This window comes from Streptomyces sp. NPDC039462 (assembly GCF_055639375.1).
Genome location: NZ_JBVKAO010000001.1, coordinates 458,053 through 571,933 on the forward strand (window position 1 = coordinate 458,053; position 113,881 = coordinate 571,933).

90 protein-coding genes and 3 pseudogenes (2 of these 93 running past the window's edge) are annotated in these 113,881 nt (G+C 72.7%); 44 read left to right on the forward strand and 49 right to left on the reverse strand.

What is annotated here, in order from left to right; translation table 11 throughout:
• Both ACZ7LU_RS01845 and ACZ7LU_RS01850 read right to left on the reverse strand, forming a co-directional pair.
• A protein-coding gene (locus tag ACZ7LU_RS01845) for a cytochrome P450 (RefSeq protein WP_471915359.1) crosses the window boundary here: on the reverse strand, window positions 1–1,259 show its 5' portion. The gene continues 43 nt to the left of window position 1, outside the view; 1,259 of the gene's 1,302 nt are visible here — the first part of the coding sequence; it begins with the start codon at window positions 1,257–1,259; the stop codon falls past the left edge of the window.
• 185 nt (window positions 1,260–1,444) lie between these two features.
• Window positions 1,445–2,218 (reverse strand): annotated as a pseudogene (locus tag ACZ7LU_RS01850) (alpha/beta fold hydrolase); the annotation flags it as partial.
• A gap of 201 nt (window positions 2,219–2,419) precedes the next feature.
• Here ACZ7LU_RS01850 and ACZ7LU_RS01855 point away from each other — a divergent pair.
• The 4 genes from ACZ7LU_RS01855 to ACZ7LU_RS01870 all read left to right on the forward strand — a co-directional run bounded on the left by ACZ7LU_RS01855 (window position 2,420) and on the right by ACZ7LU_RS01870 (window position 7,935).
• Window positions 2,420–4,825 (forward strand): GTPase-associated protein 1-related protein, encoded by a 2,406-nt coding sequence (locus ACZ7LU_RS01855; protein WP_471915360.1) that lies wholly within the window; start codon window positions 2,420–2,422, stop codon window positions 4,823–4,825.
• 169 nt (window positions 4,826–4,994) lie between these two features.
• Window positions 4,995–5,654, forward strand: coding sequence for a tellurium resistance protein (locus ACZ7LU_RS01860; RefSeq protein ID WP_398306065.1), 660 nt, complete (start codon window positions 4,995–4,997; stop codon window positions 5,652–5,654).
• Complete coding sequence (locus ACZ7LU_RS01865; protein ID WP_470978244.1) at window positions 5,651–6,562, forward strand: protein phosphatase 2C domain-containing protein; 912 nt, start codon at window positions 5,651–5,653, stop codon at window positions 6,560–6,562. Before ACZ7LU_RS01860 ends, ACZ7LU_RS01865 begins: the two co-directional genes overlap by 4 nt.
• A gap of 23 nt (window positions 6,563–6,585) precedes the next feature.
• On the forward strand, window positions 6,586–7,935 hold the full coding sequence (locus ACZ7LU_RS01870) for a protein kinase domain-containing protein (RefSeq protein WP_471915361.1): 1,350 nt from the start codon (window positions 6,586–6,588) through the stop codon (window positions 7,933–7,935).
• Window positions 7,936–7,974: 39 nt separating this feature from the next.
• Here ACZ7LU_RS01870 and ACZ7LU_RS01875 read toward each other — a convergent pair whose 3' ends face one another.
• The 9 genes from ACZ7LU_RS01875 to ACZ7LU_RS01915 are packed head-to-tail and all read right to left on the reverse strand — an operon-like array spanning window position 7,975 to window position 25,042.
• Window positions 7,975–10,089, reverse strand: a complete 2,115-nt coding sequence (locus ACZ7LU_RS01875; protein ID WP_471915362.1) for a hypothetical protein — start codon at window positions 10,087–10,089, stop codon at window positions 7,975–7,977.
• Between the two features lie 3 nt (window positions 10,090–10,092).
• The gene (locus ACZ7LU_RS01880) at window positions 10,093–10,587 is read right to left on the reverse strand and encodes a hypothetical protein (RefSeq protein WP_471915363.1); all 495 of its coding nucleotides are present in this window, start codon (window positions 10,585–10,587) and stop codon (window positions 10,093–10,095) included.
• Entirely contained in the window at window positions 10,584–12,086 is a 1,503-nt protein-coding gene (locus ACZ7LU_RS01885; protein WP_471915364.1) for a hypothetical protein, read from the reverse strand. Before ACZ7LU_RS01885 ends, ACZ7LU_RS01880 begins: the two co-directional genes overlap by 4 nt.
• Window positions 12,087–12,139: 53 nt before the next feature.
• Window positions 12,140–14,410 carry an Hsp70 family protein gene (locus ACZ7LU_RS01890; protein WP_471915365.1) on the reverse strand — a complete coding sequence of 757 codons (2,271 nt, stop codon included), beginning with the start codon at window positions 14,408–14,410 and terminating at the stop codon, window positions 12,140–12,142.
• Window positions 14,407–16,548, reverse strand: coding sequence for an Hsp70 family protein (locus ACZ7LU_RS01895; protein ID WP_398305871.1), 2,142 nt, complete (start codon window positions 16,546–16,548; stop codon window positions 14,407–14,409). The genes ACZ7LU_RS01890 and ACZ7LU_RS01895 overlap by 4 nt, the downstream gene beginning before the upstream one ends.
• Window positions 16,545–16,976: a nucleotide exchange factor GrpE gene (locus tag ACZ7LU_RS01900; RefSeq protein ID WP_471915366.1), complete on the reverse strand. Its 432-nt coding sequence runs from the start codon at window positions 16,974–16,976 to the stop codon at window positions 16,545–16,547. Before ACZ7LU_RS01900 ends, ACZ7LU_RS01895 begins: the two co-directional genes overlap by 4 nt.
• Window positions 16,969–17,316 (reverse strand): hypothetical protein, encoded by a 348-nt coding sequence (locus tag ACZ7LU_RS01905; RefSeq protein WP_398305877.1) that lies wholly within the window; start codon window positions 17,314–17,316, stop codon window positions 16,969–16,971. The genes ACZ7LU_RS01900 and ACZ7LU_RS01905 overlap by 8 nt, the downstream gene beginning before the upstream one ends.
• Window positions 17,313–23,153, reverse strand: coding sequence for a CHAT domain-containing protein (locus ACZ7LU_RS01910; protein ID WP_471915367.1), 5,841 nt, complete (start codon window positions 23,151–23,153; stop codon window positions 17,313–17,315). Before ACZ7LU_RS01910 ends, ACZ7LU_RS01905 begins: the two co-directional genes overlap by 4 nt.
• Window positions 23,150–25,042, reverse strand: a complete 1,893-nt coding sequence (locus ACZ7LU_RS01915; RefSeq protein WP_471915368.1) for a hypothetical protein — start codon at window positions 25,040–25,042, stop codon at window positions 23,150–23,152. Before ACZ7LU_RS01915 ends, ACZ7LU_RS01910 begins: the two co-directional genes overlap by 4 nt.
• 648 nt (window positions 25,043–25,690) lie before the next feature.
• Here ACZ7LU_RS01915 and ACZ7LU_RS01920 point away from each other — a divergent pair.
• Complete coding sequence (locus ACZ7LU_RS01920) at window positions 25,691–26,422, forward strand: hypothetical protein (RefSeq protein ID WP_471915369.1); 732 nt, start codon at window positions 25,691–25,693, stop codon at window positions 26,420–26,422.
• 850 nt (window positions 26,423–27,272) lie between these two features.
• Here the strand turns inward: ACZ7LU_RS01920 and ACZ7LU_RS01925 are convergent.
• Window positions 27,273–27,806, reverse strand: coding sequence for a hypothetical protein (locus ACZ7LU_RS01925; RefSeq protein WP_471915370.1), 534 nt, complete (start codon window positions 27,804–27,806; stop codon window positions 27,273–27,275).
• 312 nt (window positions 27,807–28,118) lie between these two features.
• On the opposite strand from ACZ7LU_RS01925, the gene cyc2 reads away from it, so the two are divergent.
• The gene (gene cyc2, locus ACZ7LU_RS01930) at window positions 28,119–30,353 is read left to right on the forward strand and encodes a germacradienol/geosmin synthase Cyc2 (protein ID WP_471915371.1); all 2,235 of its coding nucleotides are present in this window, start codon (window positions 28,119–28,121) and stop codon (window positions 30,351–30,353) included.
• Between the two features lie 58 nt (window positions 30,354–30,411).
• Window positions 30,412–32,349, forward strand: a complete 1,938-nt coding sequence (gene phsA / locus ACZ7LU_RS01935; protein ID WP_471915372.1) for an O-aminophenol oxidase PhsA — start codon at window positions 30,412–30,414, stop codon at window positions 32,347–32,349.
• Window positions 32,350–32,376: 27 nt separating this feature from the next.
• Here phsA and ACZ7LU_RS01940 read toward each other — a convergent pair whose 3' ends face one another.
• Window positions 32,377–33,126 (reverse strand): CTP synthase C-terminal region-related (seleno)protein, encoded by a 750-nt coding sequence (locus ACZ7LU_RS01940; RefSeq protein ID WP_468085333.1) that lies wholly within the window; start codon window positions 33,124–33,126, stop codon window positions 32,377–32,379.
• Between the two features lie 95 nt (window positions 33,127–33,221).
• On the opposite strand from ACZ7LU_RS01940, the gene ACZ7LU_RS01945 reads away from it, so the two are divergent.
• The 3 genes from ACZ7LU_RS01945 (at window position 33,222) to ACZ7LU_RS01955 (ending at window position 36,185) form a co-directional block, all read left to right on the forward strand.
• Entirely contained in the window at window positions 33,222–34,127 is a 906-nt protein-coding gene (locus tag ACZ7LU_RS01945; protein ID WP_471915373.1) for a LysR family transcriptional regulator, read from the forward strand.
• A 49-nt stretch (window positions 34,128–34,176) separates the two neighbouring features.
• The gene (locus ACZ7LU_RS01950; protein WP_471915374.1) at window positions 34,177–34,908 is read left to right on the forward strand and encodes a PDZ domain-containing protein; all 732 of its coding nucleotides are present in this window, start codon (window positions 34,177–34,179) and stop codon (window positions 34,906–34,908) included.
• A gap of 152 nt (window positions 34,909–35,060) precedes the next feature.
• Window positions 35,061–36,185, forward strand: a complete 1,125-nt coding sequence (locus tag ACZ7LU_RS01955) for a M24 family metallopeptidase (RefSeq protein ID WP_471915375.1) — start codon at window positions 35,061–35,063, stop codon at window positions 36,183–36,185.
• Between the two features lie 34 nt (window positions 36,186–36,219).
• On the opposite strand, the gene ACZ7LU_RS01960 is transcribed toward ACZ7LU_RS01955, so the two are convergent.
• Together ACZ7LU_RS01960 and treZ are read right to left on the reverse strand one after the other, a co-directional pair.
• On the reverse strand, window positions 36,220–37,233 hold the full coding sequence (locus ACZ7LU_RS01960; RefSeq protein WP_468085337.1) for an aldo/keto reductase: 1,014 nt from the start codon (window positions 37,231–37,233) through the stop codon (window positions 36,220–36,222).
• Window positions 37,234–37,303: 70 nt separating this feature from the next.
• Window positions 37,304–39,049 carry a malto-oligosyltrehalose trehalohydrolase gene (gene treZ, locus ACZ7LU_RS01965; RefSeq protein ID WP_471915376.1) on the reverse strand — a complete coding sequence of 582 codons (1,746 nt, stop codon included), beginning with the start codon at window positions 39,047–39,049 and terminating at the stop codon, window positions 37,304–37,306.
• A gap of 144 nt (window positions 39,050–39,193) precedes the next feature.
• Between treZ and ACZ7LU_RS01970 the strand changes: the two genes are divergently transcribed.
• Together ACZ7LU_RS01970 and ACZ7LU_RS01975 are read left to right on the forward strand one after the other, a co-directional pair.
• On the forward strand, window positions 39,194–39,754 hold the full coding sequence (locus ACZ7LU_RS01970; protein ID WP_398305913.1) for an FHA domain-containing protein: 561 nt from the start codon (window positions 39,194–39,196) through the stop codon (window positions 39,752–39,754).
• A 116-nt stretch (window positions 39,755–39,870) separates the two neighbouring features.
• Window positions 39,871–41,058: a cytochrome P450 gene (locus tag ACZ7LU_RS01975; RefSeq protein ID WP_471915377.1), complete on the forward strand. Its 1,188-nt coding sequence runs from the start codon at window positions 39,871–39,873 to the stop codon at window positions 41,056–41,058.
• Here ACZ7LU_RS01975 and treY read toward each other — a convergent pair.
• Entirely contained in the window at window positions 40,994–43,555 is a 2,562-nt protein-coding gene (gene treY, locus ACZ7LU_RS01980; RefSeq protein WP_471916454.1) for a malto-oligosyltrehalose synthase, read from the reverse strand. The two genes, ACZ7LU_RS01975 and treY, sit on opposite strands and share 65 nt — an antisense overlap.
• A gap of 90 nt (window positions 43,556–43,645) precedes the next feature.
• Here treY and ACZ7LU_RS01985 point away from each other — a divergent pair, with 90 nt between their 5' ends.
• Window positions 43,646–44,938, forward strand: coding sequence for an MFS transporter (locus tag ACZ7LU_RS01985; protein WP_471915378.1), 1,293 nt, complete (start codon window positions 43,646–43,648; stop codon window positions 44,936–44,938).
• On the opposite strand, the gene glgX is transcribed toward ACZ7LU_RS01985, so the two are convergent.
• On the reverse strand, window positions 44,913–47,021 hold the full coding sequence (glgX, locus tag ACZ7LU_RS01990; RefSeq protein WP_471915379.1) for a glycogen debranching protein GlgX: 2,109 nt from the start codon (window positions 47,019–47,021) through the stop codon (window positions 44,913–44,915). The two genes, ACZ7LU_RS01985 and glgX, sit on opposite strands and share 26 nt — an antisense overlap.
• Window positions 47,022–47,178: 157 nt before the next feature.
• On the opposite strand from glgX, the gene ACZ7LU_RS01995 reads away from it, so the two are divergent.
• From ACZ7LU_RS01995 to ACZ7LU_RS02010, 4 genes are all read left to right on the forward strand, one after another.
• Window positions 47,179–47,967 (forward strand): Tat pathway signal sequence domain protein, encoded by a 789-nt coding sequence (locus tag ACZ7LU_RS01995; protein WP_468085342.1) that lies wholly within the window; start codon window positions 47,179–47,181, stop codon window positions 47,965–47,967.
• Between the two features lie 63 nt (window positions 47,968–48,030).
• Window positions 48,031–49,353, forward strand: a complete 1,323-nt coding sequence (locus ACZ7LU_RS02000) for a copper amine oxidase (RefSeq protein WP_468311984.1) — start codon at window positions 48,031–48,033, stop codon at window positions 49,351–49,353.
• A gap of 101 nt (window positions 49,354–49,454) precedes the next feature.
• Window positions 49,455–50,696, forward strand: coding sequence for an SAV2148 family HEPN domain-containing protein (locus ACZ7LU_RS02005; protein WP_398305931.1), 1,242 nt, complete (start codon window positions 49,455–49,457; stop codon window positions 50,694–50,696).
• A gap of 125 nt (window positions 50,697–50,821) precedes the next feature.
• Window positions 50,822–51,532, forward strand: coding sequence for a 3'-5' exonuclease (locus ACZ7LU_RS02010; RefSeq protein WP_398305934.1), 711 nt, complete (start codon window positions 50,822–50,824; stop codon window positions 51,530–51,532).
• A gap of 22 nt (window positions 51,533–51,554) precedes the next feature.
• On the opposite strand, the gene ACZ7LU_RS02015 is transcribed toward ACZ7LU_RS02010, so the two are convergent.
• Window positions 51,555–52,418 (reverse strand): phosphotransferase enzyme family protein, encoded by an 864-nt coding sequence (locus ACZ7LU_RS02015; protein ID WP_398305937.1) that lies wholly within the window; start codon window positions 52,416–52,418, stop codon window positions 51,555–51,557.
• A 170-nt stretch (window positions 52,419–52,588) separates the two neighbouring features.
• Here ACZ7LU_RS02015 and ACZ7LU_RS02020 point away from each other — a divergent pair, with 170 nt between their 5' ends.
• Genes ACZ7LU_RS02020 through ACZ7LU_RS02030 form a run of 3 tightly spaced genes read left to right on the forward strand, consistent with a single transcriptional unit; the run spans window position 52,589 to window position 55,646 of the window.
• Window positions 52,589–53,512, forward strand: a complete 924-nt coding sequence (locus ACZ7LU_RS02020) for a carbohydrate ABC transporter permease (protein WP_398305940.1) — start codon at window positions 52,589–52,591, stop codon at window positions 53,510–53,512.
• On the forward strand, window positions 53,509–54,345 hold the full coding sequence (locus ACZ7LU_RS02025) for a carbohydrate ABC transporter permease (RefSeq protein WP_398305943.1): 837 nt from the start codon (window positions 53,509–53,511) through the stop codon (window positions 54,343–54,345). The genes ACZ7LU_RS02020 and ACZ7LU_RS02025 overlap by 4 nt, the downstream gene beginning before the upstream one ends.
• The gene (locus ACZ7LU_RS02030; RefSeq protein WP_471915380.1) at window positions 54,342–55,646 is read left to right on the forward strand and encodes an ABC transporter substrate-binding protein; all 1,305 of its coding nucleotides are present in this window, start codon (window positions 54,342–54,344) and stop codon (window positions 55,644–55,646) included. Before ACZ7LU_RS02025 ends, ACZ7LU_RS02030 begins: the two co-directional genes overlap by 4 nt.
• Window positions 55,647–55,689: 43 nt before the next feature.
• Here the strand turns inward: ACZ7LU_RS02030 and ACZ7LU_RS02035 are convergent, their stop codons facing one another.
• Window positions 55,690–56,448 carry a response regulator gene (locus ACZ7LU_RS02035; protein ID WP_471915381.1) on the reverse strand — a complete coding sequence of 253 codons (759 nt, stop codon included), beginning with the start codon at window positions 56,446–56,448 and terminating at the stop codon, window positions 55,690–55,692.
• A complete protein-coding gene (locus tag ACZ7LU_RS02040; RefSeq protein WP_398305952.1) occupies window positions 56,445–57,722 on the reverse strand; it encodes a sensor histidine kinase in 1,278 nt (425 codons plus the stop codon). The genes ACZ7LU_RS02035 and ACZ7LU_RS02040 overlap by 4 nt, the downstream gene beginning before the upstream one ends.
• 214 nt (window positions 57,723–57,936) lie before the next feature.
• Between ACZ7LU_RS02040 and ACZ7LU_RS02045 the strand changes: the two genes are divergently transcribed.
• Complete coding sequence (locus ACZ7LU_RS02045; protein WP_471915382.1) at window positions 57,937–60,234, forward strand: MMPL family transporter; 2,298 nt, start codon at window positions 57,937–57,939, stop codon at window positions 60,232–60,234.
• A gap of 181 nt (window positions 60,235–60,415) precedes the next feature.
• Here ACZ7LU_RS02045 and ACZ7LU_RS02050 read toward each other — a convergent pair whose 3' ends face one another.
• Entirely contained in the window at window positions 60,416–61,474 is a 1,059-nt protein-coding gene (locus ACZ7LU_RS02050) for an ABC-2 transporter permease (protein WP_468713129.1), read from the reverse strand.
• Between the two features lie 221 nt (window positions 61,475–61,695).
• On the opposite strand from ACZ7LU_RS02050, the gene ACZ7LU_RS02055 reads away from it, so the two are divergent.
• The 7 genes from ACZ7LU_RS02055 (at window position 61,696) to ACZ7LU_RS02085 (ending at window position 67,859) form a co-directional block, all read left to right on the forward strand.
• Entirely contained in the window at window positions 61,696–62,097 is a 402-nt protein-coding gene (locus ACZ7LU_RS02055) for a MarR family winged helix-turn-helix transcriptional regulator (RefSeq protein ID WP_471916455.1), read from the forward strand.
• 76 nt (window positions 62,098–62,173) lie between these two features.
• Window positions 62,174–63,391 carry a macrolide-inactivating glycosyltransferase gene (gene mgt, locus ACZ7LU_RS02060; protein ID WP_471915383.1) on the forward strand — a complete coding sequence of 406 codons (1,218 nt, stop codon included), beginning with the start codon at window positions 62,174–62,176 and terminating at the stop codon, window positions 63,389–63,391.
• 209 nt (window positions 63,392–63,600) lie between these two features.
• On the forward strand, window positions 63,601–64,593 hold the full coding sequence (locus ACZ7LU_RS02065; RefSeq protein WP_468561066.1) for a CDP-alcohol phosphatidyltransferase family protein: 993 nt from the start codon (window positions 63,601–63,603) through the stop codon (window positions 64,591–64,593).
• A gap of 361 nt (window positions 64,594–64,954) precedes the next feature.
• A complete protein-coding gene (locus ACZ7LU_RS02070; protein WP_468561068.1) occupies window positions 64,955–66,163 on the forward strand; it encodes a S8 family peptidase in 1,209 nt (402 codons plus the stop codon).
• A 73-nt stretch (window positions 66,164–66,236) separates the two neighbouring features.
• On the forward strand, window positions 66,237–66,788 hold the full coding sequence (locus ACZ7LU_RS02075; protein ID WP_471915384.1) for a DUF1697 domain-containing protein: 552 nt from the start codon (window positions 66,237–66,239) through the stop codon (window positions 66,786–66,788).
• Window positions 66,781–67,149, forward strand: coding sequence for a nuclear transport factor 2 family protein (locus tag ACZ7LU_RS02080; protein ID WP_468561072.1), 369 nt, complete (start codon window positions 66,781–66,783; stop codon window positions 67,147–67,149). Before ACZ7LU_RS02075 ends, ACZ7LU_RS02080 begins: the two co-directional genes overlap by 8 nt.
• A gap of 107 nt (window positions 67,150–67,256) precedes the next feature.
• Window positions 67,257–67,859, forward strand: a complete 603-nt coding sequence (locus tag ACZ7LU_RS02085) for a mycothiol-dependent nitroreductase Rv2466c family protein (RefSeq protein WP_471915385.1) — start codon at window positions 67,257–67,259, stop codon at window positions 67,857–67,859.
• A gap of 18 nt (window positions 67,860–67,877) precedes the next feature.
• Here ACZ7LU_RS02085 and ACZ7LU_RS02090 read toward each other — a convergent pair whose 3' ends face one another.
• The 16 genes from ACZ7LU_RS02090 to ACZ7LU_RS02165 all read right to left on the reverse strand — a co-directional run bounded on the left by ACZ7LU_RS02090 (window position 67,878) and on the right by ACZ7LU_RS02165 (window position 82,819).
• Entirely contained in the window at window positions 67,878–68,393 is a 516-nt protein-coding gene (locus ACZ7LU_RS02090) for a GNAT family N-acetyltransferase (protein WP_471148187.1), read from the reverse strand.
• Between the two features lie 55 nt (window positions 68,394–68,448).
• Window positions 68,449–69,306, reverse strand: coding sequence for an SCO6745 family protein (locus ACZ7LU_RS02095; protein ID WP_471915386.1), 858 nt, complete (start codon window positions 69,304–69,306; stop codon window positions 68,449–68,451).
• An 11-nt stretch (window positions 69,307–69,317) separates the two neighbouring features.
• Window positions 69,318–70,091 (reverse strand): sirohydrochlorin chelatase, encoded by a 774-nt coding sequence (locus ACZ7LU_RS02100; RefSeq protein ID WP_471916456.1) that lies wholly within the window; start codon window positions 70,089–70,091, stop codon window positions 69,318–69,320.
• Complete coding sequence (locus ACZ7LU_RS02105; RefSeq protein ID WP_398305984.1) at window positions 70,088–70,996, reverse strand: ABC transporter permease; 909 nt, start codon at window positions 70,994–70,996, stop codon at window positions 70,088–70,090. Before ACZ7LU_RS02105 ends, ACZ7LU_RS02100 begins: the two co-directional genes overlap by 4 nt.
• Entirely contained in the window at window positions 70,983–71,774 is a 792-nt protein-coding gene (locus ACZ7LU_RS02110) for an ABC transporter ATP-binding protein (RefSeq protein WP_468561080.1), read from the reverse strand. Before ACZ7LU_RS02110 ends, ACZ7LU_RS02105 begins: the two co-directional genes overlap by 14 nt.
• A 36-nt stretch (window positions 71,775–71,810) precedes the next feature.
• Window positions 71,811–72,914 carry an aliphatic sulfonate ABC transporter substrate-binding protein gene (locus tag ACZ7LU_RS02115; protein WP_468312006.1) on the reverse strand — a complete coding sequence of 368 codons (1,104 nt, stop codon included), beginning with the start codon at window positions 72,912–72,914 and terminating at the stop codon, window positions 71,811–71,813.
• A gap of 238 nt (window positions 72,915–73,152) precedes the next feature.
• The gene (locus ACZ7LU_RS02120; protein WP_468561084.1) at window positions 73,153–74,523 is read right to left on the reverse strand and encodes a sulfate adenylyltransferase subunit 1; all 1,371 of its coding nucleotides are present in this window, start codon (window positions 74,521–74,523) and stop codon (window positions 73,153–73,155) included.
• 2 nt (window positions 74,524–74,525) lie between these two features.
• Window positions 74,526–75,464, reverse strand: coding sequence for a sulfate adenylyltransferase subunit CysD (cysD, locus tag ACZ7LU_RS02125; RefSeq protein ID WP_471915387.1), 939 nt, complete (start codon window positions 75,462–75,464; stop codon window positions 74,526–74,528).
• On the reverse strand, window positions 75,461–76,042 hold the full coding sequence (gene cysC / locus ACZ7LU_RS02130; protein ID WP_471915388.1) for an adenylyl-sulfate kinase: 582 nt from the start codon (window positions 76,040–76,042) through the stop codon (window positions 75,461–75,463). The genes cysD and cysC overlap by 4 nt, the downstream gene beginning before the upstream one ends.
• Window positions 76,039–76,755 (reverse strand): phosphoadenylyl-sulfate reductase, encoded by a 717-nt coding sequence (locus ACZ7LU_RS02135; protein ID WP_471915389.1) that lies wholly within the window; start codon window positions 76,753–76,755, stop codon window positions 76,039–76,041. Before ACZ7LU_RS02135 ends, cysC begins: the two co-directional genes overlap by 4 nt.
• Entirely contained in the window at window positions 76,752–76,931 is a 180-nt protein-coding gene (locus tag ACZ7LU_RS02140; protein WP_398309662.1) for a hypothetical protein, read from the reverse strand. The genes ACZ7LU_RS02135 and ACZ7LU_RS02140 overlap by 4 nt, the downstream gene beginning before the upstream one ends.
• Window positions 76,928–78,625, reverse strand: coding sequence for a nitrite/sulfite reductase (locus ACZ7LU_RS02145; RefSeq protein ID WP_398309660.1), 1,698 nt, complete (start codon window positions 78,623–78,625; stop codon window positions 76,928–76,930). The genes ACZ7LU_RS02140 and ACZ7LU_RS02145 overlap by 4 nt, the downstream gene beginning before the upstream one ends.
• Before the next feature lie 147 nt (window positions 78,626–78,772).
• Complete coding sequence (locus tag ACZ7LU_RS02150; protein ID WP_317850861.1) at window positions 78,773–78,856, reverse strand: putative leader peptide; 84 nt, start codon at window positions 78,854–78,856, stop codon at window positions 78,773–78,775.
• Between the two features lie 116 nt (window positions 78,857–78,972).
• The gene (locus tag ACZ7LU_RS02155) at window positions 78,973–79,560 is read right to left on the reverse strand and encodes a GNAT family N-acetyltransferase (RefSeq protein ID WP_471148178.1); all 588 of its coding nucleotides are present in this window, start codon (window positions 79,558–79,560) and stop codon (window positions 78,973–78,975) included.
• 23 nt (window positions 79,561–79,583) lie between these two features.
• Window positions 79,584–80,882: a GAF domain-containing protein gene (locus ACZ7LU_RS02160; RefSeq protein ID WP_471915390.1), complete on the reverse strand. Its 1,299-nt coding sequence runs from the start codon at window positions 80,880–80,882 to the stop codon at window positions 79,584–79,586.
• A gap of 302 nt (window positions 80,883–81,184) precedes the next feature.
• Window positions 81,185–82,819 carry an acyl-CoA dehydrogenase family protein gene (locus ACZ7LU_RS02165; protein WP_471915391.1) on the reverse strand — a complete coding sequence of 545 codons (1,635 nt, stop codon included), beginning with the start codon at window positions 82,817–82,819 and terminating at the stop codon, window positions 81,185–81,187.
• A 17-nt stretch (window positions 82,820–82,836) separates the two neighbouring features.
• On the opposite strand from ACZ7LU_RS02165, the gene ACZ7LU_RS02170 reads away from it, so the two are divergent.
• Window positions 82,837–84,012 (forward strand): YihY/virulence factor BrkB family protein, encoded by a 1,176-nt coding sequence (locus tag ACZ7LU_RS02170; RefSeq protein ID WP_471148175.1) that lies wholly within the window; start codon window positions 82,837–82,839, stop codon window positions 84,010–84,012.
• A gap of 74 nt (window positions 84,013–84,086) precedes the next feature.
• Here ACZ7LU_RS02170 and ACZ7LU_RS02175 read toward each other — a convergent pair whose 3' ends face one another.
• Window positions 84,087–84,260 carry a hypothetical protein gene (locus tag ACZ7LU_RS02175; RefSeq protein WP_471915392.1) on the reverse strand — a complete coding sequence of 58 codons (174 nt, stop codon included), beginning with the start codon at window positions 84,258–84,260 and terminating at the stop codon, window positions 84,087–84,089.
• Window positions 84,261–84,283: 23 nt separating this feature from the next.
• On the opposite strand from ACZ7LU_RS02175, the gene ACZ7LU_RS02180 reads away from it, so the two are divergent.
• Window positions 84,284–85,216, forward strand: a complete 933-nt coding sequence (locus ACZ7LU_RS02180; RefSeq protein ID WP_468713101.1) for an AraC family transcriptional regulator — start codon at window positions 84,284–84,286, stop codon at window positions 85,214–85,216.
• Window positions 85,216–85,926, forward strand: coding sequence for a DUF6597 domain-containing transcriptional factor (locus tag ACZ7LU_RS02185; RefSeq protein ID WP_471915393.1), 711 nt, complete (start codon window positions 85,216–85,218; stop codon window positions 85,924–85,926). Before ACZ7LU_RS02180 ends, ACZ7LU_RS02185 begins: the two co-directional genes overlap by 1 nt.
• Here ACZ7LU_RS02185 and ACZ7LU_RS02190 read toward each other — a convergent pair.
• On the reverse strand, window positions 85,903–86,331 hold the full coding sequence (locus ACZ7LU_RS02190; RefSeq protein ID WP_471915394.1) for a VOC family protein: 429 nt from the start codon (window positions 86,329–86,331) through the stop codon (window positions 85,903–85,905). The two genes, ACZ7LU_RS02185 and ACZ7LU_RS02190, sit on opposite strands and share 24 nt — an antisense overlap.
• 94 nt (window positions 86,332–86,425) lie before the next feature.
• Between ACZ7LU_RS02190 and ACZ7LU_RS02195 the strand changes: the two genes are divergently transcribed.
• Window positions 86,426–86,836, forward strand: a complete 411-nt coding sequence (locus tag ACZ7LU_RS02195) for an NUDIX hydrolase (protein ID WP_468312022.1) — start codon at window positions 86,426–86,428, stop codon at window positions 86,834–86,836.
• 31 nt (window positions 86,837–86,867) lie between these two features.
• On the opposite strand, the gene ACZ7LU_RS02200 is transcribed toward ACZ7LU_RS02195, so the two are convergent.
• Complete coding sequence (locus tag ACZ7LU_RS02200; RefSeq protein WP_471915395.1) at window positions 86,868–87,587, reverse strand: cupin domain-containing protein; 720 nt, start codon at window positions 87,585–87,587, stop codon at window positions 86,868–86,870.
• Between the two features lie 35 nt (window positions 87,588–87,622).
• Window positions 87,623–89,065: a hypothetical protein gene (locus ACZ7LU_RS02205; protein WP_471915396.1), complete on the reverse strand. Its 1,443-nt coding sequence runs from the start codon at window positions 89,063–89,065 to the stop codon at window positions 87,623–87,625.
• Between the two features lie 48 nt (window positions 89,066–89,113).
• On the opposite strand from ACZ7LU_RS02205, the gene ACZ7LU_RS02210 reads away from it, so the two are divergent.
• Window positions 89,114–89,926: a dienelactone hydrolase family protein gene (locus ACZ7LU_RS02210; protein ID WP_398309631.1), complete on the forward strand. Its 813-nt coding sequence runs from the start codon at window positions 89,114–89,116 to the stop codon at window positions 89,924–89,926.
• 70 nt (window positions 89,927–89,996) lie between these two features.
• Here the strand turns inward: ACZ7LU_RS02210 and ACZ7LU_RS02215 are convergent, their stop codons facing one another.
• Window positions 89,997–92,885 (reverse strand): glycoside hydrolase family 2 TIM barrel-domain containing protein, encoded by a 2,889-nt coding sequence (locus ACZ7LU_RS02215; protein ID WP_471915397.1) that lies wholly within the window; start codon window positions 92,883–92,885, stop codon window positions 89,997–89,999.
• A 128-nt stretch (window positions 92,886–93,013) separates the two neighbouring features.
• Window positions 93,014–93,592, reverse strand: a complete 579-nt coding sequence (locus ACZ7LU_RS02220; protein WP_471915398.1) for a TetR/AcrR family transcriptional regulator — start codon at window positions 93,590–93,592, stop codon at window positions 93,014–93,016.
• A gap of 87 nt (window positions 93,593–93,679) precedes the next feature.
• Between ACZ7LU_RS02220 and ACZ7LU_RS02225 the strand changes: the two genes are divergently transcribed.
• From ACZ7LU_RS02225 to ACZ7LU_RS02235, 3 genes are all read left to right on the forward strand, one after another.
• A complete protein-coding gene (locus tag ACZ7LU_RS02225) occupies window positions 93,680–94,573 on the forward strand; it encodes an NADP-dependent oxidoreductase (RefSeq protein ID WP_471915399.1) in 894 nt (297 codons plus the stop codon).
• A 210-nt stretch (window positions 94,574–94,783) separates the two neighbouring features.
• Window positions 94,784–95,011 carry a hypothetical protein gene (locus ACZ7LU_RS02230; protein WP_471915400.1) on the forward strand — a complete coding sequence of 76 codons (228 nt, stop codon included), beginning with the start codon at window positions 94,784–94,786 and terminating at the stop codon, window positions 95,009–95,011.
• Between the two features lie 62 nt (window positions 95,012–95,073).
• On the forward strand, window positions 95,074–95,757 hold the full coding sequence (locus ACZ7LU_RS02235) for a pyridoxamine 5'-phosphate oxidase family protein (protein ID WP_471915401.1): 684 nt from the start codon (window positions 95,074–95,076) through the stop codon (window positions 95,755–95,757).
• Between the two features lie 32 nt (window positions 95,758–95,789).
• Here ACZ7LU_RS02235 and ACZ7LU_RS02240 read toward each other — a convergent pair whose 3' ends face one another.
• Window positions 95,790–97,124 (reverse strand): hypothetical protein, encoded by a 1,335-nt coding sequence (locus tag ACZ7LU_RS02240; RefSeq protein WP_471915402.1) that lies wholly within the window; start codon window positions 97,122–97,124, stop codon window positions 95,790–95,792.
• Window positions 97,106–98,374: a hypothetical protein gene (locus tag ACZ7LU_RS02245; protein ID WP_471915403.1), complete on the reverse strand. Its 1,269-nt coding sequence runs from the start codon at window positions 98,372–98,374 to the stop codon at window positions 97,106–97,108. The genes ACZ7LU_RS02240 and ACZ7LU_RS02245 overlap by 19 nt, the downstream gene beginning before the upstream one ends.
• Window positions 98,375–98,558: 184 nt before the next feature.
• Between ACZ7LU_RS02245 and ACZ7LU_RS02250 the strand changes: the two genes are divergently transcribed.
• On the forward strand, window positions 98,559–101,108 hold the full coding sequence (locus tag ACZ7LU_RS02250) for a polysaccharide lyase family 8 super-sandwich domain-containing protein (RefSeq protein ID WP_471915404.1): 2,550 nt from the start codon (window positions 98,559–98,561) through the stop codon (window positions 101,106–101,108).
• Window positions 101,109–101,141: 33 nt separating this feature from the next.
• Here ACZ7LU_RS02250 and ACZ7LU_RS02255 read toward each other — a convergent pair whose 3' ends face one another.
• Together ACZ7LU_RS02255 and ACZ7LU_RS02260 are read right to left on the reverse strand one after the other, a co-directional pair.
• Window positions 101,142–101,336 (reverse strand): ferredoxin, encoded by a 195-nt coding sequence (locus tag ACZ7LU_RS02255; protein WP_468085382.1) that lies wholly within the window; start codon window positions 101,334–101,336, stop codon window positions 101,142–101,144.
• Window positions 101,337–101,363: 27 nt separating this feature from the next.
• Window positions 101,364–102,581 carry a cytochrome P450 gene (locus ACZ7LU_RS02260; protein ID WP_471915405.1) on the reverse strand — a complete coding sequence of 406 codons (1,218 nt, stop codon included), beginning with the start codon at window positions 102,579–102,581 and terminating at the stop codon, window positions 101,364–101,366.
• 348 nt (window positions 102,582–102,929) lie between these two features.
• On the opposite strand from ACZ7LU_RS02260, the gene ACZ7LU_RS02265 reads away from it, so the two are divergent.
• Both ACZ7LU_RS02265 and ACZ7LU_RS02270 read left to right on the forward strand, forming a co-directional pair.
• Window positions 102,930–103,532: a GNAT family N-acetyltransferase gene (locus ACZ7LU_RS02265; RefSeq protein ID WP_471915406.1), complete on the forward strand. Its 603-nt coding sequence runs from the start codon at window positions 102,930–102,932 to the stop codon at window positions 103,530–103,532.
• 11 nt (window positions 103,533–103,543) lie between these two features.
• The gene (locus tag ACZ7LU_RS02270) at window positions 103,544–104,305 is read left to right on the forward strand and encodes a class I SAM-dependent methyltransferase (protein WP_471915407.1); all 762 of its coding nucleotides are present in this window, start codon (window positions 103,544–103,546) and stop codon (window positions 104,303–104,305) included.
• Window positions 104,306–104,315: 10 nt separating this feature from the next.
• On the opposite strand, the gene ACZ7LU_RS02275 is transcribed toward ACZ7LU_RS02270, so the two are convergent.
• On the reverse strand, window positions 104,316–104,777 hold the full coding sequence (locus tag ACZ7LU_RS02275; RefSeq protein ID WP_470982515.1) for a winged helix-turn-helix transcriptional regulator: 462 nt from the start codon (window positions 104,775–104,777) through the stop codon (window positions 104,316–104,318).
• Window positions 104,778–104,942: 165 nt separating this feature from the next.
• On the opposite strand from ACZ7LU_RS02275, the pseudogene ACZ7LU_RS02280 reads away from it, so the two are divergent.
• Window positions 104,943–106,193: pseudogene (locus ACZ7LU_RS02280) on the forward strand (MFS transporter); the annotation flags it as partial.
• 41 nt (window positions 106,194–106,234) lie between these two features.
• Window positions 106,235–106,690: pseudogene (locus tag ACZ7LU_RS02285) on the forward strand (ribosome small subunit-dependent GTPase A); the annotation flags it as partial.
• An 844-nt stretch (window positions 106,691–107,534) separates the two neighbouring features.
• Here ACZ7LU_RS02285 and ACZ7LU_RS02290 read toward each other — a convergent pair.
• Window positions 107,535–110,213 carry a hypothetical protein gene (locus ACZ7LU_RS02290; RefSeq protein ID WP_471915408.1) on the reverse strand — a complete coding sequence of 893 codons (2,679 nt, stop codon included), beginning with the start codon at window positions 110,211–110,213 and terminating at the stop codon, window positions 107,535–107,537.
• Window positions 110,214–110,481: 268 nt separating this feature from the next.
• Here ACZ7LU_RS02290 and ACZ7LU_RS02295 point away from each other — a divergent pair, with 268 nt between their 5' ends.
• The 3 genes from ACZ7LU_RS02295 to ACZ7LU_RS02305 all read left to right on the forward strand — a co-directional run.
• Window positions 110,482–110,694, forward strand: coding sequence for a hypothetical protein (locus ACZ7LU_RS02295; RefSeq protein ID WP_471915409.1), 213 nt, complete (start codon window positions 110,482–110,484; stop codon window positions 110,692–110,694).
• 1,121 nt (window positions 110,695–111,815) lie between these two features.
• Window positions 111,816–112,916 (forward strand): ribosome small subunit-dependent GTPase A, encoded by a 1,101-nt coding sequence (gene rsgA / locus ACZ7LU_RS02300; protein ID WP_471915410.1) that lies wholly within the window; start codon window positions 111,816–111,818, stop codon window positions 112,914–112,916.
• 168 nt (window positions 112,917–113,084) lie between these two features.
• Window positions 113,085–113,881, forward strand: the 5' portion of a protein-coding gene (locus tag ACZ7LU_RS02305) for a DNA-3-methyladenine glycosylase 2 family protein (protein WP_471916457.1). Its footprint extends 616 nt past the window's final position; the window shows 797 of its 1,413 coding nt (coding positions 1–797); it begins with the start codon at window positions 113,085–113,087; the stop codon falls past the right edge of the window.

Consider the following 113,881-nt stretch of genomic DNA (forward strand, 5'->3'; position numbering starts at 1 on the left):
AAGTGCGAGACCAGCCGGCGCGGCGGTGCGGCGAGCCGCAGGGAGGACAGGGCGCGGGCCGACTCCTCGTGGAACACGCGCAGTTGGAGGCGGGCGAAGTGCGCGCCCAGGCAGACGTGCGGGCCGTCGCCGAAGGCCACGTGCGGGTTGGGCGCCCGCGACAGGTCGAGGCGGTGCGGGTCGGTGAAGACGCGCTCGTCGTGGTGGGCGGACGCGTGGAAGACGACGACCTTGTCCCCGGCCGCGATGCGCGTCCCCGCCAGCTCGGTGTCGCGGGCCGCCGTGCGCCGGAAACTGAGCACCGGCGGGTGCCGGCGCAGCAGTTCCTCCACGGCGGTGGCGGTGGTGACCGTGCCGGCCCGCAGCCGCGCGTACTCGGCGGGGCTCTCGGCGAGTGCCAGCAGCCCGCCGGGCGCCGCGCTGCGCACGGTGTCGTTGCCCGCGACGGTGAGGAGAAAGAAGAACATCTCCAGTTCGGCGGAGGAGAGTTCGGGGTCGTGGGCGAGCGTCGTCAGGACGTCGTCGCCGGGGTGTCCGCGTTTGTGCGCGGCCAGCGTCCTGGCGTACGCGAACATGTCGCGCAGCATCGCGGGCGAGCGTGGGTTGACCGGCTCGCCGTCGGGTCCGAGCACGGGCGGCGCCGCCTCGTCCGGGTCCTGGTAGCCGATGACGCGCTGGGTCCAGTGCAGCAGCAGGCCGCGGTCGGGCGCGGGGACGCCCAGCAGGTCGGCGAGGTTGAGCAGGGCGAACTCGTCGGTGACGGCGGTGACGAGGTCGAAGGTGCCGTCGCCGTCGCGCGCGTCGGCCAGGGCGGCCGCGAGGAGCGTCCGAGCCCGCTCGCGCACCCGCGCTTCGAAGCGCTCGATCCGGCGCGGTGTGAACGCGCGGCTGACCAGCCTGCGCAGCCGCCCGTGGTCGTTGGGGCCCGTCCCCTTGTGCGCGGCGGGATCCTGGTTGAGCATCATGCGCCGGATGAACGGCAGGTCGTCCGGGGCGGGATCGCGGATCTGGGTGGCGCCCAGGTACGAGGAGTACGTCGCCGGGTCCTTCAGGACGCGTACGACGTCGGCGTGCCGGGTGACCGCCCAGAACCCCGGGCCCGCGGGCCAGCCGAGCACCGCTGGCTCCTCCTGCCGGGCCACGGGGTGGTGGTCGCGCAGTACGCGGTAGCGGTCGTGGGGGATGCCTTCCGCGTAGAGGCGGGGATCGAAGACGTCGGGAACGGGCGGTGTCGCGGCGGGCGCGTCCCGCACGCTCACGCGCGGCCGCCGCCGTCCCGGGGGTGGTCCAGGTCCGCGGCCTCGCCGGTGCCGGTGGCCTCGCCCGTGTCGGTGGCCTTGCCTGTGTCAGCGGTCCCACCCGCGCCCCTGCTCGCGGCCTCGCCCGTGCGGGTGGCCGCGCCCGCGCCCGTGTCGGCGGCCTCACCCGCGCCCGCGGCCTCGCCCCCGCCGCCCTCCGCGCGCAGGAAGTCCTCCACCGTACGAATCAGTTCGAGGGGCACCTCATCCATCGCGTAGTGCCCGGCCCCGGGCAGCTCCGCGAGTTCGCCGTGCGGGTACGAGCGCAGCCATGTGCGGCGCATGAGGTCCGCCGACAGGGCCGGGTCGAGCGCCCCGGTGACGGCGAGGGCGGCCACGGGAGAACCGTCGACCTCCGTGTGGAAGTCGTCGTTCGCCCACGAGTCCAGCCAGGCGCGGAACGCCTTCGCGTCGCTGACCTCCAGGGAGCGCCGCACCATCCGGTCGAGCCAGGCCCGTGGACGTACGCCACCCGTGGTGATGTCGAGAATGGCGCGCCGGTTCTCCGGGGTGTGCGCGGCGGAGGCGAACAACTCCCATTGTTCCGGAGGGAGTTGCAGTCCGTTCGCGGGTACTGGTGACACCCCTACCAGGCGGCGCACCCGGTGCGGAGCCGCGGCCAGGACGCGCTGGGCGACGCTGCCGCCCATGGAGTGCCCGATCAGCGAGAACCGCTCCCAGCCGAGCCCGTCGGCCAGGTCGAGGACGTCGGCGGCGCCCTCACCCGTGGTGTACGCGCCGACGGCGTCCTTCGCCTCGCCGTACCCGCGCAGGTCCACCACCGCGTACTGGAACGCGGCGCCGTCCAGGTCCGCGAGCACCGGCCCGTACGCCGACCGGTCGGCGAACCAGCCGTGGACCGCGATCACCTTGTGCGGGCCTTCGCCGAGCAGGGTGTGGGGGAGCAGGAAAGGAGGCATAGCGACTCCGATCGCCGGGGAGGCCACGGACGGCACCGGTCGGTGCGGGACCGTGACCACGGTGTCCCCAACCGCGATGCCGCGCAAGGGTGCACGCCGGTACGCCCGGTGTTCGACCAGGTGCGAATGGCCTGCCCGAGGGGCGGGGGTGAACTTGGCGGACGGCCTGCGGTCCGGTGCCGCGGTTGGTCAGAATGTGGCATGGCCATCCGTCGCCTCAGCTACCGGCTCGGTCACGAGCCGGACACCGGAACCCTCCTCCTGGTCCCCGCGGACCAGGACGGGCGTGGGCAGCAACCACACGAGAACACGCCCGATGACGCGAGCGCGCTGCGTGCCGTCGTCGCGCGCGTCATGGGAGCGGGGACCGAGCTGAGCTACAGCCTCCTCCCGGACGGCGGCCGGCTGCTGTGCGCCGCGCTTCCCGGCCGACGCGTGGAAGCGCTGCATCTGAGCGCCGACACCCCGGGGCCCGGGCCCGTGTGGCCGATCGACACCTGGCGCTCCGCGGGCTGGGAGGCGGCCGCCGACGACACGCTCGGCGCCGGGTTCGTCGAGTCCGAACTGCCCGTGCCCGAGGCGCACTTCGACCGCGAGCTCCTGGTCGCGTTCGCCCGGGGGCGCGCCGACCGCGTCGCGCCCTTCCTCGCCGACGTGCGCCGGCTCTTCGAGGACCCCGCCGGGCGGCAGATCGTCCTCGTGGAGGAGGACTCCGAGACCGTCGCCCGCTGGATCGCGCTGGCCTGCGCCTCACTGCCTGAGGAGTACGTCGCCGCACTCACGTTCACCACTTGGACCACCGACCCGCGCCGGGCCCCGCAGCAGATCATCGGCACCGGCCCGGACACGGTGTTCGACCGCTCCGACGACGCCACGGTCGAGTACCTGTACCGCGTGCACGACGGCACGGGCGGGCCGGAGAGCCCGCCCGCCGAGCCCGACGCCTGGGCCCGGCTGACCGCCGAGCGGTGGCTCGCCGGGAATCCGCCGCGCCCCGCCCCCGGAGCGGCCGCACGCCCGGAGGGCCCCTTCGCGCTGCTCCCGCTGATCTCCGGAGGGAACGCAGGGGCGGCAGGCCACGGCAGCACGGACACCCTGTCCGGCACCCTCTCCGGTGCCGAACTCGCCGGGCTCGGCGGCGACTCCCTCCGCGCCGTCATCGACGCCTTCGCCCAGAGCGTGACCAGGGGAGAGGCCGACCCGCGCACCCTCGACGAACTCGACAGGCTCTGCCGGGGACTCGACGGCGACCACGCCCTCGCGGCCCGGCCCCTCGCCCTCGCCCTCGTCAAGCACCGCCTCGACGCGTCCCGCGGCCGCGGCACACTGCCCGACCTGGCCGCCTTCGAAGGCCTGCCACTCGGCCAGGAGGCCTGGCGGGAACTCCGCGAGGAGTACGGCGGCCGCGCCGACGACGCCCTGCGCGCCAGGCTCCGTGACCCCATGTCCACCTGGACCGAGCCGCTGCGGCTCGCCCTCGCCGTGGGAGCCGACGGCGGCCCCGGCCTCGCCAAGGCCATGGAACGCCTCGCGGACGCCCTGCTCCACCCCGAGCGGCGCGACTGCGCGCAGGCCGTCCAGGTCCTGACCGAACTCGACAGCCTTGCCCTCACCCGCCGTGTGCTCCGGCTGCTCATCGCCGACTTCACCGAGCGCAAACTGGACCGCCTGCGCGACCTCGCCGACTCCCCCCAGGGCGACTGGCTGCGGCGCCACATCGACGACGCGCCGCTCACCGTCCGCCTCGCCGCGGCCGCCGCCCACTGGAGCGGCCCCCCGGACCGGCTGCACGGCGCCGCACTCTTCGAGCGGCTCACCGAACTCCTCACCGGCCGGCGGGTCCAGGACACGACGACCCTGCTCCTGCTCTGGCGCATCGTCTGGCGCAACGACCCGCCGGACCGGGCCGAACAGCCCTGGGTGGCCCGCACCTGCACCCCCCGCCTGATCATCGAGGCGGACCTCGGCCGACGCGTCATGGGCTGGCTCAAGGAACCCGACCACTGCGACCTCGAACTGGTCGAGTTCGCACGGGAGATGCGCAAGGACGGCAAGCTGGGCGCCCAGGACCGCGACACGGCCGACCTGCTCGTGACCGCCCAGGACCTCGCCGACGGGCGGCTCGCCCTGACCAGGGCGTCCATCGCCCGCCTACGGGAACTCAACCGGAAGGTGCCGCCGCTCGGCACGGTCCTGCGGCGGGGGGTCGACGAGCGGGTGGGCCGTGCCCTCGCCGGGGCGAACCCGCTCGACGTGTGCGAGGCGCACGGACTGCAGATCCTCGTCGCCGCGAGCCCCGACCTGCTGCGGTCCTACCGCGCGCACCTCCTCGACGAGCGGACCTGCGACCGCCTCGTACGCGAACTGCCCGGCAGACCCGCCGAGTTGGCCGCCTACTACCACCTCTGGCGGCCCCGGCGGCGGCACGGCGTCAGCGCGGAATGGCGCGAGGTCGCCGCCGAACTGCTCGACCGGGCCCTCGCGCCCGTCCTCGCGCACCTCGACCACCACCACCTCGGGCAGGTGGCCACCGTCCTCCAGCGGGAGGAGCAGGACGTACAGGAATGGACGGCATGGCGTCACCGGGTCGCCCAGGAGCAGAGCTGACCTTCCCCCAGCGGCAGAGCTGACCGTCCCCCAGCGGCAGAGCCGGCCGTCGCCCGGAAGCAGAGACCGTCGCCCGGAAACAGAGCTGAGCGAGTTACCGACACCCCACGAAAGGACCAGTGTGAGCGACACCAGCGAGACCGTCGTCGACAACTTCCCCGGCGGCAGTATGGCGAGCCGCCCCGTGCACTTCATCTGGATGCTCGACTGCTCGGGCTCCATGGGGGTGAACGGCAAGATCGGCGAACTGAACTTCGCCATCCGCGAAGCCATCCCCGAGATGCAGCAGGCCGCCCAGTCCAACCCCGCCGCGTCCCTCCTCGTGCGCGCCATCACCTTCGCGAGCGGCGCCAGCTGGCACGTCGGTGATGCCACCCCGGTCGACCGGTTCACCTGGGAGGACGTCCACATCTACGGCGGCACGGACATGGGCGCCGCCTTCAAGCTGGCGGCCGGCGCGCTCCAGACCCCGCCGATGCCGCAGCGCGCCCTGCCGCCCGTGCTCGCGCTCGCCTCGGACGGGCAGCCCACCGACGACTGGCGGGCCGGACTGCGCGCCATCGACGGCACACCGTGGGGCAAGCGGGCCGTCCGCGTCGCGGTGGCCATCGGCGACGACGCCGACAAGAGCATGCTCAAGGAGTTCCTCGGCAACCCCGAACTGGAGCCCCTGCAGGCGAAGAACCCGCGCCAGCTCGCCGCCGCCATCCGCTGGATGTCCACCGCGGTCGTCAAGGACGCCTCCACCCCCAAGGTCGACGACGGCGCGAAGCCCGCGACGCCGCTCGACGTGCCGTCGATGACCAAGGGCGAAGACGACATCTGGTGACCGGACCGGAGACGACGACCGGGCCGGGGCCCGCGGCGGCCGGGCCCTGGGCGCTGCTCAGCGGCGCGGTCAAGGGAGTGGCGAAGAAGTACAGCCAGGACCGCGGTGCCGCCCTGCCGGTGGCCGGGGGCCGTGCGGCCGTCCTCGCGGTCGCCGACGGGCACGGCAGCGCCGCGCACTTCCGCAGCGACCTCGGCGCGTACTGGGCGGTCGAGGAGTTCACCCGGTGCGCGGAGGCCTTCGCGCGCGAGGCCGCCCGCGTCGGCGCCGACGCGGCCGGGTGGTCCGCGCTGCGGGAGGAGGCCCGGCGGCTGCCGCAGCAGGTGGGGCACCGCTGGCGCGAGCGCGCCGTCCTGTACGACAGCAACTCGCCCGCCCACGGCGCCCGGCCGCTCGCGGCGAAGGACAGGACCGGCCGCGGCGCTCGCCCGCAGGCCCCCGACCTCGCCGCGTACGGCAGCACCCTCATCGGTGCCGTACTGACCGAACACACGTTGTTCTGCTGGCAGTTGGGAGACGGCGACATCGTGCTCGTCGACGACCGCGGTGTCCCGCACACCCCGCTCTCCACCGGACCCGACATGGGCGACGAGACCGACTCGCTCTGCGAGCCGGAGCCCTGGCGCAAGATGCGGTCGCACTGGCAGCCCTTCACCGGCGGCGCGCCGCCGTGCGTGCTGCTCTCCACCGACGGGCTCTCCAAGAGCTTCGCCGACCACCAGGGGTTCCTGGACTTCGCCACCGGCCTCGGCGACCGCGCCGCGGGACAGGGCGTGGCGGCGGTGCAGGCCCAGCTCCCGGACTGGCTCGGGCGGGCCGCCAAGTACTCCGGGGACGACACGACCCTCGTGGGCGCCATAGCGGTGCCCCCACAGCGCAGCGACGAACCGCGAGGGCAGCAGCCCTGAGCGCAGAGAGGAACAGAAACAGAATGGTGAACGGCATGCTCGCCGCCGGGAAGACCCTGGTGGCCGAGTCGGGGGAGAAGCTCAAGGTCGCCGACCTCTTCGGCTCGGGCGGCCAGGGCGAGGTCTACCGCGTCCAGACGGCCACCGGGGACCGCGCGGTCAAGTGGTACTACCCCCAGCTGGCGGACGCCCGCCAGCGGGAGATCCTCGAAGGGCTCATCGCCAAGGGCTGGGACGACCCCCGCTTCCTGTGGCCCCGCTCCATCGTGATGGACCCCGAGGGCAAGCAGCCCGGCTTCGGCTACCTCATGGACGTACGGCCCGCGCGCTTCTGCGACCTGCCCGCGCTCTTCCGCCGCGACCCGTCGGTGGCGTCCGCGACGATGCGCACCCTGGTGACGGTGGCGCTGCACACCGTCGAGGCCTACCGCGCCCTGCATTCCCGGGGCATCGCCTACCGCGACATCAACTGGGGCAACATCTTCTTCGACCCGCGCACCGGCGACGTCCTGATCTGCGACAACGACAACGCCGTCGTGGAGGGCGCCGAGGCCGCCGTCGCGGGCACCATGGACTTCATGGCGCCGGAGCTGGTCCGCGGCGACAAGGGCAAGGAGCCCGGCACCCAGACCGACCTGCACTCCCTGGCCGTGCTGCTCTTCCTGCTCCTGATGAACGACCACCCGTTCAACGGCGCCCTCGCCCTGAACATCCGCTGCATGGACGAGGCCGCCAAACGCAGGCTGTACGGCACCGACCCGGTCTTCGTCTACGACCCGTCCGACACCCGCAACCGCCCGGTGCCCGGCGAGCAGCCGACCGTCGTGGCGACGTGGGGCGCGCTGCCGCAGATCCTGCGCGACCTGTTCGTCCACACGTTCACCAAGGGCCTGAGCAACCCCACGCAGCGGGTGCGCGAGACGGTGTGGCGCGACGCGCTCAGCCAGGTCCTCGACGCCATCACCCAGTGCGGCACCTGCGGCAAGCAGAACCTCACCCAGCCCGACGGCGCGCCGCCCCACTGCTGGAAGTGCCGCACCACCCTGACGCTGCCGCCCCGCCTCGAACTGGTCACCGGCACCGGTTCGCTCCGCACCCGGCGCGGCATCCGCCTCGCCCCGAGCGCCCGCGTCTACGCCCACCACCTGCGCGACGACCCCGACCGCCACGACTTCTCCGCCGTGGTCGGCGAGGTCACCGAACACCCGCAGCAGCGCGGCAGGTTCGGCCTCACCAACCGCACCAAGTCCGTCTGGACGGCCCGCAAGGACGACGGCACGGTACGGGACGTCGACCCCGGCAAGACCATCGCCCTCCGCACGGGCCTCCTCATCGAGTTCGGCGGGGGCACGGAGGCGGTGGTGAAGGAATGACCGAGCGTTTCGCCCGGTGAGACAGCCCCCGCCCTGCTCTCAGGGGCGTCGGCGGCGCCAGTGCCGACGCCACCAGGTGGTCCAGCGGGACAGGGCGGGCGGCGGCGGAGGAGGCGGCGGTGGCGGGGGCGCCGCGGGCACGGTGGTGACGGCCGGGGCGGGGGTGATCGCCACCGCGTCGGGGCGGGGGAGCGGGGTCACCGTGACGGTGCACTCCGTGGCCGGGACGGGGATGACGACGGGGTGTCCGGCACGGTGGGTGCTGCGCGCGACGCGCTGTTCCCCGCCCCGCCGCCCGTCGGTCCACGCGGCGCGCACCAGGACCGCCGGCTCCGGCCAGTCGAAGTGCAGCTCGGCCCGGTCGTCGGCGACCCTGCGGGCCGTCAACACGCCGATCCGCGCCGGGTGTTCGATGATGACGCTGGGGCCCGACACGGCCCGCTCGCCCAGCACGCTCACCGCCGTGACCCGGACCCGCTGCTCGGGCGCGGGCACCAGCTCGACGTGGGACTCCGCGCCCACCGCGGTCGCCGGGATCCGGTCCACGAGACCCACGATGTCGGAGACGTCCGTGCCCGGCTCGACGGGGCCCGCCGTCCACGGCAGGAGCAGCCCGTCGCCGAGTGCGGGCGGCCGCCAGGCAATGGTCACCCGCTCGCCGTCCACGTGCCGCCGCACGGTCAGCTCCTCCACCGGTGACGGCCACTGCTCGGCGCGGGCGGTGACGGTCACGCCGCGGGACCAGACGAGGTCGCCGTCCGGGTCGCGGTAGCCGCAGCGCACTTCGTACGTGTACGTGCCCGGGGCGAGCGGCACGTCGAGCACCCGGTCGTGTGCGCACGGCACCCGCACCAACGACGACTCGCCCCAGCCGCCGGTCTCCGCCCCGGTCCCCGACCGCGTCACCCGCACCTCGGCCGCCGCCGGGTCGGGCCGCCACCGCAGCCGCAGCCCGCCCGGCACGACGGCGGCGCGCGCCTCCGTCACCACCGGGGTGAGCAGCACCGGGGCGGTCACGCGCGGCACACCGGCGAGGCGCTCCCCGCGCAGCGGGACGACGGCGTAGCGGAGGGGCCGGCCGACGGGCGCGTCCGCGTCGACGGAGTCGAGGCCCGTCTCGCCCGCAGCCGTCTCGACGGCCAGGTGCGGGGCGCCGTCGGGGAAGCGGAGCACGCGGTACGAGACGTCGTCGGGGCGGCCGCCGCGCTCGGGCGCGCACCAGGACAGGCGTACGGCACGGTCGTCGGTCACGGCCGTCACCCGCGGCCCTGCGGGGGCGAAGGGGTCGTCGGCGAGGAGCGCGGCCACGCGCAGCAGGCCCGCCTGGGCCTCCGGGTCGTCCCTGGCCAGACGCAGCGCGCCCAGCCAGGCGTCGGCGGCCGTGCGCCACGCGCCGGTGGCCTCGGCCGCGGCGGCGTCGGCGGCGAGCCGCCCGACCTCGTCGGCCCGCGCGCGGATGCCGTCGACGAGTGCGGCAAGGCGGTGGTCGGCCGGTCCGTCGGGGTATTCGGACGCGCGCGGGAGCCGAGCCACGAGCCGTTCCGCCGCGCGCAGCCGCACACCGGGCCACACGTCGTTCAGGGTCTCGGCGGCGTGTCGGGCGGGACCGGTCGCGGGGAACCCGGCGGCGACGGCCGCGGCGAGCAGCCCCGCCTCGCTGCGGTGCACGCCGAGGGCGACGGCCTCGGCCTCACCGGGCCGCTCGCCGCCGTCCCTGAGGAGGCAGCACACCTCCCACAGGATCAGGCGCCGCAGCCCCATGGCGTCGTCCCGCACCAGGGTCTCCAGCGTGTCCACCACGGCCGCCACGGTGTCGGCGCGCGGATCCGACGAGGACAGCCACTGACCGCGCGCCCGCCGGACGAAGGGCAGGTCGACGCGGTGCCAGAGGCCGCCGCGGCCGGGGAACCAGAGCCCGTCGAGGACGCGGAAGCCGTCGTCCGTGCGGGCCTTGGGGAGCGTGCCGAAGACGGCGTCGTGCGCGGGGGCGGGGGTGGGCGCGCGCAGGGCGTCCGCCGCGTGCCGGAAGTTCAACTGCCGGATCGCGTCGTGCAGCTGGACGTAACCGCGCAGGCCGGGGCAGCGGGGCAGGACGGGCAGCGGCGGGCGCGCGCCGCTCGCCTTCGGGTGCTCGCCGGGACGCAGGACCGCCATGGCTCAGCCGCCCGGCGCGGTGTAGAAGTAGACGCGGACCACCGCGGTCTCCGCGCGCTTGCCGAGGCTGTGATAGTCGTCCGTCGCCGTCTTCCTGGTGAACATCTCCGGACGGGCCTTGCCGAGCAGGCCGTTGACGCGGTGGGCGTAGGCCGTGCCGTTCGAACTGCCGCCGAAGGTGAGGACGAGCGCGGCCTCGCGCCCCGCCCACTTGCGGGTGTCCTTCCTGATCTGCCCGACGAGGTCGCCCTTCTTCCGGCCCGCCACCTCGAACTCCCGGGGGTGGCGGTCCACGGCACGCGGTCCCGTCGGGGTGGGGGTGGCCGAACCGCTCTTGGAGGGGCGGGGCTCGGGCCGGTCGTCTGCCTGGGGGTCGGGCCGGTCGGCCATCGACACCAGCGCGAGCACGAGCAGCAGATCGGCGAAGAGCCACCCCGCGAGCACGACGACCCCGGGCCGGCCGCCGCGCCGCGGCCGGCTCCGGCCGCCTCGGCTCACGCGGCGCCTCCGTCCTGCGGCCGGGGCGGCGGCAGGCGTGTCGTCGGGGGATCGAGGGGCGTGTCCGACGGCGGGTCCAGGGGTGGGTCGACCGGCGTGTCCAGTGGCGGGCGCAGTGGCGTGTCGACGGACGGGCTCGGCGCGGGCACCGAAGTCCCCTCGGCGGGCCAGGGGCCGGCGGCGGATGCCGCGTGGGACGGGCGGCCGCCCCCACCGTTCATGGAGCCGCCGTTGCTGCCGGAGGCCCCGTCGCCCACGCCGTGGGTCCCGTACGCCGCGTACGTCCCGTCGTAGGCCGCGCTGCCCCCGACGTACGCCCCGTCACCCCCGCCGTACGTCCCGCTCCGCGGCGACAGCGGAGGCAGTGCGCCCGCCAGCGTGCCCATGCGGGCGTCGAGGCGGGCGGCCGCGTCCTGCCAGTGGGCCGCCGCCGCGTCCCAGCGCTCCGTGGCCTCACGCATGCCGTCCACCGCGTCACCCGTGCGCCCCGTGCTCGTCACCAGGGCCTGCGAGGCCAGCTCGGTCGCCTTCGCCACCGACTCGGACTTCGCGACGAGCGACTGCTGGGCCGCGACGAGGGCCTTCAGGGACGCCTCGACCGTGTCGCCCGCCGTCTTGACGTGGTCGGCGATCCCGCGGGCCGCGAGCGCGTTGGCCCGGCCCGCCTTGGCGGTCTCCTCCGCGCCGGTGCGCAGCGTGGTGTTGATGCGGTCCGCCGCGTCGCCGAGCTTCGGCACCTCCTTCGTCAGGGACTGCGCGGCCTGCTTGAGCGCGTCGGTGGCCTGGCTGACGGAGGTCGTGGCGCCGGTGAGCGCGTTGTGGCTCCGCTCCGCCTTGTTCGTCAGCTGCTGCATCTTCAGGGCGGCCTTCGTGAGCTCCGCGGTGAACTGCTGCGGCGACGCGCTGCGGTGCGACGCGAGCAGCATCTGCGTGCGCGTGAGCACCGACGCCAGCTCCGCGAGCAGCCGGTCCTGTGTCGCCTCCTGCGCGTCCTCGGCACGCTCGGAGCGCACCCGCACGCGCGCGTGCCACACGGAGAGCCCCACGAGCAGGGCGATCAGGAGGACTGCCATCAGCGCCACGTTCTCGAAGCGCCCGAGCGACGAGAGGTGCCCGCCGAAGCCGGACTGCCACAGCTGGAGGAAGGGTCGCGTGGACTGCTCGGGGTCCTCCTTCGCGAGTTCCCCGTACGCGCGCACGGCCTCCCGGAGACCGAACCAGGTGATCAGCAGCGGTACGAAGACGAGCACACCGAGGGCCGCCTCCAGCAGGCGGTCGTGCCGCCCCGGCCGCCGGTCGGGGGAGACCCGGACGCTCTCCGGGCGTACATAGGCCTGGACGAGGTCGATCTCCGCCCACCGGTCGAGCTGGTTGCCGGAGCTCAAGTCCTGGTGCAGCACGGACAGTTCGGCCGATCGCGGCGCGAGCGCGGGCAGGACCGCCAGCCGCCGCAACTCCTTGACGACCAAGGCTTTGTCGAGCAGTTGTGCGGGCGTCAAACGGAACCCTCCCTGGCGTACGGGCCTGGCTTACGGCGTGCTTGTGGAGTGCTTCATGGGGGCGGATCGAGGGGTCTCTGCCCGAGGACGTCCCCCCTGCCGCGCCGGTTCCTGCCGTCACGGTTCAATCGCCGCAACAGCGCATCCGCTTCGGCGTGTTCAGGATCCCACGTGAGGCACTTCCCCAGGGCCTCTATCGCCTCATCCCGCGCACCGCGCCGGTCCAGTTCCACGGCGTGCCGGAAGGTGCGCTCGGCGAGCAGGCCGCGTACGCGCACGTTCGTCGGATCGTGGTTGTACGCGCAGTTGAGCCACCGCTCGGCGTCGGCGAAGTGCTCGGGCGCCATGTCCGCCATCGCGGCCGCGCAGTGCACGTCGATCATCGCGTCCAGCATGTCGGCGCCGGTCGGTCTGGTCGCCGCGTCCTGCCACGCGAGGTGCGCGGCCTGCACGGCGTGGTCGTACCGGCCGAGCGACAGGAGGGCCCGGGCGCGGGCGAGCCGGCGCCGCGAGACGTGGTCGAGGGCCGGTCCTGAGGTGGGCCCGGCGGGCGGCGACGGGGGCGGGCCGGTCGAGGGGAAGGGGTCGGTCGCGGAGAAGGGGTCGTTCCTGGTGAGCGGGGCGGTGTCGGGGGCGGGCGGCGCGGGATCGGGCGGCGGCGGTGGGGGACGCCGGTTCAGGTCGTCCAGCAACTCCCGCGCCTCCGCGATGATCTCCCGCAGCAATGCGGCCGCCTCGCCCTCCCGCCCCTGCCGAACCAACATCCGCGCCTGCCGCACATCCCGCCCGACACGCACCTCACCCACAACATCCGGACCGTGTCCGGCGCCGGGGTCGTGTCCGGCACCGGGATCACGTCGAGCACGCGGGTCGCGTCCGGCACCTGTGTCCCGTCCGGCACCTGCGTCGCGTCCGGCGCCGAGGTCGTGTCCGGCACCGGAATCACGTCCGGCACGCGGGTCGCGTCCGACACCTGCGTCCCGTCCGGCACCCGTGTCCGGTCCGGCACCCGGCTCATGTACGGCACCCCCCCGTCCGGCACCCGACTCGCGCAGGGCACCCCAACCCCGTACGTCACCCGATTCCCGTACCTCACCGGTCCTCGCCCCAGCCTCGCCCCGTGAACCCCCCGAAGCGTCGCCCCCGCGCGCACCCCCCCGTTCCTCCAGCCCCACCAGCGTCGCCGTGAGCGGCGGTGCGTCGGAGAGGGTGTCGTGGGACGAGCCGGAGGGTTCCAGCGGGCCCTCCTCCAGGGCGGCGGGGCCCGCGGACGCCGCGCCGCCCGCGAGGCGCACCGCGTGCTTCAGGGCGCCGAGCGCGAGGAGTTCGGGCGGTGCCTGCACGCTCTGCCCGCCGAGCCCCGCGACCCGTGAACGAACCTGCTCCATACGGGTGTTGCCGCCCACGAGCAGCAGCGTGTCCACGTCCGCCGACGTCATCCCCGACTGGTCGAGCAGGGCCTGCGCCCGGTCGAGGGTGCGCCCCACGTGCCGGTCCAGGTACGCGTCGAGGTCGGGCCGCGCGAACCGCACCCACAGCGCGGGCCCGGCGCCCAGATCCAGGTCGACCACGGCCGCCTCCGGGCCGCCCGGCGCGCCGAGCGCCTCCCGCGCCTCCTGCCCGCGCGCGCGAAGGCCCTGCCAGACGGCCGGGTCGACCCCGGTGACCGAGGCCGCGCCACGGTGCCTGCGCAGCAGCCGCACCGCCGACGACAGCGTCTCCGCGTCGAAGGCGCGCCCTCCCGATGTCGCCCCGCCCTCGTAGCCGAGGGAGCGGAAGTGGCCGCGGACACTGCGGATCAGGCCGAGTTCGTACCCCTCGTACCCCATGCCGTAGACCAGGCAGGTGCCGCTGTCCCGGTCCGTCATGTGGCCGATCACCGCGGCCATGGAGTCGCTGACGAGCCGCGCCGGGTCGAGGCCCGCCTCGCGCGCCGCGTCCCGCAGCGCCGCCCGCTGCGCCGAGCCGAAGCGCGCGGGCACACTGATCACCGTCTGTGCCACGCGCCCCGGCGCCGCCGCCTCCACCCGCTCCCGCACCGACCGCAGCAGGCGCACCACGACCCGGTCCGCGTCGACCGGCTTTCCCCCGACGTGCACCGGACGGCCGCTGCCCAGGTGGCTCTTGAGGCTCGGGAAGGTCACGGGCAGCTCGCCCATGTCGGTCGGCTCGCACAGCAGCCACGGCCCGTCGCCCCACTCCGCGTCGAGCCGCCGCCCCGGCCCGTTCGGCAGCGCGTGGAGCGCGCGGATGCCCGTGGCGCCGAAGTCGATGCCGAGGCTGACGGGGGCCGCCTCCCCCGCCGAGGGCCGCGCCTGTGTCATCCGCCCGCCGTCTCTTCGGCGAACCGCAGGATGCCTTCGTAGTCCGGCTTGTCGGGGAGCGTCGGCACGGCCCGCTCGGACTGGGCGACCGCGACCAGGTTCACGAGGTTGCGGGCCTGCTGGGCGGTGCCGACGCTGTTGCCCTGCCGGTGGGCCTGTTTGACGTACTCCACCGCTTCGTTGATCTGCCGGACCGTCTCCGGCGGGGCGCCCTCGGAGGCGAGTTCGGCCTGCCGGAACTGGCTGGCCAGACCGCACTGCCGGTACATGTCGTCGAGCAGCAGCTCGGTGAGGCGCTTGTACTCGCCGCTGTCGCCCATCGCGACCGCCCGCTTCGCCTGCTCGATGTCGCGGCGCACCTTCATCGCCTGCACCGGCTCGATGTAGGGCCCGTACCGCTTCAGGAAGTGGTCGGCCTCCCGCTCGGCGTAGCCCAGCTGCTCGCGCAGCACCGCGCTGTCCAGCTCCTCGACGGGCTCGGGCGGCGGGGTGCGCGGCTTCTCCCGGCTCGGCGTCGCCTCGTGGACCATGTCCGTGCCGCGCACCGAGATCTTCACCGTGATGATGCGGTCCGCCGAGTAGTTGAAGGAGACGTCCACCTGGCGGTTGACCTCGATCTCCTGCGGCAGCTCGAACTCGACGACGCCCTGCTCGTGGTTCTCGCTGGCCACCTTGCTGTCGCCCTCGTAGACCGGCACGCGGATGCGGCGGCTGTCCGTCGCGTGGAACGTCCGCCGGCGCGGCTCGGAGAGCGGATAGGGCGAGCCGGCCTCGATGATCTCGACGAACACATCGCGCTGGCTGCCCTTGATCGCGGCGATGCCCATCGCCATCGGCGTCGACTCGTACAGCCCGGTGTCGCCCTTGGAGCGCCCGTCGGCCAGGCCGCGGCCGCAGGCTCCGCAGGCCTCCGCCCCGTACTCGTTGACCTTGGCGCACTCCGGGTCCGAGCACTCGACGCCGCGCAGCGTCTCGGCGAGCACGCCCGCGCCGAAGGCGACGCACTCCATGGGGTTGATGTTCCTGCGGACCTTGTCCGCGCCGAAGAACGCCTCGACCGCCTCGTACACCGGGCGGGTGAGCGTGCCGCCGCCCACCAGCAGCACGTCCGAGATGTCGTCGGTGGAGAGTTCGTAGCGGGCCAGGGACTCCTGGACCAGATCCATGGTGCGGGCCACCAGCGGCGCGATCATCGACTGGAACTCGCCGCGCGTCAGTTTCATCTCGACGTCGAGGACGCCGTTCTCGCTGCGGTACGCCGCCGGGATCACGATGTACGCCTCGGGCATGTCGTTCAGCTCCCGTTTGGCGCGCTCGGCGGCCTTCTTCGCCTGGAACAGGAAGCCCTTGTCCCCGGCCGGGTCCACGTGGTGCTCCTCCCGCATCCACGCGATGATCCGCTCCACGATCGCCAGGTCGAAGTCGTCGCCGCCCAGCCAGATGTCCCCGGCCGCCCGCAGGACCTGGAACTGGCTGCGGCCCTCCTGGTCCTTGACCGTGTTGAGGATCGAGATGTCGAAGGTGCCGCCGCCCAGGTCGTAGACGAGCACCCGGCTGCGCGCCCCGCCCGGCTTGTGCAGGCCGAAGGCGACCGCGGCCGCCGTCGGCTCGTCGACGATCTTCTTCACCACCAGGCCCGCCTTCTCGGCGGCCTCGCGCGTGGCCGCCCGCTGCGCGTCCCGGAAGTAGGCGGGCACGGTGATCACGGCGTGCGTCACGGGCTCGCCGAGGACCCGCGAGGCGTCCCTGACCAGCTTGTCCAGGATCACGCTTGAGATCTCGGCGGGGGTGCGGGCGCGCCCGCCGAGCAGCACGTACGCCCGCGGGTCGTCGTCGGGGCCCGCCACGATGTCGTAGCTCATCCGGTCGCGCGCCCGCGCCACCGACGCGTCGGCGAAGTCCCTGCCCATCAGGCGCTTGACGGAGACGATGGTCTCCTTGGGCTGCCGCACCGCCCAGTTCAGCGCGTCCTCGCCGACCAGCGGCTGGTCCTTGCCGTCGCGGTGCATGACGCCGACCACGGACGGCGTCAGCCGCTCGCCCTTGCTGTTGGTGAGCACCGCGATGCCCGCGCGGTGCGGATCGTGGGCGGCGACCGCGCTGTTCGTGGTGCCGAGATCGATACCGATGGCCTTCATTCCCGCTCCGTCCCTTGCTCAGTGCCGCCGTCGACGGCGACCACCACCCGGGCGGCGCGCAGCACGTGCCCCCGGTACCGACATCCGCGCCGCACGATCTCCAGGACCTCGTCGGCGGCCGCGCCGGGCGGCGCGGCGCGCACCTCGACGATGTGGTGCGTGGCCGGTTCGGCCGGCTCACCCACGTGCCCGACGCGTTCGAGCCCCTCCTCCGCCAGGTCCCTCTCCAGTTGTCCGGCGATCAGCGCGAGGCTGCGGCGGTACGTCTCCACATCGCTCGCCGCGCCGTCGGCGAGGAGCCGGTCGAAGGAGTCGAGGGCGTCGGCGCAGCGCAGCAACAGCCGCTCGGTGAGCGCGCGGTGCGCGGCATCACGGGCGGCGAGGTCGCGGGCGTGCTCGTAGGCGAGCCGGGCCGTCGGGTCAGACATCGAACCGGATCAGGTCGAGCAGCTCGTCCGGGAGGCGCACCGCGTCCCGCGGCGGCGTGTCCGGTTCGGCGGCGAGCGCGCGGTCGATGTCGTCCAGGGCCAGGGGGAGTTCGGCGGCCGGGTCCACGTCGTACAGGAACAGGTCGACGAGAAGTCTGCGGCGTACGCCCCGCAGCTCGTCCCACGCCTGCTGGGTGACCGGCGTCATCAGATGCCGGGCCAGCAGCTCGAAGGAGACGTCCTGCATGTCCTTGTGGGACGTCCAGGGCGTCACGCCCGCCGGGGCGAGCACTTCATAGGGTGAGGGTCCGCCCCCGTCGGCGGAAGGGTCCTCGATCACGCGACGCTGCCTCCTTCTCCGTTGTCAAGTGGCTTGGTCTCCGGGGCGAGTTCGGCGAGCCAGCGGTGCACGGCGTCGAGCAGGGCCCGTCTGATCCGGCTGTCGGTGGGCTCCGCGCGGGTGGCGCGGATCAGGTGGTGCAGGGCCCACAGGATGTCGCCGCGGCGCAGGGCCCGCTCCGCCCGGTCGGTCAGCTCGGCCGCCCAGGACGCCAGGTCGTTGTCGTCGGGCGGCGCCTCCTGGCCGTCGCTGCGGATCAGGGCGCCCATGCCGGCGACGCCGAGGTGCCGGGTGAGCAGCTTCTCCATCTCGTCGAGGGCCTCGCCGAGCGTCTCGCGGTACCGGTGCGTCAGCGCCTGGCCGAGGCCCACGTCAAGGAGACCGAGCGCCTCGTGGAGCAGCTTCAGGCGCGCGGGCACCTCGTACGTCCGCTCGTCGAGCGTGAAGACGAAGGCCCGCGCGAGGTTGTCGCGGGCGTGGCTCGACTCCGGGTTGAGCGCGAGGGCGCGGCGCAGATCGGCCTCCGCGCCGTGCATGTCGGAGCGCATGCCGTGCTTGGTGCGGGTGTAGCCGCGCCACACGCCGCGCATGGACAGCAACGCGGAGAGTTTCGCGTGCAGTTGACTGAGCAGGTCGCGGTCGAGCGGATGCAGGACGGTGAGGGCCGACTCGACGAGCGTGACGGCCTCGTCGAGACAGCCGCCGAGCTGCACGCCGTCCTCGTCGGTGAGCGCCTCGACCCGGCCGAGCACCGTGCGGATCACGGCCTTCTTGGAGCGGGCCTGCATCCCGGCGTTGCGGGACACCTTCACCAGCTCGCCCCAGTGCGCCAACGCCTCGTCGAGCCCGCCGTCGCCGCGCGTCAGGGCCGTCCTCGCGAGGGCGAGCCGGACGTGCACGGCGAGCTCGACACCGTCCTGGAGGAGCCGGGCGTGCCGCCGCGGCAGCCGTACGTACGCGGGGTTGCGCCGCAGGAAGTCCTGGCAGTGCTCGCACTCCTCCAGGTGCGACGCCTGCGACGCGGGCCCTGCGCAGTCCTCCGGCAGGGTGGTCAGGGTGCGGAAGGCGGGCAGCGACCGCAGCGCCGCCTCGAACTTCCGCACCTCCGACAGCGTGAAGCTCGGCGCCAACTCCGAGAAGGCCCAGCGCAGTTCACGCACCGCGTACTCGCCCGGGTCCTTGCCCTGCTGGGCGGCCGCGTCGAGACCCGCGGCCAGCTCCGCGAGCGGCTCCTGGAGGCGGAGCAGCCGCAGATAGCGCGGCCCGCAGGCCAGCGTGGCGCCCGCGCCCGGCACGGACGGCAGCCCGCCCACGTCCTTGAGGACCCGCGCGCCGCCCAGCTCGGACTCCAGAAGTGCCGCCAAGGCCGGGTAGGCGTCCGCCTGTTGGGGGCGGTCCTGCTCGGTGTGGCGCTGTTCGTACGCCGACAGCTGCCCGAAGAGGTGTTGACTCAGCTCCCAGCGCAGCGACGCCATGTCGTCGTGCGTCACGTCGCGTTCGTAGGCGGCGGCACGCTCGGCGCGCCAGCCGTCCCAGTACTCGTCGTCGCTGAGCAGCGTCGCCCAGTACGCGAGCGCCGACTCCCAGGCCCGCACCGCGTGCTCCCACGCCCCGCTCTGCTCCAGCTCCTGCGCCTGCCACAGCCGGGCCGCGGCGAGCCCGTGCAGCACGGCCATGTCGCCGGGCGCCGCCGTCAGCCGCCGCTCCCACTCGGCGACGGCCGCCTCCCGGTCCCTGGCCAGCAGGAGCAGCAGCGGGGCGTCCTGCGGGGACCGCTCGCACAAGGCGTCGAGGAGGCCGGGCCCGTCGTCCGGCGAGAGCCCGGCCAGCGCGTCCCGCAGCGCGGCGGGGGAGTGCCAGCGGTAGAGCAGCGCGTCGAGCTGAAGCCGCCGCCCCGGCAGCCGCAGCCGCTCCAGGGCGACCCGCTCGTGCCACGACATGGAGCCGCGCTCCAGGAGGGCGTACGAGGCGTTCTTGACGACGTCCATGGAGGCGCCGGGGTCGACGCCCGCGTCCCGCAGCGCCAGGTACGGGAACGCCTGGTCCCGCACGGCGAACGGGTCGGCGACCAGGGGAGCGCCGGTCAGCCCGTCCGCCCAGGGCAGCAGCCCGACGAGCCGCCGCAGCCTGCGGCACCGCACGTCCGCCCGGTCCAGGGCGCCGCCCGCCCGCTCGTACGCGGCGACGGCGGCGCTCCACCGCCCCGCCGCCTCCAGCAACCTGCCCTCCGCGTACGCCAGATGGGCGTCGGCGTCCCGGTGCCCGGGGCACTGCCGGAAGGCGTCGGCGGCCCGCTGCCACTCCTGGTGCGCGTCGGCGAGGCGGCCGCGGGCGTAGGCGGCGACGGCGGGCGCGTCCCGATGGGTCCCCAGCGCGTCGGCCTCGGCGGCCACACCGGCCCAGTCCCCCTCGGCCTCGGCGGCCCGCACGCGCGCGTACCGGCTCCGCGCGGCGACGTCCACGCCCCGCACGCCCTCCCGCTCCAGCGCCGCGTACACCTCGACGACCCGCCGCCAGGCCTCGACCCCCACGGCCCCCGCCTCCTCGACGCGCACCCACACATACCGCCGCCGCACGCCGACATCGGCCCACGCGTCGTCCATCTCCCGATAGACGTCGTGGGCGTCCTGCCACCGCTCCCCGAGCTCGTGGGTACGGGCGAGGGCGTAGAGGTACAGGTGGAGGGCTTCGTGGTCGGGGGGTTCGGGGGGTTGGGGGGTGGTTGCGTGGTCGGGGGCTGCGGGGGCTGCGGGGGCTGCGGGGGCTGCGGGGGATTGGGGGGTGGCTGCGTGATTGGGGGTGCTGGGAGGTGCCGGGGCGGCTTGGTGGTCGGGGGTTCCGGGGGATGCCGGGGTGGCTTTGTGACCGGAGGATCCGGGCGATGGCGGGGCGGGTTCGTGGCCGGCTGCTCCGGGGAGCTTCGGGAGGCCGTTCGGGAAGGCCCTGGCGTGGATGGCGCACGCCGTCTCCCAGTCGTCGTTCTCCTCCGCACGCCGGCCCTCGGCCTTCCGGCGCAGGGCGCCCACCGCGCCCTCTCGCGCCGCGTCCGGCACGCCGGTGAGGAGGCTGAGCACGGCCGACCAGTCGCCGCGCAGATCGGCGGCCACGCGTGCGCGTGCGTAGAGGCGCCGGACGCCCACCTCACCGTCCGCGTAACCGTCGGGCAGCCGCCCGAACCCGTCGATGACGCCGTTCCACTCGCCCCGCGCATCGGCGGCCCGCCCACGCGAGTACAGCACCCGGTCGGGTACGTCCCCCATCTCGGACGGCAGCCCCCCGAACAGCGCGAGCGCCTCGTCCCACCGCCCCTCCGCCTGACGGAGGCGTCCCCGGGCGTAGGCGCAGAGGTCCTGCGCGTCGGCAGGGACGTGCTCCGCGGCCCCGGGGCCCCCGCACTCCGCGAAGGCCTCCGCGGCGGCCGCCCAGTCACTCGCGGCCGCCGCCGACCGGCCCCGCGCGTACTGCCACAGAGAGCGGGTGGCGCGGAAGTCGTCCGGCAGGGCGGCGAGGTGGGAGAGCGCGGCCGGCCAGTCCGCGGCGTCCACCCGGGCGAGTGCCGCCTCGTACACATGCGCGCGCAGGTCACCGAGGAACGGTTCCGCGGCACGCCACCCGTGCGCGGCCGCCGCCTCCAGGTCTGCCAGGGCCGCACCGAAGCGGCCCTGTTCCGCCGCGCCGCAGCCGCGCGCATACAGCAGCCGTACGCCGCCGTCCAGGAAGCCGTCCGAGGCCGCGAAGCTCTCGGCCGCCGCGGCCCACGAGCCAGCCAACTCGGCCGCCCTCCCCGCGGAGTAGGCCACCCACGCGCCGTGGTCGGGTCCCGCCTGCGCGAAGGCATCCCGCGCCGCGGGCCAGTCCCCGGCCTCCGCCGCCGCCCGCCCCCGCGCGTACGCCGCCCGCGGCGCCGCGTCGTCGAGCCCCGCGCACGCCGCGTACGCGGATTCGGCCGTACGCCAGTCGGCGCGCTCCTCGGCGGCCCGTCCTGTCACATAGGCGGACCACGCCGTGGCGGTGCCGTGGGCCGGGCGGAGCGCGAGGACGGCGGCGTAGCCATGGGCCGCGGCGCCCCAGTCGCCCGCCTGCCGTGCCCGCTCGGCGGCTTCGCAGGTGCGGGCGACGTGCAGCTCGTCCCGTGCCGCCGCGAGCCGCTCCGGCACGTCCCGCAGCCCGCCGGGCCGGGCGGCGAGCACCTCCTCGTACCGGCCGATGGCCGTGGTCCAGTCGCCGGCCGTCTCCGCGGCACGCGCCTCGGCGACGAGGGAGGCGAGCCGCCGCAGCCCGGCGACCTCCGCGGCGAGCGCACCCGGCACCGGCCCCGGCAACAGCTCACGCACCACGTCCAACTGAGCCTCCGCGGCCGCCGCGTCCCGCTCCCCGGCGAGCAGCGCGCACAGCTTCTCCAGCTCGGGCCAGGCCAGTTCGAAGGCGGCCTCCGCCCGCATCCGGCGCTGCTCGTCGGCGTAACTCCGCGTCGCCGTCCGCAGGATCCGCAGCACCTGCCCCCAGTGCCCGAGGTCGCGCTGGAAGCGGGCCGCGCCGATCAGGACCGTCGAGCCGACGTGGCCGACGGGGCTCTGGAAGGTCCGCAGCGCGTCCTCGCCCTCGCGCAGCGGGTCCGCCACCGCCCCTGCACCGAACTCGTCGTCCCGCACCTCGCGCGCCTTGAACAGCCAGCCCTGTCGGCACCCCTCGTGCAGGAACAGCGCGGGCGTCGCCCACTCCACCGCCGTGTGCTCCGGCTGGTGGGAGATGCGCAGCCGTGCGGCGGCCACGGCCTCGTCGACAGTCTTGTTGGTCGCGATGCCCTTCAGTAGCTCGGGGCTGAACACGCCCGCCGACACGTCGCTGACCCGCCCCCGCATCGCCACCACGGCGGGCACACCCCCGCCGATCAGGGCCTGGGCGAGCCCGGAGAAGGGTTCGAGGTGCGAACTGTCCGCGCCCGAGCAGAGGTTGAGAGCGGCGAGCCGGAGTCGTCGCGCCTTGAGCAGCATCGCGCTGAGCAGATCGGCGGGCACCCGGTCGACGCCGCCGGTCTCCGTCTCCAGGGCCACCACGCCCTGGCCGATCTCGTGGTCGTACGAACCGTGCGCGATCAGCAGCACGGCCGTGGGGAGTTCGGAGTGCGCCCCGAGCGCCGACTCCAGGCCCGCGCGCGTCGCCCGCTCCAACACCGTGGTCTGTACGGCCACTTCGGGCAGGTCCTGGCGGAGCGCGGCCACCTCGGCGGCGGCCCGCAACGGGGCGAGGCCGCGCGGCGAGGCGCAGGCGACCAGGAGCCGGATCAGGCTCGGCTCGTCCGCGGGTTCGGGCAGCCGCTGCCCCAGCGGCCCGCCCGCCAGCGAACGCACCAGGGAGTAGCCGTGGCTGAGGGCGAGCGACTGCTGGGGGCTGCCGGGCGGCGCGCAAAGCGACTCCAGGGGCAGGTCGCGCAGCTCCGGCGGCAGATCGAAGCGGAGCCGGAGTCCGCGCGCCGGACGCATCCGCTGGGCGCGGTCGAGCGCCGCGTCGACGCACGCCCCGACGTGGGCCCCGACCCCTTCGCCGGTCTCGCCCTCACCGTCCTCCTCCACCGGTCCCGCCTCGCCGAACAGCAGCCGGAAGACGCCCCGGCCGAGCGTCCGCAGCTGCGCCACGGTGTGCTGCTCGCCCATCGGCGCGAGGCCGAGCTCCGCCGAGATCAGCCGGTCCCACTGCTCGCGGAACGCCGCGGGCTCCCCGCCGACCGCGATGACCTCGGCTGCGCACGCCGGTCCGTTGGCGGTCACGAGATAGCGGGCGGCGCCGACGGGGCGGACCCGGATGCGGAGTTCCTCGTAGGTGAGCACGGCCGTCACTGCCCACTCTCGTCGGGCTGCCACATGACGTGGTCGAGGTCGGCGACGGCGGCTTCCCGCTGCTCTTCGAGGTAGGGGTCGTCCGGGAAGTACGTGAGGGCGGCGGTGAGTTGGTCGATGGCCTCGCGCAGGGTCGCCCGTGCACCCGACAGGCTGCCCGAACTCCAGCGGGCCAGGGCGAGCCCGCGCAGCACGACGCCGAGGCTGACCTGCGCCCGCAGCAGGTGCGGGTTGAAGGCGACGGAGCGGCGAAGGTCGGCCGCGGGCTGGTCGAGCAACGCCTCGTCGTCGTTGGCGACGGAGATCCCCCGATCGGCCAGTACCCGCGCCAACTGTCCTTCGAGCCGCCCCCGTTCATTGGCCCCGATCACCGAACGGGTCATGTCCAACGTGTCCACGGCGAGGGTCAGCCGCCCCGCGCGGTGTGCGTCGCGCGCGGCGCCGAGTGCCATGTCGACGATGGCGGTCTGCGTCTCGCGGTACCGGTCCAGCTCCCTGCTGTGCACCAGCGCCCGCCGCCAGTACGCGGCGGCCGCCCCGAAGTCGGGGCGGGTCTCCCTCAGTTCGGCGCGCCCCATGCTGAGCCGCGCCTCCAGGGCCAGCCCGCGCGCGTCGAGGGCAAGCCTGCGGTGCTTGTCCGGGAGCCCCGCGTACCCCGGGTTCAGCTCATCGAAGCGCACACATCCCGGCTCACACACGGCCCCCGCCCCTGGCCCGCCCCGCGCCGCCCGGCACTCGGGACACCGCAGCTCGCTGAGCGCGGCGAGCGCGTCGGCGGCCTTGTCCTGCCGCAACAGAAGCTGCGCGAACCCGAGTTCGGAGAAGGCGAAGGCGAGGGGGCCGGGGTGGGGCGGGGGTGGCGCGGTCGAGGCGGCGATGTCGGCGCCGCTCGCTGCCAGGGGCTCGGCACCTTGCACTGCGCCTCCGGCGCCGTATGCCCCGGCTCCGGCTGCGCCCCCTGTGCCGTATGCCCCGGCTCCGGCCTCGGTCCCGTGCGCTGCGACTCCTGTGCCGTAGGCTGCGGCTCCGTGCGCTGCACCCTCGGTGCCGTACGCCCCGGCCCCGGCTGCGCCCCCTGTGCCGTACGCCCCGGCCTCGGCTCCGTGCGCTGTGCCCCCTGTGCCGTGCGCTAGGGTCGCGGCGCCTTGTGTCTCAGGCCCTGCGCTCTGCACTGCGGCTGTCGCGTTCTGCGCCAGGGCCCCCGGGTGCGGCGCCGTGGCTGTCGCGTCGTGCGCCACGGCCCCCGCGCCCTGCGCCACGACCCTCGCGTCGTACGCCACGGCCCCTGCATCCTGCGCTACGTACCCCGCATCCTGCGCCACGGCCCCCGTGCCCTGCGCCGCGGCGAAGGCGCCGAACTCCGCCGATCTGCCGAGTTCCGCGATGCGCAGCGGCCCGCAGAACAGGGGCGCCCCGCCACCCCCAGCGGACGGGAAGCCGCCGACAGCCGCGAGGAGCTTCGCGGCGTCGGCCTCGCGCTGGAGCAGCGGACCGGGCGCGACGCGGGTGGCGGCGGTGTCGTCGGGCATGCGCTGTTCGAGCACCTCGCGCAACCCGGCCCGCAGGACGGGTACGAGGGAGGGCTCGACGGGGACGCCGTACCGACGGCCGGCGGCGCTCAGGACGTGCTCCCAGAACCCGGCGTCGTGCAGCAGGGCGGCCCAGGCGGCGACGCACCGCTCCCACGCGCACCCACCCTCTGACGCGGGGGAGTTGAGGAGAGCCACGGCAAGCGTGTGGGTGACCCGATGGTCGGCGGGGTCGTGCTGGACGGCGTCCCCGAGCAGCGCGACGGCGGACGCGCGCCGTCCGCTCCGCACCAGGGCGACGGCGTACAGCGGGGCGAAGGACCAGGGCCTGCGATCGATGCCCCGCGCGGCCTCGATCAACTCCCCGACCCGCCTCCACCGCCGCAGGCCCCACGCCCCATCCGCTACGGGCTCCCGCCCGCTACGCAGGCCCTCGCCCGTCTCCCTGCCCGTGCCGTCGCCCCGCTCGCTGTCCTGTTTCCCGCCCTGCTCCCCGTCCCGTTCTCCGCGAGGTTGCCCGTCGGGTGCGCTGCCCGGCCCCTGGCCTTGGTTCCGGTCCTGCTTTCCGTGCCGTTCCGCGGCGCGTGTCCCGTCGTGCTCCCGGTCTTGGTCTCGGCCTTGTTCTCCGTCAGGTCGCCCGCCGGGTGTGCTGTCTGCCCCTTGGGCTTGGCCTCGGTCCTGTTCTCCGTGCCGTTCCTGGGCGTGTGCCCCGTCGTGGTCCGGGTCCTGGTCTCGTTCTTGTTCTCCGTGAGGTTGCCCGTCGGGTGGGCTGCCTGGCCCCTGGGCTTGGTCTCGGTCCTGTTCTCCGTGCCGTTCCTGGGCGCATGTCCCGGCGTACTCCCGGTCTTGGCCTCTGGCCTGTTCTCCGTGTGGTTGCCCGCCGGGTGTGGTGCCCGGCCCCTGGCTTTGGTTCCGGTCCTGTTCTCCGTGACGTTCCTCGGCGTGTGCCCCGGCGTACTCTCGGCCCTGTTCTCCGCGACGCTTCCCGTCGGGTGTGCTGTCCGGTCCTTGGCCTTGGTGCCGGTCCTGTTCTCCGTGGCCTTCCTCGGCGTGTGTCCCGCCGTGCTCCCGGCCTCGGTCTCCGTCCCGCTCTTCGCGATGCTCCCCACCCGTTACTCCGCCTCGCTCGCTGCCAGGGGCCCCTCCCGGCTCCCCGCCCAGTGCTCCTTTCCGCTCCCCGACCCCCTCTCCGCCCAGTTCCCCACTCCGGCGGCCGCCACCCCACATACAGCCCCCCACCCCGCCCTCCCCCGCGCGCCCGTCACCGGCGCCCGCCCGCGCAGTGAGGCCCGGCAGGGAGGTGAGGGCCGCCCTGCGCAGCCGCAGCGCGACCTCGCGCGCCGAGCAGCCCGACAGGGCCGCCACGACCCAGCGGGCCTCGTCGTCGAGCGGCCCGGCCAGGGCGGCGGCGCGCAGGTCGCTCAGCGCGGCGTCCGGGCGGCCCGCGCGGGCATGGACATAGGCGCGCTGGACGAGACTGCGACTGTGCGGAACGACGCAGGCGAGGGACGCGGTGAGGTGACGCTCCGCCGCGGCGAGATCCCCGCGGTGCGCGGCGGCGCAGCCCAGCCAGTGCAGGGGTCCGGCGGCCGTGGGGCGCAGGCCGCGCGCCCGCTCGAACTCGGCCTCGGCGGCCTCGACATCCCCGCGGGCGAGCCGCACCCGCCCCACCCCGGTCCACGCCCGCGCCACGAGCCGCGCACGCCCGACGGCGTCACCTCCGCCAGCGCCGTCCCTTGAGGCACCGACCCCGGAGGGCCCCTCTCCGGAGGGACCGCGCTCGGAGGCACCCTCTCCGGAGGCACCGCCTCCGGCGGGACGGCCCCCCGAGGTGCCACCCCCGACGGTGCCGTCCCTCGAGGTACCGCCCCCGGTGGGCCCGTCTCCGAAGGTGCCGTCTACGGAGGCACCGCCCGCGTAGGCATCCTCTCCGAAGGCACCATCCCCGGCGGGGCGGCCCCCGACGGCATCACCCTCGGAGGCGTCATCCCCGACGGCGTCACCCTCGACGGTGCCGCCCCTAGAGGCACCGCTCCCGAACGGACCGTCTCTGAAGGCGTCATCCCCACAAGCACCGTCTCCGGCAGGACCGTCGTCGGAGGTGTCATCCCCGACGGTGCCGTCCCTTGTGGCGCCGCCCCCGAAGGCACCGCCTCCGCCGGGACCACCCCCTGAGGCGTCACCCCCGACGGCGCCATCCCTGGAGGGACCGTCTCCGAGGGCGCCGTCCCTGAAGGCGCCATCCCCGCAAGCACCATCTCCGGAGGCAGCGCCCCCAGAGCCACCACTCCTAGAGCCACCGCCCCCAGATCCACCACTCCCAGAGCAAGCGCCCCCAGATCCACCACCCCCAGACCCCCACCCCCCACCATCCCCGCCCCCAATGGCACCCCCCGTAGCGCCCACCCGGACCAACGCCAGCGCATGCCGGAAGTGGGCTTCCGCCGTCGTAATCGCGCCCTCCGCCAGCGCCGACTCGCCGTCGATGCAGGCCTGTTCGGCCCGGGTCAGGTCCGTGCACGTGATCCGCGCAGTCACAGTCAGCCCCCGATCCGCGGCGGCGGGACCGCCGCGTCCTCCGGCCGGCGGGTCAGCCGGCGGCCTCGTCAAGGACGGAACGCCAGCGACCCTGGGCGCGGTCGTAGTGCAGCGGCCCCACCGCGAACTCCGTCAGGTCCAGCGCGGTGAGCGTCTCGTACGCCTCGGAGGGGAGGTCGGGCTCCAGGACGACGTCGAGGCCGGTGACCGCGTCCCGCAGCACCATCGGCCGCGCCTCGCGGGCCTCGCCCAGGGTGCCGGGGGCGGGCGACGCGGGGCGCGCAGCCCGTCGTACGACACCCTTGAACGCGTCGTACGCGTCCTTGACCGCCTCGGCGCCGAGGCCGCTGAGGAACGCCTGGAGGGGCAGCGACGCCAGGACGATCCAGGGGATGTCGGCCGCCCCGCGATGGGCGAGGGTGCGCCGGACCCGGACCGGTGGGGCGCCGAGCCGGTCGAACGCGGCGACCAGCTCCTGGCGCAGGTCTTCGGGGATCTCTCGGTCCAGGAGCAACTCCGCCCGCGGCGTCACATGCGGCGCATTCGGCGACTCCAGCGCGTCCAGCGCATCCGGCGCATCGGTCATGGAGGTGATTCCTTCCGGAGGGGGCGTGGACGGCAGCCTAGAGGCGTGAGCCGTGCGTACGCGGCGAAACCGGTGATTCGGTGAGACCGGTCCCGGCCCCGCCCCGGACCGGTTCCAGACCTCGCCCCGTACCGGCCCCGCGCCCCGCCCCGGCCCCGCCCCGGAACCGCGCCACCACCACCGACCTGCCCGCCGTCGCCCCATACCGCCGCGCGCCCCCGACACGCCCCGAAGCGCCCCCGATTCACGCGATGGTGCGATCATCGGCCCGTGCGCGGATGCCGGCCGGAGGGCTCGGGTAGGGCGGGGCTCATGACGCAGCCGTTCGAACTGCCGCACTTCTACATGCCGTACACCGCGCGGCTCAACCCCCACCTGGAGGAGGCGCGCGCGCACTCCGCGGAGTGGGCGCGCGAGATGGGCATGCTGGAAGGTTCCGGCATCTGGGAGCAGAGCGACCTCGACGCGCACGACTACGGCCTGTTGTGCGCCTACACCCACCCGGACTGCGACGGGCCCGCGCTGTCGCTGATCACCGACTGGTACGTGTGGGTCTTCTTCTTCGACGACCACTTCCTGGACATGTACAAACGCACCCAGGACCGCGACGCCGGCAAGGCCCACCTGGACCGGCTGCCGCTTTTCATGCCGATGGACCTGTCGATCCCGGTGCCCGAGCCGCAAAACCCCGTGGAGGCGGGCTTGGCCGACCTGTGGGCGCGCACCGTGCCCTCGATGTCCAAGGACTGGCGCCGCCGCTTCGCGGAATCGACGGAACACCTGCTGAACGAGTCGATGTGGGAGCTCTCCAACATCAACGAAGGCCGGATCGCCAACCCCGTCGAGTACATCGAGATGCGCCGCAAGGTGGGCGGCGCCCCCTGGTCGGCGGGTCTCATCGAGTACGCGACCGCCGAAGTGCCCGCGGCGGTCGCCGGGACCAGGCCGCTGCGCGTGCTCATGGAGACCTTCAGTGACGGCGTCCACCTGCGGAACGACCTCTTCTCGTACCAGAGGGAGGTCCAGGACGAGGGCGAGCTGAGCAACGGCGTGCTCGTCCTGGAGACCTTCTTCGACTGCACCACCCAGGAAGCCGCCGACATCGTCAACGACATCCTGACCTCGCGGCTGCACCAGTTCGAGCACACGGCGGCCACCGAAGTGCCCGCCCTCGCCTTGGAGAAGGGCCTCACCCCGCCCGAGCTCGCCGCGATCGCCGCCTACACGCGCGGACTGCAGGACTGGCAGTCGGGCGGCCACGAGTGGCACCTGCGCTCCAGCCGGTACATGAACGAGGGCGCGCTCGACGGCTCGCCGCTCGCCGGGCCCACCGGCCTCGGGACCTCGGCGACGGACGTGGGCGCACTGCTCGCGGGCGCCGGGGCTGAACGGCTGCGGTCCTTCACCCACGTGCCGTTCCAGAAAGTGGGCCCCTCCCAAGTGCCCGACCTCTACATGCCGTTCCCGCTGCGGCTCAACCCCGGACTGGACGCCGCGCGGCAGCGGCTCACCGGGTGGGCGCACGAGACGGGCATCCTGGCGGAGGGCGTCTGGGACGAGGACAAGCTCGACGCGTACGATCTGCCGCTGTGCGCCGCGGGACTCGACCCCGACGGCACGCAGGAGGCCCTCGACCTCAGCTCGCAGTGGCTGGCCTGGGGCACTTACGGAGACGACTACTACCCCTTGGTCTTCGGCCACCGCCGCGACCTCGCCGCCGCGAAGCTCTGCACGGAGCGTCTCTCCGCCTGCATGACCCTCGCGGGCGACCCCGTGCCGACGCCCGCGAACGCCATGGAGCGCGGCCTCGTCGACCTGTGGCGGCGCACGACCCGCGACATGACCGACGCGCAGCGCCGGGGGCTGCGGGACGCCGTGGGAGTGATGACGGAGAGCTGGGTGTGGGAGGTCTTCAACCAGCTGTACGGCCGCATCCCCGACCCGGTCGACTATCTGGAGATGCGCCGCGCCACCTTCGGCTCCGAGCTCACCATGAGCCTGTGCCGCATGGGACACGGCCCGTCCGTGCCGCCGGAGATCTACCGCAGCGGACCCGTCCGCTCCCTGGAGAACGCCGCCATGGACTACGCCATGCTCGTGAACGACATCTTCTCGTACCAGAAGGAGATCGAGTACGAGGGCGAGATCCACAACGGCATCCTGGTTGTGCAGAACTTCTTCGGTTGCGACTATCCGACCGCGCTGCGCGTCGTCCACGATCTGACGACCCAGCGCATGCGGCAGTTCGAGCACGTCGCCGCGCACGAGTTCCCCGTCCTGTACGACGACTTCGCGCTGTCGCGGACGGCGCGGGCGGCCCTGGACGGCTATGTGGCGGATCTGCGGAACTGGCTGGTCGGCATCGTGAACTGGCACCGCGAGTGCCGGCGTTACGGCGCGGAGGACCTGGCGAGGCGCGCACACGGCTTCGTGCCCGACCAGGTGCCGCGGGTGCCGCGAGTGCCCTCGATCGCGGGCCCCCTTCGGATGGTTTCATCCGGAATGCAGGATTCGCGGAACTTCCCTGGGGCGCCGGGAGTCTTCTGAAGTGAAGGCGGCCTTCGAGCGGCCGCGCAACGGGGGATGAACACGGGGGTGTTCCATCATGACCGACATCATCGAGCGCAGCACTGATCACGAGCACAGCACTGATCACGAGCGCGACACGGACCGGCTGACGGGTGACCACGCACAGGCCGAAGCAGAGGCGAAGGCGCCCGCCGACGGCGAACTGGTGCCGTTCGTGGCGCCGTTGACCGTCCCGCCGGTCCTGCGGCCCGATCCGGCGGACGACGTGCGGGAAGAGACGGAGATCGCGCTGCGGCCGACCTGGGTGCGCCTGCACCCGCAACTGCCGCCGACCCTGATGTGGGGGTACGAAGGCTCGGTGCCAGGACCCACCATCGAGGTGCGGCGCGGGCAGCGAATCCGCATTGCCTGGACGAACCGCATTCCGCAGGGCGAGTATCCCGTCACGGCCGTCGAGGTCCCGCGCGCCGACCCGCCGCCCAGCACCCTGCCCGGCCGCGCCGGCGTCGAGCCGAACAAGGACGTGGCGGCGCTGCCCGCCTGGTCGGTGACGCACCTGCACGGCGCCCAGACAGGCGGCGGCAACGACGGCTGGGCGGACAACGCCGTGGGTTACGGCGACGCCCAGCTCTCCGAATATCCGAACGACCACCAGGCAGTCCAGTGGTGGTATCACGACCACGCCATGAACATCACCCGGTGGAACGTCATGGCCGGTCTGTACGGCACCTACCTCGTCCGGGACGACGAGGAGGACGCGCTCCAACTCCCCTGCGGGGAGCGGGAGATCCCCCTCCTCATCGCCGACCGGAACCTCGACACGGACGAGGGCGACAACCGGCTGAACGGCCGCCTCCTGCACAAGACCACCATCGTCGACCCGAAGAACGCGGAGACGGGCAAGCCGGTCTCCCTGCCCTTCACCGGCCCGTACACCACGGTCAACGGCCGCATCTGGCCGTACGCCGACGTGGACGCCGCCTGGTACCGCTTCCGCCTGGTCAACGCGTCGAACGCCCGCATCTACGACCTGGTCCTGATCGACGAGGACGACAACCCCGTGCAGGGCGTCCTCCACCAGATCGGCAGCGACGGCGGCCTCCTGCCGCGCCCCGTGCCGATCGACTTCGAAGGGGCACTGCCGACGCTCACCGTCGCGCCGGCCGAGCGCATGGACCTCCTCGTCGACTTCAGGGGACTGGCCGGACAGCGGTTCCGCCTGGTGAACAAGGGGCGCGGCCAAGCCCCCGGCGTGCCCGACGTGGCCAACGACGTGCGCTATCCGGAGGTCATGGAGTTCCGCGTCGGTGACTGCGCCGAGCCGGACACCTTCGAGCTGCCGGAGGTCCTCTCGGGTTCGTTCCGCCCGCTCACGCACGACATCCAGCACGGCCACCGGCTGATCGTGCTGACCCCGCCCGCCACCAAGGGCGGCGGCGGCCACCCCGAGATATGGGAGATGGCCGAGGTCAAGGAGCCGGGCGACCTCCAGGTCCCGACCGAGGGGATCATCCAGGTGCGCGGCGAGGACGGCAAGGTCAAGACCTACCGCCGCATCGCCCGCACGTTCAACGACGGCCTCGGCATCACCATCGCCGAAGGCAGCCACGAGCAGTGGAGCTTCCTGAACCTCGCCGCGAACCCGCCGGTGCTGCACCCGATGCACATCCACCTGGCGGACTTCCAGCTCCTCGGCCGGGACACGTACGACGTCTCGGGATTCGACGTCACCATCGGCGGCACCCGCACCCCGGTCGCCGCCGACCCGGGCCGGCCGATCCCCCTGGCGCCGAACGAGCGCGGCTGGAAGGACGTCTTCCGGGTCCCCGGCGGACAGATGCTGCGCGTCATGGGCAAGTTCGACGGGGCGTACGGCAGGTTCATGTACCACTGCCACTTCCTGGAGCACGAGGACATGGGCATGATGCGGCCCTTCGTCGTCATGCCGAAGGAGGCCCTGAAGTTCGACCACGGCGCGGGCCACGGCGGCGGCCACGGGGACCACTCCGGCTAGGGCCTGCGCGGAAGTCCCGGACGGGCCCTAGGCGGGCACGCCCGCGTGGTGCACGGCAGCTCGCGCCAGCGCCCGCACGATCGGGTGCGGCCGCGAGCCGTCGCCGCCCAGTTCCGGCTGGAAGAGGGTGACCAGGAAGAAGGGGTGGCCCGGGAGTTCGGCGATCCGGGGCCGGCCCTCCTCGTCCTCGCCCGTGAAGCGCAGCCCGTGCTCGCGGAGCGTGTCGAGGTGGGCGGCGGGGCCGTAGGAGCAGTGGTAGCGCTCGATCGACGTGCGGGCACCGACGACGGACTCGGCGAGCGAGCCAGGGGCGATGGTCACCGTGCCCTCGTGGCCCACCAGCGAACAGGCGAGCGGAGCGATGAGGAAGTCGTCCGCGTCGGGGTCGTTCTCCGCGTGCGCGACACCGGTCAGGCCGCACACGTTCCGCGCGTATTCGAGGAGCGTGTGCTGAAAGCCGCCGCAGGTGCCGAGGAAGGGCGTGCCGCTCTCGCGCGCCGTACGGATCGCGGTGAGCGCGCCCGCCTCGCTGCGGTAGGGGCTGCCCGGCAGCACCCACACCGCGTCGAAGCCGCGCACGGCGTCCGGGTCCTCGGCGTCCTCGGTCGATATCCAGTACGGGTCGAGCGCGAGGTGGTCCTGGGCCGCGAGGGAGTCCAGGAGGAGCGGGATCCGGGTGTGCGCGGTGACGTTGGGGGAGCGGTCGCCGACGAGGGCGATGCGGGCGGCGCGGGCCGCGGGGGCATCGAGGACTGAGGCGTGCGTTGCTGTGGTCATGCCGAACATCCTGGGCGCGGCCCGTGGTTCACGTCCAACGATGAAATCTGCACCCTCCATAAGCGTTGCTGATGCCCTGCACGATCCTTAGGGGCATGGATCCCCACCTCCTGCGCACCTACGTGACAGTGGCCCGCCTCGCCTCCTTCTCCGAGGCGGCCCGCGAGCTCGGCTACACCCAGTCCGCCGTCTCCCAGCACATCGCCGCCCTGGAGCAGGACCTCGGCGCGGCCCTGCTGACCCGCCGCCCGGTGGCCCCCACCCCGGCGGGCGCGCGCCTGTTGGAGCACGCCGACCCCCTGCTGCTGCGGCTGGACGCGGCCCGCGCCGAGATCGTCCGCATGGCCGCCGCCCCCGAGCAGGGCCTGACGCTCGCGGCCACGCCGACCGCGCTGACCCGGCACACCATGCGGGCGCTGCCCCTCGCGGGAGTCACCCTGTCCGTACTGCCCCGCGAAGAGATACCCGCGGCCGTCGCGACCGGCACCGCCGACCTCGGCCTCGTCGACGGCCTCGCCGCCCCGAACGACCCCCTGCGCCTCCCGGACGTGGCGCCGTTGACCGCGCGCGGCATCGCGCAGGAGCCCGTCGCCGTGCTGCTCCCCGAGGGCCATCCGCTGGCCCGCCGCGCCGGTCTGCGGCTGGTCGACCTCGTCGACGCCCGCTGGCTCGACGCCCCCGGCACCGGCCTGCCGCTGGCCCGGCTCCGCACCGCCTGCGGCACCGCGGGCTTCCGGCCCGCGCTGCGCTACGACGGCACGGACCTGCGCACCCTCGCCGCGCTGGTCGCGGCGGGCCACGGCCTCGCCCTGCTGCCGCGGCCGGTGGCCGACGAGGCGCCGGGCACGGTCGCCGTGCCGCTGACGGCGCCCCGTGTCGTCCACCGAACTGAGCTGCTCCAGGCGGGCGCCCTGCGCGGGCCCGCGGCGGCACTGGCCGCCCAGTTGACCGCACAACCGACCCCACCACTGACCGCACAGCTGGACGTCACTCGTTCGTGAGGCGTCGCCGTGGGGTCACGCCGGGTAGAGCTGTGGCCGGAGGCGAGCCATGGATCAGACCACGTTGCGACCCAAGCCGATGCCGGGCCGGCACCCCGGCCACAGCCAGGGTCCGGCCCCCGGGAGGCGCCTCGGGAAGCTGCCCCGGCCCGGCAAACCGCCCGGGCCACCCGGGCCTTCCGGGCCCGCAAAGCCTGCCCGGCCCGGGAAGAGTCACCGGCCGCACGCCGCGAGACGGCGCGGCAAGCGCCTGACGACCCTGCTGTTCGGGCTGCTGTGCGCGGCGGTCCTGGTGCTCACGGGCATCGGCCTCGGCACGGTGGGCGCCACGGTCGTCGGCATGAGCAAGCTCGCGGAGATGCGGAGCGAGACGGGACAGCCGGCCCCCGGACCCGCCGCTCCCGGCGCCGGTGCCGCCCCCGGTGCCGACTCCGCTCGCGGTTCGGCCGCCGTTCCCGCGAAGCCCTCCAGCCCCCAGGAGAAGGCCCGACGCTCGTCCGCCGCCCACCCCCGCACCGCCACCCTCGGCGTCGAGGCCGTCGACGCCCTGCGCGGGCCCGGCGCCCTGCTGGTCGGCGTTCATATCCCCGGTCCCGGCCACGCGGCCGGGCTGGTGCGCGGCGACACCCTGCTGGCGTTCGGCAGGACCCGTATCGACTCGGCGGCCGAACTCGCCGCGGCCGTCGGGGCCGCGCGCCCCGGCGGGCTGGTCACCCTGACGGTGCGCCACGCGGGCGGCGCCCGGCAGGCGCTGTCGGTCAGGCCGGGCGTCGTGACGTGAGCCCGTGACGTGAGCCCGCCCCCGAACCCGTGACGTGAGCCCGCCCCGTTACCCGCGTCGTGAGCCCGTCACGTGAACCCACTGCAGGACCCGGGTTCGCGGTCGCGCGCCGCCGGGTGCAGGATTCCTGACGTAGCCAACAGGAGGTCCTCATGAGCAGCGCGCCCGCGCCCTTCACCGCCGACGACTACCGAGCACGCATGGACCGCGCCGCCGAGGCGGCCGCGGACGCCGGCCTCGCGGGCGTCCTCGTCGCCCCGGGACCCGATCTCGTGTGGCTCACCGGATACCGGCCGACCGCGGCCACCGAACGCCTGACGGTCCTCGTGCTCGCCGCCGGACAGGACCCCGTCCTCGTCGTGCCGACCCTGGAGGCCCCGGACGCCGCACGGGCCGCGGGCGCGCCCGCGCTCACCCTGCGCGACTGGACCGACGGCAAGGACCCGTACGCCGTCACTGCGCCCCTCCTGGACGTGTCCGGCCGCTTCGGAGTGAGCGACAACGCCTGGGCGATGCACCTCCTCGGCTTCCAGCAGGCGCTGCCCGGCACCTCCTACGTCTCCCTCACGCAAGCGCTCCCGATGCTCCGCGCCGTCAAGGACGCCGCGGAGCTTGAGCGCCTCGCGGCGGCGGGCGCGGCGGCCGACGCGGCGTACGAGGAGATCCAGAAGGTGCCCTTCGCGGGCCGCAGGGAGACGGACGTCGCCGCCGACCTCGCGGACCTGCTGCGGCGGTTCGGCCACTCCCAGGTGGACTTCACGGTCGTCGGCTCGGGCCCCCACGGCGCCAACCCCCACCACGAGGCGGGCGACCGCGTCATCGAGCACGGCGACATGGTCGTCCTCGACTTCGGCGGCCTGCTGGACGGCTACGGCTCCGACACCTCCCGCACGGTCCACGTCGGCGAGCCCACCGCCGAGGAGCAGCGCGTCCACGACGTGGTGCGCGAGGCGCAGGCGGCGGGCTGCGCGGCGGTGCGGCCCGGCGCCGCCTGCCAGGACATCGACCGCGCGGCCCGCGACGTGATCACCGAGTTCGGCTACGGCGAGTACTTCATCCACCGCACCGGCCACGGCATCGGCGTCACCACCCACGAACCGCCCTACATGATCGAGGGCGAGGAGCAGCCGCTGGTGCCGGGAATGTGCTTCTCCGTAGAGCCCGGAATCTATCTGCCGGGTCGCTTCGGAGTCCGCATCGAGGACATCGTGACGGTCACCGAGGAGGGCGGGCGGCGGCTGAACGCCACCGCCCGCGAGATGGCGATCGTCAACTGAGGGCCGTCAGTCGAGGGCCGTCAGCCGAGGGCCGTCAACTGAAGTCCGTGCGGGGGCCGGTGCGCGGTTCGCGCCCCGGGTAGTACGCGAGGACGTCGTACGGGTAGGGCAGCGGCCGCGCGCTCGCCGTCGTCAGTCGCTCGTGCTGCTCGGGCGTCAGCTCCCAGCCCACGCAGCCGAGGTTGTCGGCCAGCTGTTCCACGGACCGCGCCCCGACGATGGGCGCGGTCACCCCCGGCTGCTGGAGGAGCCAGCGCAGCGCCACCTGGGCCGGAGTGCGCCCGGCCTCCTCGGCGACCTCGAGGACGGCGTCGACGACCTGCCAGGTCTCCTCGGTGGCGCGCTCCTTCCAGGACGCCGCTCCCCGCGTGCCCTCGGGCGGTGCCGCCATGTCGCGCCGGAACTTCCCCGAGAGCCAGCCGCCCTGCAGCGGGCTGTACGGAATGACACCGACGCCCTCCGCCACGCTGAGGGGCAGCAGCTCCCACTCGATCTCGCGCCCGAGGAGGTTGTAGAAGGGCTGCAGACAGGAGTACGGCTCCCAGCCGTGCGCCCGCGCCACGTCGAGGGCCTTCTGGAGCTGCGCCCCGGAGTGGTTGCTCGCTCCCAAGTAGCGGACCTTGCCCGCCTTCACGAGGGTGTCCAGGGTGGACAGGGTCTCCTCGACGGGCGTCGTCGCGTCCCACACGTGGGTCTGGTAGAGGTCGATGTAGTCGGTGCCGAGCCGCCGCAGGCTCGCGTCGACCGCCGACAGGATGTGCTTGCGGCTCAGCCCGCCGGCGTTCGGCGCGTCGCTCATCGTCGCGAACACCTTGGTGGCGACGACGAGTTCGTCCCTGCGGCGGCCCTTGAGCCAGCGGCCGAGGATCTCCTCCGACACACCGCGCCCGTACATGTCGGCCGTGTCGATGAACGTGCCGCCGGCCTCCGCGAACGCGTCCAGCATGCGGTGCGACGTCGCCTCGTCCGCGGCGCTGCCGAACATCATCGTGCCCAGGCACAACTCGCTGACCCGCAGCCCGGTCCGGCCCAGAAATCGTTGCTTCATGGTTCGCCTCCCCTGGTGAGGCCCCTCAAGATAGGCGAGGCGCCGCACGGCCGGTGGACCGCGCGGCGCGTCAGGCGGTGGCCAGGATCACGCACGACTCGGCGGGCAGCCGCACCACCCCGTCAGGGCCCGGTGCCTCGACCGGCTCCCACGCGGCGACCACGCGCGCGTGGCGCCCGTCCAGCGGTACGACGACGGGCTGCCCGCCGAGGTTCACGGCGATCCGCAGGTCGCCGCGCCGGAACGCGAACCAGAGGGCCGTCTCGTCGTACGCGACCCGTACCGCCGCCAGATCGGGGTCGGTCAAATCGCCCCGGGAGCGCCGCAGCGCGATCAGCTCGCGGTGCCAGGCGAGCAGCCGGGCGTGGTGACCCTCCGCGGGCTCCGACCAGTCGAGACAGGACCGGTCGCGGGTCCCGTGGTCCTGCGGATCCGGAATGTCCTCCTCGGCCCACCCGTGCGCCGCGAACTCCCGGCGCCTGCCCCGGCGCACGGCCTCGGCGAGCTCGGGGTCCGTGTGGTCGGTGAAGAACTGCCAGGGCGTCGAGGCGCCCCACTCCTCGCCCATGAACAGCATCGGCGTGAACGGGCTCGTCAGGGTGATCGCGGCCGCGCAGGCGAGCAGGCCGGGGGAGAGGGAGGCCGAGAGGCGGTCCCCCTGCGCGCGGTTGCCGATCTGGTCGTGGGTCTGCGCGTACCCCAGGAAGCGGTACGCGGGCGTCCGCGCGCGGTCCACGGGGCGGCCGTGGGCGCGGCCCCGGAACGTCGAGTACGTGCCGTCGTGGAAGAACCCGCGCGTCAGCGTCTTGCCGAGCGCGGCCAGCGGGGCCCGCGCGAAGTCTTCGTAGTAGCCCTGCGCCTCACCGGTGAGCGCGGTGTGCAGCGCATGGTGGAAGTCGTCGTTCCACTGCGCGTGCAGGCCGAGGCCGCCGCTCGCGCGCGGGGTGACGAGCCGCGGGTCGCCCAGGTCCGACTCGGCGATCAGGGACAGCGGCCTGCCCAGCTCCGCGGCCAGGGAGTCGACGGCCGTGGAGAGTTCCTCCAGGAAGTGGCACGCGCGCGTGTCCCGCAGCGCGTGCACGGCGTCGAGCCGCAGGCCGTCGATCCGGTAGTCGCGCAGCCAGGCGAGGGCGCTGCCGATCAGATACGCGCGCACCTCGTCCGAGCCCGGCGCGTCCAGGTTGACCGCGGCTCCCCAGGGTGTCTGGTGCGTCTCCGTGAAGTAGGGCCCGAAGGCGGGCAGGTAGTTGTCGGAGGGGCCGAGGTGGTTGTGGACGACGTCCAGGACGACGCCGAGACCGTGCGCGTGCGCCGCGTCGACGAACCGTTTCAGCGCCTCCGGGCCGCCGTACGGCTCGTGCACCGCCCACAGCGACACCCCCTCGTACCCCCAGCCGTGCCGTCCGGGGAAGGGGCACAGCGGCATCAGCTCCACGTGCGTGACGCCGAGCTCCGCCAGGTGTCCGAGCCGGTCCGCCGCCGCGTCCAGCGTGCCCTCGGGCGTGTACGTCCCGACGTGCAGCTCGTACAGGACCGCTTCCCGCACGCCGCGCCCCGCCCACGGCGTGCGCCACGCGTACCGGTCGTGGTCGACGACGGCGCTCAGCCCGTCAGGACCGTCCGGCTGGCGCCGCGAGCGCGGGTCGGGCAGGACCGGGCCCCCGTCCACCGAGAAGCCGTACCGCGTGCCGTCATCGGCCGCCGCCTGCGCCGTCCACCACCCCTCGCGGTCCGCGTCGCGCTCCATCGCGCGCGTGGTGCCCGCACACTCCAGCACGACCCGCTCGGCCTCCGGCGCCCACACTTCGAACCTCACCGACGGTTCTCCCTCGTCCGCTGTCCGTCACACCGTGCATCCCATGGTGCGTCAGAAGCCGTCGCGCCGTGGGAGGAAGCGGACGATCGGCCGTCGGTCCGCCCGTTCTGGACACCCGGGGCGCGGGTGCACGACAATTGCCTGGTGACATCCTCTTTCGAGTTCTCCACGTTCCCGGCGGCCCCCGCGCGGGTGACGGACGCCGAGCGCGACCGGGCGCTGGACGCACTCAAGGAGGGCGCGGCCGTCGGCAGGCTCTCGCACGACACGTTCCTGCGGCGCATGGAGCTCGTGCTCGCCGCCCGCAGGCCCGACGAGCTGGCCGCACTCACCGACGACCTGCGCACCGAGGGCCGCTGGTCGCGCATGGTGCTCGGTGGTGTGGAAGCCGTCTCCGGGTTCACGATGAAGCTGCGCAGGGCCTGGGAGGCCGAGCGCCTGCCGAAGCTGCTCCTGCCGTCGCCCGACAGCCACCACCCGCTGCGGATCGGCCGCGACCCGGCCAACGGCCTGCGGCTCAGCCACGACACGGTCTCCCGGGTCCACGCCGAGCTGCGGTGGCAGGGCGGCATGTGGGTGCTGCGCGACCTCGGCTCCACCAACGGCACTTCGGTGAACGGCCGCAGGGTGACCGGCGCGGCCGTCGTCCGCGACGGCGACTCCGTGAGCTTCGGCCGGATGGCGTTCCGGCTCGCGGTGAACTGACAGGGCAGCATCACCCGGACGGGCGTACGAGGCCTGCGGTGCGGGCCGCGCGGTGGTCGTCTTGGACACACCCGCGCGGCCGCTCGCCGCGCCGACGCACAGGTGGGAGCCCCGCGGTGCGCTGCCTCTCCGTCCCGCCCGAGGATCCGCCACCCGCGGCCACCCCCGCCGTCGCACGTGTCGAAGTGCCGGTGACGCCTCTCGGCCCGGCGCCGGGTCTCCTGTCACCCGCCGTCGCGCGCGACCCGTACCCCGCGTTCCGCGTGCTGCGGGAGAGCTTCCCCCTGGCACGGGACGAGTTTCTCGGCGCGTGGCTGGTGAGCCGGTACGGGGACGTGTGCGAGGCCCTCGCGCGGGACGAGCTCGTCGCGCTGCCGCCGGGGCGCACCCTCGCGCACATGGAGGGCGCCACGCACCGCGCGCACCGCGCCCTGGTCGAACCCGCGCTGCGGGGCCGCGCCGTCGCCGCCCTGGCCGCGGGCGCCTCGCGCACCGCCCACGTCCTGGCCCGCCGGATCGCCGCCCGCCAGGAGACCGACCTCGTCGCCGAGTTCTGCCGGTGGCTGCCGACGGCCGCGGTCGTGGCCGCGCTGGGCCTGCCCCACGAGGACACCGCACGTGTCCAGCGGTGGTGCCGCGACGGCCTCGGCCACCTCGGCGGCGGCCACCACGAACTGGACGCCCGGCTCCGCCCCCACCTGGCGCGGCGGCGGTCCCGGCCGGGCGACGATCTGCTCTCCGTGCTCTGCGCCGCCGAGGTCGACGGACGGCCCCTCGCGGACGGAACCGTGGCCGGCCTCGTCGGCTCGCTCCTCGGCGCCGGGGGCGAGGCCACCGCGCTCGGGCTCGCCTCGTTCCTCGCCAACCTCCTCGACGACCCGGCACAGCTGGCCCTGGTCCGTGAGCGGCCCGAGCTGATAGCCGCCGCCTGGGCGGAGTCCCTGCGCCGCGACCCGCCCGCCCCCGTCGTGCTGCGCCGTGCGGTCCGCCCGGTCGTCGTGGCCGGCACCGCGCTGCCCGCGGGAGCCGTCGTGGCGTGCCTGGTCGGCGCCGCGAACCGGGACCCCGCGCGGTTCGCCGACCCCGACCGCTACGACATCCGCCGCGCCGACCCGGGCCGCCTCGCGTTCGGCGCGGGCCGCCACGCCTGCCCGGGCGCCGAGCTCGCGGCCCGCACCGCCGGATACGGCCTGCACGCCCTGCTGGACGCCCTGCCGGGACTGCGCTGGGCGCCGGGCTTCAGACCGGATCCCCGGGGGCTGCTGACGCGCGGCCCGCGGACTCTTCTCGTACGCCCTCGCTGACGCCCTCAGTCACGTCCTCGGTGCCGCCCGCGTCGGCGATCCGCTCCAGGAGCGCCACCGGCGACACGGCGAAGAGCTCCGCCACGCGCGCGTGGCCCTCGAACTCCCGCTCCGGAGCGAGCAGGTCGGCCCACCGGCCCGCCGGGAGCGCCAGCTCCGTCTCCCGCCAGCCGCCCGCGTCCGCGAGCCGCAGGGACAGCCGCGTCGCCGCCACCACGACCTCTCCGGAGCGGACGAACGCCAGGCAGTGCGCGGCGCCGGGCCCCTCGGCGGCCAGCGGCTCGTACGTGCCCGTGCCGCCGAACAGCTCGGGCCGCCGCCCGCGCAGCCGCAGCGCCGTCGCGGTGAGGGCCAGCTTCTCCTCCGACAGGTCCCACGGCTCCCGCTGGGCGTCGAGCCGCTCCAGGACGTGCGGCTGGAAGCGGGCGGGCTGCCGGTTGTCCGGGTCGACCAGGGCGCGGTACTCGCCCTCCGTGCCCTGGTAGAGGTCGGGCACCCCGGGCATCGTCAGGTGCAGCAGCGCCGCCCCCAGGACGTTGGCCCGCACGTGGTCGCCGAGCTCGCGCGCGAAGGCCGCCACCGCGTACAGCGGCGGCCCGCACGGCCCCGCCTCCACGAACGCGCCCACGGCCTTCTCGTACGCCTCGTTGGGCTCGGTCCAGCTGGTGTGGAGCCCCGCCTCGCGCACGTGCTTCAGGAGGGCGTTCTGCAGCCGCATGTCGTAGGGGAAGCCGAAGCCGACCGCCGTCTGCCAGGCGGCCCAGGCCAGTTGGGGGTCGGGTGCGCACGTGCCGCCCACGCGCGAGGTCTGCTCGGTGACGTCGACGAGGAGGTCGGCCCACCGGTCCGGGCACTGGGTCAGGACGGAGATACCGGCCCGGACGTCGGCGCTCCGCTTGGTGTCGTGGGTCGTCAGGACAGTGCCTGAGTAGGGCCAGTCGCGCTGCACGCGCGCGCAGTACGCGTGGAACTCCTCCACCGGCACCGCGGGCCGCTCGGGCGCCCCGCCCACCTCCGCCGCCGAGAGGAGCGGCGCGTGCCGGTAGAACGCGGTGTCCTCGACGGCCTTGGCGCGCAGCGCCGACGCGGTCTGCGCGAACCGCGCCCGGAACTCCTCCACGGCCGACAGGACGTCAGGATCCGGAGCCATGGCGGACCCCGGGCCCTCTGAGCGCGCTTCTGCCGCCCGCAGCCGCCCCAGCGCCAGGTCCCGTACGACATCGACCGTCCGGGCCTCCTCGGGCACGCTGAAGGCCGCCCTGGCCTCCTCGGCGGCGCGTGCGGTGAGCACCGTCTCGGGCGCGTCGCCCCCGGAGGCGTACGGCCGGTAGACGGGCAGCCGCACCAGCAGCTCCCGCAGCGCGGTGCGCAGCATCCACGGCGCGTGGTCGCGCAGCGCGGGGACGGCCGCGCAGATGGCGCCCGCCGCGCGCGTGAGCCGGTCGACCTCGGCCGCCAGCTCGCGCGTGACGACCTTGTACGCGGCCCTGCGCACCGTCGCGTCCCAGTCGCCGCCCCGGTCGGCGGGCGGCGCGGCGAAGCGGCGGTACTGGCCGAGGAGTTCGCCGGCGCCCGCCGGGTCGGTGAGGACGCCGTCGATGTGCCGCAGCGCGTCGTAGCCGGTGGTGCCGGCCACCGGCCAGGCGGCGGGCAGGCGCTCGCCGTCGGCGAGGATCTTCTCGACGACCGTCCACCGCCCGCCGGTCGCCTCGTGCAGCCTCTGGAGGTACGTTCCCGGGTCCGCCAGGCCGTCCGGATGGTCGATCCGCAGGCCTTCGACGACGCCCTCGCGGAGCAGCTGGAGGATCTTCCCGTGCGTCGCGTCGAAGACGTCCGGGTCCTCGACGCGCACGCCGATGAGATCGGAGATGGTGAAGAAGCGGCGGTAGTTGAGCTCCGTGCGGGCGAGCCGCCACCACGACAGGCGGTACCACTGGGCGTCCAGGAGCTCCGGCAGCGGCAGCTCCGCGGTGCCCTCCCGAATGGGGAACGCGTGTTCGTGGTAGCGCAGCACGGCCCCGTCGACCCGCAGCTGTCCGAGCTCGTCCCCGAGCCGGCCGCCGAGGAAGGGCAGCAGGACGCGCCCGCCGCCCGCGTCCCAGTCGATGTCGAACCAGCGCGCGTACGGCGACTCCGGGCCCTCGCGCAGCACCTCCCACAGCGCGTGGTTGTGCCGCGGGACCGCCGCCATGTGGTTCGGCACGATGTCCACGACCAGGCCCAGCCCGGACTGCCGGGCGGTGCGGGACAGGGACCGCAGCCCCTCCTCGCCGCCCAGCTCGTCCCGCACGCGCGCGTGGTCCACCACGTCGTAGCCGTGCGTCGATCCGGGGACCGCCTCGAGCACCGGTGACAGGTGCAGATGCGAGACACCGAGCGAGGCCAGATGGGGGACGGCCGCCTCGGCGGCCGCGAAGGGAAAGTCCGGCTGCAGCTGGAGCCGGTACGTGGCGGTGGGCGGCGGTGGTACCGCGGAGCCGGGCCGCTCCGGTGTCATGCGCGTCATGCGAACGTACGTACCCGGTCTGGAGGCTTTCGTGTCATCGACTCATGCGTGTCCGCCCTACGGCGTCGTTAGCGTCGGACGATGGCTCAGAACACCCGCGACGCGTACCGCACGGTGATCCGGATGACGGGGGCGGCGCTCCCCGTCGTGTCGTTCCTCGGCAGACTCCCCGTGGCGATGATCCAGTTCGGCAGCGTGCTGCTGGTGACCGAGACCAGCGGGTCGCTGGCCACCGGCGGGATCGTCGCCTGTGCCCTCGCGCTCGGCCAGGTGTCCCTGGGGCCGTTCGTCGGGCGGCTCGCGGACCGGCACGGGCAGCGCGCCGTGGTGCTCGTCCTCTCGCTCGTCAACGCCGTGGCGATCGCGGCGTACACCCTGGGTGCCCTCGCGGACCTGCCCACGCCCGGTCTCGTCGTCCTGGGCGCCCTTGCGGGCGCGACGATCCCGGGGATCGGGCCGCTGGCCAGGGCCCGCGTCGTCCCGCTGGTGCGTGCCAAGGGCGGCGACGACCGGCTGGCGAGCACCGTGCTCTCCCTGGAGAGCACCATGGACGAGCTCTCCTTCGTGCTCGGCCCCGCCCTCGTGGGCCTCGCGGCCGTGGCGGGCCACCCGGCGTACGCCTTCGGGGCGGCCGCGCTGCTGGTCGCCGTCTGCGGCACGGCCTTCGCGCTGCACCCCACGGGACGTACTCCCAAGGCGGACACCGCCGGACCGGCACGCGCGCGTGGCGAACGCCCGCCGCTGCCCCGCTCGGTGTACGTGGTGCGGGTCGGGCTCCTCTTCCTCGGTGTGCTGCTCGGCGCCTGCGGCGCGGGCATCACCGCGCTGACCGAGGAGCTGGGCCGGCCCGGGCAGGCCGGGCTCGTGTACGCGGCGATGGGCGTGATGAGCGCGGTGGTGGGGCTCTCCATGGCCGCGCTGCCGGAGCGCTTCGGGCTGATCGCCCGGTGGCGCGTGGCGACGGCGGCCGCGGCACTCCTTTCACTGCCCCTGGTGTGGACCGACAGCCTGGCGGGCCTCTACATAGTGGTCACTTTCTTCGGCGCGATCTATGCCCCGAACCTCATCACCGGCTTCGCGCTCACCGAGCGCGCCGTGCCGCCGCAGCGGCTCGCCGAGGGCATGACCTTCGCGGCGAGCGCCTTCGTCGGCGGCCAGGCGGTGACGCTCGCGGTGGCCGGGCGGCTCGCGGAGTCGCACGGCGCGGGGGCCGCGTTCGCCCTCGGCAGCGCGGCCGCGGCGGTGGCGTTCGTGATCGCCCTGATCGCCCGTCACGAACCCCACCGCCCCGACCAGGTCGATCCGGCCCGTCAGGAACCCCACCGCCACCAGCCGCCCCGCGCCGGCGTCACGCCGGACGCTGCAGCACCGTGAGGCTCCGGTCGGCCAGCGTGAGCCGGTTGCCGGCCCGCACCTTCGGCCCCGGCTCCGGCGGCACCCCGTCCTCGTGCGCCGTGTCGATCACGAGCTGCCACTGGCGGCCGTGGTTGACCGGCACCACGAACTCGATCGGCTCGGGGGACGCGTTGAACATCAGCAGGAACGAGTCGTCGGAGATCCGCTCGCCGCGCGGCCCCGGCTCCGAGATGGCGTTGCCGTTCAGGAACACGCTCAGCGCCCTGGCGTGCGAGGCCTCCCAGTCCTGTTCCTCCATCTCCTCACCCTCCGGGGTGAACCAGGCGATGTCCGACAGCTCGTCGTGCGTGCCCTGGACGGGCCGGCCGTGGAAGAACCGGCGCCGCCGGAAGACCGGGTGGTCGCGCCGGAGCATCGCCATCGTGCGGGTGAAGGCGAGCAGCGAGTTCTCGCCGTCCGGCCAGTGCACCCACGCCAGTTCGCTGTCCTGGCAGTAGGCGTTGTTGTTGCCGCCCTGCGTGCGCGCGAACTCGTCGCCGTGGCTGAGCATCGGCACGCCCTGCGAGAGCATCAGGGTGGCGGTGAAGTTCCGCATCTGCCGGGCGCGCAGCGCCAGGACGTCCGGATCGTCCGTCTCGCCCTCGGCGCCGCAGTTCCAGGACCGGTTGTGGCTCTCGCCGTCCTGGTTGTCCTCGCCGTTGGCCTCGTTGTGCTTGTCGTTGTACGAGACGAGGTCGTGCAGCGTGAAGCCGTCGTGGCAGGTGGTGAAGTTGATCGACGCCAGCGGACGCCGCCCGTCGTCCTGGTAGAGGTCGGACGAGCCGGTCAGCCGGGAGGCGAACTCCGCGAGGGCCCGCGGCTCGCCGCGCCACAGGTCGCGCACCGTGTCGCGGTACATGCCGTTCCACTCGGTCCATAGGGGCGGGAAGTTGCCCACTTGATAGCCGCCCTCGCCGACGTCCCAGGGCTCGGCGATCAGCTTCACCTGGCTGACCACCGGATCCTGCTGCACGAGGTCGAAGAAGGACGAGAGCCGGTCCACCTCGTGGAACTGCCGGGCGAGCGTCGCCGCGAGATCGAAGCGGAACCCGTCCACATGCATGTCCGTGACCCAGTGCCGCAGCGAATCCATGATCATTTGCAGCACGTGCGGCGAGCGCATCAGGAGCGAGTTGCCGGTCCCCGTGGTGTCCATGTAGTAGCGGGGATCGTCCATCAGGCGGTAGTACGAGGCGTTGTCGAGCCCCTTGAAGGAGAGTGTCGGGCCCAGGTGGTTGCCCTCGGCCGTGTGGTTGTAGACGACGTCGAGGATCACCTCGATGCCCGCCTCGTGCAGCGCCTTCACGGCCTGCTTGAACTCCAGGACCTGCTCGCCGCGGTCGCCCCACGAGGCGTACGCGTTGTGCGGGGCGAAGAAGCCGATGGTGTTGTAGCCCCAGTAGTTGTTCAGGCCCATGTCCACCAGACGGTGGTCGTTCACGAACTGGTGGACCGGCATCAGCTCCAGCGCGGTGACGCCGAGACCGGTGAGGTGCTCGATGATCGCCGGATGCCCGAGCGCCGCGTACGACCCCCGGAGCTCCTCCGGAAGGTCTGGGTGCAGCATCGTCAGGCCCTTCACATGGGCCTCGTAGAGCACCGTCTCGTGGTACGGGGTGCGCGGCGGGCGGTCGTCGCCCCAGTCGAAGTACGGGTTCACCACGACCGACGTCATCATGTGCGGCGCCGAGTCGAGGTCGTTGCGCTCGTCCGGTTCGTCGAAGTGGTAGCCGTACACCTCCTCGCCCCACTCGACGCGCCCGCTCACCGCGCGGGCGTAGGGATCGAGCAGCAGCTTCGCGGAGTTGCAGCGGTGCCCCTGCTCCGGTGCGTAGGGGCCGTGCGCCCGGAAGCCGTAGCGCTGTCCCGGCATGATGCCGGGCAGGTACGCGTGCCGCACGAAGGCGTCGGACTCGCGCAGCTCTACGGCTGTCTCCGAGCCGTCGTCGTGCAGCAGACACAGCTCCACGCGCTCTGCGGCCTCGGAGAAGACCGCGAAATTCGTGCCGGCTCCGTCATATGTGGCACCTAAGGGATACGCCTGCCCAGGCCAGACCTGCATGAATACGACTCTTCCACTCACGCCCCCGCAAGATGGGGCCACTTCGGCCACAGTCGCCCGGAAAGTGGGGCAACCACCCAGGAGTTGTACCCGTCTAACCGTCTGACCACATACTCGGCTTGCCCACGAATGGGGCGCCAGGGGAGTAGGGGGAGTAGTGCGAGAGATAGTCAGACGCCACCTCGGGAAGGTGGTGGCGGGTGCGGCGGTCGCGGCGACCGCCACGGCCGTGCTGGTGGGCGTCAACATGCCGGGCTCGGAGGCAGGTGGGTCGGGGGACCGCCAGGCCAACGCGGCAGCGGCGAAGCAGGACGCCATCGCCAAGGACGGCGTCGTGGAGGCCGCGCCCGAGGAGGGCGCGAAGGGCATCGGCAGCGACCCGCTGACCGACGAGGAGATGGAGCGCGCCGAGAAGGCCTCGGCCTCCGGCCAGTTGCGCTCCAGCGCCCGGGACGTCGAGGGGGACCGCGGCCCGCAGCTGCTGTCCACCAACCTCAGCGAGCCGGACCCGGCCGACACCGGCAACGCGCCGCGCCGCGCCGAGGTCGTCTACTACGACTACAAGCAGGACGCCGTCATCACCAAGACGGTCAATGTGGAGACCGGCAAGGTCGAGGACACGGTCACCACGCGGAACGTCCAGCCGCCGCCGAGCCAGGAAGAGCTCGCCGAGGGCGCCCGGCTGCTGATCGCCGACCCGCTCGGCAAGGGCCTGAAGAAGGACTTCAAGCACGCCACGGGCAAGGCTCTGACCGGCCCGCAGCAGCTCCAGCTGAGCGGCATGGTCTTCCGCAAGGAGACCGTGAAGCGCGTGCCGTCCGACCTCACCGAGTGCGGCAAGCACCGGTGCCTCCAGGTCGTCACCAAGGTCAAGAACGGTCCGTGGATCGACACCCGGGCCCTCGTCGTCGACCTGAGCACCCGCACCGTGGGCCGCCTCGGCTGACCCGCGCGCCCGCGCACGAGACCACACACCAACTTCTCCTCGTACGAGGGAGTTCACTCCACCATGCACGTCAACAGACTTTCGCGCGCCCGCAAGGGGGCCACGATGGCCCTCGCGGTCTCCGCGCTCCTCGGCGGCGCCGTCACCGTCGCCGCCCCCGCGTCGGCGGCCCCGGCCAAGACTCCCGCCAAGGCCCCCGCGCCCCCGGCCGACTGCAGCGACGCCTACAAGATCGAGCAGACCGTCGACGGCGGCACGACCTGGCGCATGTGCTGGCACTACAACTCGCTCTCCGGCCTGATCCTCGACAAGATCAGCTACCAGCCGAAGGGCGAGCCCAAGCCGATCCCCGTCCTGACCAGCGCCCGGCTCGCCCAGGTGCACGTCCCCTACGACGACGGCCAGGCCGAGTACGACGACGTCACCGGCACCGACTTCGGCCAGGCCCTGCAGAACCTCAACACCGGTGAATGCCCCGGCGGCACCATCAAGACCGTCAAGGTCCCGAACCGCGGCAACGTCAAGGGCCTGTGCACCACCACGCGCGCGCGTGGGCACGCGTACCGCCTCAACGACGACGCGAGCACCGGCGGCACCGGCAAGGTCTACTCCGCCCAGGCCAAGGACCTGCTCGTCTACACCGTGAACAAGGCCTCCTGGTACGAGTACATAACCGAGTGGCGGTTCTCCTCGGACGGCACCATCACGTCCAACGTGGGCGCCACCGGCAGCCTCTCGCCGTACGACTACGACGGCGGCGACGACCGCGGCTGGCCCATCGGCAAGGGCCAGCAGGCCAAGGCGGAGAGCCACGCCCACAACGTCTTCTGGCGGCTCAACTTCGGCCTGGACGGCTCCCCGAAGGCCAAGGTCGAGCAGTACGACTCCAAGGTCACCCCGCCCACCGGCAACGGCAGCCCGACCACGAAGACCACCCGCACCAAGGTCACCAAGGAGATCGCGGGCGACCGCAAGGACATGCGCTGGTGGCGCGTGGTCAGCGGGGCCGGCAAGAACAAGGACGGCCACCCGCGGTCGTACGAGTTCGTCCCCGGACCCAGCACCAAGCACGCCGGGCGGCCCTTCACCAAGCACGACGTGTACTTCACCCAGTACAAGAAGTGCGAGCAGTACGCGAGCAACAACCCGGGCTGCCCCAACGGCACCCCGGACAGCGTCGACAAGTGGGTGAACGGCCAGACCATGGACCACCCGATCTCCTGGGTGCACATCGGCTACCACCACATCGCGCGTGACGAGGACCAGCAGCCCATGCCGGTCCACTGGCAGGGCTTCTCGCTGGCCGCGCGCGACGTCACCGCCATGAGCCCGCTCACTCCGCAGGACCTCGCGAACCAGAACGGCCAGCCGCCGATCGGTGGTTGAGAAACCACCCTGCCCATCGGGCTGCACCTCCTGCCGCTCCCGGAGTACCCTTCCTTGATCGTTGACCGGGGGAGAGTCCGGGAGCGGAAGGCGGTGCGCGGGTGAGCTCGGGTGGTCGGGGGCTGCCCCCTGGTGACGAGGGTCACGAGGGGAGCTCCGCGGACGTACCCGCTGGAGCGGTGTCCCTGGCTCGGCCGATGGAGACGGGATCTCAGATCGGACCCGAACTGGACTGGGACGCCGACGCCTGGCGCGAGGTCCGTACGCGCGCCCAGCGCGCCGGGCGGGCCTACATCTGGCTGAATCTGGTGGAGCAGCGGCTGCGCGCGGTCGTGGCCGCTGTTCTGCGTCCCGTCTACGAACCCGTCCACGCCGACGACTGGGTCGTCGCCGCGGCGGGCCCCGCCGGGCAGGAGTGGGTCCAGCGGGCCGTCGCCGTGCGCGAGGTGAGCCGCCGCAAGGGCTATCTGCTCGACCCGGCCGACGACAACGTCCTCAGCTTCCTCACTCTGCCGCAGCTGCGCGAGCTGATGGTGCAGCACTGGCCCTGCTTCGAGCCGTACCTCGACGACCGGCGCGACGTCGAGCTGGCCCTCGACGAGCTGGAGGTCACCCGGAACGTCGTCTCCCGCAACCGCGCCCTCTCCGAGGCGGTCCTCGCGCAGGCGGAGCGCGCCTCGGCCAGACTCCTGGACATACTCGGCTCGGGCACCGACACGCCCTCCGCGCGCCGCCTGCCCGTCGACGCCGTCGAGGACCTCGTCGGCGACCGGTACGCGGACGTGGTGGGCGTCTACGGCGACCGGGTGCGGCTCCTGCGGCAGTTCCCCGCCGAGGACATCTTCGGCGGCGCCCGCCGCCTCGACGCGATCGGCATCGGCCTCAACCTCCTCGTGCAGAACTTCTCCGGGCGCCGCCTGGTCAGGCTCGCCGAGTCGGGCTGCCGGGTGCGGCTGCTCTTCCTCAACCCGGCGAGCAGCTCGGTCAAGCGCAGGGAGCGCGAACTGGGCATCAAGAAGGGTGAGTTGAGCCGTTCCGTCGAGATGAACATCCTGCACATGCGCCGGGTCAGGGCGCGCCTGCGGGACCCGGGCGCCTTCGAGATCCAGGTCTTCGACGAGACGCCCCGCTTCACCGCGTACCTGGTCGACGGGGACGGCGCGGACGGCATCGCCGTCGTCCAGTCGTATCTGCGCAGGACCCGTGGGATGGAGGCGCCGGTCCTGGTGCTGCGGGGCGGCAGCCGGGTGGTGAAGTCGGGCGATCCGGGCGAGAGCGGGCTTTTCACTACATACCGCGAGGAGTTCGAGTTGGCGTGGGCGGACTCGCGGCCGGTGTCCTGACCGTCTCCGCGCCCTCCCGGCGCCGCCTCGGCCGGGCAGAAGCGGAATGCGGTCCTCGGATTGTCAGTGGCGCATGGGATCGTGGTGGTCACTGGGGGAAAGCACCACAAAGATAGGGGGCGGCCATGGGCTGGCACCAGGAGCTGCTGATCGGTTTCGACCTGGAGACGACGGGGACGGACCCGAGCGAGGCGCGCATCGTCACCGGCGCCGTCATCGAGGTCAAGGCCGGCGAGACGCTGGGGCGTCGCACCTGGCTCGCGGACCCGGGGATCCCGATTCCCGCCGGGGCGGTGGCCGTGCACGGCATCACGGACGAGCGTGCGACGGCCGAGGGCAGGCCCGCCGACGAGGTCGCGGACGCGCTCGCCGGCGTCCTCACCTCGTACTGGCAGTCGGGCGTCCCGGTCGTGGCGTACAACGCGGTCTTCGACCTGACCCTGCTCTCCGCCGAGCTCCGGAGGTACGGCCTGCCGTCTCTGCGCGACCGCCTCGGCGGCATGGACCCGGGTCCGGTGATCGATCCGTACACCATTGACCGTTCCGTGGACCGGTACCGCAGAGGCAAGCGGAACCTGGAAGCGGTCTGCACGGAGTACGGCGTGCTCCTTGAGGCCGCCCACGACGCCGCGGCCGACGCCCAGGCAGCGGCGCGCCTCGCCTGCGCGATAGCCGACCGCCACCCGAAGGTCGCGTCCCTCGGCCCGGCGGAGCTGCACCGCCGCCAGATCGAGTGGTACGCGGAATGGGCGGCGGACTTCCAGAACTTCCTGCGCAAGAAGGGCAATCCGGACGCGGTGGTGGACGGGGTGTGGCCGCTGAGGGTCGAGGGCTAGGCCCTCGAAGGGGGTCGGGCCCTCAGAAGGGGTACCAGCGGACGGCCGCGTCGCCGTCCCGAAGGGACGCCACCCGCCGGCGGAACTCGACGAGCGCCTTCGGATTGGCGGGCGCGTGCTGCGCGACCCACGCGCAGCTGGCCGTCTCCCGGGCGCCGCGCAGCACGGCGCACCCCTCCCACTCCCGCACGTCCCAGCCGTAGACGGAGACGAACCCGTCGTAGGCCTCCGGCGAGAGCCCGTACCGATCGCGGGAGAGCGCCATGACGACCAGATCGTGCTCCCGCAGATCCGAGGAGAACGTCTCCAGATCCACGAGCACCGGCCCACCGGGACCGACCAGGACATTGCGGGGCAGCGCGTCGCCGTGGACGGGCCCCGGCGTGAGATGCGGGGTCAGCGCCGCCGCGGCGACGGCGAACCCGTCCCTGCGCTCGCGCAGATAGTCCGCGTCGGCCGGGTCGATCGCGTCACCGGCGAGCCGCAGCCACCGCTCCACACCGCCGAGCAGTTCGCGGCGCGGGAGCTCGAAGGAGGGGGAGTCCAGTTCGTGCACGCGACGGATGAGCGCCGCCAGATCACGCGGCTCCGCGGGGCGCACCGCCTCGGGGAGGCGGTGCCAGAGCGTCACCGGATGGCCGTCCACCAGGCGCGCCTCGGTCTCGGCGGCCCGCACGGCGGGGACACCGGCCTTCTCCAGCCACGCGGCGACGGCCAGCTCGCGCCGCGCCCTCGTGAGGAGTTCGGGGGCGGCGCGGCCGACCTTGGCGACCAGCTCGCCCACGGCGAACACCGCGTTCTCGCCGAGCGCGAGCAGCCGGGCCCCGCTCACCGGAACCGGCAGCTGTGCCGCGTCCAGTACGTCCCGTGCCCGCGCCTCGTCCATCCCGTGCCTCCCGCACCCGTTGCCCCGTTCGCCCGACAGTCTCGCATTCGCACAGGCCAACCGGTGTGCGAGGGCGCGCAGCTGCTTGACGTATCAAGATCACATCAGCACGATGACGGGGGCCGCCGGGGCGGCCGGACCCGCATCAGCCGCCCGAAGGAGCCGATTCCGTGACATTGGCGACCGCGACGAAGCGGTCAGCGAGAGGCGCGCCGGGACGAGGGGCCGCGGACCACGGCGCGTGGTTCCTCGTGCTGCCCGCGCTGATCCCGATCCTCGTCCTCAGCGTCGGCCCGCTGCTCTACGGCATCGCGCTGGCCTTCACCGACTCCCAGTCGGGCCGCACCGAACCCACCCAGTGGATCGGCGCGCTCAACTTCCAGGACCTGCTGCACGACACGCTGTTCTGGGACTCGTTCAGGATCGGCCTGCTGTGGGCCTTCGGCGTCACCGTGCCGCAGTTCTTCCTCGCCCTCGGCCTCGCCCTCCTGCTCAACCAGCCGCTGCGGATGCGCTGGCTGGCGCGGGCCCTCGCGATCATTCCGTGGGCGATGCCCGAGGTGGTCGTCGGCATCATGTGGCGGCTCGTCTACCACCCGGACGCCGGCGTGCTCAACGAAACGCTCTCCAATGTCGGCCTGGGGGAGGGCAAGGACTGGCTGACCGGCACGGCCACCGCGCTCCTTGCCGTGATCGTCGTCGGCATCTGGGCGGGCATGCCGCAGACCACCGTCGCACTGCTCGCCGGACTGCAGAACACCCCGCGGGAGCTGCACGAGGCGGCCGCGATGGACGGCGCGGGCGCCTGGCGCCGTTTCCGCACCGTCACCTGGCCCGCGATCAAGCCGATCGCCCTCGCCATCACGGCGCTCAACTTCATCTGGAACTTCAATTCGTTCGCCCTGGTCTACGTCCTCACCCAGGGCGGCCCCGGCGGCCGCACCCGCCTGCCCATGCTCTTCGCCTACGAAGAAGCCTTCCGCTACGGCCAGTTCGGCTACGCCGCCGCCATGGGCTGCGTGATGGTCGCGGTGATCTCCGTGATCCTCGCCTGCTACCTCGTCGGCCGCCTGAAGGGAGGCGACGAGGCATGATGCGTACGAAGAAGTCGACGCGCGCCGCGCAGTACGTGGCACTCGCCGCCTATCTGGTCTTCCTCGCCTTCCCGTTCCTCTGGCTGATCTCCACGGCCTTCAAGCCCGCCCGGGAGCTCGGCAGCCTGCACCCCACCTGGATCCCGAAGGATCCGACCCTGGAGAACTTCCGGCAGGCCTTCGACGAGCAGCCGCTCCTGCGGGCCGCGGGCAACTCCCTGATCGCGGCGCTCAGCGCGGCCCTGATCGCGGTCGTCATCGCGACCCCGATGGCCTACGTCATGGCCAGGCACCGCAGCCGCCTCGCGAAGGCGGCCACCGGCTGGGTGGTGATCAGCCAGGCGTTCCCGTTCGTCCTGGTCATCATCCCGCTGTTCCTGATCCTGAAGAATCTCCACCTGATCAACTCGCTGGTCGGTCTGATCATGGTGTACGTGGTGTGGTCGCTGCCGTTCGCGCTGTGGATGCTCGTCGGGTACGTCCGCGCGGTCCCCGCCGAGCTGGAGGAGGCCGCGGCGGTGGACGGCGCGAGCCGGGTGCGGACGTTCGTGTCGGTCGTCGCGCCGCTGCTCGCGCCCGGCATCGTGGCCACGGCGATGTTCGCCTTCATCACCGCGTGGAACGAGTTCTTCTTCGCCCTCGTCCTGCTCAAGACCCCGGAGAAGCAGACCTTGCCGGTCATCCTCAACCGCTTCATCGGCTCGGAGGGCGTCGCCGACCTCGGGCCGCTCGCCGCGGCGGCGTTCCTCGCGACCATCCCCTCGCTGGTCATCTTCGCCATCATCCAGAAGCGGATCACGGGCGGCATGCTGGCCGGGGCGGTGAAGGCATGACGCCCCCGCGCACGGCCCCACGCCTGCTGGCCGCCACCGCCACGGCCCTCGCGCTGCTGCTCACCGGCTGCAGCGGCGACTCCGGCGACGACGACGGGAAGATCACTCTCCAGTTCCAGTCGCTCGCCTGGCAGAAGGAGTCCGTCGACGCGAACAAGGCGCTCGTCGCCGAGTGGAACGCCACTCACCCGGACGTCAAGGTCGAGTACGTCCAGGGCAGTTGGGACAGCGTCCACGACCAGCTGCTCACCTCCTTCGAGGGCGGCGAGGCGCCGGACATCATCCATGACGCGTCGGACGACCTCGCCGACTTCGCGTACGGCGGATATCTCGCGGATATCGGCGACCTGCTCCCCGAGCGCCTCAAGTCCGACATCCCGCGGCGCAGCTGGGAGACGACGACCTTCCGGGGCAAGGTCTACGGCGTGCCGTTCCTCCAGGAGCCGCGCGTCCTGATCGCCAACGCGAAGTGGCTCAAGAAGTCGGGCGTACGGATCCCGACGCCCGAGAAGCCGTGGAGCTGGGCGGAGTTCCGGAAGGTCACGAAGGAGCTGGGCGACGGCACGGACGGGAAGTACGGCGTCGCCTGGCCGCTCAAGGAGCCGGTCTCCGCGACGCTCAACCTCTCGCTGTCCACCGGCGGGAAGATGTTCCACCGAGGGGTGGACGGCAAGGTCGACGTCCGCTTCGGCGCGGCCGACGCGATCATGCCGCGCACGGTCCACGACCAGGTCAACGAGGACAAGAGCGCGTCGGCCACGACCCTCGGCATGGGCGGCTCCGACACGCTGCCCGGCTTCTTCGGCGGCAAGTACGCGATGGTCCCGCTCGGCTTCTCGTACCGCCAGCAGATCGTCCAGCAGGCGCCCGAGGGCTTCGACTGGCAGGTGCTGCCCGCCCCGGCGGGCGAGGAGGGGCTCGCACAGGGCGTCAGCCCGCAGACCCTGTCCGTCTCCGAGGACAGCCCGCACAAGAAGGAGGCGGCCGAGTTCATCGACTTCTTCCTCCAGCCGGACAACATGGTGAAGCTCGCGCGCGGCGACTGGATGCTGCCGACCGGCAAGGAGGCGCTGAAGGACCCCGCCCTGCGCACCGAGAAGGACGACTGGGCCGCGGGCACCGCCCTCGCCGAGGACCTGCGCCCGGCCCCCGCGCAGACGGTGCGGGGCTACCCGGAGTGGAAGGACAAGGTCGCGACGCCCGCGCTCCAGGAGTACTACAGCGGGGCGATCGACCTCGACGAGCTCAGGAAACGGCTCGTCGAGGACGGCAATCTGGTCCTCAAGAGGTATCAGCGGTAGGGCGTCGGCGGGCCCTCGGCGCGGGATTCAGGGGCCGCGGGATTCAGGGGCGGAGCCCGTGGTTCTGGCCCGCCCGCACGAGCCCCGATTCGTACGCGGCGATGACGGCCTGCGCGCGGTCGCGGACGCCCAGCTTGGCGAAGATGCCGGTGGCGTGGTTCTTCACGGTCTGCACGCCGATGGCCATCTGCTGCGCGATCTCGCTGTTGTCGAGGCCCGCGGCGATCAGCCGGAGCACCTCGACCTCGCGCGGGGTGAGCCCGGAGATGCCCCCGGCCTGCGGGTGCGAGGCTGGGGCCGGGGCCGGGGTCACGAAGGTGGCGAGCAGCCGGGTCAGCAGCCGCGGGGCGACGACGGCCTCGCCCCGGTGGACGGTGCGCAGCGCGGTGACGAGCTCCTCCGGGGAGACGTCCTTGGGCAGGAAGCCGGAGGCCCCGGCCCGAAGGGCGCCGACCACGTGTTCGTCCATGTCGAAGGTGCTGAGCGCGAGGACCCGGCACCGGGGCAGCTCGGCGGCCAGGCGCTCGGTGGCCTTGACCCCGTCGAGCACCGGCATGCGGATGTCCATCAGGATGACGTCGGGGCGCAGTTCGCGGGCGGCCGTGATGGCCTGCTCGCCGTCGCCCACCTCGCCGACGACGTCGATGGCGGGGTCCGAGCGGAGGATCAGCGACAGGCCCCGGCGCACGAGGGGCTGGTCGTCGGCGATGAGCACGGTGATCCGCTCGGGCTCGGCACTCTGCTCGGGCTCGCCGCTCCGCTCGGGCGCGCTACTCCGCTCGGGCTCGGAGGTGGAGGTCATCGCGTCCCGTCCTTGTCGTGTGTGCCGGAGGTACCGGCAGTACCGGCGGTACCAGAAGTGTCAGCTGTGTCGGCCGCGTACGTGTCGGCCGGCAGCGGCACGCTCGCGACCACCTCGAACCCGCCTTCCGCACGGCTGCCGACGCGCAGGGAGCCGTCGTGCAGGGCGATGCGTTCCCGCATGCCGAGAAGACCGTATCCGCTGCCCGTGACGCCCCCGCCGGGCGCCCTGCCGGCAGTGGCCCCCGCCCCGGCGCCGTCGTCGGTCACCTCCACGGTGACGCGGTCCGGCAGATAGGCGAGCCGCACCGTGGCACGGGCGGGCCCCGCGTGCTTGCGGGCGTTGGTCAACGCCTCCTGCACGATGCGGTAGAGGGTGAGGCCGACGGTCATCGGCAGCGGCCGGGGCCGCCCGGTGACGTGGAGTTCGGCCGGCAGGCCCGCCGCGCCCGAATCGGCGACGAGCCGCTCGATGCCGTCCACCCCGGGCTGGGGCTCCGACGGCGCCTCCTCCAAAGTGTCGGTGCTGCGCAGCACCCCGAGGAGCTGACGCATCTCGTGCAGCGCGGTGCGGCCGGACTCCTCCAGCGTCACCAGCGCCTCGCGGGCCGTGTCGGGGTCGCGGTCCAGGGTCGACCTGGCCCCGCCGGACATCAGGTACATGGTGGTGATGTGGTGGGCCACGATGTCGTGCAGCTCGCGCGCGATGCGACGCCGCTCCTCGGTCACCGCGCGGTCGGCGAGCAGCCTCCGGTTGATGTCGAGCTGCGACTGCCACTGCCGCACGGCCAGGCCGATGGCGACGATGAGGCAGGGCGTCACCAGCAGGTCGGTGATGCCCATGCCGATGAAGGGCACGTCGTTCTGCCAGTGCCGCGCGAGCTGCACGGGACCGGTGGCGATGACACCCAGCAGCAGGGCCCACCGTCCGCTGTACCTGGCCACGGTGTAGAGCCCGATCGTGACGGCGGCGCCGTACGTGTTCGACACCGGCTCGCCCGGGTCGACGGCGAGCCCGAGGTTGACGGCCAGCTGCACGGCGAGGGCCGCGCCGAGCGCCTGCACGGGGTAGTGGCGTCTGAAGAGCAGCGGGACCACGGAGACGGCGATGAGCAGGATGCCGAGCACGGTGACCGGTGCGTCCGGGCCCTCTTCGCCCGGGACGAGGTAGGCCAGCAGGTCGAGCGTCACGGCGAGGGCGGCGACCACCACGTCCCCCGGCGTCGGCCGCACCCCGCGCGTGGGCGGTACCGTCGGGAAGAAGTCGCGGGCCATCCTGGCGCCTCCGAGTCGAATGTCCGGCGGGCCCTGATGTCCCGTCTCTGGGCACCATTAGATCCCGCCCGACGGAGCCCCGAGTCGGCGCGGTGGCGGTTCTTCCGGCCAGTACTGGAGTACTGCCCGCGAGGCAGTACCGGACCACGGTCAGGGGTGCGGACCCTTCCGGCGGCCGACGTGCTCAAGGGGCCCCGCGTGATGACCTATTGGCATGATCCGCAAGCTGACCTCTTTCTCCACCCGGCATCGATGGATGACCATCGTCGTCTGGACGATCCTCGGAGCGGCCCTGTCGTTCGTGGGGAACTCGATGATGTACGACGTCACCGACTCCCAGGCCGGGGACTTCCTGCCCAAGAAGTACGACTCGGCGGTGGCGCTCCGGATAGCCGAGGAGGAATTCGGCGCGAAGCCCGACCCCAACGCCCTGACCGTGCTCGTCGCCAGGGACGACGGAGGCCGGCTGACGGTGGGCGACCAGCGGCGCATCGCGGACACCGCCGCGGATCTGGGCCGGGAGCGGATCGTCGCGGCGAAGCCCGAACCGCTCATGAAGGACCATTCGCAGACCCCGCGCGTCTCGGCGGGGGCGGTGGCGCCCGACAAGAGCTTCCGGCTCCTCACCGTTTCCCTCGACGGAAATCCCAGTGACCCGGGTCTGCAGGACGTCTACAAGGAATTCCGCGACACCGCGAAGGACGAATTCGCCGACGCGGACATGCGGGTCGGATTCACCGGCGGCATCGCCTCCACGGTGGACGACACCGAGGCCGAGGAAGACACGGCGAAAATCGTCTCCAGCCTGACGATGGGCCTCATCGTCCTGCTGAACGTGCTGGTGTTCCGCTCTCTCGCGGCCGCGTTCGTGCCGCTGATCGCGGTGGCGCTGATCGGCGGAGTCGCCTCGGGCGCCGTGGTCGGCGCGGCGAAGCTCTTCGACATCAGCCTCGACGCGTCGACGCCTTCACTCATCGGCGTCGTCCTCCTCGGCATCGGCATCGACTACTTCCTCTTCCTGATGTTCCGGTTCCGGGAACAACTGCGGAACCACCCCGAGCAGAACGCCCGGACGGCCGCCGCCGAGACGACCGGGCGGGTGGGCAGCGCGATCACGTCCGCGGCGCTGACGATCGTGGCGGCCTTCGCGACCCTGGGCCTGGCCAGCTTCGGACAGTTCCGGGTCCTCGGCCCGGCGATCGCGATCTCCGTGCTCGTCATGCTCCTCGCCAGCCTCACCCTGATGCCCGCGCTCCTCGCCGTACTCGGGCGCGGCATGTTCTGGCCCGCACGCGCCTGGAAGAAGGAGCGCACCGGCGGCTTCGCCGCACGCCTGGGCCACGCGGTGAGCAGCCGGCCGCTGCGGTACGCCCTCGGCAGCCTGGTGCTGCTGGGCGCGCTGGGCGCGGGCGCGCTCGGCATCACGATGAGCTACGACCAGCAGGGCCGGCACGAGACCGCCGCCGTCAGGACCGCCGAGCAGATCTCCCGCAGTCTGCCCGCGGGCGTCTCCGACCCGCACACCGTGTACGTACGCAGCACGAACGGCGAGGAGATCAAGCAGAGTTCGCTCACCGGCATGACCCGCTCCCTCGCCAAGGCGGAGGGCGTCGGCGAGGTGGGCAAGCCGGTGCTCAGCAAGGACCGCACGGCCGCGCGGGTCGACCTCCTCCTGAGCGTCAGGTCCGATTCGCAGAAGGCGCGCGACCTGGTCTCTGGTCCCGTCAGGGAGACGGCCGCGCGGACCGCCCCGGAAGGCACGAAGGCGTACGTCACGGGGACGGCCGCGATCTTCGCCGACATCTCGACGGCCGTGGAGAAGGACCTGCGCCTGGTGTTCCCGGTCGCGGCCCTGCTGATCGCGGTGATCCTCTTCCTGCTGCTGCGCTCCCTGCTCGCCCCGGTCGTGCTGATGCTCGCCGTGGGGCTCGGCTTCCTGGCCACGCTCGGTGCGAGCACGCTGCTCTTCCAGCACGGCCTCGACCGGCCGGGAGTCTCGTTCACGCTGCCCCTGGTGCTCTTCCTCTTCGTCGTCGCCCTCGGCACCGACTACAACATCCTGATCACCGACCGGATCAGGGAGGAGATGGAGAAGCCGGTCCCGGCCCGGCACGCCGTGGCCGAGGCGGTGCGGCACACCGCGCCCGCCATCGCCACGGCCGGCATCGTGCTCGCCGGTTCCTTCGCCAGTCTCGCCGCGAGCCCCGCAACTCAGGAGATCGGCTTCGCCACCGGCCTGGGCATCCTCCTCTCCTCGCTCGTGCTCTCCCTCGTGCTGGTGCCCGCCCTTGCCGCGATGCTCGGCCGCGGTCTGTGGTGGCCGCGCAGGTCGGGGCGGACGCCGGGTCACCACCGCGTCCCGGACGGGCCGCACGCGCCGCAGCAGGAGTACCGGCCGCAGCCGTACGGACAGCCCTCGCCGTATCAGTCGTACGGACAGCCCTCGCCGGACCCGCAGTACCAGCCGTACGCGGCTGACCCCGCCCGTCCCCAGCACCGGCCGACCCGATGACCGCCACCCCCGCGCACGACCGACGAAGGGCGCACATGAAGCCGACTCCCCGCACTCCGTGCTGACCGGCGAGCTGCCGGCGAAGGACTGCACCTGCCCGACAGGCGCGGGCCGGAAGTAGCCTCGAACCGCACCCGGGCCGGGCGGCTTCAATGCTGCCCGGCCCGGGTACCGCCCGCCGTCACACCGCGACCGACTCCTCCATCTCCTCCTCCATCTGTGCGTCCTGAGCGGCCGCCGGGGCCACCGCGGCACGCCCGCGCCGCTCCCAGAGCCCCGCGATGCCGACCACGACCAGGCCGAGCAGCAGCCAGCCGGCCAGCGTCCAGACGTGGCCGCCGAGTCCGTGGCCGCCGAAGTAGAGGTGGCTGCGGATGCCCTCGACGAAGCCCGCGCCGTTCCAGAAGGCGTGCAGGGAGCCGAAGAAGCCGTTCTGCAGCTCGGGGCGGAAGAGCCCGCCGGACGACGTGAAGTTGAGCATCACGAAGAGCACCATCATCGCCAGCGTCGTCCAGCGCTTCAGGAACGTGTGCAGTCCGACGCCGATGAAGAGGATTCCGGCCGCGTAGAGCCAGCACATGGCCCACACGCCCCACAGCCCCTGGTGCACCAGGTGGAAGACCGGGCCCGCGAGCGCCGCGCCGATGAGGCTGACGGCGAAGGAGACACCCACGACGAGCCCCGCGCGGGCCCGCATCCGCAGCCCCGCGCCCGCCGCGCCGAGCACCGCCACCGACGCGTACGAGCCGATGCTCACGGCGACGAGCAGGAAGAAGAGGCCCTGGCCCGTGGGGTCGTCGTCGACCGGCGCGGCCACGTCGGTGACCTTGAGCGGCTCGCCCTGCTCCGCCGCGACGGGCGTGAAGATCTTCTGCGCGGCCGTCGCGCTCATGTCGGACCCCGCGGTGGCCACGATCAGCTCGGGCGACTTCGCGTCGGGCACGTAGGCGCCCGCTATGTCCTGCGACTTGAGCGCGTCGACGGCCTGCTCGCGCGAGCCGAGGGTACGCACGTCGAGGGCGTCGCCCGCCTTGTCCTTGACGGTCTGCGCGAAGGCCTGGGTCTGCGGTCCTGAGCCGACGACGGCGATCGGCATGTCGTTCGGCTCGGGCGTGACGAACGCGCCCATGTAGGCGAGGCCCATGCCGAGGCACATCAGCAGGGGCGTGAGCAGGTGGAGCAGGACGTGGCGCAGGACGTCCCGCAGTCGGGCGGCGGGTTCCGCGGGGGTGGCGGACATGGGGGACTCCGGTTACTCGGCTTGTTCGGGTTCGGCTTGTTCGGGTTCGGCTTGTTCGGGCTCGACAGAGACGGTCGAGATGGTTGGCATATACAACTCTCGTTGTGTTGTACTGTACAACCATTCATGGAGAGGGAGAAATCGTGACCGATCGAGACGGGTCCGGGGCCGGAGCGAGGGCCGGCGGCCGGGACGAGTCCATCGAGGTCATCCAGCGGGAGATGACCGCGTTCGCCCGGCGGGCGCGCGCCACCGCCGCGCGGATGCACCCCGAGCTCTCGCTCGTGTCCTTCACGCTGCTCAGCCATCTCGAATACCAGGGCGGCTGTCGGGCCACGGACCTGGCCGCGCACTACACGCTCGACAAGTCGACCATCAGCAGGCAGGTGGGAGCGCTGGAGAAGGCCGGGCTCGTCGAGCGGCGGCTCGATCCGGCCGACCATCGGGTGCACGTCCTGCATCCGACCGAGCGGGGCAATGAGGTCCTCGCGCAGGTCGGCGCCGCCCGCCGGGTCGCGTTCCAGGAGCGGCTCGCGGGGTGGAGCGGGGTGGATCTGGAGCGGTTCGCCGAGTATCTGCTCCGCTACAACGAGGCGGCGGCGGCCGACGACAATCCGGCGTAGCGCGAGCGCAGGTCACGGGCGAGCGCAGTCCGTCTACGTCTTGCACGAGACGTCTCGTCTCGCTTAAGGTCTGGGCATGACCTCATCCGGGCCTGCCCACATCGCCATGTTCTCGATCGCCGCCCACGGGCACGTCAACCCGAGCCTCGAAGTGATCCGCGAGCTCGTCGCGCGCGGCCACCGCGTCACGTACGCCATCCCGCACGTCTTCGTGGACAAGGTCGCCGAGACCGGTGCCGAGCCCCGGCCCTACACCACGACGCTGCCCTCCCCGGACGACGACCCGGACGCCTGGGGCACGGAACTGATCGACAACATCGAGCCGTTCCTCGCCGACGCGATCCAAGTCCTGCCGGAGCTGGCCCGCGCCTATGAGGGGGACGAGCCCGACCTCGTCCTGTACGACATCACCTCCTATCCGGCGCGCGTCCTCGCCCGCCGCTGGGGCGTCCCCGAGATCTCGCTCTCGCCGAACCTCGTCGCCTGGGAGGGCTACGAGGAGGAGGTCGCCGAGCCGATGTACGCGGAGCTGAAGGAGACCGAGCGCGGCCGGGCGTACTACGACCGCTTCACCGGCTGGCTCGCCGAGAACGGCATCACCCAGCAGCCGGACCCCTTCGTCGGCAGGCCGCCGCGCTCCCTCGTGCTGATCCCGAAGGCCCTCCAGCCGAACGCCGACCGGGTCGACGAGAGCGTCCACACCTTCGTCGGCGCCTGCCAGGGCGACCGGGCGGCGCAGGGCGACTGGGAGCGGCCCGCGGGCGCCGAGAAGGTGCTGCTCGTCTCGCTCGGCTCGGCCTTCACCAAGCAGCCCGCCTTCTACCGTGAGTGCGTCAAGGCCTTCGGGAACCTGCCGGGCTGGCACGTGGTGCTCCAGGTCGGCAAACACGTCGACGCGGGCGAGCTCGGGGACGTACCGGAGAACGTAGAGGTGCACCCCTGGGTGCCACAGTTGGCGGTCCTCAAAAAGGCCGACGCCTTCATCACCCACGCCGGCGCGGGCGGCAGCCAGGAGGGCCTCGCGACCGCGACGCCGATGGTGGCCGTACCGCTGGCCACCGACCAGTTCGGCAACGCGGACATGCTCCAGGGGCTGGGTGTCGCACGACACGTGCCGATGGAGGAGGCCACCGCCGAGACGCTGCGCGAGGCGGTCCTCGCCCTGGCCGGCGACCCCGAAGTGGCCCGCAGGCTGGGGGAGATCCAGCGGTCGATGGCGGGGGAGGGCGGCACGAAGAGGGCGGCCGACCTCATCGAGGAGGAGCTGGAGAAGGCGCTGGCGGGACGGCCCTGACGTGACGCTGCGTGACGCGGTTCCCTAGGTGGCCCAGTTATTGGATAACGCTCTGATAACGCGCCACCGTGCTGGAAGGCCCATTGACTCGCCCTGAAAGGTTGACCGTTACCCCCGGCCAAAGGTTGCACAGCGTAGATCTTGTTCCTTGGGCGAACTACTTCCTAGCGTGAGGTGAACTTTCGCCGAACGCCAGGAAGTTGACCCCCATGCGTCGAGACATACCGCCCCTCGCCGAGGTGCGCCGCATCACCGAGAAGAAGCGTGACGCGTGGTGGACCGTGTTGCTTGTCGACCCGGTCGCCACGCCGCTCGTGCGGCTCACCGCCAAGTACACGCGGATCACGCCGAACCAGATCACCTGGGGCGCGTTCCTTCTCGGGCTCGGCTCGGCGGCGTGTTTCGCGTTCGGCGACTGGAAGTGGCTCGCCCTCGGTGCGGTGATCTACCACTTCAGCTTCATCCTCGACTGCATGGACGGGAAGGTCGCCCGGCTCACCGGTCAGGGCTCGGTCTTCGGCGCCTGGCTGGACTTCGTCTTCGACCGGATCCGCGTCATGGTGTGCGGCGTCGCGCTGATGTGGGGCCAGTACGACCGCACCGGCGACACCCTCTACATCTGGCTCGCGCTCGCCGTCGTCGCGCTCGACACCCTGCGCTACATCAACTCGCTGGAGATCTTCAAGATCCGGCACACCATGCGCAAGCAGATCAAGACGCGCATGCGGGCCGCGCGGCGCGCGCAGAACGAGGCGGAGCTCGCCTTCATGGAGGACCTGCTGCGGGACAACCCGTCGGCCGACATCGAGCAGGACCTGCAGCGGGCCGCGGGCGAGGCGCCCTACGCCCCGCAGCCGTCCCAGGAGGCCGGCGCCGAGGGGGAGACGGCGACGGTGGCTCCGAAGGCTCAGGTGATCGACCTGCACCAGGAGTTCCGGCGGAAGTTCCCCGCGTATCTGCGGGCCCGTTCCTTCCTGCTGCGCCACCGTATTCGCGCGCACCTGGTGAGCGGCATCGAGTTCCAGATGGGCGTCTTCATGATCGGCCCGCTCTTCGACGCGGTGATCCCCGCGACGATCGTCTCGGGTGCGCTCCTGCTGGTCTTCGAACTTGCCATCATCTACAAACTGCTGCTCTCGACCCGTGACTTCACGCGGACGATCGACTCCTTCGAGGAGCAGAAGGTCCCCGCCGCGGCCTGAGGCGCGACGCCGGTGCGCATGTTCCCGACGCCGGACGAGCTGGTTCTGCCAGCGCGTCCGGCGTTGTCCGTGTGGCGCGAAACGCCTTCTGTTACCGGGAGTTGGGGGTGCTGTGGCCCGGGATGTCCGGTCCGGCAGCACAGATCCGGTTTGTTATTACGGAACCTTGTTGAACAAGTCACAGCTGTATGTAGGTATTGATCTGCGCGCGTCAATCAGTCAGGGTTTCGTCCCAACACCCGGAGATCTTCCGGCCCTCGAGGGATGTCGCGACGAACTTGTCGCCACGGCAGGCCCTGGGCGAAACAGCTGAATAAACCCCCCCACATCCCCCCACACAGCACTGAGGAGACCCCTCTTCATGGCAACTCACAAGCGTGCCCGCACGATGAAGCTCACCGCCGCGATAGCCACCGCCGCCACCGCGGTCGGCGTCACCGTCTTCGCGACCTCCTTCGCCGGTGCGGCCACCCCCGCCGAGGGCAAGGTGTACGGCCTGGACGCCAAGGGCGCCGTGGCCGGCAGCTACATCGTGATGCTCGACGAGAAGGTCGACAAGGCCGGCAAGTCCGACCTGGCCGAGGAGTACGGCGGCGAGCTCAAGCGCAACTACTCCTCCGCGATCAACGGCTTCTCGGCCAAGGGCCTGAGCGAGACCGAGGCCAAGCGCCTGGCCGCCGACCCGTCCGTCGGCAAGGTCGTCCAGTCGAAGAAGTTCACCATCGACGCCACCCAGGACAACCCGCCGTCGTGGGGCCTGGACCGCATCGACCAGGCGGACACCGCTGCCGACAAGAAGTACACCTACCCGGACGCCGCCGGCGAGGGCGCCACCGCGTACGTCATCGACACCGGTGTCCGCGTCAGCCACAAGGACTTCGGCGGCCGCGCGGTCTCCGGCTTCGACGCCGTCGACAACGACGACAACGCCGACGACGGCAACGGCCACGGCACGCACGTCGCCGGCACCATCGCCGGTGAGGCGCACGGCGTCGCCAAGAAGGCGAAGATCGTCGCCGTCCGCGTCCTGGACGACCAGGGCTCCGGCACCACCGAGCAGGTCGTCGCGGGCATCGACTGGGTCACCAAGAACCACCAGGGCCCCTCCGTCGCCAACATGAGCCTCGGCGGCGGAGCGGACGAAGCGCTCGACGCGGCCGTCCAGAAGGCGATCGACGCCGGCGTCACCTTCGCGGTCGCCGCGGGCAACGAGTCGACCGACGCCTCCCAGGGCTCCCCGGCCCGGGTGAAGGACGCCATCACGGTCGCCTCCTCCACCAAGGACGACAAGCAGTCGGACTTCTCCAACTACGGCTCCGTCGTGGACATCTACGCCCCGGGCTCGGACATCACGTCCGCCTGGAACACCGGTGACGACGCCACCAACACCATCTCCGGTACGTCGATGGCGACCCCGCACGTCGTGGGCGCCGCCGCCGTCTACGTCGCCGCCCACCCGGACGCCAAGCCCGCGGACGTCGCCAAGGCCCTGACCGACGGCGCCACCCCCGACAAGATCTCCAACCCGAGCGAGGGCACGCCCAACAAGCTCCTGAAGGTCGTCGAGTAACCCTCGCCGCTCCCCGAGCCGCGGTCGTCGTGCCCACCCCCACGGGGCACGGCGGCCGCTCTATCGTGTGCGCATGGCGATCAAGACATATGCGGCGCTGCTGCGCGGCATCAACGTGGGCGGCCACAAGAAGGTGCCGATGGCCGACCTCCGGGCGCTCCTGGAAGGGCTCGGCCACGGCGGCGTACGGACGTATCTGCAGAGCGGCAACGCCGTCTTCACCGCGGACCACGGCTACGAGGAGTCCCTGGCGGCCGAGGTGCGGGCGGCGATCGAGGAGCGCTTCGGCTTCGCCGTCGACGTCATCGTGCGCGACAGCGCCTACCTGAAGGCGGTGGCCGACGCCTGCCCGTTCCCCGCCGCCGACCTGCAGCCCAAGCAACTGCACGTCACCTACTTCTCCGCGCCGGTCACCGAGGAACGCTTCGCCTCCCTCCACCAACCCGACTTCCTCCCCGAGGAGTTCAGGCTCGGCGACCGGGTCCTCTACCTGTACGCCCCCGACGGTCTCGGCCGGTCCAAGCTCGCCGAACAGCTGGCACGACCCGCCTTCACCAAGGGCGTCGTCGCCACCACCCGCAACTGGAACACCGTCACCCAGCTCGTGGAGATGACCCGTGACTGACCGCACCCCCGCCGTCCAGGCCGCCATCGAGGGCGAGCTGCGCCTCCTCGACCCCGAGGTGCGCGCGTCGCCCGAACTCTTCGGGGCGCTGCTGCACCCCGAGTTCACCGAGTTCGGCGCCTCCGGCGCACAGTGGGACCGCGCGTCGATCGTGCGGGTCCTCACGGCGAGCCCGGCACCCGGCGCCCGCCCCTTCACGACCTCCCGCATGAGGGGCGTCCAGCTCGCCGACGACCTGGTGCACCTGACCTTCGACACGGACAACAACGGGCGCCGGGCGCACCGCAGTTCACTGTGGCGGCGTACGGACGGCACCTGGCGGCTCTGGTTCCACCAGGCGACCCCGTTCGAGGACGACTGATCCCCCGGCCCGGCGTGCCCGAAGCGGTCCTGCTACCCGAAGTGGCCCGTGCTCAGAGGTCGTGAATGGCCCAGGAGCAGGAGCCATTCGCCGCATAGGGTCGGGGCATGACGACCGTCGACTTCTACTTCGACCCGGCCTGCCCCTTCGCCTGGATCACCTCGCGCTGGATCCTGGAGGTCGAGCCCCAACGCGACCTCGACGTCCGCTTCCACGTGATGAGCCTCTTCCTCCACAACGAGGGCAACGAACTCCCCGACTGGTACAGGGACCTGGTCGACCGCTCGCTCACCCTGACGAGGATCGCCGCGGCCGCCGCGGACCGGCACGGCGACAAGGTCCTCCGCGACCTCTACACCGCCTACGGGACCCGCATCCACCAGGACGGGAACGAGGACTTCGGGGAGGTCGCCGAACAGGCCCTCGCCGAGCTCGGGCTGCCGGCCGATCTCGCGGCGGCGGCGCACGACGCCTCGTACGACGACGTGCTGCGCCGCAGCCACGACGCGGGCAAGGACCCCGCGGCCGACGGCTATGTGGGCACGCCGACGATCCACGTCGACGGCACCGTCTGGTTCGGGCCCGTGCTGCGCGCGATCCCGCGCGGCGAGGAGGCGGCCCGGCTCTTCGACAGCTTCCGCGTCCTCGCGGGCCACCCGGACTTCTTCGAGCTGAAGCGCACCCGCACCGGCGGCCTCGACTTCTCCTGAGGCCCAGGCTGCGGGCGTTCAGTCCACGGGGCGCCGCGAGGTCATCTGGAGGGTGATCGTGCCGCCCTCCTCGGGGACCGCGCGGCTCTGCGTGTAACCGAGGCGCTCGAGGACGGAGAGGGAGGGGGCGTTCTCCGCGTCGACGGTGGCGTGCACCTCGGCCAGGCCCAGGGTCTCGTGACCGTACGCGGTGAGGAGCCGCGCCAGCTCGGTGCCGAGCCCGAGCCCCCAGCTCTCCCTGGTGAGGCCGTAGACGATCTCGTGGCCGTCGAGCCAGCTCTCCGGGGAGGGCTTGACCTCGGCGTGGCCGGCATAGCGCCCCTCGTACCGGACCGCCCACACGGGAAAGCGCCCCTCCGCGTACACACGGCTGAAGATCCGTCCGAACAGCGCCCGGTCCTCCGCCTCGCTCTGCATCCCGTCCCCGAACCAGCGCCCCACCGCCTCGTCCTGGAACAGCGCCACGAAGTCCTCCTCGTCGGAGGCTGCGTAGGGGGAGAGGGCGAGGCGTTCGGACCGCAGTTCGGGCGTCATCCGCGTGACGGTAGGGGGCGGGACACAGCGGCGCAAACGGATTCCCGCGCGGCGCTCAGCCGACCGCCCGCGGCAGTCCGATCGGGTTCGGGAACGGCAGGACGTCCGCGTCCAGGATGTGGCGGGCCGCCGGCTCCAGCGCGGCGAGGAGCGCGTCCGTCTCCTTGTGGTGCAGCGGGCGCAGCATGCGTGCCGCGAGGCGGTCCGTGTCGTCCTCGATCAACTCCCGCTCCGTCAGACCGCGTTCGGTGACCCGGCCCAGTGCGTCGAGCAGGCCGAGGCCGCGCATCCGATCCACGGAGACCTCCCACTCCTCCTCGGTCCAGCCCCGGTCCTGCCGGATGCCGGCCGCGTCGACGCGGTCGGTCGCGGCGGCCAGGACGAGGCTCTCGCGGGCGTCAAGGCCGCGGTCGGCGAGGACCGCGACATGTGCGTCACCGCGGAACTCGCGGACGCAGGTGCACAGTTGCCAGAGCCGCTCGACCGGGTCGGCGCGGTCCGCCAGGTCGCGGTTGGCGGCGAACAGCGGGCGGGCGAGCGACGGGGCGTCCTCCACCATGGCCATCAGGGGCCCGTTGACCGTGGCGGCCAACGTGCCGACCGACGGGACCAGTTGGCGCAGGGCGGCGGCCGTGAGGCGGGCGCGCTCCTCGACGACCCGGTCCGGCGACGCGTACTCCCACGCGGACGGCAGGGCGCGCGCCACCATGCCGGGCGCGAAGACACCCAGTGCGGCGGCGGCCACCCCGGGGCCGACGCGGCCCATCGGCGCGGTGCGGGCCGCGAAGTACCCCATCCAGAAGCCCTTGAGGCCCACGGCCCGGCCGAGGCCGCGGCAGCGTTCCTCGAAGTAGACCACCGCGTGCAGGGGTTCGGTGCGCAGCCACAGCGTGCGGGATCGGCTCGGGGTCATGAACCCACAAGCTAGGCCAGTGCGGGAGTCCGCGCCAGGGGAGCAACGGGGCAGGTGCCAGGCGCATAGGCCTCGTCATAGCGCCGTACCAGGAGCCGCGCGACCGCCGGCGCCGGTCCGAGGACGTCGGCCAGGACGTCGGCGCCTGCCGCGCCCCGCGCGATGCGGTCCGGCAGGAAGCCGGGAGCAAGGACATAGGGGGCGACGGCCACCCGCCGCACCCCGGCCACGGCCCGCAGCTCGCGCACGGCGTCCTCCGTGCGCGGCAGGGACGCGGAGGCGAACGCAGGCCGCACGGCGCACCAACCGGTGTGCCGCCACTCCCGCGCGATGTCAGCGATCACTGCGATCGCCTCCGGGTCCGACGACCCCGCCGAGGCCAGGACGACCCCGGTCGAGGACTTGTCGGCGGGGTCGAGCCCCGCCTCGTACAGCCGCTGCTCCAGGGCGGACAGGAGCAGCGGGGAAGGGCCGAGCACCGCGGCCTGCCGGACGCGCAGCACCGGCGGCGCCTCGCGCAGGACCGCGGGGATGTCCGCCTTGGCGTGGAACGCCCGCGTCAGGAGGAGGGGCTGCGCCACGACGTCGCGTACGCCCTCGGCCGCCAGCTGCTCCAAAACCTCCGGTACGGAAGGGGCGTTGAAGTCCAGGAAGGCCGTCTCCACCCGCAGCCCGGGGCGCAGCGACCGCACCCGGCGCACCAGCGCGTGCACGGTCGCGGCGTGCCGCGGGTCGCGGCTGCCGTGGGCGACGACGAGGAGGACGGGACGGTGCACGGGACTCAGCTCCTCACGAGGAGGCCGCGGCTGCGCAGGACGCGCCGCTCAAGCGGGCTGAAGATCAGCAGGTCGATGGCGACGCCGACGATCAGGATGAGCAGGATGGCGAGGAAGATCATGGGCATGGAGCTGGCGTTGCGGCCGTTCTCCAGGAGCTGGCCGAGACCCACGCCGAGCTCCGGCGAGGACGCGATGATCTCCGCGGCCATGAGGGAGCGCCAGGAGAAGGCCCAGCCCTGCTTGAGCCCCGCGAGGTAGCCGGGCAGCGCCGCGGGGAGCACGATGTGCCAGGTGTGCCGCAGCCCCGTCGCGCCGAGCGTGCGGCCCGCGCGCAGGAACAGCGGCGGCACCTGGTCGACGCCCGACACGAGGCCGTTGGCGATGGAGGGGACCGCGCCGAGGAGGATGACGGCGTACATCATCTTGTTCTCCAGGCCCAGCCACAGCACCGCGGGCGGCACCCACGCCACCGAGGGCAGCGACTGCAGACCGGAGAGGATCGGGCCGATGGCGGCCCGGATGAACCGCACGCGCGCGACGATCAGGCCGAGTGGTGTGCCGATCGCCAGGGCGAGCAGGAAGCCGAGCAGACCGCGCGAGACGGAGGTCCAGATGTAGTCGAGCAGGGTGCCCTGGAGCCACGCCTCGGTCACCTCGTCCCACACCGCGGACGGCGAGGGCAGCTTCGTCGGATCGTCGACGATCTTGAAGGAGACCAGCGCCTGCCACACGAGCAGGACGAGGAGCACCGCGGTGAGCGGCGGCACCACCTTCTGGACGAGCACCTGCCGCACCGGCGTGCGGACGGGGCCCGCCTTCGTCTCCAGCGCGTCGAGGCCCGCCTCCAGGCCGGCGAGGTCCTGGCCGTCCCCGGACTCCTTGACCGGTTCTGTCGTCTCAGTGCTGGCCATGGCGGCGGATCTCCCCACGCAGTTGTTCGGTGATCTCGACGGACAGTTCCGCCACGGCGGTGTCCTCGATGCGGCGCGGGTGCGGGATGTCGACCCGCCACTCGTGCGCCACCCGGCCGGGACGCGACGAGAGGAGCACGACGCGCTGGGCGAGGCGCACGGCCTCGCGGACGTTGTGCGTGACGAAGAGGACGGAGACGTTCGTCTCGCGCCAGATGCGGGTCAGCTCGTCGTGCAGCACGTCGCGCGTGATCGCGTCGAGCGCCGCGAACGGCTCGTCCATAAGGAGCAGCCGGCTGTCCTGGGCCAGCGCGCGGGCCAGCGCCACCCGCTGGCGCATGCCGCCGGACAGCTCGTGCACCCGCTTGCCGTACGCGCCCTGCAGCCGGACGAGTTCGAGCAGCTCCTCGGCCTTCGGGCGGCGCTCGGCCTTCGGCACGCCGCGCAGCTTCAGGGCGAGCTCGATGTTCTTGCCCGCGGTCAGCCACGGGAAGAGGGCGTGCTCCTGGAACATCAGGGCCGGGCGGCCGTCCGTCGCGATGGTGCCCGCGGACGGCTCGTCGAGCCCAGCGACCAGATTGAGCAGCGTCGACTTGCCGCAGCCGGAGGCTCCCAGGAGGGTGACGAACTCGCCCGGCGCGACATCGAGCGTGATGTCGTCCAGGACCAGCTGGGGTCCGGCGGGACCGCCGAAGGACTTCGAGACGTGCTCGATCCGCGCGGCGTGTCCGGCCGTGGTGCGGGTGTCCTCCGCGGCCGTGGCGAGGGTGGTCGCCATGGTCGTCACCTCCTGTGAACGGGTCGTGGTCCGGGGCTACTTGACGCCGAGACCGGCGTCGTCGACCGGGGACTCGCCCGCGGCCTTGAGAACCTTGTTCAGCGGGCGGAGGTCGTAGATGCCCTTGAGGTCGGGCTTCTCCAGGAGACCGGCCTTGACGGCGTGGTCCGCCTCCGCCTCGAGGGTGGCGGCCAGCGGGTCGTCGGTCGTCTCGATCGACTTCCACGCCGGGTCGAGCACCTCGGCGGGCAGCGCCTTGCCGGAGTCCGCCTTCAGCCGGGCGTTCGCGGCGGCCTTGGCCTTCTCCGGGTTCTTCTCGATCCACGCGTTGGTCTTCACGGCGCCGCGCAGCACGGCCTCGACGACCTTCGGGTGCTCCTTGAGGAACTCCTGCCGCACGATGATGTTCGTGATCACGAACTTCTTGTCCGGCCACAGGTCGGCCTCGTCGAGCAGCACCTTGCCGCCCTCGGCGACCAGCTTGGAGGCGGTCGGCTCCGGCACCCAGGCGCCGTCCACGGAACCGGACTTGTAGGCGTCCGGGGTGATCTTGTTGTCGGTGCGGACGACCGACACGTCGCCCTTGCCGCTCTGCGCGTCGACCCGCCAGCCCCGATCGGCGATCCAGTTGAGGAAGGCGACGTCCTGGGTGTTGCCGAGCTGCGGCGTCGCGATCTTCTTGCCCTTGACGTCGGCCAGGGACTTGATCTTCTCGGGGTTCACCACGAGCTTCACGCCGCCGGACGCGGAGCCGCCGATGATCCGCAGATTCTTGCCCTGCGACTTGGTGTAGCCGTTGATGGCGGGCGACGGGCCGATCCAGCCGATGTCGATGGAGCCCGCGTTGAGCGCCTCGATCTCGGAGGGGCCGGCGTTGAACTGCGAGTACTTCGCCTCCGTACCGCCGAGCTCCTTCTGGAACAGGCCCTCCTGGCTGCCGACGAGGGCGGTGGCGTGGGTGAGGTTCGGGAAGTACCCGATCTTCACGCTGTCCAGGCCGTCGATCTTCTCGGCGCCCTCGGCGACCTTGGACTTCTCGTCGGCGTCGGCCGCCTCGGAGCCGTAGCCGCAGGCGCCGAGCGCCAGGGCGAGGAGGGGCAGTGCCGCGAGGGCGGCGAGTCGGGTGCGTGGTGCAGGCACGGGAGGTGGTCCTCTCGTTGGCCCGGTCTCACGCCGTCAGGTCGTGGCCGGGAGGTCGGCAGGTCTTCGTCTTCGTACGGGGGTGCCCGCGAGGAAGGGGCGGGCGTGGGCGCGCATGCGGTGCGCGTACGTCATCGAGCACATCGCGCCACCCCGCCCTGTCCGCTGCCGAGGGCGCCGCTGCCGATGCGGCCGCCCTCTTTCGCGAACGTCGCGAACATGTCGACGCAGGTCATGGTCAGAAGTCCCAGCCCTCGTCGTCGGCGGCCGGGCCGGTCTCCGGCACGGCGTCGGTGGGCGCGGCGAACGCGTCGCCCGCCATGCCCGCCGCGAGCGTCGTGCCGTCCGCCGGGTCGATGAGCAGGAACGAGCCGGTGCGGCGCGAGTCGGCGTACGAGTCGAGGGCGAGCGGCTCGGCGGTACGGACCTTCACCCGGCCGATGTCGTTGGCGACGAGCCGGCCGGGCTCGGGGTGCTGGGAGAGGTCGTCGAGAGTGAGCCGCGACGGGATCTCCTTCACGATCGCCTTGACCGTACGCGTGGTGTGCTTGAGCAGCACCCGCTGGCCGACGGTGAGCGCGGTGTCCGCGACGTGGCAGACGGTGGCCTCGACGTCCTGCGTGGTCGGCGGGGCGTCGCCGCTCGGCACGATCAGATCGCCGCGCGAGATGTCGATGTCGTCCTCGAGGAGGAGCGTCACGGACTGCGGCGTCCAGGCCACGTCCACCGGGGTGCCCAGCAGGTCGATCCCGGTGACCTTCGAGGTCCGCCCGGAGGGCAGCACGGTCACGGACTCGCCGACCCGGAACGCGCCGGCCGCGATCTGGCCCGCGTAGCCGCGGTAGTCGGGGTGCTCGGGGGTCTGCGGACGGATCACGTACTGGACGGGCAGGCGCGCGTGGCAGGTGGTCAGGTCGTGGCTGACCGGGACCGTCTCCAGGTGCTCCAGGACGGTGGGGCCGCCGTACCAGTCCATGTTCGAGGACGGCTCGACGACATTGTCGCCCGCGAGGGCCGAGATCGGGATCGCGGTGATCTCCGGGACGCCCAGCTCGCCCGCGTACGCGGTGAACTCCTCGGCGATCTTCGCGAAGACGGTCTCGTCGTAGGCGACCAGGTCCATCTTGTTCACGGCGAGGACGACGTGCGGGACGCGCAGGAGCGCGGCGACGGCGGCGTGCCGGCGGGTCTGCTCGATGACGCCGTTGCGGGCGTCGACGAGGACCACGGCGAGGTCGGCCGTGGAGGCGCCGGTGACCATGTTCCGCGTGTACTGCACGTGCCCGGGGGTGTCGGCGAGGATGAACCGGCGCCGGGCGGTGGCGAAGTAGCGGTAGGCCACGTCGATGGTGATGCCCTGCTCGCGCTCGGCGCGCAGGCCGTCGGTGAGCAGCGCCAGGTCGGGCGCCTCCTGGCCACGGCCGAGGGAGACGCGCTCGACGGCCTCGAGCTGGTCGGTGAGGACCGACTTGGAGTCGTGCAGGAGGCGGCCCACCAGGGTGGACTTGCCGTCGTCGACGGAGCCGGCGGTGGCGAACCGCAGCAGGGTGGTGGCCGACAACTGCTCGGTGGAGAGCGGCTGGACCGGCTCAGTGGTGCTGTTGCTCATGGTTAGAAGTACCCCTCGCGCTTGCGGTCTTCCATCGCGGCCTCGGAGAGCTTGTCGTCGGCCCTCGTCGCCCCGCGCTCGGTCAGCCGCGACGCGGCGATCTCGGTGATGACGGCGTCCAGCGTGGTGGCGTCGGAGTCGACGGCGCCGGTGCAGGACATGTCGCCCACCGTGCGGTAGCGGATCAGCCGCCGCTCGACCGTCTCGCCCTCCTTGGGGCCGCCCCACTCCCCGGCGGTCAGCCACATCCCCGAGCGCTGGAAGACGTCCCGCTCGTGCGCGAAGTAGATCTGCGGGAGCTCGATCTTCTCGCGGGCGATGTACTGCCACACGTCCAGCTCGGTCCAGTTGGAGAGCGGGAAGACGCGGACGTGCTCGCCGGGGGCGTGGCGGCCGTTGTAGAGCTGCCACAGCTCGGGGCGCTGGCGGCGCGGGTCCCACTGCGAGAACTCGTCGCGCAGCGAGAACACCCGCTCCTTGGCCCGGGCCTTCTCCTCGTCGCGGCGCCCGCCGCCGAAGACCGCGTCGAACCTCTCGCTCTGGATCTTCTCGGTGAGCGGCACGGTCTGCAGCGGGTTGCGGGTGCCGTCGGGGCGCTCGCGCAGCTTGCCCGCGTCGATGTACTCCTGCACCGACGCCACGTGCAGGCGCAGCCCGTGCTCGGCCACCACCCGGTCGCGGTACTCGATGACCTCGGGGAAGTTGTGCCCGGTGTCCACGTGCAGCAGCGAGAAGGGCACCGCCGCCGGGGCGAACGCCTTCAGCGCCAGGTGCAGCATGACGATGGAGTCCTTGCCGCCGGAGAAGAGGATCACCGGCCGCTCGAACTCACCCGCCACCTCCCGGAAGATGTGCACCGCCTCGGACTCCAGGGCGTCCAGGTGGCTGAGAGCGTAGGGGCTGTCGGTGCCCTCGTCGGTCACTGGGGCAACAGTGGTCATGCGAGACCCCTCTCGGTGAGCAGCTGGTGGACGGCCGCCGCCGACTCCTGCACGGTCTGGTTCTGCGACTCGATGCGCAGGTCGGGCGACTCGGGCGCCTCGTAGGGGTCGTCGACTCCGGTCAGGCCGGAGATCTCGCCCTTCGCCTGCTTGGCGTACAGACCCTTCACATCGCGTACGGAGCACACCTCCACCGGCGTCGCGACATGCACCTCGACGTAGGCGGTCTCGCCCGCCTGGTGGCGCTTGCGCACCGCCTCGCGGCTGTCCGCGAACGGCGCGATCACCGGCACAAGCGCCAGCACGCCGTTACGGGCGAGGAGTTCGGCGACGAAGCCGATGCGCTGCACGTTGGTGTGCCGGTCCTCGCGGCTGAAGCCGAGGCCCGCCGAGAGGAACTCCCGGATCTCGTCGCCGTCGAGCACCTCCACCCGGCGGCCCTCCGCACGCAGGCGGCCCGCCAGTTCGTAGGCGATGGTCGTCTTGCCGGCGCTGGGCAGGCCGGTGAGCCAGACGGTGGCTCCGGTCGTCACGTGGTTCTCCCGGGTCTGTTGCTGCTGGGTCTGCGGCGCGGTCATCCGTGGATCCCGCACTCGGTCTTGGCGTTCCCCGCCCAGCGGCCGGCCCGCGCGTCCTCGCCCTCCAGGAGGCGGCGGGTGCAGGGGGCGCAGCCCACCGAGCCGTAGCCGTCCATGAGGAGCGGGTTGGTGAGGACGCCGTGCTCGGCGACGTACGCGTCGACGTCGTCCTGCGTCCAGCGGGCGATCGGCGAGATCTTGACCTTGCGGCGCTTCTCGTCCCAGCCGACCACGGGGGTGTTGGCCCTGGCCGGCGAGTCGTCGCGGCGCAGTCCCGTGGCCCACGCGGAGTATCCCGCGAGGCCCTCCTCCAGGGGCTGCACCTTCCGCAGCTTGCAGCACAGGTCCGGGTCGCGGTCGTGCAGCCGCGCGCCGTACACGGAGTCCTGCTCGGCGACGGACTGACGGGGTGTCAGGGTGATGACGTTGACGTCCATGACGGCCTCGACGGCGTCACGGGTGCCGATGGTCTCGGGGAAGTGGTAGCCGGTGTCCAGGAACACGACGTCGACGCCGGGCATCGCCCGCGAGGCGAGGTGGGCGACGACCGCGTCCTCCATCGAGGACGTCACGCAGAAGCGTGTCCCGAAGGTGTCGGCGGCCCACTGGAGGACCTCCAGGGCGGAGGCGTCCTCCAGGTCGCGCCCGGCCTGCTCGGCGAGCGCCTTCAACTCGTCGTCCGTGCGCGGCTTCTTGTCCTGAGTAGTCGTCATATCTGGTTCTCTCCACTGCTGGTGCGCTGAACGCCCCGGGCGAGCAGCCCGAGGAACTTCAGCTGAAAGGCCCGGTTGCACGCCGCGCATTCCCAGGCGCCGTGACCGGCCTCGTGGGGGCGCAGGTCCTCGTCGCCGCAGTACGGGCAGTGGAACGGGGCGGCACGCTCGCTCACTTGAGGGCCTCCTCGGACGCGCGGGCGGTCCACGTGGCGAAGCGCTCGCCGTCCTCGCGCTCCGCCTGGAAGTGCTTGAGGACCCGCTCGATGTAGTCGGGCAGCTCGGCCGCGGTGACCTTCAGGCCGCGGACCTTGCGGCCGAAGCCGGCGTCGAGCCCGAGGGCGCCGCCCAGGTGCACCTGGTAGCCCTCGACCTGATTGCCGTCGGCGTCGAGCATGAGCTGGCCCTTGAGGCCGATGTCGGCGACCTGGATGCGGGCGCAGGCGTTCGGGCAGCCGTTGATGTTGATGGTGATGGGCTCGTCGAACTCCGGGATGCGGCGCTCCAGTTCGTCGATGAGGGAGGCGCCGCGCGCCTTCGTCTCGACGATGGCGAGCTTGCAGAACTCGATGCCCGTGCAGGCCATGGTGCCGCGCCGGAAGGGCGAGGCGTTGACCCGCAGGTCGAGCGCTTCGAGGGCGGAGACGAGCGAGTCGACCTGGTCCTGCTCGATGTCGAGCACGATCATCTTCTGCTCGGCGGTGGTGCGCAGCCGGCCCGAGCCGTGCGCCTCGGCGACCTCGGCGATCTTGGTGAGGGTGGCGCCGTCGACGCGGCCGACGCGGGGCGCGAAGCCGACGTAGAAGCGCCCGTCCTTCTGCCGGTGGACGCCGAGGTGGTCGCGCCAGGTGCCGGCGGGCTGCTCGGGGGCGGGCCCGTCGACCAGCTTCCGCCGCAGGTACTCGTCCTCCAGGATCTGCCGGAACTTCTCCGGGCCCCAGTCGGCGACGAGGAACTTCAGGCGGGCGCGGTTGCGCAGCCTGCGGTAGCCGTAGTCGCGGAAGATGCCGATGACGCCGCCGAACACGTCCGGCACCTCGTCGAGCGGCACCCAGGCGCCGAGCCGTACCCCGAGCTTGGGGTTGGTGGAGAGGCCGCCGCCGACCCACAGGTCGAAGCCGGGGCCGTGCTCGGGGTGGTGGACGCCGACGAAGGCGATGTCGTTGATCTCGTGCGCCACGTCGAGCTGCGGGGAGCCGGAGATCGCGCTCTTGAACTTGCGCGGCAGGTTCGAGAAGTCGGGGTTGCCGATGAAACGGCGCTGGATCTCGTCGATGGCGGGGGAGCCGTCGATGATCTCGTTCTCGGCGACGCCCGCCACGGGGGAGCCGAGGATCACGCGGGGCGTGTCACCGCACGCCTCGGTGGTCGAGAGCCCCACGGCTTCCAGCCGCCGCCAGATCTCGGGGACGTCCTCGATGCGGATCCAGTGGTACTGGATGTTCTGCCGGTCGGTGAGGTCGGCGGTGCCGCGCGCGAACTCCTGGGAGATCTCGCCGATGACGCGCAGCTGCTCGGTGGTCAGCCGCCCGCCGTCGACGCGCACCCGGAGCATGAAGTACTCGTCGTCCAGCTCCTCCGGCTCCAGGATCGCGGTCTTGCCGCCGTCGATCCCGGGCTTGCGCTGGGTGTAGAGGCCCCACCAGCGCATCCGGCCACGGAGATCGTTCGGGTCGATGGAGTCGAATCCACGCTTCGAGTAGATCGTCTCAATGCGTGTCCGCACATTGAGACCGTCGTCGTCCTTCTTGAACTGCTCGTTCCCGTTGAGCGGCGTGAAGTGACCTGCGGCCCACTGGCCCTCGCCGCGGTGACGGCTCGCCTTGCGGCGGGGCGTGGCTGGGGCGGGCTTCTCTGGCGTGGCGGCCATGCTGGTACGTCCTTCGGGGCAGCGGGAAAGCAACTCTGACCTGCGAAAATGGCACGTTCCCAGGCCTGCTGGGCAGGAGGAGGGACGTGCGCGCGGCGCTGCGCAGGGAGGGGGATCAGTGGATGGGGTGCGGCGGTGCTGAGCTGATCAGCGGGCCGGACACATGGCGCTGGACATGCGGCCGAGGTCGACGTGACGTCGACTCACCAAGGCGTTTCCAGTGCGATCCATGCCGGAAGCGTGTCATGGGACTTTCGGCCCAGTCCAGCATTATCCAAAATGCGGACACCGTTGTCCCGAATCGTGGACAACGGTGTCGTGGGTCACTTCCGGGATTCAGCAGGGATTCAACTGCGGTGGGCCCCCGGCCAGGGCCCCGGCGCCGGAACGTCCGCCTCCAGCTCGACCTTGGTGTCGAAGAGCTTGAAGCCGCGTCGCTGGTAGTTCTCCATCGCGTGCTCGCCGTCCTTGGAGCAGGTGTGCAGCCAGACCCGCTCGGTCGGCGCGAGCCCCGGCCACCGCCCGGCCAGGTCCCAGGCGCGCGCGACGCCGTACGACAGGAGGTGGCCGCCGATGCGGCGCCCCCGGAAGGCGGGGAGCAGACCGAAGTAGACGATCTCGACGACACCCTCCGCCGCGTCCCCGTTCTCGCCGCGCGCCGCCAGCTCCACGTATCCGGCGGGCGTCCCCTTCTCGTACGCGACCCAGGTCTCCACACCCGGCCGCTCCAGCAGCTTCTGCCACTCCGCGTAGGTGAGGGAGAGCCGGTCGGTCCAGTGGATGTCGCCGCCGACGGACGCGTACAGGAACCTGCTGAACTCGGGCGAGGGCACTTCGGCGCGCACGATCCGTACGTCGCCGTCGGGTGCGGCGGCCGGGAGCAGATCGGTGGGCGACGTCTGCTCGAGGGACCAGGTGGTGACTGTGATGCTCATGCGGCACAGAGAATCATGGCCGCTCAGAGCTCCGCGACCCGTCTCGCAGCGCGGACCGCCGGTGCCGTCGAGTGGGGCAGCAGGTCCACCGGCCGCTCCGGCATGATCACGTCGACGTCGACGTCCTCGTGGAAGCGGTAGGGCCGGTGGGCGAGGAGACCGCCCAGGTAGCGCCGCACGCGCGAGAGCTCGGCGCGGACCGTCACCGTGCGCGCCGGGTCGCCGAACATGTCCTCGGCCAGGCCCGAAGCGGTGCGCCCGGTGCGATATGTGCACAGGAGATAGAGGAGTTCGGCGTGGCGCGGACTCAGCTCGTGCGTCCAGTCGTGGGCGCCGCCGAGCACCGAGAGCGTCCAGCGGCGCGGGCTGCTCACGTCCAGGACGAGCCGGGTCGCGGCGACCGGCGTCGGCACGTCACCGGGCTCCTCCACGCGCAGCAGCCAGCCGCCGGCCAGCGGCTCCACCAGGCAGGAGCCGAGGGACGGCAGCCAGGTGCGGCCCGGACCGAAGGACTTGGGCAGGGCGAGGCGGTCCGCCGGGGGCATGCCGGTCACCGCGGCGGTCCAGCCGTGCGCGTCCACGGCGAGCGCCCGCCCGTCGAGCCGGGCGAGGACCGGCGCCGCCACCGCGCGCAGCCGGTCGAGCGCCGTCACGTGCCGGTCCCGCAGCCGGGCCTCCGCGAGCTTGGCCACCGAGTCGACCAGCGCGAGGGTCGCCGGATGAATGGTCTGCAGCGGCCCGCTCACGTCGACCACGCCGAGCAGCCTGCCGTCGCGCGGGTCGGTCACCGGGGCGCCCGTGCACGTCCACGGGTGGTGGGTCTGCACGAAGTGCTCGGCGGAGAAGACCTGCACGGGGCGGCGCACCACCAGCGGGGTCCCGATGCCGTTCGTGCCGACGATGCTCTCCCCCCAGTCCGCCCCCGGCTGCAGGCCGTGCGCGTCCGCCTGGCGCAGCACCGCGGCGCTGCCCTCACGCCACAGCACCCGGCCTTCCGCGTCGCAGACGATCATGATGTGCTGCGCGGCGTCCGCCACGGAGACCAGGGCGTTGCGCAGGACGGGCAGGACCTCCAGGAGCGGCGAGGTGCGGCGGCGCTCCTCCAGCTCCTCCTCGGTCAGCAGCCGGGACCGGATGTCGTGGTCGGGGTCGACCCCGCCGAGCAGCATCCGCCCCCACGAGTCGCCGATCACCGGGCGCGGCAGGACCCTCGGCCGCTGCCCGGAGAGCGTGGCGTCGCGCACCCCCTTCAGGAGGTGCGCGGCGTGCGCGAGGTCCATGGCGGAGATCCGCGCGAGGTCGATCGTCGACGGGGCGTTCATGACCACGGGGTCCTTTCCGGCCAGACCAGTGTGGAGGGGCAGGGACCCATGGTGCCCCCTGCGCGCGTCCCCGGGGGCCGCATCGGGGTGCCGAATCCTCCGGAGGTCACGGTGCGTTGCAACCTCCTGCAACTCTGGCCAACGCCCGGCCGGTGCCCGAATCTGGACACCACACCGCCCGTGCGGTGTTCACGCTCCTCAAGGGGCCTGAAAGACGGGGGTGGTGCCGTGTCGGCGCAGCACCACCCCCGTGTCAGCCCGGGAACCGCCCGGGGCTCTCCCCTCGCTGACGGAGCGGCCCTCTAGACCCCCGGCGCGGACCGCGCCACCACGGTGGCCAGATCGAGTGTGTGCGGCAGCGTGCCGAACGCCGCGCCCCAGTCCCCGCCGAGCCGTGAGGCACAGAACGCGTCGGCCACCTCCGAAGGCGCGTACCGCACGAGCAGCGACCCCTGGAGCACCAGCGCCATCCGCTCCACGAGCCGGCGCGCCCGGCCCTCGATGCCGTCCAGGTCGGCCAGTTCGGTCAGCAGGTCCTTGATCGCACCGTCGAGGCGGTGGTCGGCGCCGCGCGCCGCGCCGACCTCCTGGAGGAACGCGTTGAGGGCCCGCGGCTCGCGCTGCAGCGCCCGCAGCACGTCCAGCGCCTGGACGTTCCCCGAGCCCTCCCAGATCGAGTTGAGCGGCGCCTCGCGCAGCAGCCGCGGCATGCCCGACTCCTCCACATAGCCGTTGCCGCCCAGGCATTCGAGTGCCTCGCCGACCAGCGGCGTGCACCGCTTGGTCACCCAGTACTTCGCGGCAGGCACCGCGAGCCGCAGGAACGCCTGCTCCTGCTCGCTCCCGTCGTCGTACGCCGCCGCGAGCCGCAGCGCGAGCGTCGTGGCCGCCTCGGACTCCAGCGCCAGATCCGCCAGTACGTTGCGCATGAGCGGCTTGTCGACGAGCTTGCCGCCGAACGCCTCCCGGTACGCGGCGTGGTGCACCGCCTGCGCCACGGCCTGCCGCATCAGCGCGGCCGAACCGATCACGCAGTCCAGCCGGGTCGCCGCCACCATCTCGATGATGGTGCGCACCCCGCGCCCCTCGTCCCCGACCCGGCGGGCCCACGTCCCGTCGAACTCCACCTCGCTCGACGCGTTGGACTTGTTGCCCAGTTTGTCCTTGAGCCGCTGGATGGCGAACGGGTTCCGCGTGCCGTCCTCCAGGACGCGCGGCACCAGGAAGCACGTCAGCCCCTGTTCGGCCTGCGCGAGCACCAGGAACCCGTCCGACATGGGCGCCGAACAGAACCACTTGTGCCCCGTCAGCGCATACGTCCCGTCCTCCGCGAGCGCCTGTGCGCGCGTCGTGTTGGCCCGCACGTCACTGCCGCCCTGCTTCTCCGTCATCCCCATCCCGAAGAGGACACCGGCCTTCTGCGACGCCGGGCGCAGCCCCTCGTCGTACACGGTCGAGGAGAGGCGCGGCTCCCACTCGGCGGCGAGCGCCGGGTCGGCGCGCAGCGCGGGCACCGCGGCGTGCGTCATCGAGACGGGACACCCGTGCCCCCCTTCGGCCTGCGTCCACACCAGGAACCCCGCGGCCCGCCGCACATGCCCGCCGGGCCGTGACCAGGCGGTGGTCAGGCCCGCGGAGACGGCCTTGCCGAGCAGCCGGTGCCAGGCCGGATGGAAGTCGACCTCGTCGATCCGGTTCCCGTAACGGTCATGCGTGCGCAGAACGGGCGGATTCTCATTCGCCTGCTCTCCCCACCTCTGTGCCTGGGCGGAACCCGCGGTGCGGCCGAGCAGGGAGAGTTCGTCGCGGGCGGTGTCGAGGAGCGCCGGATCCAGATGCCGCTCGACGCCCTCCACGAGGGCCCGGTCGGACGCGAATACGTCATATCCCACCAGGGGCGGAGCCTGGTTGGTCACTGTGTGGGTGCTGGCTGCCATGCCGCTACGGTAAGGAGGTGCACCAGGCAAAAGAAACACCCGGGCGGCCGTCGGGCCGCTGGACCCGGGCCCGCGCTCTCTACCGGAACGTCTCCAAGCGCAGGACCGCCTGGCTGCTGCTCAAGGACACCGTCAACTCGTGCATCGAGTACCGCATCCTGGGGCTCGCGGCCGAGGCTGCGTTCTTCACGCTGCTCTCCGTTCCACCGTTGCTGCTGAGCCTGATCGGCCTGCTCGCCTACGTGGACCGGTGGACCGGCGCGGACACCATCGCCAGCGTCCAGAACAACATCCTGGAGGCGTCCCGCACGATCCTGTCCGACCGGGGCGTCCACCAGATCGCGGAACCGATACTGGACGACGTGATGCGGGTCAGCAGACCCGACGTCATCTCCATCGGCTTCCTCTTCGCCCTGTGGTCCGGCTCGCGCGCCGTGAACGTCTTCATCGACACCATCACCGTGATGTACGGCCTCGACGGCGTGCGCGGCATCGTCAAGACCCGGATACTCGCCTTCGGGCTCTTCCTGGTGGCGCTGCTCATCGGCTCGGTCGCGCTGCCGCTGATGGTGGCGGGCCCGGACGCGGTGGTGAAACTCCTGCCCGGTTCCACGACGGTGGTCCAGATCCTCTACTGGCCCGTCGTCGTCATCCTCTCCGTGATCTTCCTGACGACGCTGTACCACGTGTCCGTGCCGGTGCGTTCGCCGTGGGTGGAGGACATGCCGGGCGCGCTCATCGCGCTCGCCATGTGGGTGCTCGGCAGCTTCCTGCTCCGCATCTACCTCACCAGCACGGTGGAGGGCCCCACCATCTACGGCTCGCTCGCGGCCCCGGTCGCCGTGCTGCTGTGGATCGGCGTCTCGGCGTTCGCGGTCCTGGTCGGCGCCGCGGTCAACGCGGCGATCGACCGGGTCTGGCCGTCCGTCGCCACGGCCGTGGCCCGCGCCGCCAACGACCGCATAAGGGAGGCCCAGGCCGCGGAGGTGGTCGCCCGCGCGGCCGCACGCGAGGCGGCGGGGGACACGGACGACCCCGACGACCCGGAGATGCCGTCCGAGTTCCCGGAACGCTGGTCGCGCTTCCTGCCGCCGGACGACGTCACGTCGCGGCTGCGGACGCCGGCGAAGCAGGGGAAGCATGCGAAGCGGCCGGGGTCGGGCGGCTCGGACGACAGCCCGTCCGGCGATTGAGAGCGGGTTCCGGGGCAGAGCCCCGGAACCTCACCCCCGGCGCCGGGGCTCATGACGTCCAGACCCCGGCGCACTCACGGGCGAAGTCGCCGCAGTCCCTGGGCGCCCGGCCCAGCACCTCCCGAACCCGGCGAGGGCCGCCCCGTCGCGTGCGCCTGTTCCTCGCCCCGCACCGAGAGCAGCGTGAGCCGCCGTACGCCGAGGACGACCGCCCGCCGGCCGACCATCGGCGAGAGGCTCACCCCCATACGCGTGCGTCTACGCTGCCGCCATGGACGTACTGGCCGGTCTCCTCGAAGGGCCGCGGGCGCGCGGGGCCTTCATGATCCGTGCGCTCTTCGACCCGCCCTGGTCCGTCCGCATCGCGGACGAGGCGCCCCTCTCCGTCATGGTCATGGTGCGCGGCACCGCCTGGATCGTCCCCGCGGACGGCGCGCCCGCCCAGCGCATCGGCCCCGGCGACCTCGCCATCGCCCGCGGCCCCGACCACTACACCTGCGCCGACGAGGCCACCACCGCGCCGTTCGCCGAGATCCGGCCGGGGGAGCACTGCGTGCCGCTCGACGGCGCCCCCGTCGCGCGCTACCGGGACCTGGGCCTGCGCGCCTGGGGCGAGTCGCACGACGGATCCGTGGAGATGCTGATCGGCACCTACCAGCTGCGGGGCGAGCTCACCGGACGCCTCCTCGACGCGCTGCCGCCACTGCTCGTGCTGCCCACCGAGGTGTGGGACTGCCCGCTCACCCCGCTGCTCGCCGACGAGATCCGCAAGGACGAACCGGGCCAGGACGTCGTGCTCGACAGGCTCCTCGACCTGCTCCTGATCGCCGCGCTGCGCGCCTGGTTCTCCCGCCCCGAGGCGGCGGCCCCCGCCTGGTACCTGGCGCTGGGCGACCCGGTCGTCGGCCGCGCGCTGCGCCTGCTCCAGGACGACCCGGCGCACCCCTGGACCATCGCGGACCTCGCGGCGAAGGCGGGTGTCTCGCGGGCCGCGTTCGCCCGGCGGTTCACGGACCTCGTGGGGGAGCCCCCGATGACGTACCTGACGAACTGGCGGCTCGCGCTCGCCGCCGACCTGCTGCGCGACAGCGGGCTGACCATCGGCGCGATAGCCCGCAGGGTCGGATACGGCAGCGCGTTCGCGCTCTCCGGCGCCTTCAAGCGGGTGTACGGGATCAGCCCGCAGGAGCACCGGGGGGTGTGATGTCCGACGGGACCTACCGGGAGCGGCCGGCGGCGCTGACCGGCGCGGTCGTGTGGACCAGGGTCGCCACGGGCGCCCCCGGCGACGCCCGGCCGGTGCTGCCCGACGGCTGCATGGACCTGCTGTGGACCGAGGGCAGGCTGTTCGTCGCGGGCCCCGACACCCGCGCGTACGACCCCGAGGGCGGGCCGGGGCGGTACGTCGGCATCCGCTTCCACCCCGGCACCGCCCCGGCCTTCCTGGGCGTGCCCGCCCACGAACTGCGCGACCGGCGGGTGGAGCTCGCCGACCTGTGGACCGCGGCCGAGGCGCGCCGCCTCACCGAGCGCGTGGACGCCGCGCGCGACCCGGCGGCCGCCCTGGAGGCGGTCGTGACGGACCGCGCCGCCGACACCGGGCCCCCGGACCCGCTCGTCGCCCACATCGTCAGGTCCCTGAGCGCGGGCCACTCGGTCGCGCGGACCGCGGCGGACGCGGGCGTCAACGCTCGGCTGCTGCACCGCCGTTCGCTGCCCGCGTTCGGCTACGGACCCAAGACGCTGGCCCGGGTGCTGCGTCTTCAGCGGGCGCTCGCACTGGCCCGCGACGGCCTGCCGTACGCGGAGACGGCCGCCGCCGCGGGCTTCGCCGACCAGGCCCACCTGGCGCGCGACGTCAAGGAGTTCACCGGGCTGCCGCTCGGTGAGCTACTCGGCGGGGGCCGCCCCTAGAGGAGCGAAGAGGTCGACGCCGTTGCCGTCCGGGTCGAGGACGACGGCGTACCGCTGACCCCAGGGCGCGTCGAACGGCTTGAGCTTGCTCGCGTATCCGGCGCCCGTCATGTCCTCGTGCACGGCGTCGACCCCGGCGGGCGTACCGCAGTGGAAGGCGAGCCCGATCCGGCCCCCGCCCGCGGGCGGCCGCCAGTCCGGGTGGAAGGAGCGGACGGTGTCCTCCGTGTCGAGGGCGAGGCGCAGACCGCCGGGGAGCGCCGCCTCGACGTGCGGCGCGCTCTCCGACCCGGCGGGGAACTCCAGGCCGAGCCTGCGGTAGAAGGCGAGCGACGCGGCCAGGTCGGAGACGACGAGACCGATCAGATCGAAACGGGGAGTGGGTGACTCAGATGTGCTGTTCATGCCCGGCAGCGTAGGCAGCGGCTTCGCGCCAGGTCTTGAAGGAATCGGACACCCCGACTGTCATGGGACCCGAATCCCCGCTACGTTGGAAGGCATGGACTATCCCGGTGACAACCGGCTCGCGGCGGCTGTGGTGATGCACCGCGGCCGTGTGCTGCTCGTGCGACGCAGCCGGACCGAGCGGTTCCTGCCCGGTGTGTGGGGTGTTCCGTGCGGGAAGCTGGAGCCCGACGAGAGTCCGATGGACGGCGTCCTGAGAGAGCTCAAGGAAGAGACGGGACTGCTCGGCCAGGTCGTCCGCAAGGTCGGCGAGTCCTCCTTCGTCAGTACGTACCGCGGGCACGAGGTGAAGAACTGGCAGGACAACTTCCTGGTCCGCCCCCTCACCTTCGACGTGACCCTGCCCCTGCCCGACCAGGACCACCGCTGGCTCGCCCCCGCCGACCTCGGCACGGTCCGGATCGACGACTACAACCGCGAGATCGTCCGCCAGGCCCTCGCCTGAGCAACGCGTCGGCCGTCAGCCCGCCGGCTCGTCAGCCGAGCAGCTCCGCCAGCGTCGACAGCTCGGCCAGGTAGTCGTTCACCTCCAAAGGCTTCTTCGCCACCGCCCGGCCTCCCACGTCCGGCCCCGCGTACACGTCCGTGTACCGCCGCCGCCCCGCCCCCGTCTCCAGGAACAGCGAGACCGCGGGCTCCGGCGAGGCGCACCACGCCCGGTGCAGCACGTGCGAGGGCAGTCCGTAGCCGCTCCCGGCCGCGTACAGCGCGGTCTGCGTGAAGCGCAGCCGCGCCCCGCCCGCCGGCTCCAGGAGCCAGTCGCCGTCCTCGCCCGCTAGGGACTCCCGGTACCAGGACGTCGCGACCCCCTCATCAGCGGCGGGACCGGCGCGCTCGTACAGCTCCACGCCGAGGGCGCCCCGCACCACGTAGGAGGCCAGCGGGGAGCGGTGGTTGTGGATGTCCTCGCGCGTGTCCCGGCCCGGATGCCACACGTGCGCGCGCAGCATGTGGCGCGGTCCGCCGTCGATCAGGAGCAGCTTGTCGAAGCCGAGGATGTGGCGGTACGAGAGGAGCGCGCACCCGGAGGGGTCGCCCGTGCCGCCCGCCAGCTCACGGAGCAGCGGCACCAGGCGCCGCGGGGCGCCCAGTTCGGCGACGACCGCGCGGGCCGCCCGCAGCAGTTCGTCCCCCGTCGACCGGTCCAGCGTCTCCTCCAGGAGCCGCCTGGCGTCGTGGACGTGCCGACCACCCAATGCTCTCTCCCCCTCGTCCACGCGCCCGCCGGCGTTCAGCCACCCGGCTGATACATCCATACGGCATGTGCCCGCAGCGCGGAAAGGCCTTGGTAGGTCATCCACAGCGGGTAGGCGAGATCGACCCCGTCCCACGTCCAGATCCCGTTGTCCTGCTGCCGCCACACGCACGCGGCCGACCCCGAAAGCATCTCCTGCCAGGTCGCCTCCCTCTCCTCGTCGGCGGCGACCGCGGGGACGTCCGGGGTGAGCAGCGCCCGCACCACCCAGGCCGCCGAGAAGTGGCGCACGGAGAGCACCTCGTGGCGCGAGGCGTCGACGGGGTGCGGGCGGCGCACCGTCTCGTGGCCGCTCTCCAGGTCGTCGCAGCCGTCGTGTGCGGGCCCGGGGCAGGAGAGCAGCCAGCGGATGCCCTCTTCGCGGGTGGCGCGGGCGTTCGCGTCCTCGCCGAGCACCCGCGCCGCCCGGTCGAGGGCGACGACGGCCTGCGCGGTGTGCACGGCCGACGGCGCCACCGCCCTGCCGCGCGGCGGGGTGAGCCGTGAGCCCCAGCAGCGCCGGTGCCCGCGCGCCGGATCGGTGACGGCCCCGTCGACGAGCGCGTCCCGCAGGAGCGGCAGGGCGGGCGAGTCGGGCGCGGCACGCAGCAGCCCGCGCAGCACCGTGGTCACGACGTGCGTCAACTCCACGCCCGAGGGTTCCAGTTCGCGGCTGAACCGCTCGGTGCACCGCTCCGCCTCCGTGGCGAGGAGGCGCGGGTCGGCGCCCGCCCGCGCGAGGGCGCCGAGTACGAGCGCGGTCACCTCGGGGCGCCCCACCGCGCCCTGCGAGCGGGCGGCCCAGCCGCCCTCGGGCAGCCGCAGCCGCCACAGCGTCTCCACGAGCTCGGAGGCGCGCAACCGCCCGTCGGGCATGCCGAGTTCGAGGACGATGTGCAGGCCGTACGCGGTTCCCGTCGGTGTCGGACGTACCGGTTCCGACTGCTCGTCGAGGGCGTGCGGCCAGCCCACGAGGCGGCCGCGCAGCGGGTCGTCGAAGACCGTCAGGCGGTCGGCGAGCGTGGTGTACGCGGCGGCGGAGAGCCCCGGCAGCGGCCCAGGACCCACCGGTTCCGCCGCGCCGGAGGCCGCTCCCGCCGGCGGACGGCGCGGCGAAGGAACCCCGTCCAGATCACCGCCCGTCCCGTCGTCCGCCCCGCCGTCCGCCGCCGCCCGTGCCCGCAGCAGCGCGCCGGCCAGCCAGGCGGAGACCCCCGTGCCGAGGCCACTGACCACGGCCAGCGAATAGCGGGCCGTGTCCCCGAAGAGCCCGTCGGGCAGCAGCCCCACCAGGGCCTGGAAGACGGCGTATCCCACGGCGACGGGGCCGAATCTGCCCAGCCACGCCACGAGCCGCCCGGGCGGGGGCTCGTGGCGTGGCTCGGGCGGCTCGGGCCGCCCGGTGGGGTCTGTGTTTCCGCGCATGGGTGCTGTAGGCATGAACTCCACCTACCCATCAGGCACTTGTGACGAAAGGGAGTGAGCGCCGTGCCCGGTTCGGAACCGACAGCGGACCTCACAGGATGGCACGCGGCCCCGTTCACGGGGGCCGGCCTCACGCATGATGTCCATGAGAAGGGGACAGGCCCCGGCGTCGTCCTGGTTCCCGAGATCCCCGGTGTGCATCCCGGTGTCCTCGGCCTCGGCGAGCACCTGGTGAAACAGGGCTTCACCGTCGCGATCCCGTCGCCCTTCGGCGAGCCGGGCCGCCCGATCTCCACGCCGTACGTCCTGGGGGTCTTCGGCAGGGTCTGCGTCGCCGCCGAGTTCCGCGCCTTCGCCACCAACGCCCGGCGCCCGTTCGCAGACTACCTCCGTGCCCTCGCCCGCGATCTGGCGTCCCGCACGCCGGGTCCGGGCGTCGGTGTCATCGGCATGTGCTTCACGGGAGGCTTCGCGCTGGCCGCCGCCACGGAGGAGGCCGTTCTGGCCCCCGTGCTCAGCCAGCCCTCGCTGCCCCTCCCGGTGAGCGCGGCGCGGCGAGTCGACCCTGGCCTGTCCCGCGCAGAGTTCGACACGGTCGTGGCCCGTACCAAGAACGACGGCCTGTGCGCGCTGGGCCTGCGCTTCAGCGAGGACAAGCTGGTCCCGCGCGACCGCTTCGCCACCCTGCGCCGCCACTTCGGCGACGCGTTCGAGGTCATCGAACTGGACTCGTCGCCGGGCAACGCGACGGGCTTCGCGAAGTCGGCGCACTCCGTCCTCACGGAGGAGGTCCGCGAGGAGCCCGGTCACCCCGCGTACGCCGCGCGCGAGCGGGTCGTCCAGTTCCTGCGGGAACGCCTGACGACCACGGGGTGACCTGACGACCACCGGGTGACCTGGCGACCACCGGGTGACCGGGCGGCGCCCGGTCCGGTCCGCCCCGGGCTCAGCCGTCCACGCGTGAGAAGACGCAGCTGAAGGAGGACGGCCGGGGTGTCGCGCGGAGTTCGTACTGCGGCAGGACGCCGGGGCCGCACGACTGCGTCCCGATGCCGTGCCGGGCGATGTCGAGGTTGACCCAGACCGTGTCGCCGGGCGTGAGGTCGGTGCGGTGCCGGGCGGCGTCGAGCTGCTCGGTCGTCCAGCGCCGGACGGTGAACGCGGGGGCGCCGTCGCTCTCGACGCGCAGCCCGCCGACCTCGGCCCAGCGGACGGCGGGGCGGGCCCCGTTCTCCTGCGGGCGCACGTACGGCGTCTGCATCGCGTCGACGTCCGACTCCCACACGCCGATCAGCGAGGCGGCCGCGGTGTCGGGGTAGGCCTCGCCGGGCCCGCCGCCGAACCACCGCACGCGCCCGGCCGCGCCGGGCAGCCCGAAGCGGATGCCGAGGCGCGGCAGCGGCACGGGCCAGTCGCCCTCCGGCGTCACGGACATCCGCAGCAGCAGCTTGCCGCCGTCCGACGTCCAGTGGTACTCAGTGCGCAGCGCCAGGTCGCTCGCCGCGGGCGCCACCCGGGTGCGCACGTTGAGACCTTCCCCGGTCGTCTCGACGGAGTCGACGCGGTGCCGCATCCGGTGGAGGCCGTGCGTGCGCCACAGCGAGGCCACGGACGGCTCGGGCCGCCACGGCATGCCGTTGTCGTTGTCGGTGGGGGCCCGCCACACGTCCAGGCGCAGCTCCCTGACCTCGCGGCCGTGGAAGGTGCGGAGCGAGCCGGTGCGGGCGTCGAAGTCCGCGGCGCCGAGGGTGATGCGCCGGCCGGCCGCGTCGCGCTCGGGTGCCGCGCCGCCGGGCACGGGCAGGACCATGCCGTACTCGACGGGCAGCTGTGCCCACGCCACCACATGCCCCTTCGGCGCCCACGCCGTGTCCTCGGCGAGCGACGCGCGCACCGTCCACTGGGTCTCGGCGTCCGGGTCCCTGGGCGGCGGGGGCGGCAGCTTCACCTCCGTGCGCTCGCCGGGGCCGACCTGCGGCACCGTGAGGACGCCGTCCGCGACGGTCGTGCCGTCCTTCTCGTACGACCAGGTGAAGGCGAGGTGGGAGAGGCCGGCGAAGTCGTGGAGGTTGGTGACCGTGACCGTACCGGCGCGCCCGTCGCCCTCGATGCGGACCGGCTCGACCACCTTCTTGTACTCGACGAGTCCCGGGGACGGCGTCCGGTCGGGGAAGACCAGGCCGTCGCAGACGAAGTTGCCGTCGTGCAGCTCCTCGCCGAAGTCGCCGCCGTACGCGTACTCGTACGTGGGGTGCGCGATGCCGTGGTCGATCCACTCCCAGACGAAGCCGCCCTGGAGCCGGTCGTACGTCGCGAACAGCCGCTGGTACTCGCTGAGTCCGCCGGGTCCGTTGCCCATGGCGTGCGCGTACTCGCAGAGGATGAACGGGAGCCTGCGCCGCTCCTTCGGCCCCTCGTCCTCACCCCGGCCGATGCGTTCGACCTCGGCGTGGTCGGCGTACATCCGCGAGTACACGTCCGTGTCCTCGCAGGACGCGTCGCCCTCGTAGTGTAGGAGGCGGCTGCCGTCCCGGGCGCGGATCCACTCGGCCATGGCGGTCAGGCCGCGGCCCGTCCCGCACTCGTTGCCGAGCGACCAGACGATCACCGAGGCGTGGTTCTTGTCGCGCTCGACCATGCGGGCGGCGCGGTCCAGGAGGGCGGGCGTCCAGCGGTCGTCGTCGACCGGGTTGCCCCGCCAGCCGACCGCCTGGAAGCCGTGGGTCTCCAGGTCGCACTCGTCGACGACCCACAGGCCGAACTCGTCACAGAGGTCGAGGAAGGCGGAGTGCGGCGGATAGTGGCTGGTGCGGACGGCGTTGATGTTGTGACGCTTCATCAGGAGGATGTCGGCGCGCATCGTTTCGAGGTCGAGGGCGCGGCCCGTGCGGGGGTGGAACTCGTGGCGGTTCACACCGCGGAAGAGGATCGGGCGGCCGTTGACCTTGATGAGGCCGTCCTCGACGGTGACCGTGCGGAAGCCCACGCGCAGCGGGATCCGCTCGCCGGGCGTGGCCAGCGTCGCGTCGTACAGCCGTGGCGTCTCGGCCGTCCACGGCTCGACGGCCACGGTGACCTCCTCGCCGGTCGCCACGTCGATCCCCAACTCCGGGACGACGACGCGCCCTTGGACGTCTGCCTCCGGGATGTCCACCCGCAGCGTGCCCGTCCCCGTGCGGTGGTCGTACGCGGCGTGGACGAAGAAGTCGCCGGCGCAGCCCTCGGGCCGGTGCAGCAGCGTCACGTCGCGGAAGATCCCGGGCAGCCACCACTGGTCCTGGTCCTCCAGGTACGAACCGGCGGACCACTGGTGGACGCGGACCGCGAGGACGTTGCCCTCGGGCCGCAGCAGCTCGCCGACGGCGAACTCGTGGGGGAGGCGTGAGCCCTTGAAGTCGCCGAGCTCCGCGCCGTTCAGCCAGACGCGGGCACAGGACTCGACGCCGTCGAAGCGGAGGACGGCGGCGCCGTCCCGCGGCCAGTCGGCGGGCAGGTCGAAGAGGCGCAGGTGGTCGCCGGTCGGGTTCTCGGTGGGCACGCGGGGCGGGTCCAGGGGGAACGGGTAGAGCTGGTTGGTGTACTGGGGCACGCCGTGGCCCTGCAGCACCCAGTGGCCGGGCACGGCGATCTCGCCCCAGGCGCCCTCGGCATCCGAGGTGTCCGGGTCGTACCCGTCGGCGGCGAACGAGTCGTCCTCGGCGTCGGCCGTGGGCGAGAGGCGGAACCGCCAGCGGCCGTTGAGGGAAAGGGCGGCGGCGTCCGACGCCGCGTACCACGCGCGGGGCGGGAGAGCGCCGGTGCCGGGGGACACGTCCTCGTGGTGGGAAAGCTCCATGGTCTCCATGAGACCGCGCGTGCCCCGCGCCCCGCCATCGCCCCGGCCCGCAAGTCGTTGGATTCTTCGAGCCGGACTTGGACCCGCCACGCTCCCGTCCTCCGGCCGAGTCCTTCCCGGTGGGTCCCTCAAGAAGGGCCCGCGGCCCGCCAAGCTGCTTCGATCATCTGGAAGATCTCGTCCACCGCGGCCTCCGGGTCATCCGCCTCGCGGGCCACGGAGTAGGCGTCGACCGCGAACCTCGCGATCGTGCGGCAGGCCGTGTCGGTCCGCGACAGACCGGGCTCGGCGGCGATGGCGGCCGCCAGCGCCTCCGCGTGGCGCAGCCTCATCGACTCCTCGTACTTCCGCAGGGCGGCCGTCTCCTCGATCATGCGCCAGACCGGGGCGGCGCCGTCCGCCGTGCAGTGCCGCACCAGTGCGTGGATCTCGCGTCGCAGCGCGGGGATGAGCGGCTCGTGCGGCGCCCGGTCGGTGACCGCCCGCGCGAGGCGCTGCTCGAAGTCCTCGTCCTGCTCGAACACCAGCGCCTCTTTCGAGGCGAAGTGGGAGAAGACCGTGGTCACGGCCACGTCGGCCTCGGCGGCCACGTCCCGGATGCCCACCGCCTCGTAGCCGCGTTCCAGGAAGAGCCGCAGGGCGGTGTCAGCGATCTTCTGACGGGTCGCGGCCTTCTTGCGCTCGCGGCGTCCGGTCGGCACGGTCATGCGCGCACGCTACCAAATGCAAAACTGAAGCTGTTAGGGAAAGCTATTCGTTGTGAAACGCTAACCGTTAGTGTTAGCGTCCGCCGCATGAAGAAAGTGAGCTTCGCCGAGTTCGGCGGCCCGGACGTCCTGCACCTCATCGACGCCGAGGAGCCCCACGCGGGCCCCGGCCACATACGCATCGCCGTGCGGGCGGCGGGTGTGAACCCCGTCGACTGGCGGGTCAGGGAGGGCCAGGTCCTGTCGGCCCATCCGATCGAGCTGCCCGCCGGAGTCGGCCTCGATGCCGCCGGGGTGGTGGACGAGGTCGGCGAGGGTGTCGAAGGGGTGCGGGTCGGAGACCACGTGTTCGGCGAAGGGGCGAGCACGTACGCGGAGTTCGCCGTGCTGTCGGCGTGGGCGCTGATGCCGGAGGGGCTGACGTTCGAAGAGGCTGCCGGGTACCCCTCCGTGGTGGAGACCGCGCTGCGCGTCCTCCGCGAGGTCGGCGTCCTGCCCGGTCAGACGCTGCTGGTCAGCGGCGCGTCAGGGGGAGTGGGGTCGGCGGTGCTGCAGATCGCCCGCGAGCGCGGCATCACGGTCATCGGCACGGCCGGGGCCGCGAACCAGGACTATCTGCGGGGCCTGGGCGCCCTCGCCACGACGTACGGGGAGGGGTGGGTCGAGCGAGTGCGGGCCCTCGGCCGGGTCGACGCGGCCCTCGACCTCGCGGGCTCGGGTGTGCTCCGCGAGCTCGTCGAGCTGACCGGCGACCCACGGAAGGTGGTCTCCATCGCCGACCTCACGGCGCCGGAGCACGGCGTCCGGTTCTCCGGTGCGGCCGGCAGCGTGCCGGACGCACTCGCCGAGGCCGCCGACCTCATCTCGCGTGGAAGGCTCCACATCCCGGTCGACAAGTCGTACGCGCTGGCCGACGCCGCGGCGGCACACATCGACAGCCAGGCCGGCCATACGCGCGGACGCCGGGTACTGGTCGTCTGAGGCCCGAGAGGGGAGGGCGACCTCCCCCGTGGGGCGGACCCGGCCGCGACTTCCGGACGATGCCGGGGTACGGGGCGGGAGGCGACGATCAAGACGCGTGCCACCGCACGTATCCCATGCAACAGATGCCGTGTCGTGACGCGCCTTGCATGCCGTGGCGCGCCTTGCCTGCCATGACGGGCCGTCACACGCCGAGATCGGAGCCTGACCGTGCTGAACCAGACCGCGATGAACCAGGCCGTGCTGAACCCGGCCGCGACGAACCCGGCCGCGATGAAGTGGACCCTGCGAGCCGTCGCCACCCTCGCCATCGTCGCCGCGATCGCCGCGCCAGTCGCCGTGCCCGCGCCTGACGCACCCGCCGCGCCCGACACGGCGGTCGCCGCCCCCGCACCCACCGCTGCCCTGGCCGCCCCACCCGCCCCCGACGCTCGGTAACTTGTCGCGTCGTGAACGATGACCATGAGCATCCTCAGCCTCAGCCCCAGCCCCAAGCAACTGTGGGAGACACTGCCACGCTCCCCGCCGTCCTGCCCCTCACCGACCGCACCCGCCACCGCCGCCTGCGCGAACAGGGCAGTCTGGACCGTGCCGACCTGGAGGCGATCCTCGACGCGGGCTTCGTCTGCCACCTCGGCGTCGTCGTCGACGGCCACCCGATGGTCGTGCCCACCGTGTACGGTCGTGACGACACCCACCTCTTCCTGCACGGCTCCGTCGCCAGCCGCAGCCTGGCGGCCGACCCCGAGGCGCCGGTCTGCGTCACCGTGACGCACGTCGACGGGCTGATACTCGCCCGTTCGGTGTTCGAACACGGCGTCAGCTACCGCAGCGCGATGATCCACGGCGTCCCGCGCCGGGTGACCGACCCCGAGGAGAAGCTGCGCGGCCTGCGGCTGCTCACCGAGCACGCGACCCCGGGCCAGTGGGACTACGCCCGCCGCCCCAGCCGCAAGGAACTCGCCGCGACCACCCTGCTGGCCCTCTCCCTCGCGGAGGCCTCGGTCAAGACGGCGGCGGGGCCACCGGACGACGGCGACGGCCCGGACGCCGGACTCGACGTCTGGGCCGGCAACCTGCCGCTCACGGCCACCTGGGGCGAACCGGTGCCGGACCCGCTGCTGCGGACAGGGATCGCACTCCCGCCGCACATCGCCGGGCGGGCCGGGACCCGGCAGGGGTGAGGGAGGAGGCCGCCCGGCCCGGCCGGGGGGGCTCAGGGCAGGGCCGGGGCTTCGCAGTCGTGCGCGCGGGCCGAGTGGCGGGCGAACTCCGCCAGCGCGGCCCGCTCGTACTCCAGGTCGGCCGCGGACGGCTTGGCCCGGTCCTTCCCGTACGTGCCGGAACGGTCCCCGTGCCAGGCCTCCTCGTCCCGGACCGTGAACAGCGCAGGGCCGCTCCCGTCCCGGCACGCCGCGGTCGCCCAGTGGCCGCCGCCCGCCAGCCGGCCCGCCGGGGCCTCGCCGGGGACCGGCTTCTCGGTGTACTCGCCGTGGCGTTCCTGGTGGGCGAGCCGTTCGGCCTCCGCGTACGGGCCGTAGAAGGCGACGAGGTGGTAGCGGCGCACCTCGTCCGCCGCGCCCGTACCCGTACCCGTCTCCGTCCTCGTCCCCGGCAGGTCGGGCCCTTCGCCCGCCACGACGCACACCTCGACGGGAGCGCCGGAGCTCGCGCTCTCCCATGCCCGGGACAGCCGCCCGCCCCGGCCGGGGACACCCCGGCAGGTCCTGGACGCGTCGGCGAGCGGCACGCTCTCCTCGGCGTTGACGGGGAGCGCCACCGTACGCGGCGGCTTGCCCGCCTCGGCGTCGCAGCCCCACTTCGCCGACGCCTTCGCGGCCGTCGCGGTGGCGATCCGCGCGACGGCGGTGCGGCGGCGCGGGTCGTCCAGCGTGACGTCCTCGTCCTGCGCCGCGACCGTGACGAGGAGCCCACCGCGGTCCCCGGCACAGTCGAGGAGCGTCACCGCGGTCCCCCGGCTGTCGCCGTCGGAATCGCTCGTGAAGGATTCACCGGTCGAGAACAGGCCCCGCCAGCCGCCGCCGAGCCCCACGGGCGGCAGCTCGGTCTCCGGCTCCGGGTACAACGGGCCCTCGCCGTAACCTCGTCCGGCCTCACGGTCGGCGCCGGCCTCGGCCGCGGTTCCGTCGCCGCGCCGCTGCGGCACGCTCTGCACGGTGATCTCGACCTCGGCCTCGCCCCCGGCGCCGCCCGCCACGGAAGCACCGTCACCACTGACGCTGCACGTGACCGTGCGCCTCACGTCCTTCTCCCCGTCCCCGGCGCTGTCCGAGGCCCGGTGCGCCGATCGCACGTCCACCCGGCCTGGCCCCGTCCCGAACGGCCCGTCGCCGAGGACGTCCCGCATCTCCCGCGAGGGCAGCACGCCTTCGCAGGCCTCGTCGAGCACCCGCTGCGCCACGCGGCGCTCGTGCGGGCCGCCCCACCAGTAGAAGCCGCCCGCGGCCAGGGCAAGGGCGACGAGCGCCCCGCAGGACGACAGGACCGCGCGCCCCGTCCTCGTCCGCCAGGTCAGTCCCGCTCGCGCCACTCCGCCACCTCTCCCACGATCTTCGTCCCACGGCAGTGCGAACGGCGGGGCCACCCGTCGGGCGCCGCCAGATAGCGGTCGAGCACGGCCCGCGCCTGCCGGGAGATCCGCCGCTGGTCCTTCGGGCCGAGGACGACCTCGTCCTCCTCCGGCCCGCGGCCGAAGTCGAACGCGGGGGTCACCGTCACGCGGTGATAGGTCGGCCCCGCCACGCACGCGGACCGCGCCCACAGGGCGAGTCGAGGGTCGTCCCCCGACCGTTCGACCGTCACGGGCTTGTCGTGCGCGGCCGGCGTCCCGGGGCCGGGCCCCGGCGCCTTCTCCGCGTGGTCCTCGTAGGCGCCGCGGGCGAGGACGCCCGACCAGCTCTCCACGTCCGCCGCCACGACCGCGAGGTGGTCGGGGGAGCCCGCGGTGTCGTCCCACCGGCCGCCGCACGCGCCGGCGCGCCGGCTGTACGCCGAGTCGTTCCCGTCGAACGTCCACTCGCCGGGGGCCAGCCGCTGCGCCTCGGGGGAGAGCCAGGCGCAGAGCTTCGGCGCCTTGTCCGGGGCGCTGCCGGGCTCGGTGCGCAGCGGCTCGCTGCCGCATCCCTGCTTGCGGGTCACCCAGTTGGCGATCTTCGCGGCGGTCCGGGCGGTGGCGAGCCGGTCGGCCTCGGGAATGTCGGACTCGTCGGCGTACTCCCCGGCCTCGGACGGCAGGTCCACCGACACGAGCAGGTCCCGCGTGGACCGGCCCCGCCCCTCCAGCCCCTTCGGGCAGTCGACGAGCAGGGACGCCGCGACCGAGTCGCCGTCCCAGCGGTCCACGGCGCCCACACCGCCCGCCGCGCTCGGCGGGAGAGGCAGGCCGAAGTCGCCCGTCAGCGCCGCCGGTGACATACGCTCCGGCACCGCCTCGGCCCGCACCCGCGCCTGGACGTCCGCCTCCGACGTCCCGCCGTCGCCGCCCCAGGCCAGCGTGCAGTCGAGCAGCGCGCGGCTCTCCTGCCGGGGGTGCAGCAGCGTCCCGAACTCGTCCAGTACGCCACGCTCGTCGTCCGGCACGGAGGCGTACAGCTCCTCCCGGAGCAGGCCCGCGCAGCCCCGCGCAACCAGTTCCCGGTTGGTGTCGAGCCGGTCCTCCCGCTCCTCGGCCCGCGACACGGCGACCCAGGTCACCGACGACGCGGCCAGCAGCGTCACCGCCAGCACGGCCACCAGCCAGGTGCGCCGCCGCACCGTGCGCGGCGAGCCTCCCTCGGGCACGGCGCTCCCCTTCCCCCGTGAACGGCGCCCAGCGCGGCACCATGATCGGAGTGGACGCTATCAATCCGCCCGGGCCTCCCCGGCCGGGGACCCTTGTCGCCGGTCGGGGCGTCTGCTTGACTCCGCTCGCCGCACGCCCCCGGAACGCCACGCATGCCGTCGTACGCCGTCGTTGGAGGCCGTCATGGAGCTCACCCGCAGACGCCTGCTGTCCGCCCTGTCGGCCGCCGGTCTCCTGGCGGTGGTCCCCGTGGGCCGGCTGACCGCCGCCGCGAGCGAGGCGGGCCGCGCCCGGCTCCTCGCCAACACCGTGGCGGTCTTCGCCGGTACCGCCGCGTCCAACGCGCGCCCCGAGGCGGCCGCGAAGCTCGCCGCCGTCGAGCGGACCGCGCGGGCCGACCTGAAGGCGATGGACGACGCCGGCGAGGGCGAGCTCTTCGCGGGCCTGGTGCTCGGCACCGACGAGGCCAACCTGAACACCGCCTACCGCAGGCTGTACGAGATCGCCCTGGCCACCCGCACGCCGGGCCTCCCCGCCGACCTGTACGACAACCGGGCCGTGCGGCGCCGGGTGATCGACGCTCTCGCCTGGCTGCACGAGCGCTACTACGGGGACCAGGCCAAGGGCTACTACGGCAACTGGTTCCACTGGGAGATCGGCATCTCGCAGCACGTCAGCAAGACCCTCGTGCTGCTCGCCGACGAAGTGGCCGCCCACCGCCCCGACCTGCTGCCCGCCTACGTCGCCTCGATGGACGCCTACCTGCGCAACGGCACCGACGGCGACGTGGACCTCGACTCGCGCTTCCACACCGGCGCCAACCTCGCCGACATCACCACCAACCGGATCCTCCAGGGAGCCCTCCTGGGCGAGCCGGGGGAGGCGCGGATCCGCAAGGCCCTCACCGACCAGCTGACGGTCTTCCTCACCATCGACCCCTACCGGCTGCGGCACGGCGTGACCGACGGCCACTACGCCGACGGCTCCTTCATCCAGCACGCGTCCGTCGCGTACACCGGCTCGTACGGGAAGGGCTTGCTCACCCGCGTCGTACAGACCCTCAAGATCCTCGAAGGCACCGGGTTCGCGCACGGCGAGGAGCTCGTGCCGACCGTGTACGGCTGGGTGCGGAACGGTTTCGCCCCGCTGATCTTCGAGGGCTGGATGATGGAGATCGTCAAGGGCCGGGCGGTGTCGCGCCCCGACTCCGGGTACACCGACGTGGCAGTGGTCGTCGAGGCCGTCGTCGACCTGTCCTCACTCGCGACGGGCGCCGCGGCCACCGGCCTCAAGAGCTACGTCAAACACGTCAGGGCCACCTCGCGCACCGCCCTGGACCCGGCCCGCTTCGTCTCACCGGTCAGCGTCGTCCGCTACGCCGACATCCTCGGCGACACCGCCGTCCCGCCCGCAGACCTCAACCCGGCCGCCCGCAGCGTCGCGTTCAACGCCATGGACAAGACCGTGCACCGCAGGCCGGGTTACGCCTTCGCGCTCGCGCGGAGCTCCGACCGGATCAGCAAGTACGAGTACATGAGCGGCGAGAACCTCATGCCGTGGTTCCAGGGCGACGGCGCGTACTACCTCTACCTCTCCGGGCAGGACCAGACCCGGGCGTACGGCGTCGACTACTACACCACGGTCTCGCCGTACGGCCTCGCGGGCGTCACCGCGCCGGTCGAACAGCGGCGCACGGTACCGGAGTTGTACGGCAAGCCGTTCTACGACAACCCCGGCCACCCCCTCCACTTCACCTCCTCCTCCGAGTCGCAGAACAAGTACGTCTACTTCCCGCGCGGCACTGCCCGGTACTCGGGCGGTGCCGTCCTCGGGGCGTACGGCGCGGCGGGGATGGTGCAGTCCGACGACGCGGCGTACCGCGACCGGGCGCTGCTGCCCGACGACTTCGTGGTGTACCGGAACGCGACGGCGACGAAGTCGTGGTTCCTGCTCGACGAGGAGATCGTGGTGCTCGCCGCGGACGTCGGCGACGCGGCGGGGCGCGCCGTCACCACGACCGTCGACGCCCGCATCGCGGCCGCCGACGACCGGATCACCCTCACCGGCATGCTCCGCGACGGCCGCCCCTGGACCGGCCCCGGCACCGCCGACCTGCGCTGGCTGCGCTACGCCAACGCCACGGAGGGTACCGCGGTCGGCTACATCCTCCTCGACACCCCGCGGGTGCGGGTCACCCTGGACCGGGTCACCCGCAGCCGCAGGGCCGTGCGCACCGCCAACCCCGATACGGCGGTGACGCGTTCGGTGTTCGGCGTCACTGTCGACGGGGCGGCGGGCGTCCGACCCGCGCGGCTTGCCTACGCGTTGGTGCCGAACGCCGACGACGACCGGTTGCGCGCCCACCGCCATGGGCCGCTCAAGGTCCTCGCCAACTCCCGTCACCTGCAAGCCGTCTCCCACGCGGGGCTCGGCATCACGGCCGCCAACTCCTTCACCCGGGGGTGGCACGAGACCGCGGGCGTGCGCGTGCACGGCCCGGCCTCGGTCATCGTGCGCCGCCAGGCCGCGAAGGGGCGCAGGACCGTCTCCGTCGCGGTGTCCGACCCGACGACGGACCGGAGCGCCGTGACGGTCCTGCTCCGCGGCCGCCCCCTGCGCAAGGTGACCGCGGATCCACAGGTCCGGGTGAGCAGGGCCCCTGGCGGCACCCGGATCGAGGTGGACACCCACCACGCGTACGGCGGAAGCTTCACGGCCACGCTCGAAGAGTGAAGCCCCTGTCACTGTCTATGTATTGATGGCGCATCAGTCTGGCTCGACGCTGATCGCCTGCACCGGGCACGCCCGCGCGGCCTCCCGTACCAGCGGGTCCCCGCCACCGTCCTGGCGGCCGGGCAGCACCTCGCTGAGGCCGTCGTCGTCCTGGGTGAAGACGCTCGGCGCGGTGAGCGCACACATGCCCGCGCCCACGCACCGGTCCTTGTCGACGTGAATCGTCACGCGCTCCAGCTCCACGGTGGCCGCCCCCTACCAGGTGACGGGGAGTTCGAGCATCCCCTGGATCGTGTCGCCCGGCTTGAAGGGGATGTCCTCCGGAGGCGCCGCGAGGCGCAGCCCCGGCAGGCGTTCGAAGAGGCTCCCCAGCGCGATCTCCATCTCGGCCCGGGCGAGGTTCTGGCCCAGGCACTGGTGGATGCCGAAGCCGAAGGCGAGGTGGTGCCGGTCGGCGCGGTGCCAGTCCAGGCCCTCCGGATCCTCGTACACCGTGCCGTCACGGTTGATGAGGGACGTGGCGAAGATGACGCCGTCGTGCTCGCGGATGGTGCCTGCGGAGGTCTCGATGTCCTCCTTCGCCACCCGCAGCAGCCCGTCTGCGATGGACAGGAAGCGCAGCAGCTCCTCGACGGCGGCCGGCATCAGCGGCGGGTCGGCGCGCAGCCCGGCCCGCAGTTCGGCGAGCCGCTCGGGGTGCTGGAGCAGCGTGAACGTGCCGAGGGAGATCATGTTCGCCGTCGTCTCGTGCCCGGCGATCAACAGGATGGTGGCGAGTCTGACCAGCTCGTCCCGGTCCACCGCGCCCGACGCGAGCTGCTGCTGGATGAGTTCGTCGAGCAGTCCGTCGCCCGGGGCGGCGCGCTTGAGGTCGATCAACTCGTAGAAGTACGCGTCCAGTTCCTCCCGCGCCTGCTGCGTGTCGTCGGGGGTGGGCCCGCGCAGCAGCCGCCGCGACTGCTCCTCGAAGAACTCGTGGTCGGCGTAGGGCACCCCCAGCAGGGTGCAGATGACCATCGAGGGGACAGGCAGCGCGAACGCGCTCACCAGCTCGGCGGGCGGCCCCTGTTCGACCATGTCGTCGAGGAGCAGGTCGACCGTCGCCTGGATCTGCGGGCGCAGGGCCGCGATCCGCTTGACGGAGAAGCTGGGGATCAGCATGCGGCGCTGGGTGTTGTGCTCCGGGTCGTCGACGCCGAGCAGGGCGACGCGGCGATCGCGGAGCCGGGCGAAGCGTTCCGTCGGGATGGGGAAGGCCTCGTTCTCGCGGTCCGCGGACAGCCGCGGGTCGACGAGCAGCTCACGCGCCGCCGCCCGCCCGGTGACCAGCCAGACGGAACGGCCGTCGAACAGACTGACGCGGGAGAACGGCGGGTCCTCGCGCAGCGGTGCGTAGGCGGTGGGCGGGTGGTACGGACACGTGCGGTCCTGGGGGAAGGTGATGGATTCGATCGGCTTCGTCGTCTCGGCCATGGAAGCACCTCGCAAGTGCGGTTCGTCCCTGATCCATCCCCATTGGATGGCTGAGGCAACTAATTCGTCCACGACAAGACCGGCCACATCGCCGGGGCGCCACATCTGTCCGGAACAGCCCCCTCCGCTCAACCTGTCTGCGTCTATGGCCCCAGTACGGCGTCTATGGCCCCAGTACGGCTCCGCGACGGACCGGCGCGTGCAGCCCGGCGGGCGCGGGCGGCGAGCCCGGCCTCCTCTTCGCCTCGCGACCGCCGTCGGTCACTGCCGACGGACAAATTCCGGCCGAGTGCGCGCACAGTCGTGCGAAGATCCGGAGCGACCGAGCGGCCACTGTGGAGGAAGAGGATGTTCGCGATACCCCTGGGTGACGCAGGCGATGGAGGCGACGGGGCCGAACTGCGGCCGCTGGAGCCCTGGCAGGCCGAGGAGTTCCTCGCTCACATGGACCGTGGCCGCGACTTCATCGGCCGCTACGTCGGGCTCCCCGACATCACGGCCGACCTGGACTCCGCCCGCTCCTGGCTCCAGGCGTACGCCGACAAGGCCGCCGCGGACACCGGCCGGCTGTACGGCATCCGGCTCGACGGACGACTCGTCGGCGGTGTCCTCCTCCGGGCCTTCGACGCGGCGGCGGGCACCTGCGAAGTCGGCTGCTGGCTGGAACCGGACGCCGCCGGACGCGGCCTCGTCACCCGCGCGGTGCGCGTCGTCATCGACTGGGCGATCGAGACCCGCGGCATCCACCGCGTGGAGTGGCTGGTGGCCCCCGAGAACACCCCGAGTGTCAATGTGGCCAAACGGCTCGGCATGAGCCGCGAGGGACTCCAGCGCGAGAACGACCCCTATCGGGGCGTACGGCAGGACACCGAGATCTGGTCGGTACTGGCACCCGAGTGGCGCGCCGCACGCGCGGCACACGCCACTCACGCCGAATCGGTCACCAACTAAGGGGGCATCACGTGGCTGACGAAGTCGACGGCACCGTAGCCGCCGAATTCGGGCATCCCCGCCTCGCGGCGCTCTACGACGCGCTCGACCCCGACCGCGGCGACCTCGACCCGTATCTCCGCATGGCGGAGGAGTCCGGGGTGCGCCGGGTCCTCGACATCGGCTGCGGCACCGGCGTGTTCGCGCTGCTCCTGGCCGCGCGCGGGGTCGACGTCGTCGGCGTCGACCCCGCGGAGGCCTCCCTCGATGTGGCCCGCGCCAAGCCGGGCGGCGATCGGGTGCGCTGGCTCCACGGCGACGCGACCGCGCTGCCGCCGCTGCGCGTCGATCTCGCGACCATGACGGCGAACGTCGCCCAGGAGATCACCGATCCGGACGCGTGGCGCGAGACCCTGCGAGGCGCTCGTGAGGCGCTGCGCCCGGGCGGGCACCTGGTCTTCGAGACCCGGGACCCGGCCCGCCGCGCCTGGGAGAACTGGCACCGCGAGGCCACGCACGGCGTCACGGAGGTCCCCGGTGTGGGGGCGGTCGAGAGCTGGGTGGAGGTGACGGAGGTCAACGGCCCGCTGGTGTCGTTCCGTTGGACCTACGTCTTCACCGCCGACGGCGAGGTGCTGACGTCGGACTCGACGCTGCGCTTCCGTGACCGCGCGGAGGTCGAGGCGGAACTGTCCGCTGGAGGTTACGTGTTGGACGCCGTCCGCGACGCGCCGGACCGGCCGGGCCGGGAGCTGGTGTTCGTGGCGCACCGGCCGGGGGAGGACCGCGACTGACGGCCGGGCCTCAACTCCTGTCGTCGGGAGTGACCTTGTGGACGACGGTGTCGTCCGGGCGCAGCCGTCGTCCGTCCGCGGCCAGCACGTCGAGTGCGCGCAGAGGCTGCCCCTGTCGGCGGTCCACCAGCTCCGAGTGCGGTTCGCCGGGGGCGAAGAAGTTCTCCTCGCCCCACTGCCGCAGGGCGACGATGACGGGGAAGAGCGCCTCGCCCTTCGCGGTCAGTACGTACTCGCGGTAGGCGCTGCCGTCCGAGGCCGGGACGGATTCGAGGATGCCGCCGGCGACCAGCGTGCGCAGGCGTGCGGTGAGGATGTTCTTCGCCACGCCGAGGCTCCGCTGGAACTCCCCGAAGCGCCGGCTTCCGTCGAAGGCGTCCCGCACGATCAGCAGGGACCACCAGTCGCCGATCGCGTCCACCGACCGGGCGACGGGGCACTCGCTGTCGTCGAAGCGGGTCCTGCTCACCATGGCGTCCCTCACTCTCGTGTACTCGTGTCTCTCGCGTCCGGCACTCCCGCATCCGGCACTCCCGCACCCGGCGCTCCCACCTGGTTGCAACATGCTACCAAGGCGGTTACCGTCGACGCCGTCGCCACTGGTGGCAAGATGCAACCACGTACGGAGGGGGTGCCCATGTCCGGCAACTGTGCGGCCGTGCCGCGACGGACCGAGGCCGAGAGAGAAGGCGGAGAGGGCTCCGCGTACGTCCTGTCCCGCGGCGTCGTCGCCCTGTTCGCCGTCGCCTGCGGTGCCGCGGTGGCCAACGTCTACTTCTCCCAGCCGCTCCTGGTCGCCATGGGCCACGACCTCGCCATGAGCCCGGCACTCGTCGGCGGCGTGGTCACGCTCACGCACGTCGGCTACGGCCTCGGACTCTTCTTCCTCGTGCCGCTGGGCGACATGGCCGACCGCAGGCGGCTCGTCGTCGCCCAACTGCTGCTCCTCGTGGCCGCGTTGGCCGTAGTCGCCACCGCCCCCACGGCTGCGACACTGCTCGTGGGCGTGGCCGCGACCGGGCTCCTCGCGGTCGTCACACAGACCCTGGTGGCCTTCGCGGCGTCACTGGCACCCGCCGCCGGGCGCGGCCGCGTCGTCGGCCTCGTCACCAGCGGCGTCGTCATCGGCATCCTGCTCGCCCGCACCGCCTCCGGCCTGATGGCCGATCTCGCGGGCTGGCGCTCCGTCTACGCCGCCTCGGCGTCGCTCACCGCCCTGCTCGCCCTGGTCCTGTACCGCGTACTGCCGCGCCACGGCGTCGTCCCGCCGACGACCCTGCGCTACGGCCAACTCCTGCGCTCCACGGTCACCTTGTTCGCACAGGAACGAATCCTGCGCCTGCGGGCCCTCTTCGGCCTGCTGGTCTTCGCCGCGTTCAGCACCCTGTGGAGCAGCGTCGCGCTGCCGCTCAGCGAAGCGCCGTACTCCCTGTCCCACAGCGCGATCGGGGCGTTCGGACTGATCGGTGTCGTCGGCGCCCTGGCCGCGGGCGTGGCGGGCCGCCTGAACGACCGCGGGCTCTCCCGGCGCACCACCGGCATCGCCCTGGCGTTGCTCACCGTCTCCTGGCTGCCGTTGGCCTTCACCCGCAGCTCGCTCTGGGCCCTGGCAGCCGGCGTGATCCTCCTCGACCTCGCCGTGCAGGCGGTCCACGTCACCAACCAGACCCTGATCTACGCGCTGCACCCGGAGGCGGGAAGCCGTCTGATCGGCGGCTACATGGTCTTCTACTCGATCGGCAGCGCCACCGGCGCCCTGGCCGCCACCTCCCTCTACGCGGCGGCCGGCTGGGGCGCCGTCTGCGCGCTGGGCGCCACGCTCAGCTTCCTGGGCCTCGCGTTGTGGGCGTTCACCGGGCACAACACCACGGAATCCGGGGCGCGGAAAGCAGTCACCCCTTGTCTTCCTCTTGATCCTTCTCCTCTTCCCTGCCGTTCTCCTCTCTTGAGGGTTCGCTCGGTTCCTTCCTCCTCAGCGCCTATGGCTGGGACGCCTACTGGGAAACCGAGTTCGCGCCGTACGCGGCGCGAGGTCTCGTGGCCGGGCGCGTCCTCCGGGTCGACCGCGGTCAGTGCGACGTCGTCACCGCCGAGGGAACCGTGCGGGCCGACACCGAGTTCGTCACCCCGCGCGACCCGCTGAAGGTCGTGTGCACCGGCGACTGGGTCGCCGTCGACCCGGACAGCGCCGACCCCCGCTACGTACAGGCGTATCTGCCGCGACGCACGTCCTTCGTACGGTCCACCTCGTCCAAGCGGTCCGAGGGACAGGTCCTCGCGGCCAACGTCGACCACTCGATCATCGCGGTGCCGCTCACCGCTGAGCTCGACCTCGCGCGGATCGAGCGCTTCCTCGCCCTCGGCTGGGAGTCGGGCGGGCAGCCGCGACGGAACATCGACCTTCTCGGGCCGCTCGTGCGGGCAGTCGATGGCGATCGCGGTGGCTGACGGGGGAACGGCAATCTCTCCGCGCTGGTCGCAGGGCCGAGCAGTGACGGCGCTAAAGCCAGTATGGCTGCGTACAGGGGCGGGTATGGTGCTGAGGTCGTCGATACGTATGGCGACGTGGCTCCAAGCGGCCATCAGTGGCCTCCTGCGAGCGGTGGTTGAGCGAGCCGATCGGCAGGTCCAGGACCAGAGGATTGCGGTTATGGCGATGACGGTGTCGGGGTAGGCGTAGCCGCGCTTACCGTAGCGAGTGGCCACCGCGCGGGTCTACTGCAAGGGGGTGATTGTCAGTTCGACGGTGTTGTGCTTCTTGTGCCGCGCTTCATCAAGGTCCGGTGGCCCTCATCCGTATTGTCTCCCGCAGTTGAGCTGGCCAACTGTCGGTCTTTCCGGCAATCGTGCGAAGGAGACCATGGTGCCGCAAGTATTCGCGGCACAGGCGGTTGCTGTATGCCATGTCGGCCATGAGGTCGTTCCGCTTTATGCGCGGCTGACCTGGTCCAGGTCCGGGAACGCGGATCTTCGTGAGAATCGGATTGAACTGGGTGCGGTCTTCCCTCCGAACTACAGTGACGATCAGGGACAACGGGCACCAGTGGCCGTCCGCCCAGGTGGAGCTCGCTGGTACATCCGCCGCGCGAGCAGCCCAGGTCCTCGCTTCCAGCAAAACCTCCGCAAGGGGTCGAAGAGGCTCTGCGGGGTGTCTCATCCTGGTTTTCCACCCCCACGGCTCTGCTCGAAGCGAGTGACGATCAATGGGACAGTCCTAGTCAGCCGTGGCCTATTTGACCGTGATCCAGCCGCCGATCGCGTCGTGGCCTCTAGCCGGCTCGTGGCCTTCGCGCGGGGGAAACCAGGGGTCTGCGGGGGTGCCGTCGGGATCCAGGCCATACAGGACTAGCGAGCTCGCCCGCTCCTGTTCGCCGCGCTCCTCGTACACCTCGGCCAGCGCCCCGGCGGCTGAGACCTGGCCCGCGTCGATCGCCGTGCGGCACAGCTGCTCAGTCTCTTCCGTGTCCCCAGCTTCCCGGCGCGACCGAGCGAGTGACAGCAGCGCCGGCGCGTAGCCCCCTTCAGCCGCTCGCCGGTACAATCGCTCGGCTCCGGCCTGGTCATCGAACTGCCTCCTGCGCTGGGCGAGCCACGCTACGACGTGCAGGTCGCCTGCCTCCGCGGCTGCCAGCAGTACCGCCTCGCCCGCGCTCTCCCCCTCGGTCTGCCGGGCGTGGTCGGCGAGCACGGCGAGGCCCTGCTGACGGACCAAGTTCTCCCAGGCTGACAGGCGTGATGTGTGAGCCGGGGAGACTCCGCCGAAGTCGGCGGCCCGTCGTGCCATGCGGCACCCTTCTGCGGCGTTGATGCTGATCACGAGCTGGGCCATCATCCCCATGGTGAAGAAGTCACCTAGCTCGGCGGCTTGTTCCGCCGCGGCTACGGCCGCCGCCACGTCGTGCTGGTCGACCAGTCTCATCCTCGCGAGTTCGAAAGCGGCACTGTGGTCCCCGGCGGCGATCGCACGCTGGAATAGTCCCTCCGCCGCACCGCTGTCCCCCGCGAGCAGGTGGCGGCGGCCCATGAGGGTCAGTGCCTCCGCGTCGCCGAGCTCCGCGGCTTTCATGGCAAACCGTTCCGCCTCCTCGTCACCTCCCACGAGTTCCGGGGTCTGTGCCAGGTACAGCAGGCTCTTCGGGTCCTTCGTGCGTGTGATCTCGGGGACCAGTCGGAGAGCACCGTCGAGGTCTTGGTCCTCCAAATGCCAGTGAATGAGCGTCGCTAGCGCACCGGGGTCGCCCGCGGCGTGGGCCTTCCTGAGGAGGGCGACGGCTTCCGGATGGTAGCCGCGGTCCTTTCGGAACTGAGCCATCTCGGTCCAGGCAGGGGCGTGACCCTGTTCCGCCGCCCGTCGTCGCAGGTCGTCTGCGATCCGGTAGCGGCTCCGCTTGGCCGCGGCGTCGGCGAGTGCGTACAGATCCGCCGCGGTTCCCGCGCTCCGCGCGGCGGCCTCCCAGAAAGGTGCGCCGGGGCACAGATAGGAGCGCGTCGTACGGCCGTGATGGTCGAGGTAGTCCGCGAGTCTGCGCGTCCCCGGCCGCGCTCCCATCCCGCTGGGGTCGGGTATGCCGCCGAGCGGCGCGACGACACCCTTGACCCGAGTTCCGGCATGGGCCAGTGCCTGCCGGAACCAGTCGGGGGCGGCCTCGGCGCGCTCTGTCTCGCTCAGGTAAGTGCGGGCAGCCCCGCTTAGGAAGGCGTCGGACAGCGCAGGTCCGTGTCCGAGGCGGCGGGCGTCCATCGCGGCCGTGACGATCGCCTTGCCGTAGCGGGCCGGAACGGTATCGGACGACTCGTGGAACGCGACCAGTTCGAGGCCCGCCGCCAGCGTCTGGGCGAGTTCTCCGTCCCTGCTGGTCAGCGCAGCCGTGGACAGCGAGGGATCGGCTGTCCGTCCGAGATTGCGCATCATGTCGGCCGGGAAGGCGGCCGAGACGTGCACGATGACTCCTGCGGTCAGCAGGGCTCGGGCCTGCGCATGTAGGTCACGCAAGGGCGTCTCGGGCCGGGTGAGCAGCGCCCTCCGGTGTTCCGGCCACATGGTAGCGAGCACTACGATCGGTCCTGGCAGCTCCAGCAGTCCGCGCAGTCGGGCGGCGGCCTCCTTGCCCCGTTCCCCCGCCAGGAGCTCCTGCCCTTCGTCCAGCCACAGCACGGTACGCGGACCGATCATGTCCGCCGCGAGGAGCGCCAGAAGGCTCTCGGAGCCCTTTGGGAAGACCAGGTTCCAGTCCGGTAGGCAGGCGCGCACCGCCTCGTACGCGGCCCGGGTCTTGCCTGTGCAGGACTCGCCCTGGACGACGACGAACAGTGTGTCACCGCCCTGCGCGGTCCGGTCGAGGAGCGCTCGCAGCCGTCGGTCATGGTCGCGGGGAAGATAGGTAGGAAGCACGAAAGCGGCACCGTGGGCGGAGCTCTGCGCCCCGGAGATCGCCGGATGCACGCCGAGGTCGCGTGGTCCCCACTGGGCGACGAGGCGTGGCTGGTCGGGCAGGTCCGGGCAGCTCCGTCGCCCCCCGTGCCAGTCCTGTGTCCGACCGACGCCCGCGGCCCGCACTCTCTCCCCGGTCAATCGGGCGCGCCCCTGTGCCACCGCCATGTGCAGTGTGCGCCAAATGTCATCGTCGAACAGGTCGCGGTCCGCGTCGTCGATTCCGCCGGGGTGCCGCAGTGCGGCGGCGCGCAGCGCGTCTACCACGCCGAGCAGGTCCTCCAGCTGCTGCGGCAGCCGGCTGCCCTTCAGCCACTCCCCGACGGTCGTCTTCGCCCGGCCCCCTGCCGCCCGCGCGAGAACGGCGAGGCTAGGTTGCCCTGCCTGCCGCACGCGTGCGTGAACATCCCCGAGCCTGCGCAGCCGGGCCAAGAGATCAACCTGTGCGCTGTCTTCGCCGCGCCAGCTGTCAGGCAAAGTGTCCTCCGGCGTCCAGTCCGTCCAGCACGGAGCACTGGACGCCTTCCCGATTCTAGGCCGCCCACCAGGCACGATGCCCCGGTACATGGCGGAACCGTCCCGGACGGTCGCGCAACGCCCCGTTGGACAGGGACGTTGGCCCTGCCACGCCACCCGGCGCGGCAATCGACTGGACTGTGTCTACATCCGGTACGTCCCGGCAACTCGTGTGCCGCGGGCGTCCATGCACCCGTGACGCTGTCCTTCCAGACCGCCGGGAGTCCACATGCCCGAAGCCGCCGTCCAGACCGTCGCCCTCCTCACGCCCGTCGGCACCCTGGTGCTGCTGGCCCTACTCCTGGGGTTCGCGGGAGTGGTGCTCCCCGCGGTCTGGTCGCACCATCCGTACCGCCGTGAGGCGGCCCACCGCGTCCTCCTCCTCCTGCTCCGGGGCACCCGAGAGGCCCTGCGCTTGGTGCAGACGCTGCTGTCGCGCTGAGTTAGGGCTGCCGCACTGCGACGTGCAGGGCCACGGCTTGGAGGCAGTGGAGTAGCCGTGCCAGCCAACCCCGCCCCCAAGCCCCCGCCGTCACCATGCCGCACATGGCCCGGACCGGAACTGCGTGGTCGCCTCGGCCGCCTGCGACGCCAACGGTGCCAGTGACAGCGCGAGTTCGGACGCAGGTAGGGCGAGGGGTGCGGTCCGCTGGTACGTCTGGCGCATCCGCTTCTACGGTGAAGGCACTACCCGCCGGGTGAGGAATCCTCGTCAGTCTGCGCCACATGCGCCGCTGGCCGCGTTTGAGTCACTATTTAAGGCACTGGAACCACTGAGCGAGCCTGACGAGCCGTGGGACTACTACCGGCCCTTTCGTTCTGGGTATGAACCCAGCGAGGACGAGGTGGCTGTGGAACCGCTCCTTCAGGCTGCGATGTGCCTTGAGGGCAGTGCTCGCCACGGCGTGCTTTAACTGGTGGTCCTTGCTGCGCAAGAAGCCACTGACACGGATGCAAAGTGGTTGAAGCTTTCAGAGGGCATTGAATGGGATAAGTAGCGAGAGGCGTTCAACGCAATTCGTGAGCGGGCGCGGCTCATTGAAGCACCGACGACGTCGACAGGAAACCTGCCACGGACCTCATGCCCGCAAGGCTGATCGCTACATTGCGGGGCGCCGAGACAGAGCTCGCGGCGCCTAGGAAGATTCTTCGAAGAGCACCTGTCCCGGCACGTCGCTCGAGGCGGGGCCTGACGAGCCTGAGCGATGAGACCAGACACTCGCAATGGTAGCCAGAGTTGCAATGCACCTTAGCCAGTGCGACTCAGGAGAGGCCGGGCCGCGTGCTCGGCCGTGTTCCGCGCGTCGTCTGCCAGCTGTGTGACCTCTAATTAGCTGGTGCGCCCCCGAAGGGGCGGCTAAAGTTGTAAGCGATCCGGTGGTTACTCTACTGCCGGTACTCGTTCCATGTGATCTTGGAGGTGTAGACCGATGGCTGTCCTTGCGATGGGCGCTGCCCGCATCCGGAAGTTCATCAAGTCCACCTCCGTGGCCTCCGGCTGACCTGAATCTCTCCGCGCCGACAGTGCGCGTGTGCCGGGGCCACCCTGTGAAGGGTCACCCCTTGTCTTCCTCTGCAACCTCTTCATCCCTCCTCCTCAGCGCCTATGGCTGGGACACCCACTGGGAAACCGAGTTCGCGCCGTACGCGGCACGAGGCCTCGTGGCCGGGCGCGTCCTCCGGGTCGACCGCGGACAGTGCGACGTCGTCACCGCCGACGGAACCGTGCGGGCCGACACCGAGTTCGTCACCCCGCGCGACCCGCTGAAGGTCGTGTGCACCGGCGATTGGGTCGCCGTGGATCCGGACGGCGCCGACCCCCGCTACGTACAGGCGTATCTGCCGCGGCGCACGTCCTTCGTACGGTCCACCTCGTCCAAGCGGTCCGAGGGACAGGTCCTCGCGGCCAACGTCGACCACTCGATCATCGCGGTGCCGCTCACCGCTGAGCTCGACCTCGCGCGGATCGAGCGCTTCCTCGCCCTCGGCTGGGAGTCGGGCGGGCAGCCCGTGGTCGTGCTCACCAAGGCCGACCTCGTGCCGGACACCGCCACGCTCGGCCACCTCGTCGAGGACGTGGAGACCTCGGCGCCCGGCGTGCAGGTGCTGCCGGTCAGCTCCACGACAGGAGAGGGCGTCGACATCCTGTCGGCCGTCGTCTCCGGCGGTACGTCGGTGCTGCTCGGCCAGTCCGGCGCCGGGAAGTCGACGCTGGCCAACGCGCTCGCCGGCGCCGACATCATGGAGGTCCAGGCGATCCGTGACGTCGACGGCAAGGGCCGCCACACCACGACGACCCGCAACCTCATCCTGCTGCCCGGCGGCGGAGTCCTCATCGACACACCGGGACTGCGCGGGGTCGGCCTGTGGGACGCCGAGAGCGGCGTCGGACAGGTCTTCTCCGAGATCGAGGAACTGGCGGCCGACTGCCGGTTCCACGACTGCGCCCACGCCGCGGAGCCCGGCTGCGCGGTGCTCGCCGCCGTCGAGGACGGCACCCTGCCCGAACGCCGCCTCGACAGCTACCGCAAGCTGATCCGCGAGAACCAGCGCATCGTCGCCAAGACGGACGCGCGGGCCCGCGCGGAGATGCGCCGCCAGTGGCGGCTGCGGGGGGCGGAGGGGCGTGCGGCGGTGGACATCAAGCGAGGGCGCTTGCGCTGAGCAGGGGCAGGGCGGTGGGGAGCTGCGGGTTCGTTGTGGCTGGGCGCGCAGTTCCCCGCGCCCCTGGGGGCTGCGCCCCCTGACGGGGCTGCGCCCCCCCGGGTGGGGCAGCCCCGTGTCCGAAATCCGCCAGCCCGCGGCCTCCCGCCGCTCCACAATGGACCTGTGATCGATGAAGAGACCAGGTACGAGGCCGTGCGCAGCCGGGATGCCCGGTTCGACGGGGAGTTCTTCTTCGCCGTCGCGACGACCGGTATCTACTGCCGGCCGAGCTGCCCCGCCGTCACCCCCAAGCGGCAGAACGTCCGCTACTACACCACCGCGGCCGCCGCCCAGACCTCCGGTTTCCGTGCCTGCCGCCGCTGCCGGCCGGACGCCGTGCCCGGCTCCGCCGACTGGAACGTACGCGCCGACGTGGTGGGACGCGCCATGCGCATGATCGGCGACGGCGTCGTCGACCGCGAGGGCGTCCCGGGACTCGCCGTGCGCCTCGGCTACAGCGCCCGGCAGGTGCAGCGCCAGCTCACCGCCGAGCTGGGCGCGGGACCCGTCGCCCTGGCGCGGGCGCAGCGCGCGCACACCGCCCGCGTGCTGTTGCAGACCACCGATCTGCCGATCACGGAGATCGCGTTCGCCGCCGGGTTCGCCAGCGTCCGGCAGTTCAACGACACCATCAAGGCGGTGTACGCGCTGACACCGACCGCCCTGCGCGCCGCCGCCCCGCGGCGGGGCGCGGCCCGGGCCACACCCGCCGCCGGCATCCCGCTGCGCCTCGCCCACCGGGGCCCCTACCGCGCCGACGCCGTCTTCGACCTGCTCGCCGCCGAAGCGGTCACCGGGATCGAGGAGGTCACCGGCGAGCGCGGCACCCGCACCTACCGGCGCACGCTCCGGCTGCCGTACGGCACGGGCATCGTGGCCGTCGAGGAGGCGCACGACGGGTCCGCGGCGGCCACCGGCGGCGG

Excerpts from the sequence above, each read along its gene's own strand:
- ACZ7LU_RS01985 (WP_471915378.1), top strand. The coding sequence starts at position 43,646 with ATGGCTCAGAACACCCGCGACGCGTACCGCACGGTGATCCGGATGACG.
- phsA (WP_471915372.1), top strand. The coding sequence starts at position 30,412 with ATGACCGACATCATCGAGCGCAGCACTGATCACGAGCACAGCACTGAT.
- ACZ7LU_RS02000 (WP_468311984.1), top strand. The coding sequence starts at position 48,031 with ATGCACGTCAACAGACTTTCGCGCGCCCGCAAGGGGGCCACGATGGCC.
- ACZ7LU_RS02175 (WP_471915392.1), bottom strand. The coding sequence starts at position 84,260 with ATGGGGGTGAGCCTCTCGCCGATGGTCGGCCGGCGGGCGGTCGTCCTC.
- cysD (WP_471915387.1), bottom strand. The coding sequence starts at position 75,464 with ATGACCACTGTTGCCCCAGTGACCGACGAGGGCACCGACAGCCCCTAC.
- ACZ7LU_RS02045 (WP_471915382.1), top strand. The coding sequence starts at position 57,937 with ATGATCCGCAAGCTGACCTCTTTCTCCACCCGGCATCGATGGATGACC.
- ACZ7LU_RS01895 (WP_398305871.1), bottom strand. The coding sequence starts at position 16,548 with ATGAAGGCCATCGGTATCGATCTCGGCACCACGAACAGCGCGGTCGCC.
- ACZ7LU_RS02050 (WP_468713129.1), bottom strand. The coding sequence starts at position 61,474 with ATGTCCGCCACCCCCGCGGAACCCGCCGCCCGACTGCGGGACGTCCTG.
- ACZ7LU_RS02160 (WP_471915390.1), bottom strand. The coding sequence starts at position 80,882 with ATGAACGCCCCGTCGACGATCGACCTCGCGCGGATCTCCGCCATGGAC.
- ACZ7LU_RS02065 (WP_468561066.1), top strand. The coding sequence starts at position 63,601 with ATGCGTCGAGACATACCGCCCCTCGCCGAGGTGCGCCGCATCACCGAG.
- ACZ7LU_RS02180 (WP_468713101.1), top strand. The coding sequence starts at position 84,284 with ATGGACGTACTGGCCGGTCTCCTCGAAGGGCCGCGGGCGCGCGGGGCC.
- ACZ7LU_RS01875 (WP_471915362.1), bottom strand. The coding sequence starts at position 10,089 with ATGGCGGTCCTGCGTCCCGGCGAGCACCCGAAGGCGAGCGGCGCGCGC.
- ACZ7LU_RS02205 (WP_471915396.1), bottom strand. The coding sequence starts at position 89,065 with ATGCCTACAGCACCCATGCGCGGAAACACAGACCCCACCGGGCGGCCC.
- ACZ7LU_RS01860 (WP_398306065.1), top strand. The coding sequence starts at position 4,995 with ATGGCGAGCCGCCCCGTGCACTTCATCTGGATGCTCGACTGCTCGGGC.
- ACZ7LU_RS02105 (WP_398305984.1), bottom strand. The coding sequence starts at position 70,996 with ATGGCCAGCACTGAGACGACAGAACCGGTCAAGGAGTCCGGGGACGGC.
- ACZ7LU_RS02135 (WP_471915389.1), bottom strand. The coding sequence starts at position 76,755 with ATGACGACTACTCAGGACAAGAAGCCGCGCACGGACGACGAGTTGAAG.
- ACZ7LU_RS01955 (WP_471915375.1), top strand. The coding sequence starts at position 35,061 with ATGAGCAGCGCGCCCGCGCCCTTCACCGCCGACGACTACCGAGCACGC.
- ACZ7LU_RS02155 (WP_471148178.1), bottom strand. The coding sequence starts at position 79,560 with ATGAGCATCACAGTCACCACCTGGTCCCTCGAGCAGACGTCGCCCACC.
- ACZ7LU_RS02085 (WP_471915385.1), top strand. The coding sequence starts at position 67,257 with ATGACGACCGTCGACTTCTACTTCGACCCGGCCTGCCCCTTCGCCTGG.
- ACZ7LU_RS02090 (WP_471148187.1), bottom strand. The coding sequence starts at position 68,393 with ATGACGCCCGAACTGCGGTCCGAACGCCTCGCCCTCTCCCCCTACGCA.
- ACZ7LU_RS01890 (WP_471915365.1), bottom strand. The coding sequence starts at position 14,410 with ATGACACAGGCGCGGCCCTCGGCGGGGGAGGCGGCCCCCGTCAGCCTC.
- treY (WP_471916454.1), bottom strand. The coding sequence starts at position 43,555 with ATGACACCGGAGCGGCCCGGCTCCGCGGTACCACCGCCGCCCACCGCC.
- ACZ7LU_RS01870 (WP_471915361.1), top strand. The coding sequence starts at position 6,586 with ATGGTGAACGGCATGCTCGCCGCCGGGAAGACCCTGGTGGCCGAGTCG.
- ACZ7LU_RS02150 (WP_317850861.1), bottom strand. The coding sequence starts at position 78,856 with ATGGATCGCACTGGAAACGCCTTGGTGAGTCGACGTCACGTCGACCTC.
- ACZ7LU_RS01900 (WP_471915366.1), bottom strand. The coding sequence starts at position 16,976 with ATGTCTGACCCGACGGCCCGGCTCGCCTACGAGCACGCCCGCGACCTC.
- cysC (WP_471915388.1), bottom strand. The coding sequence starts at position 76,042 with ATGACCGCGCCGCAGACCCAGCAGCAACAGACCCGGGAGAACCACGTG.
- ACZ7LU_RS02195 (WP_468312022.1), top strand. The coding sequence starts at position 86,426 with ATGGACTATCCCGGTGACAACCGGCTCGCGGCGGCTGTGGTGATGCAC.
- ACZ7LU_RS02040 (WP_398305952.1), bottom strand. The coding sequence starts at position 57,722 with ATGGCCCGCGACTTCTTCCCGACGGTACCGCCCACGCGCGGGGTGCGG.
- ACZ7LU_RS02010 (WP_398305934.1), top strand. The coding sequence starts at position 50,822 with ATGGGCTGGCACCAGGAGCTGCTGATCGGTTTCGACCTGGAGACGACG.
- ACZ7LU_RS02275 (WP_470982515.1), bottom strand. The coding sequence starts at position 104,777 with ATGGTGAGCAGGACCCGCTTCGACGACAGCGAGTGCCCCGTCGCCCGG.
- ACZ7LU_RS02250 (WP_471915404.1), top strand. The coding sequence starts at position 98,559 with ATGGAGCTCACCCGCAGACGCCTGCTGTCCGCCCTGTCGGCCGCCGGT.
- ACZ7LU_RS02295 (WP_471915409.1), top strand. The coding sequence starts at position 110,482 with ATGCCCGAAGCCGCCGTCCAGACCGTCGCCCTCCTCACGCCCGTCGGC.
- ACZ7LU_RS01950 (WP_471915374.1), top strand. The coding sequence starts at position 34,177 with ATGGATCAGACCACGTTGCGACCCAAGCCGATGCCGGGCCGGCACCCC.
- ACZ7LU_RS02185 (WP_471915393.1), top strand. The coding sequence starts at position 85,216 with ATGTCCGACGGGACCTACCGGGAGCGGCCGGCGGCGCTGACCGGCGCG.
- ACZ7LU_RS01945 (WP_471915373.1), top strand. The coding sequence starts at position 33,222 with ATGGATCCCCACCTCCTGCGCACCTACGTGACAGTGGCCCGCCTCGCC.
- ACZ7LU_RS02070 (WP_468561068.1), top strand. The coding sequence starts at position 64,955 with ATGGCAACTCACAAGCGTGCCCGCACGATGAAGCTCACCGCCGCGATA.
- ACZ7LU_RS02265 (WP_471915406.1), top strand. The coding sequence starts at position 102,930 with ATGTTCGCGATACCCCTGGGTGACGCAGGCGATGGAGGCGACGGGGCC.
- ACZ7LU_RS02055 (WP_471916455.1), top strand. The coding sequence starts at position 61,696 with ATGACCGCGTTCGCCCGGCGGGCGCGCGCCACCGCCGCGCGGATGCAC.
- ACZ7LU_RS02015 (WP_398305937.1), bottom strand. The coding sequence starts at position 52,418 with ATGGACGAGGCGCGGGCACGGGACGTACTGGACGCGGCACAGCTGCCG.
- ACZ7LU_RS01855 (WP_471915360.1), top strand. The coding sequence starts at position 2,420 with ATGGCCATCCGTCGCCTCAGCTACCGGCTCGGTCACGAGCCGGACACC.
- ACZ7LU_RS02095 (WP_471915386.1), bottom strand. The coding sequence starts at position 69,306 with ATGACCCCGAGCCGATCCCGCACGCTGTGGCTGCGCACCGAACCCCTG.
- ACZ7LU_RS02120 (WP_468561084.1), bottom strand. The coding sequence starts at position 74,523 with ATGAGCAACAGCACCACTGAGCCGGTCCAGCCGCTCTCCACCGAGCAG.
- ACZ7LU_RS02190 (WP_471915394.1), bottom strand. The coding sequence starts at position 86,331 with ATGAACAGCACATCTGAGTCACCCACTCCCCGTTTCGATCTGATCGGT.
- ACZ7LU_RS02260 (WP_471915405.1), bottom strand. The coding sequence starts at position 102,581 with ATGGCCGAGACGACGAAGCCGATCGAATCCATCACCTTCCCCCAGGAC.
- ACZ7LU_RS02035 (WP_471915381.1), bottom strand. The coding sequence starts at position 56,448 with ATGACCTCCACCTCCGAGCCCGAGCGGAGTAGCGCGCCCGAGCGGAGC.
- ACZ7LU_RS01940 (WP_468085333.1), bottom strand. The coding sequence starts at position 33,126 with ATGACCACAGCAACGCACGCCTCAGTCCTCGATGCCCCCGCGGCCCGC.
- cyc2 (WP_471915371.1), top strand. The coding sequence starts at position 28,119 with ATGACGCAGCCGTTCGAACTGCCGCACTTCTACATGCCGTACACCGCG.
- ACZ7LU_RS02220 (WP_471915398.1), bottom strand. The coding sequence starts at position 93,592 with ATGACCGTGCCGACCGGACGCCGCGAGCGCAAGAAGGCCGCGACCCGT.
- ACZ7LU_RS02030 (WP_471915380.1), top strand. The coding sequence starts at position 54,342 with ATGACGCCCCCGCGCACGGCCCCACGCCTGCTGGCCGCCACCGCCACG.
- ACZ7LU_RS02215 (WP_471915397.1), bottom strand. The coding sequence starts at position 92,885 with ATGGAGCTTTCCCACCACGAGGACGTGTCCCCCGGCACCGGCGCTCTC.
- ACZ7LU_RS02225 (WP_471915399.1), top strand. The coding sequence starts at position 93,680 with ATGAAGAAAGTGAGCTTCGCCGAGTTCGGCGGCCCGGACGTCCTGCAC.
- ACZ7LU_RS01960 (WP_468085337.1), bottom strand. The coding sequence starts at position 37,233 with ATGAAGCAACGATTTCTGGGCCGGACCGGGCTGCGGGTCAGCGAGTTG.
- ACZ7LU_RS02075 (WP_471915384.1), top strand. The coding sequence starts at position 66,237 with ATGGCGATCAAGACATATGCGGCGCTGCTGCGCGGCATCAACGTGGGC.
- glgX (WP_471915379.1), bottom strand. The coding sequence starts at position 47,021 with ATGCAGGTCTGGCCTGGGCAGGCGTATCCCTTAGGTGCCACATATGAC.
- ACZ7LU_RS02110 (WP_468561080.1), bottom strand. The coding sequence starts at position 71,774 with ATGGCGACCACCCTCGCCACGGCCGCGGAGGACACCCGCACCACGGCC.
- ACZ7LU_RS01925 (WP_471915370.1), bottom strand. The coding sequence starts at position 27,806 with ATGACCGATGCGCCGGATGCGCTGGACGCGCTGGAGTCGCCGAATGCG.
- ACZ7LU_RS02165 (WP_471915391.1), bottom strand. The coding sequence starts at position 82,819 with ATGGCAGCCAGCACCCACACAGTGACCAACCAGGCTCCGCCCCTGGTG.
- ACZ7LU_RS02025 (WP_398305943.1), top strand. The coding sequence starts at position 53,509 with ATGATGCGTACGAAGAAGTCGACGCGCGCCGCGCAGTACGTGGCACTC.
- ACZ7LU_RS02145 (WP_398309660.1), bottom strand. The coding sequence starts at position 78,625 with ATGGCCGCCACGCCAGAGAAGCCCGCCCCAGCCACGCCCCGCCGCAAG.
- mgt (WP_471915383.1), top strand. The coding sequence starts at position 62,174 with ATGACCTCATCCGGGCCTGCCCACATCGCCATGTTCTCGATCGCCGCC.